The organism is Lactococcus sp. SK2-659, from assembly GCF_020218185.2.
Taxonomy (GTDB): Bacteria; Bacillota; Bacilli; order Lactobacillales; family Streptococcaceae; genus Lactococcus; species Lactococcus lactis.
Genome location: NZ_JAIWQZ020000001.1, coordinates 461374 through 576716, shown reverse-complemented (window position 1 = coordinate 576716; position 115343 = coordinate 461374). Strand labels below are relative to the sequence as shown.

The 115343-nt window shown below is 35.2% G+C and carries 96 protein-coding genes, 1 tRNA gene and 1 other RNA gene (2 of these 98 only partly in view); 16 read left to right on the top strand and 82 right to left on the bottom strand.

Going from position 1 to position 115343, the window contains the following annotated elements:
* The 5 genes from LDP15_RS02700 to LDP15_RS02680 form a co-directional block, all read right to left on the bottom strand.
* Positions 1–472 carry the 5' end (the start) of a DUF916 domain-containing protein gene (locus tag LDP15_RS02700; RefSeq protein ID WP_015426590.1) on the bottom strand. Its footprint begins 533 nt before the window's first position, so 472 of the gene's 1005 nt are visible here — the first part of the coding sequence; its start codon is at positions 470–472; its stop codon lies off the left edge, out of view.
* Between the two features lie 11 nt (positions 473–483).
* The gene (locus LDP15_RS02695) at positions 484–2427 is read right to left on the bottom strand and encodes an RTX toxin (protein WP_163646513.1); all 1944 of its coding nucleotides are present in this window, start codon (positions 2425–2427) and stop codon (positions 484–486) included.
* 39 nt (positions 2428–2466) lie between these two features.
* Entirely contained in the window at positions 2467–3048 is a 582-nt protein-coding gene (locus LDP15_RS02690) for a hypothetical protein (protein WP_015426592.1), read from the bottom strand.
* A 197-nt stretch (positions 3049–3245) separates the two neighbouring features.
* Positions 3246–6440: a carbamoyl-phosphate synthase large subunit gene (gene carB, locus LDP15_RS02685; RefSeq protein ID WP_225513476.1), complete on the bottom strand. Its 3195-nt coding sequence runs from the start codon at positions 6438–6440 to the stop codon at positions 3246–3248.
* A 311-nt stretch (positions 6441–6751) separates the two neighbouring features.
* The gene (locus tag LDP15_RS02680) at positions 6752–7225 is read right to left on the bottom strand and encodes a glutathione peroxidase (protein WP_015426594.1); all 474 of its coding nucleotides are present in this window, start codon (positions 7223–7225) and stop codon (positions 6752–6754) included.
* 182 nt (positions 7226–7407) lie between these two features.
* Between LDP15_RS02680 and LDP15_RS02675 the strand changes: the two genes are divergently transcribed.
* Complete coding sequence (locus LDP15_RS02675) at positions 7408–8037, top strand: glycoside hydrolase family 73 protein (protein ID WP_015426595.1); 630 nt, start codon at positions 7408–7410, stop codon at positions 8035–8037.
* Positions 8038–8078: 41 nt separating this feature from the next.
* On the opposite strand, the gene yoaB is transcribed toward LDP15_RS02675, so the two are convergent.
* Together yoaB and LDP15_RS02665 are read right to left on the bottom strand one after the other, a co-directional pair.
* Positions 8079–10715 carry a cation-translocating P-type ATPase gene (gene yoaB / locus LDP15_RS02670; RefSeq protein WP_225513477.1) on the bottom strand — a complete coding sequence of 879 codons (2637 nt, stop codon included), beginning with the start codon at positions 10713–10715 and terminating at the stop codon, positions 8079–8081.
* Between the two features lie 258 nt (positions 10716–10973).
* Positions 10974–11696 carry an epoxyqueuosine reductase QueH gene (locus tag LDP15_RS02665; protein ID WP_042230432.1) on the bottom strand — a complete coding sequence of 241 codons (723 nt, stop codon included), beginning with the start codon at positions 11694–11696 and terminating at the stop codon, positions 10974–10976.
* Positions 11697–12141: 445 nt separating this feature from the next.
* On the opposite strand from LDP15_RS02665, the gene LDP15_RS02660 reads away from it, so the two are divergent.
* Together LDP15_RS02660 and LDP15_RS02655 are read left to right on the top strand one after the other, a co-directional pair.
* Entirely contained in the window at positions 12142–12696 is a 555-nt protein-coding gene (locus LDP15_RS02660) for a TMEM175 family protein (protein ID WP_015426598.1), read from the top strand.
* Between the two features lie 182 nt (positions 12697–12878).
* Positions 12879–13637 (top strand): TraX family protein, encoded by a 759-nt coding sequence (locus LDP15_RS02655; RefSeq protein WP_042230434.1) that lies wholly within the window; start codon positions 12879–12881, stop codon positions 13635–13637.
* A 66-nt stretch (positions 13638–13703) separates the two neighbouring features.
* On the opposite strand, the gene LDP15_RS02650 is transcribed toward LDP15_RS02655, so the two are convergent.
* The 8 genes from LDP15_RS02650 to LDP15_RS02615 form a co-directional block, all read right to left on the bottom strand.
* Positions 13704–14057, bottom strand: coding sequence for a DUF1304 domain-containing protein (locus tag LDP15_RS02650; RefSeq protein WP_015426600.1), 354 nt, complete (start codon positions 14055–14057; stop codon positions 13704–13706).
* Positions 14058–14153: 96 nt separating this feature from the next.
* Complete coding sequence (locus tag LDP15_RS02645) at positions 14154–14582, bottom strand: universal stress protein (protein WP_003130484.1); 429 nt, start codon at positions 14580–14582, stop codon at positions 14154–14156.
* Positions 14583–14701: 119 nt separating this feature from the next.
* On the bottom strand, positions 14702–14863 hold the full coding sequence (locus LDP15_RS02640) for a hypothetical protein (protein WP_003130483.1): 162 nt from the start codon (positions 14861–14863) through the stop codon (positions 14702–14704).
* 29 nt (positions 14864–14892) lie between these two features.
* Positions 14893–15294, bottom strand: a complete 402-nt coding sequence (arsC, locus tag LDP15_RS02635; RefSeq protein WP_015426601.1) for an arsenate reductase (thioredoxin) — start codon at positions 15292–15294, stop codon at positions 14893–14895.
* 196 nt (positions 15295–15490) lie between these two features.
* Positions 15491–15580, bottom strand: a tRNA-Ser gene (locus LDP15_RS02630).
* A 1249-nt stretch (positions 15581–16829) separates the two neighbouring features.
* Entirely contained in the window at positions 16830–17387 is a 558-nt protein-coding gene (locus LDP15_RS02625; protein WP_015426605.1) for a hypothetical protein, read from the bottom strand.
* Positions 17388–18276: 889 nt separating this feature from the next.
* Positions 18277–18635: a transfer-messenger RNA gene (gene ssrA, locus LDP15_RS02620) on the bottom strand.
* Positions 18636–18832: 197 nt separating this feature from the next.
* Positions 18833–19168 (bottom strand): putative DNA-binding protein, encoded by a 336-nt coding sequence (locus tag LDP15_RS02615; protein ID WP_003130477.1) that lies wholly within the window; start codon positions 19166–19168, stop codon positions 18833–18835.
* A 184-nt stretch (positions 19169–19352) separates the two neighbouring features.
* On the opposite strand from LDP15_RS02615, the gene LDP15_RS02610 reads away from it, so the two are divergent.
* The 3 genes from LDP15_RS02610 (at position 19353) to LDP15_RS02600 (ending at position 22146) form a co-directional block, all read left to right on the top strand.
* The gene (locus LDP15_RS02610; RefSeq protein ID WP_015426608.1) at positions 19353–20063 is read left to right on the top strand and encodes a response regulator transcription factor; all 711 of its coding nucleotides are present in this window, start codon (positions 19353–19355) and stop codon (positions 20061–20063) included.
* Entirely contained in the window at positions 20053–21606 is a 1554-nt protein-coding gene (locus tag LDP15_RS02605) for a cell wall metabolism sensor histidine kinase WalK (protein ID WP_015426609.1), read from the top strand. Before LDP15_RS02610 ends, LDP15_RS02605 begins: the two co-directional genes overlap by 11 nt.
* Before the next feature lie 99 nt (positions 21607–21705).
* The gene (locus LDP15_RS02600; RefSeq protein WP_225513479.1) at positions 21706–22146 is read left to right on the top strand and encodes a DUF4395 domain-containing protein; all 441 of its coding nucleotides are present in this window, start codon (positions 21706–21708) and stop codon (positions 22144–22146) included.
* Between the two features lie 7 nt (positions 22147–22153).
* Here the strand turns inward: LDP15_RS02600 and LDP15_RS02595 are convergent, their stop codons facing one another.
* The 7 genes from LDP15_RS02595 to LDP15_RS02565 form a co-directional block, all read right to left on the bottom strand.
* Positions 22154–22861, bottom strand: coding sequence for a GntR family transcriptional regulator (locus LDP15_RS02595; RefSeq protein ID WP_003130471.1), 708 nt, complete (start codon positions 22859–22861; stop codon positions 22154–22156).
* A gap of 191 nt (positions 22862–23052) precedes the next feature.
* A complete protein-coding gene (locus LDP15_RS02590) occupies positions 23053–24105 on the bottom strand; it encodes a BMP family protein (RefSeq protein ID WP_012898057.1) in 1053 nt (350 codons plus the stop codon).
* A gap of 258 nt (positions 24106–24363) precedes the next feature.
* On the bottom strand, positions 24364–24756 hold the full coding sequence (locus LDP15_RS02585) for a cytidine deaminase (RefSeq protein ID WP_015426611.1): 393 nt from the start codon (positions 24754–24756) through the stop codon (positions 24364–24366).
* A complete protein-coding gene (deoC, locus tag LDP15_RS02580) occupies positions 24743–25405 on the bottom strand; it encodes a deoxyribose-phosphate aldolase (RefSeq protein WP_015426612.1) in 663 nt (220 codons plus the stop codon). Before deoC ends, LDP15_RS02585 begins: the two co-directional genes overlap by 14 nt.
* Positions 25406–25417: 12 nt before the next feature.
* Complete coding sequence (locus tag LDP15_RS02575; RefSeq protein WP_015426613.1) at positions 25418–25606, bottom strand: hypothetical protein; 189 nt, start codon at positions 25604–25606, stop codon at positions 25418–25420.
* A gap of 1 nt (position 25607) precedes the next feature.
* Positions 25608–26900, bottom strand: a complete 1293-nt coding sequence (locus LDP15_RS02570) for a pyrimidine-nucleoside phosphorylase (RefSeq protein ID WP_015426614.1) — start codon at positions 26898–26900, stop codon at positions 25608–25610.
* Between the two features lie 30 nt (positions 26901–26930).
* Complete coding sequence (locus LDP15_RS02565; protein ID WP_015426615.1) at positions 26931–27533, bottom strand: class I SAM-dependent methyltransferase; 603 nt, start codon at positions 27531–27533, stop codon at positions 26931–26933.
* A 187-nt stretch (positions 27534–27720) separates the two neighbouring features.
* Between LDP15_RS02565 and coaA the strand changes: the two genes are divergently transcribed.
* The gene (gene coaA, locus LDP15_RS02560; RefSeq protein WP_015426616.1) at positions 27721–28641 is read left to right on the top strand and encodes a type I pantothenate kinase; all 921 of its coding nucleotides are present in this window, start codon (positions 27721–27723) and stop codon (positions 28639–28641) included.
* A 70-nt stretch (positions 28642–28711) separates the two neighbouring features.
* On the opposite strand, the gene psiE is transcribed toward coaA, so the two are convergent.
* The 5 genes from psiE to LDP15_RS02535 all read right to left on the bottom strand — a co-directional run bounded on the left by psiE (position 28712) and on the right by LDP15_RS02535 (position 32662).
* Positions 28712–29143 (bottom strand): phosphate-starvation-inducible protein PsiE, encoded by a 432-nt coding sequence (psiE, locus tag LDP15_RS02555; protein WP_015426617.1) that lies wholly within the window; start codon positions 29141–29143, stop codon positions 28712–28714.
* A 53-nt stretch (positions 29144–29196) separates the two neighbouring features.
* Positions 29197–30141 (bottom strand): cation diffusion facilitator family transporter, encoded by a 945-nt coding sequence (locus LDP15_RS02550; RefSeq protein ID WP_015426618.1) that lies wholly within the window; start codon positions 30139–30141, stop codon positions 29197–29199.
* Positions 30142–30435: 294 nt separating this feature from the next.
* Positions 30436–30738 carry a helix-turn-helix transcriptional regulator gene (locus LDP15_RS02545; RefSeq protein WP_015426619.1) on the bottom strand — a complete coding sequence of 101 codons (303 nt, stop codon included), beginning with the start codon at positions 30736–30738 and terminating at the stop codon, positions 30436–30438.
* A gap of 80 nt (positions 30739–30818) precedes the next feature.
* Positions 30819–31361 carry a ParB/RepB/Spo0J family partition protein gene (locus tag LDP15_RS02540; RefSeq protein ID WP_003130454.1) on the bottom strand — a complete coding sequence of 181 codons (543 nt, stop codon included), beginning with the start codon at positions 31359–31361 and terminating at the stop codon, positions 30819–30821.
* Complete coding sequence (locus LDP15_RS02535) at positions 31343–32662, bottom strand: DUF3440 domain-containing protein (RefSeq protein WP_225513480.1); 1320 nt, start codon at positions 32660–32662, stop codon at positions 31343–31345. Before LDP15_RS02535 ends, LDP15_RS02540 begins: the two co-directional genes overlap by 19 nt.
* A gap of 274 nt (positions 32663–32936) precedes the next feature.
* Between LDP15_RS02535 and LDP15_RS02530 the strand changes: the two genes are divergently transcribed.
* The gene (locus tag LDP15_RS02530; protein WP_225513481.1) at positions 32937–33503 is read left to right on the top strand and encodes a TetR/AcrR family transcriptional regulator; all 567 of its coding nucleotides are present in this window, start codon (positions 32937–32939) and stop codon (positions 33501–33503) included.
* 47 nt (positions 33504–33550) lie between these two features.
* On the opposite strand, the gene LDP15_RS02525 is transcribed toward LDP15_RS02530, so the two are convergent.
* The 28 genes from LDP15_RS02525 to LDP15_RS02390 all read right to left on the bottom strand — a co-directional run bounded on the left by LDP15_RS02525 (position 33551) and on the right by LDP15_RS02390 (position 70236).
* The gene (locus LDP15_RS02525) at positions 33551–33721 is read right to left on the bottom strand and encodes a DUF3042 family protein (RefSeq protein ID WP_010905977.1); all 171 of its coding nucleotides are present in this window, start codon (positions 33719–33721) and stop codon (positions 33551–33553) included.
* A 191-nt stretch (positions 33722–33912) separates the two neighbouring features.
* Entirely contained in the window at positions 33913–35634 is a 1722-nt protein-coding gene (locus LDP15_RS02520) for an ABC transporter permease/substrate binding protein (RefSeq protein WP_015426622.1), read from the bottom strand.
* Positions 35631–36857, bottom strand: a complete 1227-nt coding sequence (locus tag LDP15_RS02515; RefSeq protein WP_003130443.1) for a glycine betaine/L-proline ABC transporter ATP-binding protein — start codon at positions 36855–36857, stop codon at positions 35631–35633. Before LDP15_RS02515 ends, LDP15_RS02520 begins: the two co-directional genes overlap by 4 nt.
* Positions 36858–37068: 211 nt before the next feature.
* Positions 37069–37689 carry a GntR family transcriptional regulator gene (locus LDP15_RS02510; protein WP_003130442.1) on the bottom strand — a complete coding sequence of 207 codons (621 nt, stop codon included), beginning with the start codon at positions 37687–37689 and terminating at the stop codon, positions 37069–37071.
* A gap of 215 nt (positions 37690–37904) precedes the next feature.
* The gene (gene asp1 / locus LDP15_RS02505; RefSeq protein ID WP_015426623.1) at positions 37905–39530 is read right to left on the bottom strand and encodes an accessory Sec system glycosyltransferase Asp1; all 1626 of its coding nucleotides are present in this window, start codon (positions 39528–39530) and stop codon (positions 37905–37907) included.
* Between the two features lie 22 nt (positions 39531–39552).
* Complete coding sequence (asp1, locus tag LDP15_RS02500) at positions 39553–41073, bottom strand: accessory Sec system glycosyltransferase Asp1 (RefSeq protein WP_015426624.1); 1521 nt, start codon at positions 41071–41073, stop codon at positions 39553–39555.
* Between the two features lie 40 nt (positions 41074–41113).
* The gene (locus LDP15_RS02495) at positions 41114–44383 is read right to left on the bottom strand and encodes a hypothetical protein (protein ID WP_136122613.1); all 3270 of its coding nucleotides are present in this window, start codon (positions 44381–44383) and stop codon (positions 41114–41116) included.
* A gap of 148 nt (positions 44384–44531) precedes the next feature.
* Positions 44532–45479 (bottom strand): glycosyltransferase family A protein, encoded by a 948-nt coding sequence (locus tag LDP15_RS02490; protein ID WP_136122612.1) that lies wholly within the window; start codon positions 45477–45479, stop codon positions 44532–44534.
* Positions 45480–45573: 94 nt separating this feature from the next.
* Positions 45574–52902 (bottom strand): KxYKxGKxW signal peptide domain-containing protein, encoded by a 7329-nt coding sequence (locus LDP15_RS02485; protein ID WP_373442460.1) that lies wholly within the window; start codon positions 52900–52902, stop codon positions 45574–45576.
* A gap of 467 nt (positions 52903–53369) precedes the next feature.
* Positions 53370–54806 carry a glycoside hydrolase family 1 protein gene (locus LDP15_RS02480; RefSeq protein WP_015426628.1) on the bottom strand — a complete coding sequence of 479 codons (1437 nt, stop codon included), beginning with the start codon at positions 54804–54806 and terminating at the stop codon, positions 53370–53372.
* Between the two features lie 47 nt (positions 54807–54853).
* Positions 54854–56764 carry a beta-glucoside-specific PTS transporter subunit IIABC gene (locus LDP15_RS02475; RefSeq protein ID WP_015426629.1) on the bottom strand — a complete coding sequence of 637 codons (1911 nt, stop codon included), beginning with the start codon at positions 56762–56764 and terminating at the stop codon, positions 54854–54856.
* A 100-nt stretch (positions 56765–56864) separates the two neighbouring features.
* Positions 56865–57704: a BglG family transcription antiterminator LicT gene (licT, locus tag LDP15_RS02470; RefSeq protein WP_042230442.1), complete on the bottom strand. Its 840-nt coding sequence runs from the start codon at positions 57702–57704 to the stop codon at positions 56865–56867.
* A gap of 176 nt (positions 57705–57880) precedes the next feature.
* Positions 57881–58642: a tryptophan synthase subunit alpha gene (trpA, locus tag LDP15_RS02465; protein ID WP_015426631.1), complete on the bottom strand. Its 762-nt coding sequence runs from the start codon at positions 58640–58642 to the stop codon at positions 57881–57883.
* Entirely contained in the window at positions 58639–59847 is a 1209-nt protein-coding gene (gene trpB / locus LDP15_RS02460) for a tryptophan synthase subunit beta (protein ID WP_015426632.1), read from the bottom strand. Before trpB ends, trpA begins: the two co-directional genes overlap by 4 nt.
* A gap of 26 nt (positions 59848–59873) precedes the next feature.
* The gene (locus tag LDP15_RS02455) at positions 59874–60440 is read right to left on the bottom strand and encodes a GNAT family N-acetyltransferase (protein WP_015426633.1); all 567 of its coding nucleotides are present in this window, start codon (positions 60438–60440) and stop codon (positions 59874–59876) included.
* Positions 60433–61488, bottom strand: a complete 1056-nt coding sequence (locus LDP15_RS02450; RefSeq protein WP_015426634.1) for a phosphoribosylanthranilate isomerase — start codon at positions 61486–61488, stop codon at positions 60433–60435. The genes LDP15_RS02455 and LDP15_RS02450 overlap by 8 nt, the downstream gene beginning before the upstream one ends.
* Positions 61478–62272 (bottom strand): indole-3-glycerol phosphate synthase TrpC, encoded by a 795-nt coding sequence (trpC, locus tag LDP15_RS02445; protein WP_225513425.1) that lies wholly within the window; start codon positions 62270–62272, stop codon positions 61478–61480. Before trpC ends, LDP15_RS02450 begins: the two co-directional genes overlap by 11 nt.
* A 9-nt stretch (positions 62273–62281) precedes the next feature.
* Positions 62282–62641 carry a VOC family protein gene (locus LDP15_RS02440; protein ID WP_015426636.1) on the bottom strand — a complete coding sequence of 120 codons (360 nt, stop codon included), beginning with the start codon at positions 62639–62641 and terminating at the stop codon, positions 62282–62284.
* The gene (locus tag LDP15_RS02435; protein ID WP_052312058.1) at positions 62634–62918 is read right to left on the bottom strand and encodes a DUF3977 family protein; all 285 of its coding nucleotides are present in this window, start codon (positions 62916–62918) and stop codon (positions 62634–62636) included. Before LDP15_RS02435 ends, LDP15_RS02440 begins: the two co-directional genes overlap by 8 nt.
* A 28-nt stretch (positions 62919–62946) precedes the next feature.
* Positions 62947–63954 (bottom strand): anthranilate phosphoribosyltransferase, encoded by a 1008-nt coding sequence (trpD, locus tag LDP15_RS02430; protein WP_015426637.1) that lies wholly within the window; start codon positions 63952–63954, stop codon positions 62947–62949.
* Positions 63944–64540, bottom strand: coding sequence for an aminodeoxychorismate/anthranilate synthase component II (locus LDP15_RS02425; protein ID WP_015426638.1), 597 nt, complete (start codon positions 64538–64540; stop codon positions 63944–63946). Before LDP15_RS02425 ends, trpD begins: the two co-directional genes overlap by 11 nt.
* A 123-nt stretch (positions 64541–64663) precedes the next feature.
* Entirely contained in the window at positions 64664–66034 is a 1371-nt protein-coding gene (gene trpE / locus LDP15_RS02420) for an anthranilate synthase component I (protein WP_015426639.1), read from the bottom strand.
* Between the two features lie 457 nt (positions 66035–66491).
* On the bottom strand, positions 66492–66851 hold the full coding sequence (locus tag LDP15_RS02415) for a DUF1304 domain-containing protein (RefSeq protein WP_015426640.1): 360 nt from the start codon (positions 66849–66851) through the stop codon (positions 66492–66494).
* A 14-nt stretch (positions 66852–66865) separates the two neighbouring features.
* The gene (locus LDP15_RS02410) at positions 66866–67504 is read right to left on the bottom strand and encodes a nitroreductase family protein (RefSeq protein WP_042230747.1); all 639 of its coding nucleotides are present in this window, start codon (positions 67502–67504) and stop codon (positions 66866–66868) included.
* A gap of 11 nt (positions 67505–67515) precedes the next feature.
* Positions 67516–67935: a MarR family winged helix-turn-helix transcriptional regulator gene (locus LDP15_RS02405; RefSeq protein ID WP_042230446.1), complete on the bottom strand. Its 420-nt coding sequence runs from the start codon at positions 67933–67935 to the stop codon at positions 67516–67518.
* Between the two features lie 112 nt (positions 67936–68047).
* Positions 68048–68791, bottom strand: a complete 744-nt coding sequence (locus tag LDP15_RS02400; RefSeq protein ID WP_015426642.1) for a class I SAM-dependent methyltransferase — start codon at positions 68789–68791, stop codon at positions 68048–68050.
* A gap of 75 nt (positions 68792–68866) precedes the next feature.
* Entirely contained in the window at positions 68867–69547 is a 681-nt protein-coding gene (locus tag LDP15_RS02395; protein ID WP_042230449.1) for a VIT family protein, read from the bottom strand.
* Positions 69547–70236: a VIT family protein gene (locus LDP15_RS02390; protein WP_015426644.1), complete on the bottom strand. Its 690-nt coding sequence runs from the start codon at positions 70234–70236 to the stop codon at positions 69547–69549. Before LDP15_RS02390 ends, LDP15_RS02395 begins: the two co-directional genes overlap by 1 nt.
* Before the next feature lie 125 nt (positions 70237–70361).
* Here LDP15_RS02390 and LDP15_RS02385 point away from each other — a divergent pair, with 125 nt between their 5' ends.
* The 3 genes from LDP15_RS02385 (at position 70362) to LDP15_RS02375 (ending at position 72323) form a co-directional block, all read left to right on the top strand.
* Positions 70362–70748 carry a Fur family transcriptional regulator gene (locus LDP15_RS02385; protein WP_014572452.1) on the top strand — a complete coding sequence of 129 codons (387 nt, stop codon included), beginning with the start codon at positions 70362–70364 and terminating at the stop codon, positions 70746–70748.
* A gap of 146 nt (positions 70749–70894) precedes the next feature.
* A complete protein-coding gene (locus tag LDP15_RS02380; protein ID WP_003130414.1) occupies positions 70895–71242 on the top strand; it encodes a YxeA family protein in 348 nt (115 codons plus the stop codon).
* Between the two features lie 193 nt (positions 71243–71435).
* Positions 71436–72323, top strand: coding sequence for a DMT family transporter (locus LDP15_RS02375; protein WP_015426646.1), 888 nt, complete (start codon positions 71436–71438; stop codon positions 72321–72323).
* A gap of 40 nt (positions 72324–72363) precedes the next feature.
* On the opposite strand, the gene LDP15_RS02370 is transcribed toward LDP15_RS02375, so the two are convergent.
* A complete protein-coding gene (locus LDP15_RS02370; RefSeq protein WP_010905994.1) occupies positions 72364–72798 on the bottom strand; it encodes a MerR family transcriptional regulator in 435 nt (144 codons plus the stop codon).
* A 76-nt stretch (positions 72799–72874) separates the two neighbouring features.
* On the opposite strand from LDP15_RS02370, the gene LDP15_RS02365 reads away from it, so the two are divergent.
* Entirely contained in the window at positions 72875–73606 is a 732-nt protein-coding gene (locus LDP15_RS02365; protein ID WP_021723042.1) for an SDR family oxidoreductase, read from the top strand.
* 104 nt (positions 73607–73710) lie between these two features.
* On the opposite strand, the gene LDP15_RS02360 is transcribed toward LDP15_RS02365, so the two are convergent.
* A complete protein-coding gene (locus LDP15_RS02360; RefSeq protein WP_015426648.1) occupies positions 73711–75510 on the bottom strand; it encodes a 1-deoxy-D-xylulose-5-phosphate synthase in 1800 nt (599 codons plus the stop codon).
* A gap of 248 nt (positions 75511–75758) precedes the next feature.
* The gene (locus LDP15_RS02355) at positions 75759–76178 is read right to left on the bottom strand and encodes a MarR family winged helix-turn-helix transcriptional regulator (RefSeq protein ID WP_003130113.1); all 420 of its coding nucleotides are present in this window, start codon (positions 76176–76178) and stop codon (positions 75759–75761) included.
* A 182-nt stretch (positions 76179–76360) separates the two neighbouring features.
* Between LDP15_RS02355 and LDP15_RS02350 the strand changes: the two genes are divergently transcribed.
* The gene (locus LDP15_RS02350; protein WP_003130111.1) at positions 76361–77266 is read left to right on the top strand and encodes a magnesium transporter CorA family protein; all 906 of its coding nucleotides are present in this window, start codon (positions 76361–76363) and stop codon (positions 77264–77266) included.
* 104 nt (positions 77267–77370) lie between these two features.
* Positions 77371–78750 carry an MATE family efflux transporter gene (locus LDP15_RS02345; RefSeq protein ID WP_015426649.1) on the top strand — a complete coding sequence of 460 codons (1380 nt, stop codon included), beginning with the start codon at positions 77371–77373 and terminating at the stop codon, positions 78748–78750.
* Between the two features lie 43 nt (positions 78751–78793).
* Here LDP15_RS02345 and LDP15_RS02340 read toward each other — a convergent pair whose 3' ends face one another.
* From LDP15_RS02340 to LDP15_RS02275, 14 genes are all read right to left on the bottom strand, one after another.
* Positions 78794–80539: an MFS transporter gene (locus LDP15_RS02340; RefSeq protein WP_015426650.1), complete on the bottom strand. Its 1746-nt coding sequence runs from the start codon at positions 80537–80539 to the stop codon at positions 78794–78796.
* A gap of 272 nt (positions 80540–80811) precedes the next feature.
* Entirely contained in the window at positions 80812–82353 is a 1542-nt protein-coding gene (gene guaA, locus LDP15_RS02335; protein WP_017864699.1) for a glutamine-hydrolyzing GMP synthase, read from the bottom strand.
* Positions 82354–82561: 208 nt separating this feature from the next.
* On the bottom strand, positions 82562–83437 hold the full coding sequence (scrK, locus tag LDP15_RS02330; RefSeq protein WP_003130103.1) for a fructokinase ScrK: 876 nt from the start codon (positions 83435–83437) through the stop codon (positions 82562–82564).
* 102 nt (positions 83438–83539) lie between these two features.
* Positions 83540–84421 (bottom strand): ROK family protein, encoded by an 882-nt coding sequence (locus LDP15_RS02325; protein ID WP_136122569.1) that lies wholly within the window; start codon positions 84419–84421, stop codon positions 83540–83542.
* A 36-nt stretch (positions 84422–84457) separates the two neighbouring features.
* Positions 84458–85885: a glycoside hydrolase family 1 protein gene (locus LDP15_RS02320; RefSeq protein WP_015426653.1), complete on the bottom strand. Its 1428-nt coding sequence runs from the start codon at positions 85883–85885 to the stop codon at positions 84458–84460.
* 29 nt (positions 85886–85914) lie between these two features.
* Positions 85915–86523, bottom strand: coding sequence for a YesL family protein (locus LDP15_RS02315; RefSeq protein ID WP_225513426.1), 609 nt, complete (start codon positions 86521–86523; stop codon positions 85915–85917).
* Between the two features lie 114 nt (positions 86524–86637).
* A complete protein-coding gene (locus LDP15_RS02310; RefSeq protein WP_225513427.1) occupies positions 86638–89409 on the bottom strand; it encodes a discoidin domain-containing protein in 2772 nt (923 codons plus the stop codon).
* A 21-nt stretch (positions 89410–89430) separates the two neighbouring features.
* Positions 89431–91023, bottom strand: coding sequence for an alpha-glucosidase (locus LDP15_RS02305; RefSeq protein ID WP_042230455.1), 1593 nt, complete (start codon positions 91021–91023; stop codon positions 89431–89433).
* Positions 91013–91990 (bottom strand): family 20 glycosylhydrolase, encoded by a 978-nt coding sequence (locus LDP15_RS02300; protein ID WP_015426656.1) that lies wholly within the window; start codon positions 91988–91990, stop codon positions 91013–91015. The genes LDP15_RS02305 and LDP15_RS02300 overlap by 11 nt, the downstream gene beginning before the upstream one ends.
* Positions 91991–92067: 77 nt before the next feature.
* Positions 92068–93519, bottom strand: a complete 1452-nt coding sequence (locus LDP15_RS02295) for an ABC transporter substrate-binding protein (RefSeq protein WP_225513428.1) — start codon at positions 93517–93519, stop codon at positions 92068–92070.
* A gap of 102 nt (positions 93520–93621) precedes the next feature.
* Positions 93622–94542 carry a carbohydrate ABC transporter permease gene (locus LDP15_RS02290; RefSeq protein WP_003130090.1) on the bottom strand — a complete coding sequence of 307 codons (921 nt, stop codon included), beginning with the start codon at positions 94540–94542 and terminating at the stop codon, positions 93622–93624.
* A gap of 55 nt (positions 94543–94597) precedes the next feature.
* Positions 94598–95530 carry a sugar ABC transporter permease gene (locus LDP15_RS02285; protein WP_015426657.1) on the bottom strand — a complete coding sequence of 311 codons (933 nt, stop codon included), beginning with the start codon at positions 95528–95530 and terminating at the stop codon, positions 94598–94600.
* Positions 95527–98214 (bottom strand): alpha-mannosidase, encoded by a 2688-nt coding sequence (locus LDP15_RS02280; RefSeq protein ID WP_015426658.1) that lies wholly within the window; start codon positions 98212–98214, stop codon positions 95527–95529. Before LDP15_RS02280 ends, LDP15_RS02285 begins: the two co-directional genes overlap by 4 nt.
* Positions 98215–98248: 34 nt before the next feature.
* On the bottom strand, positions 98249–99508 hold the full coding sequence (locus tag LDP15_RS02275) for a glycoside hydrolase family 125 protein (RefSeq protein WP_042230749.1): 1260 nt from the start codon (positions 99506–99508) through the stop codon (positions 98249–98251).
* 274 nt (positions 99509–99782) lie between these two features.
* Here LDP15_RS02275 and LDP15_RS02270 point away from each other — a divergent pair, with 274 nt between their 5' ends.
* Positions 99783–100820 (top strand): LacI family DNA-binding transcriptional regulator, encoded by a 1038-nt coding sequence (locus LDP15_RS02270; RefSeq protein WP_003130086.1) that lies wholly within the window; start codon positions 99783–99785, stop codon positions 100818–100820.
* A complete protein-coding gene (locus LDP15_RS02265; RefSeq protein ID WP_015426660.1) occupies positions 100817–102970 on the top strand; it encodes a GH92 family glycosyl hydrolase in 2154 nt (717 codons plus the stop codon). The genes LDP15_RS02270 and LDP15_RS02265 overlap by 4 nt, the downstream gene beginning before the upstream one ends.
* Before the next feature lie 88 nt (positions 102971–103058).
* Here LDP15_RS02265 and LDP15_RS02260 read toward each other — a convergent pair whose 3' ends face one another.
* The 10 genes from LDP15_RS02260 to xylB all read right to left on the bottom strand — a co-directional run.
* Complete coding sequence (locus LDP15_RS02260) at positions 103059–105527, bottom strand: phosphoketolase (protein WP_015426661.1); 2469 nt, start codon at positions 105525–105527, stop codon at positions 103059–103061.
* An 84-nt stretch (positions 105528–105611) separates the two neighbouring features.
* Complete coding sequence (locus LDP15_RS02255) at positions 105612–106985, bottom strand: sugar porter family MFS transporter (RefSeq protein ID WP_225513429.1); 1374 nt, start codon at positions 106983–106985, stop codon at positions 105612–105614.
* 169 nt (positions 106986–107154) lie between these two features.
* Positions 107155–107829 carry a hypothetical protein gene (locus LDP15_RS02250; RefSeq protein ID WP_015426663.1) on the bottom strand — a complete coding sequence of 225 codons (675 nt, stop codon included), beginning with the start codon at positions 107827–107829 and terminating at the stop codon, positions 107155–107157.
* A 3-nt stretch (positions 107830–107832) separates the two neighbouring features.
* Complete coding sequence (locus LDP15_RS02245) at positions 107833–108408, bottom strand: serine protease (RefSeq protein WP_015426664.1); 576 nt, start codon at positions 108406–108408, stop codon at positions 107833–107835.
* A 16-nt stretch (positions 108409–108424) separates the two neighbouring features.
* Positions 108425–109015 carry a hypothetical protein gene (locus tag LDP15_RS02240; protein WP_015426665.1) on the bottom strand — a complete coding sequence of 197 codons (591 nt, stop codon included), beginning with the start codon at positions 109013–109015 and terminating at the stop codon, positions 108425–108427.
* 231 nt (positions 109016–109246) lie between these two features.
* Positions 109247–109870 (bottom strand): sugar O-acetyltransferase, encoded by a 624-nt coding sequence (locus LDP15_RS02235; protein ID WP_015426666.1) that lies wholly within the window; start codon positions 109868–109870, stop codon positions 109247–109249.
* 58 nt (positions 109871–109928) lie between these two features.
* Entirely contained in the window at positions 109929–111608 is a 1680-nt protein-coding gene (locus LDP15_RS02230) for a glycoside hydrolase family 43 protein (protein ID WP_225513430.1), read from the bottom strand.
* 24 nt (positions 111609–111632) lie between these two features.
* Complete coding sequence (locus tag LDP15_RS02225; protein WP_225513431.1) at positions 111633–113117, bottom strand: MFS transporter; 1485 nt, start codon at positions 113115–113117, stop codon at positions 111633–111635.
* A 54-nt stretch (positions 113118–113171) separates the two neighbouring features.
* A complete protein-coding gene (locus tag LDP15_RS02220) occupies positions 113172–114176 on the bottom strand; it encodes an aldose epimerase family protein (RefSeq protein WP_136122571.1) in 1005 nt (334 codons plus the stop codon).
* A gap of 2 nt (positions 114177–114178) precedes the next feature.
* Positions 114179–115343, bottom strand: partial view of a xylulokinase gene (gene xylB / locus LDP15_RS02215; protein WP_015426670.1) — the 3' portion only. 341 nt of this gene lie beyond the right edge of the window; 1165 of the gene's 1506 nt are visible here — the last part of the coding sequence; its start codon lies beyond the right edge, outside the window; its stop codon occupies positions 114179–114181.

Here is a 115343-nt window from a genome sequence, read left to right as displayed (position 1 = left end):
CGCCAATTAGTTGACCTTTGATTCCTTCTTTAGGAATTTTTAGATTAATCGTAATTTCTCTAACTTCATTAGGAGCCAAAGTAATTTTGAATTTACCTGCTTCTTGCGCTTCATCAAAATAGATATCTTGATAGAAATTAAACTTTGAATTTTTATGATGTAAATATTGACTGACTTCCTCTTCTGATAAGCTATAATCGAGAGTAAAATTATTATTATTAACCGCTTGATTAGATGTAATTTCAAAATTATTTTCTTCATTACCATTACTAATTTTTAACTTTAAATTTATTGACTGCGTTTTTTCTACTTGCAACCACCAATAAGTAATGCTTCTATCTTTTTGGTGTCCTTCAAGTATAGCTCCTACGCTAAAATCACTGGTTGGACTTTCTGAATAAGCAACTTTAGATTGAACTATCAATAATATACTAAGGATGGATAGAAAGATTAATTTATAAACTTTTTTCACTTTCTCCTCCTTTATGATGGTCCATTTGCTACGGTGTACTGAAAAGTTCCCGCGTTAGTATTAGTTTGTGTTAACAAGCTATTATTCGCTTTAATATTTAGGGCTGAATCAGTTGGAAATATCATTGTATACCAACTTCCTGCACCAGTCATTTTAATCCAAGATGGCAATGTACTATCACTTGTGATACTTGCAATTTGTAAAGCAGAATTAAGGCTTAATTGGCTGGCTGTTTTAGTTGTTGGGTCAACCCAATAATACTGAAGTCCATTAGGAAAATTATTCTGAGTCATTTTGACAAGGACATGTATATTGGGATTTTGTGCTCGATCATCACCGACAACAAGTGTTTCAGTACTTGCACCATTAATTAGAGAAGACCATGACCCATCTACCGGTGTCCCTTGAGCTAAAGTAGGATCTAATGAAACATTAAATGTTCGATTCATACTTGATAAAGCTGCATTTAATTGAAATCCTAGAGGCTGATACCATGAAATATATTTCCCAGCTGCAATACTTGATGCGTCACTTCCATAACTATTAGGACTTAAATTTGTTACCTGTAAAGTAGGGTTAAAGGTCGTGAGTGTTCCCGTATTCATTCGATACCAAATATCTGAACTCGTTGGGGTAATTATTCCTTTGTTGGGTGTTATCAAGTCATAAGTCGAATCAAAAGTATAACCGGTTGATGATGAGTGGGTTCGCAAGCCACTTCCCGAAATCGTAATCGGAAATGTTAGAACGGTAGTAGAAAAGACTGAGCCACCCGCTGTATTAAAAGTCACAACTTTGGGGTCGGTCATTGTGATGCTACTTCCTAATCCTGGAGCAAGTGAAACTACGTTTTGATTTGGATTTAAGTTATTAAATAGAACACTTGAACCCTGTGCAAAATTCCATTTTACTGCACCCGTCAAAAACGCATCTAAACTAATTACCCCACCCGTTGTTACCTTAAGTGCTGCATTTTGTCCAACATTTAAGTTCCAACTATTTAATGTATTCAAGGCCATAAACCAGCCTCCAGCATAAGTAGATGAGGTATTTAAAGTTCCATTAATGACAAAACTTCCATTAATATTCCAATTCAAAGCTCCAACTGTCAATAAACTTCCATCATCATAGTACATCGTATAGGTCTTATTTAGATTCCAAACCATCGATGCTCCGGCATCAACTTGTAAAGTTGAACCACCACTTGAATAATATACGTAGAAAGGTTGGTCATTTCCCCAACTTTGATTCAAAGTCGTTGTACCAGTTACCACTTCAAGATAGGCTCCTCCTTGAATCCATTCGCCTTGATTATCTGCTCCAGCTGAACCTGTATCATTAATATTGTGATTTTGTAAAATATTAAAGGTATTTGTTCCTCGAAATAATACTTTTCCATTATCATTTCTAATTGGTTGCGCTCCGTAGATTGCATCACCATTGCTTACTGTCACATTTTCATATACAGCCGTAGCCTTAGCGTTTAAACCTTTCATTTGAAAAATTCCACTCGTGATATTGTTTACAATTGTTGCATTCTTAACTGTTAGAATCGTATCCGTAGAAATCGTTCCATTTGAGCCGAAAGCTCTGGCTGTTCCATCACTTCCACCAATACTCTGAGCCGTTGTATAATTCGTGTCATTATCAAGATAGAGAGTATAATTATTTCCGTTTATTGATAAAGATTTCCCACTAGAAACGGTGTTGCCAGAGTTCAAAATACTATTTCCGGGAACATTTGCCGTTACATTAAGAAAAACAGTATTGCCTGAAGCTGCATTTGGTGTCACTCCTTTATAAGTATCAATCATATCTTGCCAATTGCTCACATTATAGTAGGTTGCTCCTGTTATGCCTGTCACTGTTCCTGTCGTATCAACTGTTCCACCTACAATAGCTGCTCTAGCCTTGGGAGCTAAACCAAATAGGATAATTAAAAATCCTAAAGTCATGAGAAGAATAAATCTTTTTATTTTCACCTTTTCTCCCTTCTATGGTCCTGTTACAAGTGTCGAGGTAATCGTTGCTTTATAAGAACCTGTAACAATTACTCTAGTTGTCCCATCTACTGTTAGTTGGGCTGTCACAGCACCACTATTCATCGTTCCATTCGCTCCCGTTCCACTTCGCAAAACAACACCATTCTGTTTGAAAATGTTGACGTTGGAACTTCCAATAAGTTTTCCGTCAGAACTATTCGCTACTGAAACATAAAAGCCAGTCGCTGGTAAAACGATAGTGTTAGATACTAAAGTAAAGTCCGAAATTGATTGTTGAAGAGAAAAACTTGTTGATGTTCCAGATAAATTAACAATTTTAATTGCTGCATCTCCCGTTGCATTGCTATTGATTACTGAAGAGCTTGCTGTTTGAGTGCCAAAATTAAAATTTGGAGCAGTAAGAGACCAAGTGTTTGTTGTTGGTGCAGTCACATTAATATAGGCATTCGCTACTGAATTTTGACTGTCTATAGCAGTATCTGCTGAGATGGGCCTTTCGACAAATAAAAGGAAGGAAATATTAATAAAAAAGAAACTTAAAATGAATATTTTTACTTTATTTTCTCTAGTCATTCACCTACCCTCTTTCAATATTTTGTCGTTTATAAATTACTAAGTAGTCTATATATCTTTTATAACCTTTTTTCTAACTCAAGTCTAATAAAACGCTTTCTTTAATACATGTGTACGAATATTAATACATAATTGAAGTAATTTTTGTTTTTTTATTTAAAAATAAAAAAAGCCCCGTTTGGGACTTCTTTATTTTTTTAAATATTTTTAGTTGTAAAACTACGACTTTGCATTACTTTTAAAATTGCAGCAACAGTATCTAGTGATGTGAAAAGTGGAATACCGCGACTAATTGCTTCTTGACGAATACGGAAACCATCGGTAGCCGTTGTTAATGAGGCACGAGTATTTCCCATTGTGTTCACAACTGCTTGAACGCGTCCATGACGAATATCTTCAACTAATGTTCCTTCTTCATCTTCTCCACCAGCTAGTTTTTCAACTTCACGGACATAAAGTCCATTTTCCTTAAAGAATGCTGCAGTTCCTTGAGTTGCAACTAATGAATAACCTATTTCTGCGAAATCTTTAGCAAGTGCTAGCGTTTCTTCTTTATCTTCATCAGCAACTGTGAATAAGACCGAACCATAATCTGCCATGTGTAGTTTAGCGGCTTCAAATGATTTATAAAGTGCTTTTTCAAGGGTCACATCTGAACCCATTGCTTCACCTGTTGATTTCATTTCTGGACCAAGTAAGCTGTCAACTTTTGCTAGTTTTGTAAAGCTAAAGACTGGTGCTTTCACGTGAACCATATCAGGAGTTTCTGCTAAGCCTTCTGTGTAGCCTAAATCCTTCAAGTTTTTCCCTAAAATCATTTGTGTCGCCAATTGTGCCATTGGAATGTTTGTCACTTTAGATAAAAAGGGAACAGTCCGTGACGCGCGTGGATTTACCTCAATGACATAAACTTGTTCTTCAAAAATAACAAATTGAATATTCATCATTCCGATGCAGTTCAAACCAATTGCTAATCGTTTAGTGTAATCAACAATTGTATCAATAATTTCTTGTGAAAAAGTTTGGGGTGGATAGACAGCCATTGAGTCACCTGAGTGAACCCCTGCTCGTTCAATATGTTCCATAATTCCTGGAAGAAGAACTTCTGTGCCATCACAGATTGCATCGACTTCACATTCACGTCCTTGTAAATAAGAATCAACGAGTACTGGATGTTCAGGTGAAGCTTTTACCGCACGATTCATGTAATCACGCAGGTCTTTTTCATTATTAATGATTTCCATTGCTCGACCGCCCAAAACAAAAGATGGGCGAATAAGGACTGGATAACCAATTTTATTGGCGTTAGCAACAGCTTCTTCTTCATTTGTTGCTGTAGCTCCTGGTGGTTGTGGAATCTCTAAATCTTGTAATGCTTTTTCAAATAAATCTCTGTCCTCAGCACGGTCTAAATCTTCAACTTGCGTTCCTAAAATTTTAACCCCAGCTTTAGAGAGAGGTTCCGCTAAATTGATAGCTGTTTGTCCTCCAAATTGAACAATCACACCTTCTGGTTGTTCTAAGTCAATGATATTCATCACATCTTCAAAAGTTAGTGGTTCAAAATAGAGCTTATCTGAAATTGAGAAATCTGTCGAAACGGTTTCTGGATTAGAGTTGATGACAATGGCTTCTTTTCCAAGGGCTTGAAGTGCTTTTACACAGTGAACTGTCGCATAATCAAATTCAACTCCTTGTCCAATACGGATGGGACCTGAGCCGAGTACAATTATTTTCTCTTTGCTTGAACGTTTGGATTCATTTTCCCATTCATAAGTTGAATAGAAGTAAGGCGTTGAGCTTTCAAATTCAGCTGCGCAAGTATCAACCATTTTGTAAACTGGAATAATTTGATTTTCTTGTCTACGACGTCTTACTTCTTCTGGACTAACGTTCCATAATTTGGCAATCTGACGGTCAGAGAATCCGTTCTTCTTAGCCATTTTTAAGAGTTCTGGTTCAAATATATTTACTTTTAATTGGTCTTCAATTTCGACGATATGGAGTAATTTATCAAGAAAGAAAATATCAATCTTGGTTAAATCAGCAATTTCTTCAATCGGAATTCCACGACGAATCGCTTCTGAAACATAGAAAAGTCGGTCATCTTGTGTTTTAACCATTTTTTCATAGAGGATTTCATCATCTGCTTCTTGTGCTTCTTGTAAATCATTATGAAAAACACCAATTTCAAGTGAGCGTACAGCTTTTAGAAGACTTTCTTCGATGTTACGTCCAATTGCCATGACTTCGCCTGTTGCTTTCATTTGTGTTCCTAGGTGGCGGTCACCATTTTCAAATTTATCAAATGGGAAGCGAGCGATTTTTGCTACAACGTAGTCAAGTGCTGGTTCAAACATGGCATAAGTTTTATTAGTGACTGGATTAATGATTTCATCTAGTGTCATCCCAATCGCAATTTTAGCAGACATTTTTGCAATTGGATATCCTGTTGCTTTAGAGGCTAAGGCTGATGAACGACTTACTCGTGGGTTAACTTCGATTACTCGATATTCATAAGAGTGTGGGTCAAGGGCAAGTTGAACATTACATCCCCCTTCAATTTTTAGGGCACGAATAATATTTAGTGAAGCGTCACGAAGCATTTGATATTCGTTATCTGAGAGCGTTTGGCTTGGTGCGAAAACGATTGAGTCACCTGTGTGAACTCCAACTGGGTCAAAATTTTCCATATTGCAGACAACAATCGCATTGTCAGCAGAATCACGCATAACTTCATATTCGATTTCTTTATAACCAGCAATTGATTCTTCAATTAGGCATTGTGTTACTGGAGAAAGTTTTAGTCCATTTGCCACAATCTCACGAAGTTCTTCTTCGGTATCACAAATTCCTCCACCTGTTCCACCCATGGTAAATGCTGGACGGACGATGATTGGATAACCAATTTTGTTAGCAATTTCAACTGCTTCATCAACCGTTGTTGCAATATCACTGGCACAGAGTGGCTCACCAATTCTTTCACATAATTCTTTAAAGAGCTCACGGTCTTCTGCTTGGTCAATGGCGCTTAATTTTGTTCCAAGAAGTTCAACATTAAGCTCTTCAAGAATTCCTGTTTTGGATAATTCCATTGCCATGTTAAGTCCTGTTTGTCCACCAAGTGTTGGCAATAAGGCATCAGGACGTTCCTTACGCAAAATTTTACTGACAAACTCTAAAGTAATTGGTTCAATATAGACAGTTTCAGCTATTTCTCTGTCAGTCATGATTGTTGCTGGATTTGAATTGACTAAAACAACTTCGTAGCCTTCTTCTTTAAGTGCAAGACAGGCTTGTGTTCCTGCATAATCAAATTCTGCGGCTTGACCAATAATGATTGGTCCAGAACCGATAATCATGATTTTTTTGATATCATTGCGTTTTGGCATTTGTTTTCTCCTTTGTAGTAAAGCATAACTTCGTTGCAAATGATTCACAACCCGCTTCGCTCCTTGCGCACTTTATTTTCAACATTAAAATGTCATAAATAAAGCAAAAACATCTGCCAGAAACCTAGCAGATGTGTCCTAAAATGCCTTAGCAACTTACTGACAGTTCTGTCAGTAACTTTTAAGGATAATATTTCTTGTTCACAACCTTGCTAGCCTCTCTGGACTAGATTAAAAGTTTTATTGTTTATTAGTTTAGCAAAATAATTGAGCTTTTACAAGTTTTAAAACACTTTTCCTTAAGAAATTAATTAAAGTAATTTTTGGATTTCTTCTTCCATTTCTTTAGGTTCCGTTTTTGGCGCAAAACGTTCAATAACATTTCCTTCTCGGTCAATTAAAAATTTTGTGAAATTCCATTTAATGGTCCCGCTAAGTGCCCCTTTTGCTTCTTTTTTCAAAAATTGATAAAGGGGATGTGCTTCTTTACCATTGACTTTAATTTTTTGAAACATGGGGAAAGTGACTCCATAATTTAACTGACAAAATTCATTAATCTCCGAATTTTCGCCAGCGTCTTGATTAGCAAATTGATTACAGGGAAAACCTAGAATTTCCAATCCTTGGTCTTTATAGTTTTCATACAACTTTTCAAGTCCTTCAAATTGCGGTGTAAAGCCACATTTACTTGCAGTGTTGACCACAATTACAACTTTACCTTTAAAATCAGACATTGAAACAGTTTCGCCGTTCATTTTAACGGCACTAAAATCATAAAAATTCATTTGATTGCCTCCATGGCTTTTATTTAATTATTTATTGACAATACCGATTCTGTCAGTAAAAATTTATGGCTGTCAGTAAAATTTTACTGACAGAAATTTTATCGCTTACTTCTCAACTAATTTTAGTATAACAAATATTGATTTTTAAGCCAAGAACTTGAATTTTATGTTAAACTATTTTTATGAAATATAAAACTCGACGAAGAAAACCAAATCGACGTCAATCCTTGTTAAAACAGCTCATCATTATTTTCCTAGTTATTTTAGGAATCTTAGTCTATAATAAAATTTTTAATAACCAAGCACAAAAGCCGTCTGAAGCACAACTTCAAGAAATTAATGAACATAAATTCATCAAAGAAATTGCTCCACTCGCTCAAAAATCACAAAAAGAAAGTCAAGTACTCGCTTCTATCACCATTGCTCAAGCCTGTCTTGAGTCTAATTTTGGCAAAAGCGAACTTGCAAGCAAATATCATAATCTTTTTGGTGTCAAAGCATCTGGTGATGTGCCAAAGGTTTCGCTTGCTACGCAAGAATATGAAAATGGTCAGTGGGTCACTGTCCAAGGTGTTTTCCGTGTTTATCCAAATTTTGCTGATTCAGTTTCGGCACACACCCAGCTTTTCCTTTACGGAACAACATGGAATTCTAAACAATATGCTTCGGTTCTTAGTGCAACTGATTATAAAACTGCTGCTAAAGCCGTTCAAAATTCTGGCTATGCAACAGACCCCACTTATGCTGACAAACTTATCAATATGATTGAAACTTATCATTTAAATCAATATGATAAAAATTCAAGTATTTAAAAATCACTGACAGATTTTTGTCAGTGATTTTTTTTAAAATTTTAATGTTTTTCAAAAACACCTTTAATTGACTTGAGAATTTCCATACAGATTACAGCAATTACGGCAAGTCCTGCTGCTACAATCCATTGAGACCAACCAAAAGCAGCTGGAATTGAGAAAATTTCTCTGAGGAATGGAAGAGTAGTCAAGCTGTATAAAGCAAGACAGAAAGTCACAGCCATCAAAACGTACTTATTCGTTGTAAAACCAAGTTTTAAAATATTTTGTGAATTTGAACGTGCAGCAAAAGTTTGCAAAGTACGTGCCAAAATCAAAGTTGTAAAGGCCATAGCCACACCCATTTCAGGTGATATTTTTTGTCCAACATATTGTGAAATAATCGCCGCAATCCCAATCAATGAACCACGAATCAAAATAACCCGCATTAACCCATTGGCAAAGATTCCTTCATTTAACTGACGAGGAGCTTTTTCCATAACATCTGGTTCTGCTTTTTCCATTCCTAAGGCAATTGCTGGGACAGAGTCATTGACCAAGTTAATAAATAAAAGTTGCAAAGCAGTAAATGGATTGACCCAGCCCACGACCAAAGCAAAGACAATCGCAATAATCGCTCCTAAGTTTCCAGAGAAAAGGTAACTAATTGATTTTTTGATATTATCATAAACCACACGACCAATTGATACAGCAGAAACAATTGATACGAAATTATCATCAGTCAAAATCATACTTGACGCATCTTTTGCTACATCTGTTCCTGAACCCATTGCAATCCCAATATTAGCTTGTTTCAGGGCTGGAGCATCATTTACACCATCACCAGTCATCGCGGTTACTTGATGCTCATTTTGCCAAGCACGAACAATCCGAATTTTATTTTCAGGAGAAACACGAGCATAAACCGAAATCTTTTCTAAGTTTTCACGAAGTTCATCCTCAGTCAGTGCGTCAAGTTCTTGACCAGTGAGCGCCATATCTCCTTCGTTCATCAAACCAATATCTTTGGCAATGGCTTGTGCTGTCGTTTTGTGGTCACCCGTAATCATAATCGTTTTAATGCCGGCTTTTTTTGCTTCGACAATAGAATCATAAACAGCTTCACGAGGTGGGTCAATCATTGCTGACAGACCAATCAGAATCAAATCATTTTCGTCAGTAAGTGTGAGTTCAGTCTTATCATCACTGACAGGTTTGTAAGCATAAGCCAATACACGGAGCGCTTTTTGACTGAAAACTTCATTTTGAGCTTGAAATTTCTCTTTCAATTCAGGAGTAAATTCTTGCACTTTTCTATCCAAGAAAACTTGATTACAGCGATTAAAGAGTACATCTGGGCCACCTTTAACAAAAATTGTTTTCTGACCTTCAAAATCATTGATTGTACTCATTAATTTACGTTCTGAATCAAATGGAAATTCAGCCAGACGTGGTGATTTTTCTCTTAAATCTTGATATGGATAGCCGATTTTGTCACTGTAAGCAATTAAAGCCACTTCAGTAGGGTCACCAAGTAGCTGACCTTCTTGTGAAAATGATGAATCATTACAAAGTACCATTGCATTAAGTAACAATTTTTGGTCTGCCTGTGTTAAATCTGTCAGTTCTTTACTGCCTTGCGTTGGCAAGAAAGAATCAACAACGGTCATTTTGTTTTGAGTCAAAGTTCCGGTTTTGTCAGTACAAATGACCGAAGTTGAACCCAATGTTTCTACAGCTGGCAAATTACGCATAATCGCATGCTGTTTTGCCATTTTATTTGTTCCAACAGATAAAACAATTGTAACAACTGATGAAAGAGCTTCAGGAATTGCAGCAACCGCAACTGCAACTGCAAACATGAATGAATCAAGAACAGCCTTTTGCATATCAGCCGTTTGATTTGTCGTAAAGAGTCTCAAAATTTGAACAGCAAAAATTAAAGCACAGAGCGCTAAAATTGCCCAACCTAATTGTTTACCAAATTTTTCCAATTTTTGTTGAAGTGGCGTTTGTTTAGCTTCCGCAGTTTCCAACATTTGAGCAATTTTACCAATCTCGGTTTGCTCAGCAATTGCTGTTACAAGAAAATCTGCTCGTCCATAAACAACAAGACTTGAACTGAAGACCATATTCTTGCGGTCACCAAGTGCAACTTCTCCCTCAATGACATCTGAAAATTTTTCAACCGGTTCAGACTCACCTGTCAGCATTCCTTCTTCGACACGTAAGTTTTGAACATCAATTAAACGTCCATCTGCTGGAATAAAATCACCGGCCTCAAGTGAAACAATATCGCCAACAACAAGCTCACGCGCAGGAATTGATGTTTTCTCTCCATTACGTAAAACTTTAGCTGAGGGTGCCGACATCTGTCTCAAAGCATCTAGAGAACTTTCTGCTCGTTTAGTTTGCACGACTGCGACCACTGAATTAATCATCAAAACAATGAAAATAACAAGTGATTCAACAAATTCTCCCAAGAAAAGTTGGACAAAAGCAACTAAAAGTAAGATGATAACCATTGTGTCTTTCAAAGTATCAATAAAAAGTTCCCAAGTTGAAGTTTTTTTCTTTTCTTTCAATTCATTGAAACCATCTTTAGCTTGACGATTTTCAACTTCTTTTGGGCTCAAACCTTCGAATTGACTTTTAGTTTTCTCTAAAACTTCATTGACGGATTGATTGTAAGGCTGCATAATGATTCTCCTTTATTTCTAACTGATATCATGAGAGGTTTTACAAAAAAAGACCTCTGCCAGATATCAAAACTGGCAAAGGTCTTGCTAAACATACATAAGTATGTCAACAAAGCCGGTGAGAATCTCACGAATTGACGACTTTGTTTCGGTCTTACCGACGCTACTCCCCTTTGGAATATTTAAGTTACCCTCATTTTATTAAAAATGGGCTCTTTTGTCAAGTTATTTTCTTATTTTTTAAATACAAATCTATGATTATGATTGATTTCTAATAAATTTAATAGCTTCTCGATTCTGTTCTTTTAAATCAATCCCTTGTGCTTTAGCGGCAAAAATACATCCACAATAACATTGACGATAAACATCGTATTCTTTACACATCTCTACTGAACGTTTATAACCATTATTCTTCTTAAAATCACTTGGAAGATAATTCACATCATAAATCTTTTGAATGTCAAGACCAATTTCATTAATTAATTGGCTATTCTTCTTTGGTGATAAAGTCAAAGCACTACCAAAATAATCAAAACCAAGTTCTAAAGCTTTCTCAGCAACTATATCCAATCGCATTTCAAAACAAGAGGTGCAACGTTTTCCACCCTCAGGTTCATTTTCTAAATGTTTTTGACGAACCATTTGTAAAAAGACATTTGGTTCATATTCGGCAGCAATAAATTGAACATTATTTCCTGTCCGTTCATTAAAATCGTTTACAAATTGTTCTTGAACCATTTTTCTTCTTGTATATTCAGTTGACGGATGAATATTTGAATTAGCAAAATAAATCGTCACATCAGCTGATTTTGTCAAATATTCTAAAGAATAAGTGCTACAGGGAGCGCAACAGCTATGAAGTAAAATTTTAGGACGAACAGAATCTCTTTCCCAACTTTCCCGAACTTTTTGAAAAACACGATCATAATTTATTTTTTGATTAGGATTCATTTTTTCAATGATATTTAAACTATTTTCCATCATTACATCCTTATATTCTCTCTATTTCTGTCAATTATTATATCACATTTTGAAATAAAAAATGACCTCTTTCAAGAGGCCACTATTGGTTATTATATCTGTTAAATCAAATTCTTGGAAATTTGAAAAATCTAAGAGATATTGGATAAGATAATTCTACATATTTTCGAGTTTGCTTTCAATACCATTTATTGATAACTTTTGTTAATCACAAAAATAATCTACTCACTAAAATAACTGATTTTTCTTCTCTCTAAACTTTTCCAATAAAATACTTGCAAATGGTGGAAGTGGAACAGTGGAATTTTATCAAGTTTTGCCAGATGGGTCTTTCTATCTAGTCACTCGTGATTCAACTAATAACACCTATATAAGATATTAATAAAAAGCTAATAAGCTCTTTCTATAACAGAGTTTATTAGCTTTTTTTGCTATAATTATAAGTATGAATAAAAGCAGAATAGAGGCGCTTACTGACGGAATATTTGCCGTAGTAATGACCCTAACAGTTTTAGAATTTAAAGTTCCAGAAGATGGAAATCTTTTTTCACCAAATGTATTACTTATGCTCCTTATTTATATCACTACTTTTGTTGCTCTTGCTTCCATTTGGAACTCACTGCACCATGTAATGACATTTATCAAATCAAATAAAATTGATGAGTTAATTCTCTGGTCTAATCATTGGATTCTACTTATTGTTTGTCTCTTTCCCTTTTCAACTGTTGCACACGCAGAACATCCAAACTCTTTGACTGCAAGTTTAGCCTATGTTTCAACCTATTTAATTCCTTGGATTAGTTTGATTGTTTTCAGTCAAATAATTTATAAACAATACAATGGGAGTGCTACTCTTCGAACGAGAAATCTGGAAAGAATTAAAATCTTTCTAGTCTTTTTACTACCTGGAGCTCTGATATCACTTATTTGGTTGTACGCTCTGCCAATAGTGACTATTTTAATGGCAATAAATTGGGGAAGACATAGCAATTTTGATTAAGCGTCTAAACAACGCTTTTTTTATTACCGTTTTGCGATTTATAAATTTCTTGACTCCAAACAATTTATTTCTGAAATATAAATGAGTATTTCCTCAAAACTGACCTTACATAAACGTAAGTTATACCTTTTATTTTCCATATTAAAATAGATAGGTAAAATATATTTTTGTGAGGTACTTTTTTGAAACAACGTTTTGGTTTATCTGGCTATCAACTTAAAATAATAGCAATCATATTCATGCTACTTGACCATATTTACCTAGAAGTTCTTCTAGGACTTCCTGGGATACCCGATTTTTCTATCTTAGATATGGCATCCCAATTCGTCTCTCCTCTCTTCTTTTTTCTAATGATTGAAGGGTTCTTTTATACCCGAAGTCGAAAAAAATATCTAACACGCCTTCTAGTTGCTGGAGCAGTCATGGCTCTCGGAAATTTAGTCATACATTATCTCATGAATGTCTCCATAAGCTTTTTTACCATCCTTAATCCAAATATCTTTCTGAGTTTAGCCTGTGGTTTTGGTGCTGTATGGCTCCTTGATACTATTATAGAAAAGAAGAAAATATTGCTGATTTTTCCGCTCATTTTCGTTTCAGCTCTCTCAATATTTACTGAAGCAAGTTTAGTTGCTCTAATCCTTCCATATTTAATGTACGCATCACGTAAAAGTGGAAAAGATTGGATTCTTTATATTGGTACACTACTTTTATCAATCTTATTTCTTCTACAGGCCTTTTCTTTTGAGACTTCCATGTCGCTTTGGCAAAGTATTTCTCTTAACCCAGAATTCCTAATCATCACCGTTCTTCCTTTTATTTACCTATACAATGGCAAAAAGGGTGGTCGCTCTTCAGCCTTTGAAAAATATTTTTTCTATGGTTTTTATCCAATTCATATCTGGATTTTATTTATTATTGGTCACTTACTAAACCATTAAATAAATTTGAAATAAAAAAACGCTAATCGCAGCGCTTTTTTATCCTTAAAGAAGTTAATTTTAGGTTCAAAGCGATAGCAAAAGAACTATTAAAGTTACAAGTGCCGGTAAAGCTTGAACAAATAATATTTTTTTCGTCACTGTCAAAGCACCATAGATTCCAACTAAGGTGACAAAAAGCATCGCAATAATAAAAACGGAAGTAGCTGCATTCATTATGGCTAGTAATATAATTATCAAACCAAAACCAAGATTATAAATCCCTTGATTGGAGAGCGCAACCTGCAATGTCTTATTTTTTAATTCAGATTCATCAAAACCAAAAGCGTCAGCTTGTAACTTTGTTCCTCCAAACATCTCAATAAATCCAAACAATAAATGCTCTATTCCTACAATAATTATTAAAATAAGTGATATCATAAATTTCTCCTCAACTAGATTATATCAGTATAAATTAGATATAAAAAATAAAAAGAACTATCACTAATGATAGGCCTTTTTATTATAAACTGATTCTTATCCTTGAACGATAGTTACACCACAAGGTGCATGATTGACAACATAATTCGTCGTAGATCCTGCAAGTAATCTATCAAACGCTCCTGCTCCTGTTGCCCCCATGACAATTAAATCAATATCGTTTTCCTTAGCATATTGAACAATTTCTCGTTTTGGAGAACCCGATAAAATTTGCGTTTTGAATTTAGATTCTGCTGGAATAATAGAGCCTACTTTGAGTAAAATATCATTTGCCAACTTATCCAATCCTGGAGTCTCAACAATACCATAGTTAGCAATGCCATAATATCGCACTAAATCTTTAACGGTCAATACAATTAACTCCGCTTCAGACCATTGCGCTAACATCACTCCTTCTCGAACCGCATTATAAGCTTGGTCAGAACCATCGACAGGAACTAATATTTTTTTATACTGTTTCGCCATAATAATACCTCCACCTATTCTTATAATTTTATTATAATACTATCACTAACAAAATGAAAGCGATAAACATTATATAATAAATGAAAATAAAAAGCTGACCGAAATCAGTTAAAACTTATTTATTTTTTATATGCTTTAAGTTCTTCTTCTTTAAAATACAATTGTTGACTTCCGTTAAACCTAACTAAGATTCCTGCTTTATTTTCAGCGATTACTGTACCGATAATTCCTTTATATCTTGTTTCTGGTAAATTTACTAATTGTCCGATTTTATACTTCATTTTTACTCCTTTTTAATAGATAAAATAAATCATTTTTCAATCATTTTAACTTGTCCTTTTATTAAATCTCTTGTTTTTCTAAACTCAGCCAAAATTTCTGATTCTGTCCCTGTCGCACGAGCAGGGTCTTGTAAGTCCCAGTGTTCGTGATTAACTCCTTTAGGAATCATCGGACATTTATCAAGAGCATCTCCACATAAAGTAATTATCAAATCACATTCATTAAAATAATCTAAATCAATTAGCTCAGATTTCTGAGAAGAAATATCTATTCCCTCTTCTGCCATTACTTTAACTGCACGGGGGTTTAAACCATGCATTTCTATCCCTGAGGACCGAACCTCCCACCCTTCCAAAATTTTATGCCCATAACCTTCGGCAATTTGAGAACGACAAGAGTTACCTGTACAAAGAAAATATACTTTTTTCATAATAATGCTCCACTTATTTTTATTAACATATTATATAATAATTTATATTTTTTCTCTTAGTTGACTATTCCACCTTTCAACGATGAGAAGCTGAGGGACAGTAATAACATGAAAAAACCACCATTGGTGGGCCATATAAAGAAATCTTCAAATAGGAAGATGATGAATAAGACAACCAATATACATTGGCTGCCTAAGGAGGATGTGGGGTTCGAACCCACGCACGCTCTTACACGCCTGACGGTTTTCAAGACCGTTCCCTTCAGCCAGTCTTGGGTAATCCTCCATTGATTGATAAAGTATATCATTAAGGAATACTATCATTAGTTAATAATAGGTAATAGTAATAGGTAATAATATTAGTGATAAAATATTTTTAGTTTAATAAAGCTAGTCGAGTTAGTTTTATTGTTACTCATTTACAGGGCTCTCATTCTTAGCAAGTTTGAGTCTTTTGTTAGCTTTTGTTAACGACAAGATATTTTATCTAGTGTTATAATAATCATTGCCAAAGAAAACTATTTTTTTGACTATATTTGCTATTTACACATTATCTTTTTATAATCAGAATCCGGCCAATTTTGAAATAATTTCTTCTACTATTTTGTTGTCTAGTAGAGGTTTTTTATTTTCTTCATCAATATATTGTGAACTAAATTTATATTTTGATGACTAGTATTTGAATTTCCCTATCCTTCTTATAATTCCAATTATTTTGTAATCACAATGCTTAAAAAATCTCAATCAATAAATTAGAAACAGTGTCTAAGAACATGCATCGTATCATACTAATTTTATGAAACTTATTATTCGTTTAAGCTAGAATTGATAGAATTATAATGTACCATTCTAAAATATAGAAATCATGATTTATTTTTAACTTAAAAGATCTGGTACACATCAATTCCACTAGTTTTTAAAATTCTAGCGGTTTTTCTTATAAAAAAGCGTCTAAAGTGATAGACGACTGGAATAAATTCATTACACACTTCTTTTCTTAATGAATAATAAAAAGACGTCTAATAAATTTAAACGTCTTGCTACACACTGAAATATCTTATAGAATAAAAAACTTATAGAATAAATTACTTTATAAGACAGAAATTGGTGCATAGATAATTCAATTATATGAAGTTGTATAGATATTTTCAAGTAAAATGGTCGATTATAAAAATAAAAATGGCAGCAGATGACTGACATTATATTTATAGTTTTAGTTTTATTTAGATTAAATCAAACTTTGTAAGTAGAACTTTATCTGTTCATTTTTACTTATTTATCGTTGTTTTAATATGAATTAGTGTATTTCATAGGTAACACGGAATAAACTGCACAGAAATATTGGTGAAGTACAGCAGCTATATTTGATTATAGCAAGTATAAGCCCAATTATTCTCATACTTTTTGTTTACACGATGATATCTAATAAATCGCTAGATAACTTATCTTGCACAATCATTTGTATATTAGTTATTGCTTTCGCCACATTGTTATAAAAAAATAAAATAAAACCCTGACCGAAGTCAGGGTTATTTTTAATAATTCGGTTCAGAATATGCGTTAAATGCGATACCCTCATTTTTCCATCCGGCTTTTATTAGATAATTTCTCTCATAAGAACTCATTGTAAAGTGATGCGAACCTACCTTTGCATTTGGATTATATAAACGGTAAACAGGTACACCAGTATTGGCCTTAGCAACTGGGAATGTAAAGTTTTCCCCATCATTGCTCCAGCCAACCGAAACAAGGCTCATGACTTCAAAATTACTTGTTGTATAATGATGATCTCCTGCATTTGGATTATATAAACGTTGTACAATTGGATAGCCACTATATGGAGGTTTGACCTGAGGAGCATAAAATGCGACTCCTTCAGCTTTCCATCCCTCTTTCTCTAAAACAACTATTTCCCAACCAGAAGGCGTGAGTAAGTGTTCACCTGTGTTAGGATTGTAAATTCTAAAAATTCTAGTATCAAATTTTTCTTCGGAAGGCTGTTGTGCTGTATCAGCGGAAACTTGATGTGCATTAATAACCCCTCCTGTTATCAATGCCATTGCTGCTAAAATTACTAAACCAATTTTTTTCATAATATCCTCCTAGATATTCTCCTAGACATCACATTTATATATATTAAACAAGAATCCTCAAATATATTGTGTGTCTTTTAATAATTCAACGATTAGAGTATATCACTTTAAGCTAAACATTACAAAAATAAACCAATTTCGTAACCAAGACAATACAACAACTAAAAATGCGTACATAAAAAGCGCCATAGGTGGTGATTGAAAGTATTTATTAAAGAATTTCTTTTGGAAAAAATTATTTAAAAAGTTTTTTTATTAAATGAATAATAAAAAAAGTACCTGGGCTAGAGGCACTTAAGAATGAATCTATAAAAAGATTTTTTTACTATAATTATTATACCCTTTTTATGCTCATTTCTGAAATAAATTTTTTACAAAAGGAGAATGCTCAGAGGGCAGGTATTAGTTTATCAATAGATTTTATTTGCTATAAAAAGCACTAAGCTCATAAGAACCAAACTAATATCACGATAAAAACTATACTCGTTATTTTTATCGTGATATTTTCCATTTGTTTTAATTCATCAAATTTCAGTTTAAGATATTCAAAGTAAAAGAGATTAAACCTATCAGAATTGACGCATTTAGACACATTCATGCTAGCTTCCTTTTTGATTCAGGTATGACTTTTAAACAAGTTTAATATAGATTAGGATATTCTGATTAAAAAACTACTATTAATGTTTATACACATATCACAGAATTCACTAAAGATAATATCGAAGATAAATTCTCTACATACATCGACTTTTAACGAGCTAAAAAGAGCTAGTTTTTCTATACTTTTTTGGGTATGGTTCTGCTTTTTATCCGATTATATCGGATTAAGAAAAACAAAAATCGCTCTATTGAACGATTTCTAATACTGTTGGATTCTATAAAATCCATTCAATGGAGGCGAGGGGAGTCGAACCCCTGTCCAAACACCTTGCTACATCAACGTCTACAACCATAGGACTTTCTCAAATTTAACAAAATGCCAAAGCCAGTCTCAAACAGCGACATTTTGCGGGGCTTTAAATCTCTTTTGCTGCGTCAAGCCTCCACAACAACGTATCTGACTAAAAGTTTAGGCCGTCAAATTGCCATCAGTGAGCAAAAATCAGGCACGCATGGTGCTGTTTAGGCTGCCATTGCGTAAGTTTGTGTATTATTTTTAGCAGTTATATTTATCTGCGGATGATTATCCTGATCCCTCAGCAGTTGCAGTTCATGCGCGACAATGCCTGTCGAATCCGTAACGCCCCCAAATTTAAGGAGAGACCTACTGATTATTCTGTCAGTAATTCTTTGAACCTTGAAGTCTAATTATAGCATATTTTAACTTTTCTGTCAGTAAAATTTCATTAAAGTTTGTATTTTATATGAGAAAGGTGAGCTGACAGATTCCTTTATCATTTGATTCAAAGCTGTCAGTAATAAAAAAATTTCTGTCAGTAAATTCTTTAAAACTCTTCTTCATCAATTTGTTGAATTTCTTGTAGTTTAGTGATTAAATATTGGTCAGTAGAATATTTTTTCATTAGCTCTTCTAATAATTGATTACGAACCACATAATTACTAAAAAGGTGTAATTTTTCTTCGTAGCTTTCAAGTACTTTTTCTGTTCTTTTGATATTGTCATAAACAGCTTGACGACTGATATTAAATTCTTCAGCAATCTCTGCCAAACTATAATCATCGGCATAATAAAGTTCAATGTAATTCATTTGTTTATCAGTCAAAAGTGTCGCATAAAACTCAAAAAGAGTATTCATTCGATTCGTTTTTTCGATTTCCATAAGCTCTATTATAACAAAATTTATATCATTTTTTATGTTTATTCATTATTTTCTAATTGATGATTTAAAATAATAAAATGTAATTTTTTTATCTTTATCAAAGTCTAAGTATCCATTATTTTTTTTAGCTAAAATTAATAATTTATTCTATACAAAACTCCCTGTTTTCGTTATAATTAAAAGTATGAAAAAAATTTTAATTGCTGATGATGATCGGGCAATTTTGACCCTTTTATCTTATAATTTTCGGCAAAATGATTACGAAGTAACTATTGTATCAGACGGGAAAAAAGCTTATGACAAAGCTCGTAAAAATCCCTTTGATTTACTTCTACTTGATTTAATGATGCCCGAATATTCCGGAATTGAAGTCACCCAAAAACTTCGTAAAGAAGGTAATTTTACACCAATTTTAATTTTAACTGCTCGAGATGATGATGAAATGAAACTGACAGGGCTGTCAGCAGGTTCTGATGAGTATTTAGATAAAACGACTCCAATGAAAGAAATCATTGTCAGAGCCGATGCGCTCATTCGCAGAAATCAAATGTATAACCAAGCACCCTCCGAAACTGTCAGTGAATCTTTAGATGAAAGTCCTTCATCATTAGTTACTGACAAATTGGTCATTGATTTTATAAAAAAAGAAGTCACTTTTGACGAAAAAGTTTTAGATTTAACCAAACGAGAATTTGAAATCCTTGAGCTCTTAGCTAAAAGAGAGGGGAAAATTGTCAGTCGTGAAGAACTCCTACAACATTTTTGGGGAATTTCAGACACTGCTGAAACCCGCACCATTGATGTGCTCATTTCTAAAATTCGTAAAAAATTAAATAATCATTATATCAAAACAAAACGAGGATTCGGATACTATTTTGAAGAAAATGAAACTTAAACACATCATGCTTATGACGGTCCTATATATTATTGCGACCTTAAGTTTGGTGATTCTATCGAACCAAAATATCTTAGAAAATGATACAAATCGAGTATTAAAAACAATAGATAAAATACAACTCTTTTTAGAAAAACATCCTGATAATCCTCTGCCAGATAATTTTGAACATCTTCCAAAGAATACAGTAAATTCGGATACTAAAAAAATTAAAAAGGGTGCGACTTACGCACGTAGTTTAGATTCTCAAGAAATAACCGTGACCAGTCCCATATTTAGCGAGGGTCAAATTAACGGTTATCTAAAGGTTACAGAAAATCGTACCTCTACTTTCTTTACAGATTTTGCCATTATCATTTTTGCAATTTTATTTTACTTGGCTGTCGCCATCCAAGTTTTACGTTCTGCTCAGAGAGCTTATGTTTTTCGAGAAAATACCGTTGCTAAAATTAAAAATATCGAGCGTAGTCCATTAACTCAAAGCTATTTGATGAATGAGAACGACGATAAAATTACAACTGAGCTCAATAAATTGGGCGAAAAAATTCAGAAACAAGCGCTCTCTCATACTGAAAAGAAAGAAAATCTCTACGAATTTATTGAATTTTTCCAATTTCCGATTTTCATTTATAATAATAAAGGAAAAATTCGTCGGACCAATGCTTCTTTCAAAAATGAATTTTCAGATACTGAAAATCTAGATATTTTCAGCCCCTATGCTGATTTCTTAAATTTTCTTGTTGATAAAATTTTACATCCTGATATTCAAGAAAAACTTTTCTATTTTGAAAAACTTGGGGCTTATTATCAAGTCCGTATCACTCCTTTACCTGATTTGGATAGTCGATTTATGGTGACTATGATGGATGTTAGCTCTTATCGTCGAACAGTGGATGCCCACAATGCTTTTATTGCTAACGTTTCTCATGAATTAAAAACTCCCCTTACTTCTATCAAAGGCTTCGCTGAACTTCTGGAAACAGATTCAATTTCAAGTTCTGACACAAAAAATTTCGCATCAATTATCAATAAGGAAAGTTCACGCCTGATGGATTTAGTTCAGGATACACTGCTTTTGACCAAACAAAATCATCGAATTGATAAAAAGAAAATTAATCTTTCAGCTTTGATACAAAATATTCTCCAAAGCTCAGGACCACAAATTAATGAAAAATCACTTCATTTAGAATCCCAAATTGAAGAAATCACTTTTAAAACCAATGAACAAATGGTTCATAGCATTTTTGAGAATTTGATTGAAAATGCAATTAAATACACTCCAGCAAATGGACAAATTTTTGTCAGCTTACATCTTGAACAAAATAAAGTCATTTTCAGTGTAACTGACAATGGTCCTGGTCTTAGTGAAATTCAAAAAGAGCGAATTTTCGACCGCTTCTACCGGGTTGATGAAAGTCGTGCAGAAGTTAATGGAACAGGTTTAGGACTTGCTATCGTTGAGAAAAATGTTCAAGAGCTTCACGGAACAATTGACGTTGTATCCATTCTTGGAAAAGGGACAACTTTCACCGTAAATCTCTAATTGAAGCCTTCAACAAATTTACTTATCAAATTAAAAAATTCTTATAACCAAAACTCTCCAATTAAGATAAAATCAATTTATCAAGATTGGAGAGTTTTTATGGCTAAATATACATTTCAGGGCATTCCTCGCCCACTCGTTCGTACTAATCAAACTTTTATTGTTCTCAGTGTCATTTTGGCAGTCATCACTCATTTCTATTGGATTCTACTACTTCCTATTCTCGCTGGACTATCTGGCATTCTTTTCGAGAAAAATTTTATTATTTTAATCGCCAAAAGCTTTCTAAAGAAGAAAGCTTCAGAATATGTGCTCGAAGATAAATCAGACCTTCGCTTCAATCAAATTATCGCTACTGCTCTATTAAGTGCTAGTTTGATTTCCTCAATCACTAATCATCCTATCTTAGCAATAATCTTTGCAGCTTTTGTCTTTCTAACCGCTTCTATTGCTTTAAGTGGTTTTTGTATAGGATGTTGGATTCATTTTCAACTTCGTCAGTACAAATATCGTCGGCAAGTAAAAAAAGGACTTCACTAAGTCCTTTTTATCTTTCCAAATAAAACTCAAAACGGTCACCAACATATTGAGATAAGACATATTCAAAAGCTGTGCCATCTGTTAAATAAGAAACCTGAGTTAAGCCAAGAATAGCAGCTCCAACTCTTGTTTTTAAATACTCTGAAACCTCTGTACTGACTCTTTTAGCTGAAACAATCTGTTCACTACGACCAATCACATGTCCGTGACTTTCTAAAGTTTTAAAGAAGTTACTCGTAATTTCTTTTTTATCAAAAGATTTGACCAATTTGAAAGGAATACTTGCCACTTCATAACAAATTGGAACATTATCCGCATAACGAATCCGCTCCATTCGGATGATTGAATCCTTTTTGGTGATATTTAGTTTTTCACATTCAACCTCATTTGGCGCCGTTCTAATATAACTCAAAACTTCTGTTGAAGGAACTTTACCTTGTGAGCTGATAATTTCTGTAAAGGAAGTTGTTCCACGCATTTTTTCACGAACACGTCGGCTAGCAACATAAGTTCCAGAACCCACACGACGGTCAAGAATTCCTTCATCAACCAAGGCTGTTACCGCTTGTCTTGCTGTCATTCGACTGACAGTAAAGCGCTCAGCCAAATCACGTTCGCTTGGAAGACGTTGTCCAATTTTCCAGATGCCTTTTTCAACTTCATCTTTTAAGGCATCATGTATTTTTACATAATTCGGTACTGATTTTCTTGCCATAGTTCCCCCTAACTAAATAATAACAATATATACCACTTTAATATCTGTCTACCATTATATCACAGTTCATATGACTTACAAATAAAGAACATTTAAAATAATCGCAAATCTTATCTTCTATTAGCTTTTAATTTATAAAAAAAGAATTAGTTAATATAACTAACTCTTTTTTATCTTTTATCAGTATTCAATTATTTTGAAGGAACAGTGATTTTTCCATCAATAATATCTGCTTTTGCTTTAGCAACTGCATCTTTGATTTCTGAATTTGCACTGTCAAGTCCTAAGTTAACCCCACCATTTTTAAGGTCATAAGTAACGATTGTTCCACCAGGGAATTTACCATCTTTAGTCTTGTCAGCGATATCTTTTACAACATTACCAACTTCTTTGATTGTTGATACAAGTACAAAGTTAGAATCTTTACCGTCTTTAGATTTGTATTTTCCAAGATATTCTTGGTCTTGGTCAACACCGATAACCCAAACTTTGTCAGCCTCATTTTTAGTTGAGTTCAATGCTTTAGCTTCACTGAAGACACCAGTTCCTACACCACCAGCACATTGATAAACTACGTCATCACCAGCACCGTACATAGCCGCAGCAATTGTTTTACCCTTGGCCGCGTCAGAGAAAGATCCCGCATATTGAACATCAACTTTAATATCTGGGTTTACAGATTTAGCTCCAGCTTCATAACCTTTTTCAAAACGTGTAATAACATCTGATTGCATTCCACCGATGAAACCAATTTTGTTAGTCTTAGTTGCTTTTGCGGCAGCTACACCAGCAAGGTAGGCACTTTCGTTATCAGCAAAAGTTGCTGATGCCACATTTTTTTGGTCTTTGATGACTGAGTCAACGATTACAAAGTTAGATTTAGGATTATTTTTTGCTGCAGCTGATGTTGCATCTTGTAAAGAGAATCCGATACCAAACAAAAGTTTGTAGCCTTGTTGTTCCGCAGAGTTATAGTTAGTTGTATAATCTGAAGCAGAGTTAGATTGGAAATAAGTGTATCCTGTACCTTTTTTCAGGTTATTTTCTTTCCCCCAGCTTTGAAGACCTTCCCAAGCGGATTGGTTAAATGAACGGTCGTTTACACCACCAGTATCGGTGACGATTGCTGCTTTAAGGTCAGTTTTTGCTTTACCTGATCCGGCTGCGTCATGTGAACGGCATCCTGCAAGGACTGCGACTGATGCAAGTGCGAGAGCACTAACTGCGATTACACGTTTTTTCATGGAAAGGGTATCCTCCGAGTTTTGTTTGGCTAAATATAGCTTAAGACTATTTTAAGATATATTTAGCCTTTTTGCAAGTCCAAATAAGCTGAATATCCCTTTTTCTCGCTAAATGTTCGGAAATAACCTATCAATTACTAAGAATTATTCATATTTATCAGTAATTACCATTTTTACATTTTTTAAAAGAAAAAAGTTAAAGCGCTTACTTTAGTTACAAATTAATATGCTACCTATTGATAGCATATCAATTTTATTTTAATCAAGATTTTTGAAAGAATATGGTAAAAGTTCCTCAACTGAAGTTTCTTTTACATCTTCATTTTTAGAAATCAAAAAAACTGGCATATCTGCTGGACAAAATTCTGCAATAACTTGTCTACAAGCACCACAAGGGCTAATTGGTTCTTCTGTTTCTCCGAATACATAAAGAGCATCAAAATCTTTCAGGCCTTCTGATATTGCTTTAAAAATAGCTGTTCGTTCAGCACAATTAGAAAGTCCAAAACTAGCATTTTCAATATTACAACCTGTGATAATTCGACCATCAGTTGTATGAAAAGCTGCTCCTACAGGAAAATGAGAGTAGGGAACATATGCCAAACTCGCCGCTTCGCGTGCGGCAGCAATCATTTTTTTAGTAGTTGTCATTTGAAGTCAGACCTTCCATAATTGCAACGCCGGCCGAAACACCAAGACGTGTTGCACCAGCATCAATCATTGCTTTTGCTTCTTCAAGATTATGAACTCCACCAGAAGCCTTAACTCCCATATCTGGGCCAACCGTTTGACGCATTAATTTTACATCATGAACAGTCGCTCCACCTGTTGAGAAACCTGTTGAAGTTTTGACAAAATCAGCACCAACTGATTTAGCAATTTGGCAAGCTTTAATCTTTTCATCGTCAGTTAAAAGGCTTGTTTCAATGATAACTTTAAGAAGTTTATCACCTTTTACTGCGTTGACAGCTGCGATATCTGACTCAACAAGATTCCAATCCTTAGATTTGGCTGCGCCAATATTAATGACCATGTCAATTTCATCAGCACCATTTTCAATAGCGTTTTTAGCTTCAAAAGCTTTGAGTTCAGAAGTATTAGCACCTAAAGGAAAACCAATTACTGTACATACTTTAACGTCTGAGTCTTTAAGTTCTTGACTGGCATAACTTACCCATGTTGGGTTAATACAAACGCTCATGAAATCATATTTTTTTGCTTCATCAATTATTTGTTGAACTTTAGATTTGGGAGCATCGGCTTTAAGAATAGTATGGTCAATATATTTATTAATTTGCATTTTATGTTCTTTCTATTTTTTTAATCTTAAGTAAATCATTCCAACGATGAGATAGACTACAACGAAGATAATGATAAAAGCAATAAGTTGAATAAGCCAACCAAAATTTTGTAAGTACAATTTGGTCGCTGCTCCAGCCAAAGCTGACAAGATGACTTGCAGGGCCATGACAGGTGTTGGGATTTTTAAATCATTTTTCATCTTATCTGATAATTTCTAGAATTTCTTTTTGATGAACTTGTTGATCACTAATGACCAAACTGTCATTAAATTCAGCAACTAATTCGTCAGTAATTTCGCGGTTGGAATAAAGCTGAGCAATGACTTCACCGGCACTCACCTTATCTCCTACCTTTTTCGTAAGAGTAACACCTGCTTCAAAATCAATATCATCAGTCTTAGTTGCACGTCCTGCTCCTAATTTCATAGCAAGAAGACCAATTCCTAAGGCTTTTTCTTCACTAATAAATCCTGATTTATCTGCTTTAATTTCCACTTGATATTTTACTTGAAGAGGGGCTGTCAAATAGTCAAAGGCAGTTGGGTCACCACCTTGGGCCTTGACCATTTCAACAAATTTTCCGTAAGCTAAACCATTAGTAAAATGCTCTAAAATTTCAGGAATTGATTTTTCAAGTCCCGCAAGTTGCAGCATAATTTGGGCAAGTTCCGCAATAAATTCTTGGAATTCCTTTGGTGCTTTTCCTTGTAGAGTATGAACTGCTTCAGTCATTTCATTTCGATTTCCGATAGCAAAACCAAGAGGCTGACTCATATTTGTGATGACAGCGACGGTTTCTCGTCCTACAGATTTACCAAGGTCAACCATTGTTTGAGCGAGAAGGCGAGCATCTTCAACTGACTTCATAAAAGCCCCATCTCCTACAGTTACATCTAGTAGAATGGCGTCAGAGCCTGCGGCAATTTTTTTGGACATGACAGAACTAGCAATTAGAGGAATAATATCAACAGTTGCTGTGACATCTCGAAGAGCATAGAGTAATTTATCGGCTTTAACAAGTTCATCGGATTGCCCAATTATGGCAATTCCTGTTTCTTTGACCTGATCAATAAATTCTTTTTCCGTTTTTTCAAATTTGAAGCCAGGAATTGATTCCAATTTGTCCAAAGTTCCTCCCGTATGTCCAAGCCCACGACCAGACATTTTCGCAACAGGAACCCCAAATGACGCTACAAGCGGAGCTAAAATAAGTGTTACTTTATCACCCACTCCACCAGTAGAATGTTTATCAACCTTGATTCCGGCAATATCAGTCAAATCGAATTCTTTTCCTGAATGAACCATTGCCAGCGTGAGATGAGCAGTTTCTTCTGTAGTCATCCCTTTAAAATAAATTGCCATCGCAAGTGCTGACATTTGATAGTCTGGCACGATTCCTTTGACATAATTTTCAATCATCCAATCGATTTCAGCTTGGCTAAATTCACCACCATCTCTTTTCTTTTGAATGAGATCAACCATCCGATAGGTCATAGGCTCCTCCTCGTTTTATCTTATCAATAATTATATATTTTTATAACTTCTTAAAATAAAGTATCCTTTATCTCTGGCTACAAGCTGACAATTACCAAATACTTCTTCCATTTTCTTTTGAGCAGACGGGGCACCCTGTTTCTTTTGGATAACAATTGTCAAATGCCCTCCATCATTTAAGTGACCAAAAGCACCAGCTAAAATTTCATGGACCACTTCTTTACCGGCCCTAATTGGCGGATTTGAGATAATCGCATCATATTTTTCACTGACAGACTCATAAATATTTGAAAGTTCAATTTTACTATTACTGACAGCATTGTCAATCGCGTTTTGACGGCATAAATCAAGCGCCCGACTATTGACATCAACCATTGTCACATCTAAATCAAACTTTTTAGCTAAGGTTAACCCTAATGTTCCATAACCACACCCAACATCTAAAAGACTTTTTGCACTTTCAGGTTGATAGTTTTCTAATAAAACACGAGAACCATAATCAATTCCATTTTTTGAAAAGACACCACGATCTGTTTTAAAACGCATTGACTGACCTAACAATTCAACTGTTAAGGTCTGGAAGTCATGCGATAAATCTTGATTGTCTTCATAATACATATTTGTTTTAACCATTAATTTTATTTTAACATAAAAGCCCTTTTTTATCTTAAAAAAATTTTTAGAACTTCTACTTATTTTGTAATCTCTTACACTTTTACTGACAGAAGTGTAAAAATCTTGTCAGTAACTTATTTAATACGCTTACAGATTTATTAGTTTTTTTACCTTGATAAGCCAAAAATATGATAAAATATTTGTCATGAATGAATTCATTAATTTTGACGAAATTAGCCGAAAAACATGGCAAAATCTTTATAATACTTCGATTGCTCCCTTAACTCATGATGAGTTAGAATCAATCCGCTCACTCAATGATGAAATCAGTTTACAAGATGTGGAGGACGTCTATTTACCACTGATTCATCTTCTTCGCTTATATAAAAAAAATTTAGAAGACATGAGTTACTCTAAGGGACTTTTCCTACAAAAAATTGTCAAAACTCCCCCACTCATCATTGGGATTTCTGGCTCAGTCGCCGTTGGAAAATCAACGACCGCAAGACTTCTCCAGCTTCTCCTTTCACGTGCCTTTCCAAAATTAACCGTTGATTTAGTGACAACCGACGGATTTTTGTACACGACTAATGATTTAAAAAATATGGGGATTCTCGACCGCAAAGGTTTTCCTGAAAGCTATGATATGGAAAAATTAACAAGTTTTCTTTATCACGTCAAAAATGGTGAAAAATTTGAAGTTCCGATTTACTCACATGAAACATACGATATTTTGCCTGACCAAAGTCAAATCATTGACAGCCCTGATATTCTTATCGTAGAAGGAATTAATGTGCTTCAAAATCCACAAAATCAACTGCTTTATATCAGTGATTTTTATGATTTTTCAATTTATGTCGATGCTGACGAAAAACTCATTGAAAAATGGTACCTCGAACGTTTTGACAGCCTTTTAAAATTAGCTAAATATGACCAGACAAACTTCTATCATCAATTTACAAAAATGCCAGAAGATAAAGTAATCAATCTAGCCCGTGAAACATGGGCACGTGTCAATCGTGTCAATCTCAGAGAATATATTGAGCCCACAAGAAATCGGGCAGAAATTATTCTTCACAAAACAGAAAATCACTATATTGACAAAATTTACCTGAAAAAATTCTAAAAAAAAATACTGACAAATCTGTCAGTATTTTTATTGTCTTCAATTTTACTGACAGAACTGTCAGACAAGATTAGAAATAATCTGCTGTATCATCATTTGGAAAAACAAATTTCTTTAAGACAAAGACACCAATAATTAATATCAGAATAGCACTAGCAATCAATAATACTCCAACCAATCGTTCATGATAGGTTAACAAAAGTCGAATCAGTGAAGTAATCCCGAGTGATAAGAGGAAAATTAATGACACATGTCCTTTATTTCTCAATGAAGTGATAATCAAAGTTAAAAATTCAAAGAAGATAAAGAAGGAGAGAATACTTTCCAAAATATCATAATAATGAACCTCACTCTCAGAAAGAAAAGCAAGTAAAACAAGATTATAAACTTCTCTAAATAGAAAATAAACCATCAAAAGCCCTACTACCATAAGCAACATAAAACTAATTTTCGATAATAGATTAGCAAATTTCAGTTCAATACGATTAAAAAAATTTTTCATAGGCGCTCTCCTTCTTGTCTTATCTTTAAAATATTTCTGTCAGTAAATTAGGCTTATAAATCTGAAGATTGGACATAGCCCTGAACGAATTCGTCAATTTCAATATAAATATAGCACTTCTTATCACTAATTTTTTTTCTGATTTCCGCTTCAATTTGATTAATAATTTCATAATCTTCTAAAACAAGTTGACTCACCAAATCAATTTTTGCTGCAATCAAAATCTCTGTTGGGCCAAGGTGAACTGTTTTAACATTAATTACTCGTTCTACTTCAGGACGATCAAAAGCTGTCAAAATCTTTTCTAAATCACTATCTGTCACACGTTCACCAACAATTAAACTATAAAATTCTCTTGTCAAGAAAATCGCTGCTGCCATAAGCAAGAAACCAATCAATAACCCACTAATTGCATCAAAAACAGGATTGCCCGTCACCATCGTCAAGACAGTTCCTAAAAGCGCTAAAAGTAAACCAATAATTGCGCATAAATCCTCAGCAAAAATAACTAAAATTTCGCTATGGCGACTTTCATGTAAAAACTTAAAGATCGGTAATTTTTCTGTATTCAATTCGCTAATTTCTTTAAAAGCCACTCTTAATGATGAACCTTCAATTGCCATGCCAATCAACAAGATTCCAATAACAATGCCCGCATTTTCAACACTGTGTGCTGGGTGAACCAACTTATCATAGGCCTCCATTACACCAATGACACCCCCACCAAAAAAGAGGAATGTTGCCACTATCATACTAAAGAAATATTTTGCCCTAGCTTCGCCAAATTGATGGAGATTAGTGCTCGCTTGTCTTGAACGACGGTCACCAAACAAAAGTAAAATCTGATTCCCACAATCCACCACTGAGTGAATACTTTCGTTAAGCATCGCAGCTGAGCCAGATAAACCAAATCCAATAAACTTACTGATTGCAACCAGAACATTAGCCCCAAGTGCCGCAAAAACCGCAAACATCCCTGAAGATTTTTTCTCTTCCATAACTCTCTCATTTCCTATTCAATATATCTTAATTATAACATAAGCCCTTATTTAAGATTTAATTTGTAACTTTTAAGTCAAAAATAAAGAAAACTAAAAGGCTCTTCCTACAAAGAAAGAACCTTCAAGAGAATAAATCATCAAAACCTATCCTCAATACTATGTAAGAAAAGAAGTCAAATGAATTCCACTAATGAAACTTCACTCAACTAAAACAATAATACAACATTTACAAAAAAGTGTCAATTCCTTAACGTAAATATTTTAGTGAAAAATTAATCTAAACGTTTCTTATTATTTTTGACCTTCTAAAATCAAAATTTCAAGTTCTTTTTTCTCACGATTCAATTTTTCTAAACGATAAGCTAAACTATTTTTATTGTCTTTTTCTTCCATTCCTAACAAAAATTCAATTGACACATTAAAATAGTTTGCCATTTCAAAAACACGACCAACACTCGGTTTTTTCTTATACTTATAATTTTTCAAAGTATTCCGAGGATAACCAAGTTCCCGCTCAACTTGATTAAAAGATTTATGAGCATCTTTAATCAACAACTTTAATCTTGAGTAAACAAACAAATATTCATGTTCCATAATAATAATCCTTCTTTTTTAATTTTTTATAGATAAGTTTTCAATAAGTGAATAAAATAAATTCAAAGAAACATTCAAATTCACTCTTCACTAATTTCTTCATCCTCTTCCCAATTCCAAGCCCGAGAAAATTCCTGATTTTGGAAAAGTGAAGCCAAACCACTCAACTGTTTTAAACGAAGCAACTCTTCTTTATCCATTCCAATATGTTTCATAATCCACTGGTCACTCAACCCCGATTCTACCAATTGTTGAACAATTTCTGTCATCAATTCGATTGAATGTGTCCCCCTAGCACGATTATGTCGAATGGTACTAGCAATTCTATCTTCAAGTGGACGATCAATAATCGACACAGGTAAACAATTTCCTTCTCGTTTAGCAATTTCTTCAGAATTTTTCATGACAAGATAACGATGAAAACCATCCACAATTTCATAAAAATCCTGTTCTTTATCGTAATAACAAACGATAGGCATTGTATAACCATCTTCCAAAATCGACCGTTCAAGTAATTGAAATTCAGGAGGTGCTGTTCGATTTGGATTATAAGCATTTGCTCTAATCTTCTCAATTGGCACTCGCCTGATATCATAAGCTGGACTTATAAAAATGTCTCCCATTTTTCCATTGCCTCTTGTTTTTTCTGTAATTCATCCTTCGTTTGACCAAACCCCATATACTGACAAGAAGTATCATTCTTTAAAATCGTGATACACATGCGTTTATATGAAGGAACCAACCTGAAATTTTTAATTGGCACATCGTCCGGATAATCTTTAAAGCGAATCACTTCATATCTTTGCTTATATTTGCGCTTATTTGTTGGTGGACCCAAACGTTCAAAGTCCGAGCCAAGCTCCTCTAACTCATCAACCACATTTTCTGGTAAAGCTCCACCAGTTTTCATCCAATAATCCATTGAAGATTTAAATTTTTTACGATAAACCTTTCGAGTTTCCTTCGGCAATGTCTCAAGTAAAAATTCAACGTAAGATTTCCAAGTATGTCCTTTAGGTAGCACAGCTCCACGGTAGCCCATTGCTGCAGTTCCACCATAAAGCGCTGCAAAATTTGCTCCATTAACACGACCAACTAATTTTCCCCAAGTCGCTGGCTCTAACGCCTGATAAAGCTTTAATGAATGCACCCCACACTGATGGAAAGGATTAGCAACCCTCATTGATTTATAAGGAACTCCCGCCTGATAGTACAAATCATAAAGATGATTATAATCAAGCTCAAATTTAGCATTAGCTCGCCAGATATCTTCAAATAGCCAATCATACATTGGATAAAAATTAAAGACATCTTGACTAATACGATGGCTATAATTAGTCGTTCCAAAACGAGAAAAAGTTTCCTCGCGCGTTACCGCATTATAACGATTTAAACTTTCCTGAGCACGAATCCCCACCAAAACAGCCGTTCGTACAGCCTCTTTTTCTCGATGAAGCCACTGGCAAAACTTACTTTGAAACTCATAATCAGACATTCCAACTTTAAAAAATGGAAATACTTGATTTTCTAAACAAATAGCTTTTGGAGGAATTGAATTCAACCAAAGTTCTTGATGTTCTGGGTCCCAAGGCAACCAAGTTGATTGTGACATCGAAATTCCACAAGAAGCCGATACAGGAAGACAGACGTGATAATAATCAAATTCTGGATACTTTCCCATTGAACGTTCGATATAATCTTTAGTTTCTTGATAATTTCCCTCATAATCCAAATAAAAAACAGAAACTTTTATCCCTTTTTTCATCCATTCATGACTTTCATAATAAAGATGAACCAATTCCAACATCAAACCCGAATCCTTACCTCCAGAAAAAGAAATAATCAGATGGTCAAAGTAACTACAAATATATTCTAGTCTATGATTAAATGCTTCATAAACACTTTCATTTTGATAAATTTTCACCTCATCTTTCCTTTCCATTATTGATTTTATTTTTCACAGCGCTATGTCAAAACTATCAACAATTATATATTACGAAAAAGCAAAGACTTTGTAAAAGTTTTTATCAAACTAAAAAATAATCAAAACAATTAATTTCTTACTAAAACAATGATATACTATTTCAGAATACTAAAAAAATTATCTATAATAGATTATTTTTAATTATTGCCTATTAAGTAGATAACTTAAAAAAAGAAAGGTTTTTATACTCCTTGAAGTATAAAATAGATGCATCATGACAAAAGATACGAAAGAAATTATTATTCGCACTCGCTTAAATATCGCCTCCGAATCCCAAAAAGTGACCATTGAAGAAATTTCTAAAAGGTCACACATTACCCGCACAACGATTAAAAATAATTTTAAAACGGGCGTTCCCGGAATTGTCGAATACATCTATCTGAATATTGTAGATGAAGTTAATGAGCGTTTACTTCAATATAACTGTGAAGATGTTACTATTGAACTCCTTTCTGACCTTCTACTTCCGGTCCTTTGGCAACATAAAGAAGAAGCTCATATTATTTTTGGTTCTCAACTTCCTTTCCGTTTAATCGGTCCAATCAGTGATAGAACTTGGAAGTGGGCTGAAAAACACTTTAACTCTCTTATAAAAAAACATGGTTTAGCAAATTATTTTACTGCTCAAGAACTCCTAAGATACTTTAACGCTCAACTTATTACCGTTCTCACTCTTTGGTTAGAAGCCGATATTCCCATTGCATATGAAAAATTTCGTCCAAAATTTATCTTTTTTATGAGCACTTCAATCAATGAGCTTATTTTTAAAGGAACAAAATAAAAAACGTAAATCTTTCGATTTACGTTTTTCTTATTATGTTTGTTAACTTAAGGTGCAATCCGTTTTCTGGCTGCTCGTTTTCTACCCATTTCAATTTGTTCTTCTTTTTTCTTGATAGGATTGATAACTTTTGCTTTAATGCCAATAGCAGTGGCAGCAAGTCCAGCTATCAAAAGTGCATTCCCTGCCAAAAAGCCTTTAATAAATGTACGATTCATTTGTCTCTCCTCCTAGTTTTATAGATAAACAGTCAAATAATAAAACTTTAGTAAAATTTCCTCATTCGACTCTACAAAATCATTTTAACATAAATGTTATAAATCTAAAAATAATAAACTTAGAATGAAATAATAAAAAACCTTCTAACTATAATGCTAGAAAGTTTTCATTAAATCTAAATCTTCGTTGATTATTTAAACCATTTATCAACTTCTTTTTGATGATCTTTAATCCAATTTTTGGCAGCTTCTTCTGGTGTTTTACCATTTTGAATATCAAGCATGACAGCTTCCATATCCTTAGTTGTCCAATTAAATTTATCTAAAACTTTATAAGCTTCTGGATTTTCTTTCTTCAAACCTTTACGAACAATGGTATTAATATTTTCTGAAGTTCCCATTGTTCCTTTTGGATCAGCCAAATATTTCAAATCATATTTGTTAAACATCCAATGAGGTGACCAACCAGTAATGACAATATCTTTATGTTGTTTGATTGCTTCACCAAGAGCTACAGTCATAGCACCTGATGATGAAGGAACAAGTTTCCAATCTTTAAGATTATCATAGCTATTAAGCGTTTTTTCACTAGCAGCCATTACACCTGCACCTGGTTCAATACCTGTGATTGTCTTATTCGCTTGATTTGTTAAATCTTCAATTGAATTAACATTCATATAACTTGGAACAACAAACCCAACTTTAGCTCCTTTAAGGTTAGGACCTAACAAATCAACAGATTTACCATATTTTTGCCATTGTGTTTTATGAGTATTTGGTAACCAAGCAGAAACCATTCCATCTGCTTGACCATTGGCTACCGTTTGCCAAGCCACTGCATTATCTAAAGCTGTCGTTTTTACATCAAAGCCATGTTCTTTCATCGCTTGAGTCAAAACATTGATTGATGCAACTTCTGAATCCCAGTTCATATAAACCAAGTCAACTTTTTTATCAGAGGCCGTTTTTCCAAAAGACATTCCTGAAAAGGCACCAACAATTAAAGCTAACAATGAAACTAAGGCAATTCCACGTTTCCATTTTTTAACTGTAGGATTTCCCTGTTTTTCAAGAGGAGAAACATTAAGTTTTTGTGTAAAGCGGTCAATAATAATAGCCAAAATAACTAATGAAATCCCACTTACAAACCCTTTACCAATATCAGCTGATTGAACGGCTGCAAGTACACCACGACCTAAGCCAGGCGCCCCAATCATAGAAGCAATAACAACCATAGAAAGAGCTAACATAATCGTTTGGTTAACACCGGCCATAATTGTTCCTTTAGCCAAAGGAAATTCCAATTTAAAGAGCTTTTGACGGGCAGTTGAACCAAATGAATCTGCCGCTTCAACTAATTCTGTTGAAACTTGACGAATTCCCAAGTTAGTCATTCTGACTGTTGGTGGAAGTGCAAAGATAACAGAGGCAAATACCCCAGGAACAACTCCAATTCCAAAGAATGCAACCGCTGGAATCAAATAAACGAAACCAGGCATTGTTTGCATAAAGTCCAAAATCGGTTGAACGATCTTAGCCACTAAATCAGATTTGGCCATCCAAATCCCTAAAGGAACTCCAATGATGATTGACAATAAACTTGAAAGTAAGACAAGTGTGATAGTACTCATCAAATCTGACCATAAGCCTTGATTAGCAATTAAAGAAAGACCAATGAAAGTGAATAAAGGAAAGGCAATTTTTTTACCTGAAACCAAAATGGCAAGGATAGTAACAACAGCAATCATCAACCAGAATGGAACAGCAGTTAAAGCACCTGTAATACCATTCATCAATACTGTTCCTGATTTTTGAATCACATCAAATCCTGAACTAAAAGTACTAGTAATCCAATCTGTTGCCGATGACACCCATTTTGCTAAGGGGACTTGTCCAATAGCTAAATCAATCATTTATTCTCCTCCTCTTTTTCAATCTCCTCTACTTCGTCCTCATCAGGAATATCAGCTAAGGCCTCTAAAACACTTCCTCGGATCAATACACCTTTAAGGAATCCATTATCATCAACAACTGCTAAAGGCGTTGGGGCATCATAGATAATTGGCAAGATATCTCTTACAAGCATTTCTTTAGAAACTGTTCCGACATCTGTAGTCATCACATCTTTTAATGGTTGATTATTTTTTCTAGCAGCAATAGCTTGTTCACTCGTAACAACACCACGGAATTGACGTTTTTTGTCAACAGCCATTAGAGAGCTGACTTCTTCAGTCTTCATCTTCTTCAAGGCAACGCTAGGTCCATCAACATCAATGTTAGTAGTTAAAGCTGGAATCATGATGTTTTCTGCTGTAATAACTTTTGCACGATCCACATCTTCTACAAAAGTTTTAACATAATCATTTGCTGGATTGGTCAAGATTTCCTCACCAGTACCAATTTGCATGATTTTACCATCTTTCATGATTGCGATGCGGTCACCAATACGGAGGGCTTCGTTCAAATCATGAGAAACAAAGATAATTGTTTTTTGAAATTTTGCTTGAAGTTCAAGTAGCTCATCTTGCATTTCACGACGAATCAAAGGATCAAGAGCAGAGAACGCTTCATCCATAAGCAGAATCTCTGGGTCATTAGCTAAGGCACGCGCAAGTCCTACCCGTTGTTGCATTCCACCAGATAGTTGCTTAGGATACTGATCTTTAAAGTCTAATAAGTTTGCATTATCCAAGGCCTTCTCCGCACGTTTGCGCCGCTCTTCTTTTGGTACATTTTGAACTTCCAAACCATACTCGGTATTTTCTAAAATTGTTCGATGTGGAAATAGACCAAAATTTTGGAAAACCATACTCATTGTTTTACGGCGAACTTGAAGCAAATCTTCTTTATTTAATGTAGCAACATCTTGGTTGTCAATAAATATTTTTCCGCTCGTTGGTTCAATCAACCGATTAAGCAAACGCAACAAAGTTGATTTACCTGAACCAGATAGACCCATGATTACAAAAATCTCACCCTCATTGATTTCAAAATTTGTATCATAAACCCCTACAGTTGCACCGGTTTTTTTCAAAATTTCATTTTTGGGCTCACCTTTTTCAACCATTGTTAATGCGGTTTTTATCCGCTTGCCAAAAATTTTAGTTAAATGTTCAATTTTTATTTTTACTGGCAAAATAACTCTCCTTTACTCTAACACAGGGAAGCTTAAAACATTTTTAGAAGTATAAATTCTAAATAAATAGGTTAATTAATAATTAGAAGTTTTAAGTTACGCAAGTGATTTTCTCATTTAAAGTGACCACTCAATAATAACAATATGTAGTCACTATGTCAAATAACTAAACTTAAGCTTAAAAAAAAGGCATCATTTTGTAAACGATGTCTTAGTTGCCATAAAAGAAATTTTGGACAATTTGTCCTGTATCAGAAGCACCCACAAAATATAAGGTATCTCCTTGATTTAATGTTGCGTATGGTCCTGGCGAAACAATTAATTCTGCATTTTGTAAAATGGCAACAACTGTCGCCCCTGTATTTTGCCAAAGATTCATTTCTCCTAGGCTCAGTCCGAACTTTTCAGAGTCTTTTTCCAGTTCAAATTCAATAGGAGTTAAAGGGTTTATTTTTTGAAAATGCTCAGTTTGGTCAACCAATTTATCCAAGATGGATGAAAAATTAGCTAATTCTCTTCTCTGACTCTCCACACTCTGCATGATTTGCGTCCGTAAATCTTGCATTGTTTCCACTTCTTGATATTGAGCCAGATATTCCTGTGCCTTTTGCTTTGAAGCAATATTCACTCCGCTCCCATGAACAGGGTCAACTATTCCCAAATCGCTTAGAACATTGATTGCTTTACGTGCCGTTTCGGGTGAGACAGCAAAAGTTGTTGCAAGAGTTGAACGAGCGTATATTTTTTGTCCAACTTTAAGTTCATTACGTACAATTCTTTCAGCAATTTGTAATGCAATTTGCTGATATCTTGGTTGTCTCGCTATGCGCATCTAATTCTCCTCATCACAAGTCATTAAAAATCTATTTTTACCTGAACAAAATGAAATTCTTTCATATTATAGCGCTTTATCATTTATTTTTCAATCTATACCATTTAGTAAGTTTTCTCAAACTCCTAAGCCAAATATATTTTTAATAATCCTTTTTTAGCTGAAATTTTTAACAAAAAGAAGCTATAACAACAATTGTTATAACTTTTCCTTTTCTACTTAGATTTTTTTGTAGAGTAAATCCTTTGATCCCCTATTCCCTCTGTAATCGGTGAACGATAGTCAATATTCTTTTTGTTTGCATCGTCAATAAGGGCCTGCCAAGCTTTCCAGACATTTTCTTCAGAATAGCGTCTAGCTAATTCATAAGACTGAATAGACATTTTTTGTAGTTTATCTTCCTGAGTAAACAGTTCAACTAAACGGTCAGCCATTTCTTGAATTCCCTCATAAGGTACAACAAAACCATTTTCTCCATCCACTATCAACTCATTTGGGCCATAGTTTACATCATAAGTGACACCAACCATCCCATGGCTTATTGCCTCCATGAGAGATAAATTAAACCCTTCCATGATTGAAGCTAGGGCATAGACTTGGAACTCTTTTTGCAGCTCCCCAACATTATTAGCATACTCAAATTGATGCACTGCTTCTTCCATATGGTATTCTTTTATCGCAGCATTAATGGCCTTTTGTGCAGAATCATCATCTCGATGATCAACATAACCATAAAAATCTAGCGTAATATCTGGAACAGTTTGTCTTGCAATCCCTATCGCCCTAATGATATGATCAATTCGTTTTTCAGGTGCAACACGTGCAGTCACCAAAACGCTATGCACTTTACGCTCCTTCATATCAATTCGCTTTTCTGAAAAAACTTCATTTGGAACAACTCCAACAGGAATAGTAAATAATTTGCTTTGAGGATTAAATCGTTTTGAAACATCAAGTGTTTGTTTTTCTGTTGCTGAAACAATAGCATCGTAACCATTTGAATTCATCAATCCAAACTCATAAAAGTTATTCATGACCGAATGCATGGGCTCTTGGGCATTTCCAGCATGTGAATTATGCAAATGAAGTACCGTATAAGCAGGACGATCCAAGTTCAATAAAGCCCAATCCGCCAAATGTGTTCGATCCATGATAAAAATATTTGCTTTATCATCTTGCCAATACTCTTCGTTTAATAAATTAAGAAAATGGAGCGTTAACTCATCAATATTAGTAAAATTATAAATTGCTCCATCAGCACCATTCAGACGCCAACCACTTTTGGTATACTTGTGATTTCCATCATATTTATTAAAAGTTTCCAATACTGGCTTGCCTTTGATATCCATCCAAACTTCTGTGCCAATCTTGTTATCAGGTGTATACCATTGACTTAAACTCAAAAAACCTCGAAAATCATAAAAGTCAACTCGATAAAGATTTCCAAACCCATCGAAAAATTCTACAGCACTTACTCGTTCAAGAGGATCTTCGCCAAAATATCGAACACGAGCAATAAGTTGTTGTCCTTGAAAGACAAGATATCTAAATTGATTAGGTTCCTTATTATAAGTTAAAGAATCGACTCCAAAATCTAAATCTTCAACATGGAGGACTTTTTCCTCTACAAGTTCTGCTTTCTGAAAATAATCAAACATACATAAAGTTTCTGAATTAGAGATGCCTACTTCACCTAAAAATCGATGAATATTAGGATTCCATTCTCGAAAAACAAGTTTAAAAGCCTCATTATTTTTTCGAAATAATGCCGCACGTTTAAGCTGTGCATGCTCTATTCCAGAATTTTTTTGATTAAATGTTGAGTTAATAAAAAATAACATGATTCCTCATTCCTATATTTGATTATCTTATGAATAAATTATCAGCAATAATCTTCTCGTTAAGCCACTGCCCCCAAACAGCTTCTTCGCTATACTCTTTTGCCTTTTCGTAAGCAGAGCGAGAAAACTTATCCCAATTTGCTTTTGATTGAATAATTTCTGCAATAGAGTCAGCAGCAGTTTGAATTGCTCCATAAGGAACAAGGTAGCCATTCTCCCCATTCTCTATCTGTTCAGTCAGCCCATACTTAACCTTATATGCTACAACTGGCACCCCATGATTTAAAGCTTCTAAAACATTCATCCCAAACGCTTCTCCTTCCGAAGTGTTAAGTAAAAGTCCTGCATTATTTAAAGCAATTTCTAGCGCTTCCTCTGATTGGTAACCTTTAAAGTTAACAACATTTTTTAAATTATTAGTTTCTACAAGTTTTTCTAAATCTTTTTGAATCTCTGAAGGAGATGAATAGCCATAAAAATCAAGGCTTGTTTCCGGTAATCTGCGATAAACATTCGCAAAAATTTCTACAACATCAGCTGGTTTTTTCTCTGATGATAAACGCCCAACATAAATAATCTTATTTTTATTTCGAGAAGCTGATTTTTTAACTTTTTTAGCAAAAGTATCAGTGAGAGCTATGACCTGCTTAAAATCATAAAATTTAGTAATTTCATCTTTTTGTTGCTTAGTAGCAACAATTAAACCATCAAAATTATCTTTATACACAGTAAATAAATCATTAAGATAATCCACCACTAATCTTGAAGCTCCTGCTTGCTGATTATTTTTTGAATGAGAATTATGTAAAAATTGCCATTTTCCTACTGCACCTTCCACACCTGCAACAGCGGGGATGAGTGATGGTCGATCATTTATAAATACGCTTGCTTCTTGACTTGCTATCTCATTCATGAAAAAAGTAAAGAGTTCTTCTTCTCGATTAAATCGTCTATTCTTACCTTTATAATTCAATAATTTATACATTGTTGGATGTAGAATCCCTTGAATATTCATATGTATGATTTCCAACTTAGGAGTTCCATTGATATCAAAAAAGATTTGCGGCCCTTGAGTTCCGTCTGGATGAAAGTATTGTGTAGAAGAAAGAAAACCTCTACGATCCCAAATATCTTTAGCTACTACATGATTCATCGAATCATTATATTCCATTGAACCAACTAATCCAACTGTCGCTGGTGCAATCATTACTTTAGCAATTGTTTTTCCAGCATGCTTAATCAGTGATTCATTAGCATCAATTCCTTCAATATGATATTTTCTTTTATTAATCTTGTTTGTGTAACGCACATCAACATCTCTTGCAGAAACATTTATTACATCTTGAAAATAATCATACATATTTATGACATCATCATGAGTTAAACCTACCCTCTTTAAATCTCCAGAGAGTTGAGGATTGTAATTTCTTGTCAAAATTTTAGCTTCAACACGATGATTTTTGAACATTTTCAATCGTTTAATCGCTGAAAATTCTGTCCCAGAATTCAGGGTAAAAATATTCTCATTTACAAAATAATTCATTATCAATACCTTTCAGTTAGATATATTATTAAAACTGATATTAAGCAAGAGCTTTTAGCGCTTCTTTTTTTTCTATGTTTTGGTGTTGCTTTTCTATTTTCTCTATTTCAAGAATATCTTCGATAAAACTTGGTTTCTCACTGAGAATATCTGGTTGTTCTGGCGTTGGATAAGAAGAAACCAACTTTTCTACCTTATTCGGAGCTTCAATATTTTTTACGCTAGCTACTACAAGTGAAAATTCTAGTTCCTTTGGATTAAAATTGATTGGTACTTCTGGAAGAACAATTGCAATTCCTCCTTCATTAACAGATAAGAGATTTTGAACTCGTTTAAATTGATTAACTTTTTTCACGCTATTAATAAATGATGAACTTCCAGTAATTGTAGAAAGTAATTGTTTTACATTATCATCTAATGCACTCTTAAAGTAGGTTTTTAAATCAAGATCATTTGGTAGGGAGCTTTCTATTACAATTTTTCTTGTCGGAATACCTGTCATTTTTTCCATTGAATCCAATCGTTTTCTTAAATTACTAATACTTTGATCGTAACTGGAACGAATTTTGGTAAAATGTGTAATTGTATCTTCTAGGTTTTCATCAATCAAAGCTTGAATATGCTCAAGATAAACTTTATGAATTGTCACTTTTAATTCATCAACACTTTGTAAATGTGTTAAGTCTGAAACCTCACTCCCAAGACTATTCGCTAACACTTCAACATTGCGGTAAGAAGCACTATAAATATCCATGTAATTTGGAAGTGAATTAATTGCATTCACAATTTCTTGCAAACCATTCTTAGAATCTGACATTTTAGCAATGTTCTCATTTAATTTAATTGATTCATCCAAATATTGACGATAATCTTTAACTAATAAGGCGAAAACCTGCTCTCTATTTTCATATTCTATCTGCCACTCCTTGAAGTTGGTTAATAGCCTATTTAAGTAGTTTTCAATGTTTGTTCCACGATAAGCTATATCACTATTTCCCAAATCGATAAGTCTTTTCCCTCCAAGTCGTATAAAAATTGAAACCTGTTTTTGATATTCCGCCAATGCTTTAACAAGATCCTTAGCTATTACCTCAGTTTGGGAATAAAATCTTTGAAATGTTTCTGTCCATTTTGATAGTTCGAATTTCCTGGTTAATCTTATTGATGATTCATTAAACTCAATTTCAGGAATATTAAATTCATCTATAAAATTAGAACCGGTTGCTTCATTAATTGGGAAAGTAAACATATCATTTTTAAAGATAAATTGATTCAAATTATGCAAAGCAGTTTCAAAGTCATTATCTTTTTTTTGAACAATATTTCTTAAATCTAAACAATGATTAAATTCTTGAGTCAATCGATTATATAATTCCTGATTGGAATTATATTTTTTCATTTCTTCTTGATATTGCTTTTGAGCAGCCTCTCTAGATTTATCTAAAAATTGATAATCACTATAAATAACTTTGTATTGTTGATTTAGCTTTTCGAGTTGGTTACTCATCTTTGTATACTCCGGTAATATTTTTTTATATAAACTATTATACTGAGGATATTCGTCATGCCAATTTTTTGACTGTTCCTTTAGTCGTAAATAAAGTTGCTCACCATTTTGGTATGTTTCCTCTAAAGCTGAGAAATTATCTTCTAATTCAAACTTTAGTCCATCTTTTATGCCTGTCAACTTCTTGAGTTCTTTTTCAGATTCTTTATAGTTTGCTAGAATAGATTCTTTATTTGCCGTTGCAATTCTGAGAAGACCTGCAACATCAGAATATGCTTTTTTAACAATTTCAAGATTTTCCTCACTTTGAGCAAGCTTTTCTTTGGCAGTATCATAAGATTCTTTAGTGGAGTTATACCGAGTTTCAAAAGCTATATAATCATCTTTTATATTTTTGAAGGACGTTTGCTCTTTTATGAATTCTCGTTCGAGTTTATCGTATTCCTGAGAAATAACTTTAAATGCTTCTTGTGATTGTCCCCGTTGGTGGTTAAGAATCCCATATTTTGATTTTAAAACTTCTAAAACCATTGTAATTTTTTTCTGAGCAGCCAATGTTTGGCTTAAGGAATCATTATAAACTTTTGACTTATCCTTTTTCTCATCAACCAGCTTCTTCACCAGTTCATAGCTAGCATTAATTTGCTCAAAAACACTTTTTTGTAATTTGAACTTTTCTTCCAAAGGATAAAAATCTTTCGCTAAACTATCAACCCTACTTTTGGCAACATCCCTGTCACGGGTGATATAACCAATGACAGTCTTACTCGGATTTTTTAAACTATTCATTTCCTCAAGATTTTCTTTAAGCTCAGCATACTTAGCATATTCTGCATCATAGCTTTTTTTGGAAATATTATAAGCTATAGCTACTGCTTCATAGTTTTTTTTGTGTTCTTTATATTTTTCTTCCATTGCTGCTAAAGAAGGCTCAACAAAACTATAAATTTCTTTTGAGGTTTTTGCTTCTTCTTCTGTATTCTTTATTTTTTTATCAATAGATTGAAGGTTTTGCTCGAATTTCTGTTTATTAGCTTTAGTTTTTTCAAAATCTTTGACTAGCATCTCCCAATCATTTTTTATGGTATTTGCATGGTGATATTTCTTACGGGATTCTTCAAAAGTTTCTTTCTTTTCCTGATAATTTTTTTTAAGTAACTCATAGACAGAGACAATCCCGTTTAAACGACTTTGTGTTGCTTTAAATACTTCTCTCTCTATCACCAATTTACCCTTTAACTCAACAAAAATATCGTTTTTTTCAGACTTTTTATCAATTAACTCTTGTACCTCATCGTTAATTTTTTTCAGAGCTATAGAGTGTTCTTCAAACTTTCTTTGAACCACTTCTCTATCTTGAATAATATTTTCATATTCTTCAGTGATTTCTTGATATTCCTTAAGGCTTTGTTCATACTTTTGTTTTATTCCTTCGTATTTGACCATTTCAGAAGTATATTCTTCTTTTTTATTAGTCATCTTTTGAGAAAGTTGATTAAAATCTTCTAAACTACGATTTAATACTAGATATCCTTTTTTATATTCAGCTAAATCATTAAAGTATTTTTCTGAATGTTGTAGATATTTTTCAAGTAGTTGTTTGTGTGTTCTCAATTCTGAAGAATAGTTACTCCTTCCCACCATATTACTCACTTCCTTTTGCCGTATTGCCACTCCTAATTCTTTACTAGCTTTCAATTCAATTTGACTGTCAGGAATCTCCCTTGACGACGATTTTTGCTCTTTCGAATTTTTCAAGAACAAACTATTCAAAATATTAAGTTGTCTGCCTTGTTTCTTCATTAACGAACCCAACCTCTCTAATAAATAAAGTTTAAAAAATAATAATAATAAATAATAACATTAGGCAGATAGATATTTTTATCTATCCGCCTAAAATTGGAAAGGATTCGTTTCAAAAGATTAACTTAACTTTTAAAAATCCTTTATGTTACCAGGGAAGAGTTTGAGCTATCCACTCCTTAAAACCATCAGTATTAATTCCATACCACTGATTATTAATATCGGCGCTTTTCTCATTAACCTGTTTTTGAAGTTCTGGAGTCCAGCCAGAGAAAATATCAGAAACATTTTCGATCAGTATACGCTGTTCCTTTAACCATTTTTCCTCATCTATTGGCGAAAATTTTTGGGATTTCAAATACATATCTGTTAAATAGTTTTCAAAATCAGATTGTAACCTTTCAGGCTTCCATTTACGAATCATTTCAAACCAATGCCTGTTTTCTCTTGCCCAAATATGAGCTTGATAATTAAACATATTTTCAGAATTTCTTGTAATGGATTTAGGATTACATAACCACATGTAAACGACTTCTTCAAGGTAACATTTATCAGTTGATAGTATACAAGCCAAACCAACAAAATAAGTATCTTCATAAATTGGTAAATCAACCAAAAATCTTAAATTTATCATTTCTAAGTAAGTACGTTTATACCACTTTCCATAAACAGCTTTAACATCCTTATTATTATGAACGATGTAAGTATAGGGATTTCCGGCAACTTGTTCCCAATAACCGGCCAATATCATTTGATGGCCTTGATTAGCCGCATTATAAAACGGCCATAATGCGCCCACATAGTAGAGAACATCATCAGCATCAATAAACATAATGTATTCACTCTTAGAATGATCTATACCGTACTGCCTAGCAACACCCGGCCCACTACTTGATATTTCATAATAATTAATTTCAAGTTTGTCTGCTAAAACATCAAACTTTTTTAAATTAATTGGTTCTCCCCCATCATTAACAAGATGGACATCCAGTTGTGAAAGATCAATTCCAATCTGATTATAAATAGATGCTAACGGAAGCATTAGTTCCGATTCCGTCTGCCCCTTGAAAGGAATGATAATACTTACTTTTTTCATATTTTTTAGTTTCTTCCCTTTATGATTTTCAATGGTATAATCTTTGAAATTTTAAATTTGCGCTCATAAACTATCTGCTTTAATCATAAGCAAATTAATTTTCTTTACGACGTTTTACCTCAGTAAGAGTGAGTACACCAAGTAAGGTACCAAATCCTAAAACTAACGCTTCTGCACTACTTACAGAATCATCGCCAGTTTTTGGTAATGTAGTATTACTTATGCCGATTCCAACAGGAGTTCCAAGAGGAGTCAATGTTGAATTTTGAGTCTTATTAGAAGTATTTAATTTAGTATTTTTACCGATAATGGTGCCATCTGGATTAACTATTTCACCGTTTGGAAGATGAATTGTGCCATCTGGGTCAATAACAGTACCTTCAGGAAGATCAATAGCTCCTCCAGGCGTTTGAACTGTACCACCGCCAGGGAGCGTAATGCTTCCATCTGGGTTTAAAATAGATGGACCATTTGGTTTAACCTTACCGTCATCACCTGTGCCAGTTTTACCGTCTTGTCCAGGTAATGTAATAGTACCATCTGGGTTAACGACATTACCACCTGGGAGATGAACTGTGCCATCTGGGTCTACGACACTTCCTCCTGGAACATTAATCGTTCCTCCAGGCGTTTGAACTGTACCACCGCCAGGGAGCGTAATGCTTCCATCTGGGTTTGAAATAGATGGACCATTTGGTTTAACCTTACCGTCATCACCTGTGCCAGTTTTACCGTCTTGTCCAGGTAATGTAATAGTACCATCTGGGTTAACGACATTGCCACCTGGGAGATGAACTGTTCCATCTGGGTCTACGACACTTCCTCCTGGAACATTAATCGTTCCTCCAGGCGTTTGAACTGTACCGCCGCCAGGGAGCGTAATGCTTCCATCTGGGTTTGAAATAGATGGACCATTTGGTTTAACCTTACCGTCATCACCTGTGCCAGTTTTACCGTCTTGTCCAGGTAATGTAATAGTACCATCTGGGTTAACGACATTGCCACCTGGGAGATGAACTGTTCCATCTGGGTCTACGACACTTCCTCCTGGAACATTAATCGTTCCTCCTGGTGTTGTAACTGTACCTCCTCCGTCTGGGAGAGTGACACTTCCATTATCACCTGGAATAATTGGGCCGTTTGGTTTAACCTTACCGTCATCGCCTGTACCAGTTTTACCGTCTTGTCCCGGTAATGTAACAGTACCATCTGGGTTAACGATATCACCACCTGGGAGATGAACTGTTCCATCTGGGTCTACTATTGTTCCTCCAGGAACATTGTATGAGCCATCAGGACGATCAACTTTTCCTCCATCACTTGGAAGTGTAACACTTCCGTCTGAACCTGGTGTCAATGGTTGATCCCCAGTTACAGTAACATCATCATCTGTACCTGGCTTACCATCTTTACCTGGTAAGGTAACGGTTTTACCGTCACTAGGAGTAGTTGGGTTTGTTGTTCCGCCTGAACTTGAGCCGCCATCTGTGCTTGATGTTGGATTTGTTGTTCCGCCTGAGCTTGAGCCGCCATCTGTACTTGATGTTGGGTTTGTTGTTCCACCTGAACTTGAGTTGCCATCTGTGCTTGATGTTGGGTTTGTTGTTCCGCCTGAACTTGAGCCGCCATCTGTGCTTGATGTTGGGTTTGTTGTTCCGCCTGAACTTGAGCCACCATCTGTACTTGATGTTGGATTTGTTGTTCCGCCTGAACTTGAGCCACCATCTGTACTTGATGTTGGATTTGTTGTTCCGCCTGAACTTGAGCCACCATCTGTACTTGATGTTGGATTTGTTGTTCCGCCTGAACTTGAGCTACCATCTGTACTTGATGTTGGGTTTGTTGTTCCGCCTGAACTTGAGCCGCCATCTGTGCTTGATGTTGGATTTGTTGTTCCGCCTGAGCTTGAGCCGCCATCTGTACTTGATGTTGGATTTGTTGTTCCGCCTGAACTTGAGCCACCATCTGTACTTGATGTTGGGTTTGTTGTTCCGCCTGAACTTGAGCCACCATCTGTACTTGATGTTGGATTTGTTGTTCCGCCTGAACTTGAGCTACCATCTGTACTTGATGTTGGATTTGTTGTTCCGCCTGAACTTGAGCTACCATCTGTACTTGATGTTGGGTTTGTTGTTCCACCTGAACTTGAGCCGCCATCTGTGCTTGATGTTGGATTTGTTGTTCCGCCTGAACTTGAGCCGCCATCTGTGCTTGATGTTGGGTTTGTTGTTCCGCCTGAACTATCCGAATTAGCATTTGAAGAAGCAACATAGCTTGAAGCTGCTGAAGCATCTGATTCAGCTTGACTTGCAGCATATGATGCGGCTTCAGCTTCACTTAATGCTTGTGAAGCAAGACTTGATGCTGCTATTGAGTCTGCCATAACTTCTGACCGATAAGAATCAAAGTCAGGATCACTACTAATAGCTGCAGATCCAGCTTGATTTGCTTCTGAGCTTGCTTTATCAACAAGTGATTGCGCTTGACTTGCATGATCGCTTGCTTGACTCGCTAATGAGCTTGCTGTGCTTGCTGATGTTGAGGCATCTGAGGCAAAGCTTTGGACATTAGTATCATCTGGATATTGACTTGCAAGAGAACTTGCTGTTGAGGATCCAGATGAGGCTTCATTTGAAACTTCAGATGCAATACTTACTGCAGATGAAGCTGTACTTTGTGTTTCATCCCAAAGAGGTGAGACATAAAGACCATTTCCTGAATTACCAGTCAAAGGATCCCCAACAGAAAAGTCAGAAGTCAAGAATGCATTTGCATATTGACTCAAATCAAGTCCAGAGAATTTAAAGATATTTTCTTTAGATACGCCATCAGCTCCAACTTTGATAGACACATTGATAGTGGCAATTGCTTTACCATCTGCGTACAAAGTAGCAGTTCCATCTTGAGTAGAGTTTGGCATATCCGCACCCCAGACATCAAGAACAGCATAAACTGTTTGATTTGTACCTGCTGGAAGAATTTCTCCTTGTTCATAGGCAAGTGTATATCCATAAGAACCTGTGAACTCTTGACCAGTTGATGGATCATTTGATTCGTAGGTGAATGTGATTGGGCTTCCAGCTGCATCAACCGTTGCTGAACTTGGAGTTCCAGCTACAAGTGAATATCCTGAAATTGTAGGTGCTGAAACTGTTTCTCCATCATACTTGTCATAGGTATATGAACCGATTGATGTACCATCAGAGGTTACAGCATTGATGACCCCTTGAATATCATCTGTATTTACTTGATAAACAATTGAAGTATATTGGGTTTGGCCTGGCGCTGCTGATACTCCTTGTACTGCTCCTAAAGCGTCTGCAGTAATTACTGTTGTTTCCGGAACAAAAGTGTTATCTAATTGTCTATCAGTTATAGCTGCAGATTGACCTTCATAATAATAATTAGCTGTTTTTAAATTCTCTAAAATTTGTTCTGTTGGATCGTTAAATGTCAAACCAACTGCAACTGTCGCAAGTCCAGTTGCTGAATAACCTGAACTTGTTAAAATTTGTTGAACAGCTGAAGACATTGCAACAGACATTGCACTAGAAGCTCCTGATAAAATACCATTAGATTGAGTAACTACATTCATGGCGGACGTGTCAGCTGCTACTGAACCCGTTGCATTATTTGCAGTATTCAACATATTTTGGAAAATCGTATTAATATTTCCTTGAGCTGTTGCAATATAACTACCTGCAACAGAAGCTGTATTAGTATTCGTTGATAGACCGTAAATTGCGAGGGCGCCTGATAATGCAAGATATTTTGCATAGGCAAGATTTAATCCAAGGTTAGATTGCAAATCACCTGCTGCAATTGCATTAGAAACTGCTGCAGAAAGATTGATTGGCATTAATCCAGCAATATTGGATGAAGATAAGGCTGCTGCGGATACTTTTGTTGATGCTTGGCTTGCTTGTGCTGTAGAAACAGCGATAGGAAGTGTAGATACGGTATTGGCTGCCAATGTCGCCTGACTAATTAAGTTAGCCATGATATTTGAAATATTTTGACTAACCGCTGTTGTATATGAAATCCCATCGGCATTAATCGTTAATGTACCATCAGTATTCATTGTTACAGGCGCCAAAATAGATTGTGTATAAATACCATTTGTTCCCTTAACTACAGCTTTAGCATTTGTTGCTAAACCATCCAAAGTCGTTTGTGCTGCATTTACTGTTTGTTGATAAGAAAGTAATGCGTTAATTAAAGCAGATAAGGGTTGCTGTGCTTGAGTTGCTGCTTGAGCTATCGAATTTCCAAGCACTGCTGTTGTCGCTTGAGTAATATCTTGATAGTTATTTAGTCCTAGGATATCGGAAATTTTAAAAGAGCCAAAAGTAGGACCTGTAATTGGGATTCCAACGTTCACAACATAATCCATCAAAGCATTAAGTTGATAGGTTTGCAAATCTTCTGAATAGATATTATATAATGCACCATTATTATAAACAGTAATTTGAGTCGTTCCTGTTCCTCCAGCTACTGGCGTTACATTTCCATTAATATCAATATTAAATGTGGTTGCATTATTTACTGCTCCTAATAGTGAATATGTTGGCGTTCCAATCAAAGCTGTAGTTGCTTGAGATGCTGCAACAACTGCTGCGGAATTCATCAATTTATTTGCTTGGGAAGCACTCAATTGAGTTATAAGTTGTTGAGTATTGGTTGTATCAATTAATAGATTTGATGCTCCAACCATTTTAAGCATGTTATTTTCTGCTTGTTGAGCTGTATAAAGCTGTAATGCAAGGCTAAGTAATGTCGAATTCGTTGCCGTCGCTAAAGAGTCAACTGCTACTGCTGCGGCAGCATAAGAAGCAACTCCTGAACTAAAGGCTGTATTCACAAGTGATGTTGCTGATGAATTACCTGTAAACTGAACAGAAACTAAGGCTTGCGAATCTTGGGTCGTTTGATAATTTCCATAAGTTGTTGTCAAAGCATTGTTAGAACCAAGCGAAGCAATTGTTTGATTGTTTGCAACTACAGCTGAGGATAGCGCAAGAATATTCCCTAATTCAAGAAATTCAAGGGTTGACCCTGTTTGAGCAGTAATTAAAGCTGAAAGACTTGCTAAATTCGTGTTATTAGTGAAAACTGCAGTTGACGCGGTAGCTGCCGCTGTTGATGCCATATCATATAATGATTGCGCAGTTTGTTGAACTGTGGCCAAACTTGAAGCAATTGTACTATAAGAGTTAGCAATATTAGCATATGATGAAGCTAAGCTTGTATTCGATTGTGCTTGATATGAGGATGCAATTATTGAATAAGAAGTTGCTAAAGAATTTTGCATTGCAATTCCAGCACTTGCAGAAGCTGCTACAACCGAAGCTGAGGAAAGTATCTCACTCTGTTCATCAAAAGTAGTATTTGCAGTAGACGCATTAGATGCAAATGTAGAAGCGTTAGCAAAATCATCTGCTTGTGATTTTTGTAAATCATTATATGCCGCTACAGATGACGCAATTGCTGTACCTGAATTATTAGTTGCAATGGAATCTGTAATTGAAGTAGCGATTGAGATATAATCAGACTGTGCTCCATCAAGTAAAACTGACTCTGAATGAATAACAGTAATATAAGAGTTAGCAATACTATTAAAAGCCGATTGTGCTGCCGAAGCTGAATTCAATAGTGAAGTTGCCGAAGTTGCTACTGAAGTTGCAGATGAAACTATAGAACTCATAGTTTTCATTGTGGCATTTGCTGAAGAATATGCATTTGAAGCTTGTACATAGGCCCCAGAGGCATTAATTGCTGCTGTACTATATGAATTAGCTATCAAACCATAAGAACTTGCAAGGGAAGCATAAGAAATATTGTTAGGATCAGAATCAGCGGCTGCTTGGGCAGTTTTACTCGTGCTAGATCCTGTAATAAGATCTGATGGGTTGGGAATATAGACACCGGCAACAATGGTACCCCCTGCTGCTTTATAAGCGGAATCATAGGCACTTTGGGCGTATGATGAAGCTACGCTTGATGTATAGCTTGAAGCCAAACTTTCCCAAATATAATTACTCGTTGTTGCAAGATTTGCTGCCGATTGACCTGCGGCTACTTGAGAAGTAAAAGTACTAGTAGCTGATGAAGTATAGCTTGATAAGCCAGCAGAGTTAGCCCCAATTGCTGCTACTGAAAAAGCAGATTGTTTATTCATTTCAGATGAATTCGAAATGGCATTTGAAGAAGCTACTGATGCTGTTGAGGTTGCTGATGAAACTACTGAACTTGCAGAAGAAATCGTTGTTGTAGCATTTGATGCAGCTATCGCATAAGAACCTGCAGATGACATATTTTGTAGTGCAAGCAGTGAACTTGCTGTATAGCTGGCTTGGATAGATGTCAGGGTTGCACTCAGTAGAGAATAAGCAGAGCTGTAGGTTAATAAATTATCAGATGTCGCTACAGCTGAAACCAGCGCAAAAGCTGATGAAACATTACTAGCTAAAGAAGATAATACTGTAGTGGCACCATCAGAAATTAATACTGCTGTTTCTGAGTAATATGCAGATTCGATAGAAGCATTTGATTTACGAAGTGCATCAATCATTGAATTATTTGCTGCTACTGAAGAAGCTGTAATTGTATTTGCTGTTGAAGTTGCTGTAAAACTTCCGGAAGATGGCTGACCGCTTGTAAGTTTTGTGTATGTCCCACCAGCAAGTTGAGCTGTCGCTCCTCCTGCAGAGGACTGACCAGAATCCGTACCAGGAGTTGTAATTGTTACAGCAGCTACAGAATAACCTGCTTGTGTTTGGTCAGTCGATGGCGAAACAGTCCATGAATAAGAACCATCAGAAAGCGTAGAACCTGAATTTGAAATTGACTGAGTTGCTTTAATATCAACTGTTGTTTGTGAAGCTGCTCCAGAACCAGCTGTTACTGCTCCATTTGAATTCAAGTTTGTCGAAGAGGTTGTATTAATCGTTCCTCCACTTGAAGCAGTAGATGAACTATTGATACCAATTGTTGTTGCTCCGCCAGTACCGTTTGTGTTTTGTGAGTTACTCGTTTCTGGTGCACCAATTGGATTTCCAGAATTATTATCTTGCTTAAGTACAGCACTTGAAGAATTTACTTGTGCATCAGTATAACTACTCGGATTTGCTGAAGATTTTGCCACTGTATTAGCTGAATTTGCTACAGAAGCATTATCAGCCCCAGCTGTAGCATTTGATCCAAGTCCTCCAGTTGCAGTGTTTTCTGCTCCAGTTGTTTTACCTGTTGAAGTTGAAAGAACTTGGTCAGCAAAAACGCCATGGGAAGAGGAAGCAATTGCTCCACCTGAAACTACTAAAGCAAGGATAGATGAGGCATAGAGCCATTGTTTTCCTGATTTCCAAGTTCTAAAATTTTCATGAACTTGTGCATTTTCAGGAATTTTGAATTGATTGTTTTTCATCAGTTCTCCTTTGTCCGTCATAATATTTTTTAGAGTAAATATTTTTATTATGACTAGTGAATATTCCAATAATTTAACATATGATAAGTTTCAACTAAAATTACTAAAAGTCATTGTGACTTCTTTCAATAAACAGGGAAGCCCCTAATGGTAACATTACTTATTCTCATCTTCACGCCTCTTTTCTTTTGACTTAGTTCAATGATTATTTCCATGAATAAATGTAAAATGATGTATTTTCAGCCTTTATGAAAGAATGAAAACCTTATCAGGAATATGTACAAATTCCTTTTGATAAATTATACAACTTTCTTTCTTTTATTTCAATATATTTCTTTTAGATTTTTTGTTTTTATTTTAAATAAACATAGTATTTCATAGAATACATTTTGATTTTACCTTTCATTTAATTATCTTTTGAGTTAACAATTAAAAAAACCTCATCATATTGATGAGGTTTCTATCTTTTACATGTTAGTACCGTTTGAAGCAATTACTTCTTTATACCAATCAAATGATTTTTTCTTAGAACGTTTTTTTGTTCCATTTCCTTCGTCATCTAAGTCAACGTAGATGAATCCATAACGCTTACTCATTTCTCCTGTAGATGCTGAAACTAAATCAATACAGCCCCAAGGTGTGTAACCCATTAGGTCGACACCATCTTCAACTGCTTCATTCATTGATTGAATGTGTTTTTTGAGATAATCAATACGATAATCATCTTGTATCGTTCCGTCTTCTTCTACTTTATCAATTGCGCCTAAGCCATTTTCGACAATGAAGAGCGGAACTTGATAGCGACCGTATAAATCATTAAGGGCATAACGAAGTCCGTCTGGGTCAACTGCCCAACCCCATTCGCTTTCTTTTAAGAAGGGGTTTTTAACTCCTCCAAGAACCATATTTCCTGAAGCTTGAACGCCTTCCCCTGTTTTTGATTCTACAGTCGACATATAATAACTAAATCCTATATAATCAACTGTTCCTTCTTTTATTATCTTTAGATCTTCTTCCGAAATTTCAAGTGCATCTGCATTTACTCCGTGTTTACGGTGAAGTCGATTCGTAAATGCGGGATAGGCTCCTCGAACTTGTACATCATTACAGAAATAATTAAACTCTTGAATGCTTTCTTGTGTTGCTAATTGATTTACTGGGTTTGCATCGAACGAATAAGTTGTTGAATAAATACTCATACAACCAATTTGTAAACTCTTATTCAAGTCATGCCCAAATTTTACAGCTTGAGCACTTGCAACAAATTGATTATGCCAAGCTTTGAAAACATTAGTTTTGTCATCTCCACCATTAGATGGAACAAGTCCTTGACTTAAACCTGAAAAGAATGTTGCTGAATTGATTTCATTAAAAGTCATCCAATATTTCACTTTGTCTTGATAACGTTCTAACAAAACTTTTGCAAAACGGACATAAAATTCGATTAGTTCGCGATTTTTCCATCCTCCATATGTTTTAGCTAAATTAAGTGGCATTTCATAGTGGGAAATTGTAACCACTGGTTCAATTCCATATTTCAAACACTCATCAATTAGTTGATCATAAAAAAGCAAACCTTTTTCATTTGGAGTTGTTTCATCTCCCATTGGAAAAATTCTTGACCAAGCTACCGAAAAACGGTAAGCTTTAAATCCCATTTCTGCAAATAATGCAATGTCTTCTTTAAACTGATGATAATGATCAATTCCATCATGATTTGGATAAGTGAAATGTTCAGTGTCAATCGTCCAATCAAATTCCGGACTTGCAAGAATTGCCAATCTTTCTTTACCTCCTGGCATTGCATCTGCTACTGAGAGCCCTTTACCATCTATATCATAAGCACCTTCTAATTGATTTGCTGCCGTTGCTCCACCCCATAAAAAGTCTGTTTTAAATGTCATTTTATAATTATCCTATCTAATTTTTAAAGTTTTTGATCAATGCTATTTTAAACTGGATTTGCCACTAATTCAGTTGTTTGTGCATTAACTGCAGTTAGTAACACTTCATTTTGATGAATCGTCGATTGATTTGTAACTAGAATATCCATATAATCCTGAGTATTTGTTACAATGATTGGAACTTGAGTACTGTATCCCGCATTTTGAATGCGCTCAATATCAAACTTGAGGAGTAAGTCACCTTTTTTTACACTCTGTCCTTGTTTTACAAAGGTTTCAAAGTATTTTCCTTCAAGTTGGACAGTATCTATTCCGATATGAATGAGAAGTTCAGTTCCCTCATTTGAAATTAAACCTATGGCATGTTTAGTTGGGAACAAAATCATAACCATTCCATCAAATGGAGCACGAACCTCACCTAGTGTTGGTTCAATCGCTGCTCCTTTGCCCATTACACCTGCAGAAAAGGCTGCATCTTTAACTTGTGATAGTGGAATAACTTTTCCTTCAAGAGGGCTTCCAATTATTTCTTTATTCGTTTTTTGTTTATTAAATTTTTTGTCAGGGATTGGATTTTCAATAACATCATCTTCAAATCCCACAAGATAGGTTACTACAAAGCCTGCTATAACTGCTACAGCTGATACAATCATCATTTTAATCGCGCCTGAAACTTCACCTGTAAGGGTAATATTAGATGTAAAACTGAAGATTCCCAAAGCTCCCATTGTATAGGCTTTAATTCCCAAGGCCATGGCAACAGCTGATAAAATTCCACTTACGATACATGAAACCCAAAATGGACGTTTCTTAGGGAGGGTAATTCCGTAAATTGCTGGTTCTGTAACACCAAACCAACCAGAAATAAAGGCTGGTATTGCTAATTCACGAAGTCGTTTGTCTTTTGTTTTTAACATCACTGCTCCAACAGCTCCAGTTTGCGCAAACGATGCAACACTTGCGGCAATTAAAAGCGCGGTTGGTTCTCCTTTTGCTAATGCGATAATTGCAAATGGAACAATTGCCCAATGTAGTCCAAACATGACTAAGACTTGCCAAGCAAATCCTAGCACTAAACCAAAGATAATAGGATTAAATCCTTGTAATGCTAGTAAACCTTTACCTAAAGCATCTGAAGCAAGATTCATTACTGGTCCAATAACTAGGAAGCCTAGAGGAATTGAGATGATTGCCGTAAAGAATGGTGTCAAGAAAAGCTTTACTACATCAGGAATAATTTTCTTTAACTGGTGTTCTAAAAATGCTGCAAATGCTGTAATGGCAATAATTGGCATTACAGAAGACCCGTAGCCAGCAGTTGGTACTGAAAAAGGAATTCCAAAGAGGCTTAATCCACCACTTTCTGCAAATGTTTTTGCAACTGTTCCGTCTACGAAACCTGGGTAAACAAGTGCTGTGGCAATCATCATTCCAACAAATGGTGAGCCATTAAATTTTTTCATTGAAGTATATCCAATGAAAATTGGTAGGAAGAGAAATAGACCATCACCCATTGCATTAAAAACAGCATAGGTTGCAGACGCTTGAAAACTTTGTCCCAAGGCAAAGGATAAAATTGCATTAACCCCTTTAATCATACCCGCTGCTGCTAATGGAGCTAATATTGGTTGGAAAATTCCTGAGATCAATTCCACAAATTGATCGAAAAGGTTTCCTTTTTGTGCAGAGTCTGCTGGTGAGGTATCAAGTACCCCAAGGACAGCATCTACATCTGCACGCACTTCTGGTACATGATTTCCAATAACGACTTGGTATTGGCCGCCAGATTGCATTACTGTAACTACACCATCCATATTTTTCAGGACATCGGTATTTGCTTTTTTCTCGTCTCTGAGTTTAAAACGTAACCGTGTAATACAGTTAATCACTGAGATGACATTTTCTTTGCCACCTACATTTGCTACAATGTCTTTTGCAAGAGCTTCATATTTGCCCATTACAAACCTCCAAAATAATATATTTTTTAGAGGTTTCGCCAACTTAATGTCACGATCCAATTGTTACCATAGTTGATGATGACTAAAGTCATCTTAAAAATTAATCTTGTATTTTTTCTAAAATACGTGCTAGATGGACGGTCATATATATTTGTTCATTTTGAGAAACTTCGTATAACCTTGTCTGTTTAAGAAACTCACTGACTTTCTTTGTTCCTATGTATGCTCTTGGGTATTTTCTGGTTATTAGAAGGAATAAATCTTCATCAGTGCTTTCATCACTTTTTGTATTAGAAAGTATTCTTTCGGTAAAAAATTTAAGGTGAGTAATGAACCTTTGAAAATAAATATCTTGCTCATTAAAGTTTACTTGTAAAGTATACTTTAGAGTTGTTAATATTTCTTCCATTAATTTTGTTAATTCCGTTGCATATTCATGACCACTTCCCAGGGTTCCATTAACAATGTGCATGGCCAGAAAACCTGCTTCATCTTCTGGAAGTGAGATATTAAGTTTTTCTTGAACTTTTTGAAGTGTTTCAAGACAAAGTGCAAATTCTTCTGGAAAAAATCTCTTAATATCCCACAAAAGAAAATTTTTAATAGTTATATTGTCTTTTTCACGAATAATTGCTGCATTTAAATGGTCAGCGAAAGCAACCAATACGGTATCAGAAATTGTTTTATCAAATTTTGTTTTTGCTTTTGCTAAAGTTAAAATCGAAAGTTCTACGATTCCACTTGGAATTTCCGAAAGTAATTCTGAAAAATTCTGTTGCTCAGAAGTTACTTTCAATGCAAAAATTTTTTCAATTTTTTTGTCTTCAACAACTTCACCTGCTTTTTTCCCAAATCCTAAGCCTAAACCCATAAGAATGGTTTCTTCATTATCATTTTGAGCAATGACTACATTATTGTTCAGAACTTTTTTGATTTTCACATTCTTCTCCATTTCACAAAAATAGACCTTATCCCCCTATGACTATAGGTTTGATAAGGTCTAGCTTAACTTAATAATCACTATCCAATTTTTTGTAACCGTTTTATTTAATAAAAGTATACCATTTGTAAAGTGGACTGTCAAGGATATATGGTTTTATTAATTTTTCAATTATCTTAAAAATTGATTGCGTTTTCAATAAATTTAATAACTTCGTTTTCTTTACCATCATGTAAATCACGAACAATTTTTGAACCAACAATAACTCCTGAGGACACTTTATTAAAACGGTCTACATCAGATAATGTAGAAATTCCAAATCCTGTCAAAACAGGAACATCCGTTAATGAAGACAACGCTTTTAAATGTTGGTCAAGCTGGTTACTATAAGCATTTTCTTTCCCAGTTACTCCATTGATTGCAACGGCATAGATAAATCCTTCAGCCTCGGCTACAAGTTCTTTTTGCCGAGAAAGTGGCGTGGTTAATGAGACCAGAGGAACTAAACAGATATCTTTATCATTGATAAAGGGTTTGATATAGTTCTCATGCTCTTTAGGTAAATCTGGAATGATAAGGCCTTTAACTGGTGTTTCTTCAAGAGCTGCAACAAACTTTTCAATTCCAAACTGATAAACGGGATTGAAATAGGTCATAATTACTAGAGGAACTTTTGTATCAATTGTTTTTAAGGTTTCAAGAATACTTGAAAGTGATACATTTCTTGCTAAAGCACGCAAACCTGCTTGTTCGATGACTGGACCATCAGCAACCGGATCTGAAAATGGAACGCCAATTTCAATAGCGGAGCTCCCGGCTTGCTCAAGAAGTTGAATGGTTTCTTTAAGACCTTCTAAGCCTTTTTCATGGTCGCCAGCCATGATATAAGGAATAAAATTATTTTTTTTATTGCTTAAAGTCATTTGTAAAGTTTTCATTTTTTCACCTCTTTTTCTGCTTCAAGTCGTTCTTTAACTTGAACCACATCCTTATCCCCACGTCCTGAAAGACAAACAATCATTGATTTATCTGGTCCTAATTCTTTAGCTAGTTTGACTGCATAGGCGATAGCATGAGAGCTTTCTAGTGCTGGGATAATTCCTTCAGTTCTAGATAAGATTTTAAAACCTTCAAGTGCTTCTTCATCTGTAATATCAACATATTTTGCTCGTCCAACAGCATTGAAATAAGAGTGTTCTGGTCCGATTCCTGGATAGTCTAAACCGGCTGAAATACTAAAGGCTTCTAAGATTTGACCATTTTCATCTTGAAGGACATCCATGAGTGTTCCGTGAAGAACACCGGGGCGCCCTTTAGTAATTGTTGCCGCATGATGTGGCGTATCAATTCCAAGACCAGCAGCTTCAACACCATACATGGCAACTGATTCATCATTAACGAAGGGATAAAAAAGTCCCATCGAATTTGAACCTCCACCGACACAAGCTACTAAAGCATCTGGAAGTTTATTTTCTTTTTCTAAAAATTGGGCACGCGCTTCCTGTCCAATAACAGCTTGATAATCACGCACAATTTGTGGAAATGGATGTGGTCCAAGAACTGAGCCCATTACATAATGCGTATCTTCAACTTGAGCAACCCATGCTCTAAGTGCTGCATTAACCGCATCTTTAAGTACGCGTGAACCATCAGTTACTGAATGAACTTTTGCCCCGAGTAATTCCATGCGAAATACATTGAGAGATTGTCTTTTAACGTCTTCTTCACCCATATAAATCGTACATTCCATGCCAAAGAGGGCAGCGGCGGTTGCGGTTGCGACACCGTGTTGGCCTGCACCTGTTTCAGCAATGACTTTATTTTTTCCCATTTTTTTGGCAAGGAGGACTTGTCCGAGGGCATTGTTAATTTTGTGTGCTCCTGTATGGTTTAGGTCTTCTCTTTTAAGATAAATTTTTGCTCCGCCCGCATATTCTGTTAAGCGTTTTGCATAATAGAGTGGGTTTTCTCGTCCAACATAGTCTTTAAGTAATTCTTTAAGTTCTGCTTGAAAAATGGGGTCTTTTTTACTATCTTCGTAGGCTTCTTCTAATTGTTTTACTGCTGTCATTAGTGTCTCAGGTACGAATTGGCCCCCGAATTGGCCGTAAAATCCTTTGTTGTTAGGTTGGTTGTAGGTCATGTTGTTGCTCCTTTGATTTTTTTTATTTATTTTTTTAGTTCTTCTCTTAAAATTCCATATTTTATTGAATCATACCAAGTTTCTTGCCAATATCTAACTTTTCTGATTTGCCCTTCAAGTTTTAGACCACTTTTTTCTCCTAGTCTCATCATTCCTTGATTTCCTGACCAAGTTGTAAATCCTATGTGCTGAATCTTCGGATAAGTTTCAAAAAGGTGCTTCAACCAAAAAGATAAGGCATCCTGTCCAATTCCACGTCCCCACAATTTACTATCATAAATCACTATACCAAACTCAAGCCATTTTTGTAATTTACCGTCTTCCCAATAAGCTGACAGCATTCCAATGATTCGATTTTGAAAGATAATAAGTGCAACATTTGGTTGATTTATTTTAAGAGGTATTTTTCTTGAAAATTCTTCCCAACTCAAAATTGGCTCCTCAAAATAGGGAGCGTTGAAAGACATCCAATGTAAATCAGATTTAGGCCCATAACTAATTTGCCAAAGCTCTAATATATCTTCTTTTTGAATTGACTTAATAATGAGATCATTTCGAATCTCTACACCCTCTTCAATAAGATTATCATTCATTGTCATTCCTCTTCTGTTCCTTTATTAACTTATCTAAAATAAAGGAATCTTTTTGCTTCCCTCCTCGCCACTCATCTCGTTTTGCTGCCTGATAGATTTTAAGGGATTGTTCAACATTTGGAAGATGATATTTTTCGCCATTTTCCATTCTTTCTTGTTGAATGGTCAAATAGTCAACCCCGGCATAGTTTTTAAGGGTCTCCACACTTGCAAAGCCAACATGAATGCTAGCTTTTTCAAATTTATGCTCATGTAAGTCAATGAGCTGATAACCTAATTCTTCCATTAAACTTGTTAATTGCTCAAAATTTTCAAAATCAGGCTTTTTGAGTTGAATATCAATGTCATCAGGATTTGTTGGAAAATTGATTATTTGCTCAACTGCTAAACTTCCCATTAAATAAGGGATAATCTTATTTTCATTTAGCTTTTTTGTGATTCTTAAAAATTCTATAAATAATTGCTTTGATGAGGCAAGGCTTGCATTTTGAACAAAGTTATTTATTTTTGTAAGGTTTTTAATTCCGTCAGTTTCTACTCCAGAAGAAACATCCACACCGTAGGCATCTGGAAAATGTTGAATAGCAGCTGCTACATTTTCTGGATTAAGTCCACCAGCGATGAAAAATTTATTTTTCAGACCACTAGTCACCAAAGATTCCCAATCAAATGCTTGACCACTTCCAGCTTGTGGACTATCAAATAATAAAATTACATCTTCGTATTCTTTAAATTCTTGGTCTGGCCTTATTGCTTTAATAACCGAAATATCTAGTTGATTAATGTAATTGATCTCTTCATTTCCGTGAAGCTGAACCAGATCAAGTTGAGCAACTTGAATGGCTTTTTTTACAAAATCAATAGGTTCATCAACAAAAACTCCTACTTTTTTGACTGTTTTTGGGACATCGTTTGTGATTTGAAGAATTTCTTCTGGTGCAACTTGGCGTTTTGAGGGGCTAAGAATAAAACCGAGATGTGTGGCACCAGATTCTACGGCTGTATCAACAGCTTCTTTTGTAGATAAACCACAGATTTTAATTTTCATTCGTTTTCCTCTTGACTTTTAAATCTTTCAAAGATTTTAATAGATTTTCTGATTGCATGAGTGCTGTTCCAACCAATATTCCATTGAAAGTATCGGAAACTTTTTGGGCTTCGTTTGCGCTAAAAATGCCTGATTCGGAAATGTAGATATTGTCTTCTTTAAAGTAGGGAGTCAAATCTACTGAATTTTGCAAGCTCACTTCAAAGGTTTTTAAATTACGATTATTAACTCCAATAATTTTAGCCCCAAGCTGATGAGCAATCTCAAGTTCTGCTTTATTATGTGTTTCAACAAGAACTTCAAGTCCTAGTGAAAGTGCGTAGTTGTAGAGGTTTTGGAGTTTGGGGTATTGATTTTCAAAAACTGCGACAATGAGTAAAATAACTGTTGCTCCCGCATTTACTGCCCGATTGATTTGTTTTTTATCGATGATAAAATCCTTGTTCAAGGTGGGAATTTGGACATTTTCTGAAATTTCACGGAGATATTCAATATTTCCTTTAAAAAAAATAGGGTCAGTTAAGACGGAAATCATAGCGGCACCGGCTTGTTCATAATTTTTGGCTTGGTCAACGATATCCACTTCTAAATTAATGTCACCTAGACTGGGTGAAGCTTTTTTGACTTCGGCAATCACTTGAAGCTGGTCGGAATGTTCTTTTAAGTAATCATAAAAATTGTATGTTTGACGAACTTTTCCTACTTGTTCTTCTGGCATTTTAGCAATTTCAAGTCGTTTTTCTGCTAGGATTGTTTCTAGAAATTTTCCTTTTTTTATGTTCATATTTTTCTCTTATTCTTTCCCTGTATGACAGACTGCCTCAATTCGATAGCCCTCTGGATCAATTATAAATGCTGCGTAATAATTGTCTTGCCGATAGCCCGGTGCTCCATTGTCTCTTCCACCATTTTCCAGTGCTTTTTTGTAAAATTCGTCAACTTCGCTATTTGTTTTTGCTTGAAATGCAAAATGAAAAGGATAAGGTTCTCCTATTTCAAACCAGATATATCCGTCAGCATTTTCTCCTGTCTGGTATGTCAGACCAGAATTACTTTCATCAATTAAGTGACCGCCAAGACTTGCTAAAACTGCAGTGTAGAAATTTTTTGCTCTTGATAAATCTTGGACATGAATATCTAAATGGTCAATCATTTTTCTCTCCCCATTTTCCAAGGACAAACTTGAAATTAGTTCGTTTTTTATTTTTTATTCTGAAATGTGGACTTTTAGTGTCGATAATAAAAATGCGCTTGCCTACCCAAATTCTTAAATAAAAAGAATTTGGATTGAAATATTTACTGACAGATTTGTCAGTAAATTTAAAACGTTTTTCTGTTCCGTCACCATATTCGATTTCGACACTCCGCCCAAAGCCAAATCTGTTGTTATCCAAATCAAAACCAACTTCGACAAATATTTTTTCTGTCATTAAATTTTAACCTTTTATTTTAAGATTTTTAGCCAATTTGTTCTGCTTGTAATTCATGCAACTTGGTAAGAGCTGCACCTGTACTAATTACTTCTCTTGCAAGGTCAACTCCGGATTTGACGGAATCAACTTTCCCATTGGCATAAAATCCAAGTCCGGCATTTAAAACGGTCGTTTCTAAAAAGGCTGACGGTTGATTTTCAAGGACATTTTTTAAAATTTCAGCATTTTCTGGGGCTTCACCTCCACGAATATCATTGAGTTGAACTTCTGAAATACCAACGTCTGAGGCTCTAAATTCTTGCAAAGTCACTTTGTCATTTTCTAAAAGTGCGTAATGATTAAGTCCAAAGGGAGTTGCTTCGTCCATTCCGCCTTCACCTGTGATGACTAATGCTCGCTTACGGCCCAAGCCTTTCAAAACATTTGCTGTTAATTCAAGTAAATCTGGACGTGAGGTACCAAGAAGTTGTGTATCAAGTGGAATTGGATTGATTAGTGGCCCAGTCAAATTCATAATTGTTGGAATTTCGAGTTGTCTGCGGACTGGCGTGAAGTATTTCATCGCTGGGTGGAGATTTTGAGCAAAAAGGAAAACTAAACCAACTTTGTCAAAAACTTGAGCTAACTTTTCTGCTGGTAAATAAAGATTGATTCCTAAGGCCTCAAGAACGTCTGCCGAGCCTGATTTACTGGTAATGGAGCGATTTCCGTGTTTTGCCATATTAACTCCACCAGCTGCTAAAACAAAAGCGGCTGTGGTTGAAATATTGAAACTGAATGAGCGGTCGCCTCCTGTTCCACAATTGTCCATCGCATTTGTCAAATTTGTTGGAATGGGAATCGCTGCTTTTTGTAAAGCTCGAGCCAAACCAGTCAATTCGCTTGCTGCTTCACCTTTCATTTTTAGTGCTACTAAAAAGCTAGCAATTTGGACCTCGCTTAATTCACCTTGGATAATTGAATTCGCAAGCATATTCATTTCATTTTCGGTCATGTCACGGCCTGACATCACTTTTTCAAGTTCATTTTTCATTTGATGACTCCTTGTTTTCATTTACTTGGTTGACAAAATTTTCAATCATGGTCATGCCCTCCAATGTGCCAATGGATTCAGGGTGAAATTGTAATCCATAAATCTGTTCTTTTTCATTTTCAATAGCCATAATCTCACCATCATCTGTCGCAACTGCTGTGATTGCAAAATCTGGTAAAGCGACTGCCTCGTCCATGACAATTGAATGATAGCGCATGACTAGAAATTTTGAAGTAAGTTTATTGAAGAGTAAATTTCCTGAGGTTTGCCTAACTTGTGAATTCTTGCCATGCATGACGTGATGTGCCAATCGAAGTTTCCCACCAAAAACTTCAACAATGGCTTGAAAACCTAGACATATTCCTAAAATTGGTTTTTGACCTGCAAATTGCTGAATAAGTGTTTCCATTTTTCCAGCATCTGCAGGCCAACCTGGACCTGGTGAGAAGATTAAGGCATCTGCTTTTTCTGCCATATTTTCCAAAGAATCATCGTCATTTTTCACAACTGCTACATCAGTCAAAGCACCTACATACTGCACTAAGTTGTAAGTGAAACTATCGTAATTATCTATTATTAAAATCAATATTGTCTCCTATTTTTAACGACAAGGCCTGTCAGTAATTTTTTATTTTCTGTCAGTAAAAAATCACTGACAAAATTATCTGATGATGTTAAATTTTTTATGTCTACATCTTTTTGGGTCTATTTATTGACCAACTTTCAATAAGCCTTGGGCTTTGTTTAAGGTTTCTTGATATTCATGTTCGGGTACTGAATCGTAAACAATTCCGGCTCCTGCTTGAACATGTGCTTTCTTGTCTTTCAAGACCATTGTCCGAATGGCAATTGCAAAATCGCAATTTCCATTTTTCGTTAGATAACCGATAGCTCCACCATAAATTCCTCGTTTTTGCGTTTCAAATTCATAAATTCTTTGGTAGGCGCGATGCTTCGGTGCTCCTGATAGCGTCCCCGCTGGCAATGTGGCGCGTAAGGCATCCATAGCTGTAAATTCAGGACGAAGCTCGCCGGTCACTTCACTTGTAATATGCATGACGTAGCGATATTTCTCAACTTTCATGAAAACAGGAACTTCGATTGAACCATATTTGGAGATTTTACCAATGTCATTTCGTCCTAAATCAACAAGCATTTTGTGTTCAGCGACTTCTTTGGGATCACTTTCTAAATCTTCAATAAGAGCTTGGTCTTCAAATTCAGTTTGCCCGCGTTTTCTTGTTCCGGCAATTGGATTGGTTGAAACTTGATTGCCGTGAACAGCAACCAAACGCTCTGGTGAGCTGCCTATGACATGAAAATTATCGAATTCCATAAAGTACATATACGATGATGGATTTTCAACCCGAAGCTTTCTGTAATAATTAAAGGGGTTGTCAGTAAAATCGGCTGTTAAACGTTGTGATAAAACAATTTGGAACATGTCACCATTTCTGATAAGTTCCTTTGCTTTAGAAACTTTTTCTTCAAAAAGTTCTTGAGACATATTGCTAACGAAATTCAGTTTACTTAATTCTGTCAGTTCATTTTCTGCTTCTGTCAGTAAAGATAATGACTCAATATTTGCTGACAGCGCGTTTTGTAACTCTTTTTCTGAACGTTGACTGTAAGTATTGTCTTCAATAAAAATCAGTTTTTCACGTTTGTGGTCAAAAATTAGAGCTGATTCGTATAACATAAAATACATATCTGGCGTTCCAATCGAATCTTTCAGTTCAGGTTGAATGCCTTCAAAAATACCATAGGTATCAAATCCAGCATATCCAATCGCCCCACTTGTAAAAGGCAAGTCTAAATTTTCGTCACTACTTTCTGGCTGACAAACTAATTTTTCCAGAAATTCCATTGGATTTTCATCGCTAATGATTTCGTCATTTACGCTTAAAATTCCGTCAGTAAATTTGATGTGCTTCACAGGATTTAACGCAATAATTGAAAAACGTGATTGGTCATTTTCTCTGGGAATGGATTCTAAAATTACTTTATTTCTCCCTTTCAGGCGAAGATAAACCGAAATCGGGGTCATGGTGTCTGCTGAAATCTCTTTAATTTTTCTCATGTTTTCTCTCTATCTATAGGTTTGAGGAAGGCGTTTCCATTGATACTGATTAGTTAAAATTTAAGCTTCGCCATCGTTGGTTCATTTTAGAAATCCTTTCAAAAAAATACAAAAAAGCCCGTAGAGTATCAAATACTCTACGGGCGTATGTCACGCGGTGCCACCGTAATTTAAGAGTCCCTAAAAGTATTACAAAAATACTAGAAAAACTCTTCTTTTCCTCGTCTAACAACAAGTTGCTTGGTATCGGGAGCATCCGTGATTTTTATTGTTTCAAATCAAATTGCGAAAAACAAATCGTTCTCGACTTTCAAATCAGCCCATTCGCTCTGATGAATTTATCTGCTCGCACAACCGCAGACTTCCTGAAAAAATTCTGATATAGAGTTACTTTTCTGATGTTGAAAATAATTGTAAAACTTTTTATGAGACTTGTCAAGGATTTAAAAATATTTTTTTAAAAAAATGAAGAAATTAGAGCTAAAATGGCTAAACCACCTTGGGTGAGAATAATCTTTTTATTACTTGTCAAAGAGCCATATAAAGCCACTAAAATAATATAAATAAGTAGTAATCTAACAATTTCAAGTGGAGCTGACGAAAAGAATATTGCATAAATTAATCCTAAACCAATCAAACCGTTATAAATCCCTTGATTTTTAAAAAGCGTTTGAACTGAAGAACGTTCTAGCTCCTCTTTTCCCATATTAAATACACGACTGGTTGTTTTTGAGCTTGTAGCAAAGGTTTCTAAATACATAATGTAGAAAAATTCCAAAGCAACCAAAAGCGCCAGAATAATTGTCAAAATGGTCAAATTACTTCTCCTTTTTATTTAAAAGTAGTGATTTTATCAGCATTCATGCGGACAGATTCATAACCTTCTTCAACGGCTTTACCAATGGATAAAATCATAACGGGGACATAACGTTCTTTGTCTAAATCAAAAGCTTCTGCCAATTGATCTTTTTCAAAACCACCAATTGGATTTGTTTCATAACCGTGAGCTCTTGCCACCAACATCAATTGCATTGCGGCCAAACTTGAGTCAATTTTGACAACATCATTCATTTCTTGTTTAGAGAAGCTCTTGTAATGAGGAATAATCGCTTCAATTTGTTGATCTCTAACTTCCTGAGGCATTTTTCCTTCAGCAACTGCTTGGTCATAGATTTCTTCACCAAATTCATAATTCTTCAAGTCTCCAAAAATCAAAATCATCGCTGATGAGGTATCATTTTGACGTGTATTAAAGCGAATTAAGGGTTTCAATTTTGCTTTTGATTCTTCACTTTCCACAATAACAAAACGCCAAGGTTGCATATTTACTGATGAAGGTGCGGCTGTTGCTTCTTGAATCATCTCAAGCATTTCTTCGTGAGAAATTTTGTAGTTTTCATCATAAAGTCTGACAGATTTTCTACCAAAAGTAATATCTGAGAAATCGTTATTTTTAAAGTTCTTATTCATCTTTTCTTCTTTCATTTTGTTAATTTTGTGAGTAGTTCTAAAAGTTGTTCTTCTTCTAAATCGCTGAGCCCAATATTTAATATTTGTTGACTTTCCTCTAGAAAATCATCATGTTTTTTTGCACAAAGTGCTAAATCATTTTTAGCTTTATCGGTAATTTCGACAAATACTTCTCGATTATTCTCTTTATTGCGCTCTCTTTTGACAAGATTTTTTTCTTCAAGTAATTTTAAATGTCTAGTTACAGCAGCACTATCAATTTTTAATTCATTTTGTAATTGACTTTGAGAGCAACGACCTTTACATTTTAAAATCATCATCAGTTGATAACGAGTAATACTATAACCCGTTGACTTCTCAAATTTTGCCGTCATTTCTTGATTTACAATTTTGAGCTGATAGAGTAACTGGCTGACTTTTTCAAGCTTCATAATTAATTTCTCCTTTCTTAATTGATTGGTCAATCATTGATTAGTCAATTATAGTATTAAAATAAATAAATTACAACTAAAAGAATTGAGAAATAAAAAACTAGGATTCAACCTAGCATTTTTCCCAATATAATAACTCAAATATCACTAATCTTTCCATTTCTCGAATTTCTGTTTCACTAAAAAATAATTGCGTCAAAGCCGCTAATTCTGCATTTGAAAGCTCATCAGAGAAATAATCAGAGAAAAACTGTGAACTTACTTTTTCTGATAAAAAGAATCTAAATTTCTTACTTTTAAATTCCCAGCCTAATTCCTCTAACCATACCTTATAAAGCAACATCTGCGCTTCTTTATTCTGTTCTTGATTAGGCAAATACAATTGTTCGACCTGACTAAAGAGATTATCCTCATCAAAAATCAAACGTAAAATTCCAACATTTCCATTGGCAATCCGATTTAATTCTACTAAGGCTTCTTTTGACTCCAATGCAGGATTCATAGCTGAAAATACAAAATCATAAGTATTTTCTTTTGTATTCTTTAAAAATTTATTTTGTTCTTGATGCGTAAAAGTGATTTTATTTGAATCAGCTGACTTATTCTTGGCAAATTCTAACATTTTTGCTGACAGATCAACAAGATGATAGCTGTCAGTAAAATTTGAAAAGTGTGGAATATATTTACCTGTCCCACCAGCTAAATCTAAAAATTGACTTGTTGGTAAAAGTTTTTCAGTCACCAAAAATTCCTGTAATTGCTGACCAATATCAACCAAGCTTTCATTTTGAATTTCTTCATATTCTTGAGAAAACTCATCCCAATATTGTTCTAATTCTTTAGTATTATCATCCATTTGTCAGCCTCTTTCTCAATAATCATAAGTCCTATCTATAATTATAACAAAAGCTTTTAACTAAGCCTAAATTCATTAACCTAAAATCCGACCGATAAAATAATGAATAAAAATTGTCAGTAAACCAATAATAATATTTCTAAGAATTGCTTTAATTACCAAGCCATCAGAAAGTTTAGCACTAATCATTCCAGTTAAGGCCATTGCAAGCATTGTTGCAAAAATTGTTGCTGGAAATTGCCAAACACCCTTAACTAAAATCATGGTTAGTAAAGGAAAAAGTCCACCAATCGTAAATGAAATTAATGATGAACCTGCCGCTTGCCAAGGATTCATATAATGTCCTAAAGCAATATCATATTTTACTGACAGAACAGTTTCCAAAGGTTTTCGAGCAAGTAATTCATTAGCAATTTCTGCTGAAGTTTCCGGACTGATTCCTTTTTCAATATAAAAATCTTTCACTGCTGCTTTTTGATTTTTAAAATCTTTTTTCAGTAATATTTTTTCTTCTTGAACCACAACTTTCTCACTATCAGATTGAGAACTGACACTTGCATACTCACCAGAAGCCATTGAAAAAGCACCAGAAATCAAATTTGCCAAACTAGCAATCAGTAAAGCAAAGCTACTTCCAGAAGCTGCGGAAACCGAAAAGAGCACACCAACAACTGTAAGAATTCCATCATTTGAACCCAAGACTCCCGCACGGACACTATTTAATTTTTCATCTATTGTCATTGTTTGTTTTTTCATCACAAACCTCCTTGTTTAAAGAGTAAACCCACTACATAAGTAACAAGCATCGTTAAAATCCCAGCAATAATATTTCTAAAAGTTGCATGTTTTTTATCAGCACCATTTAAATAAGCCGCAGTATAACCTGTAAATCCTAGAGCGATTAGTACGGAAATAAATGTTGCCAAAGCACTCCAACTTTTAGGAATTAAAGAAATGGCTATCATAGGCAAAAGCGCTCCAGTTGGAAATGAGAGCATTGAGGCAATTGCCGCTCCTTTAGCACTCAATTCTTGTCCAATTGTAAAACCGTGTCTTTCACGAACCGTTGTTGCTAAAGCATCCTTTTTCATCATCTCATCCGTTGCTTTATGAGCTAGTTCATTAGAAATCCCATCTGCTCTATATTTTTGATAAACAAAATCACATTCATTTTGATAATTAGTAGCAAGTGCTACTTTTTGTTCTTGGATAATTTTTTCCTGAGCATCACGTTGCGAACTGACCGAAACATATTCTCCCATTGCCATACTGACCGTACCTGCTAAAGTTCCGGCAAAACCTGCCAGCAAAATTGTCCCAATATGAGAGGTTGCGCCAGAGACACCAATGACAATCCCTGCAATCGAAATAATCCCGTCATTTGCTCCCATAATACTTGCCCTGACAATATTATTTCTTTGAATTAAGTTATTTTTTTCTTTCATTATCCCACCCGTTTAGAATCATTCTAAACTATATTTTAGAATGATTCTAAACAAATGTCAAGTCATTGAAATGATTTTCTGTTGATGATATAATAAAATAAATAATAAAGATAGGAGTGCTGATTTTGGAACAAGACTTAAAAGAACTATTACAATCACATGGTTTAAAAGCCACGCCACAGCGTCTCATTGTCTTAGAATACCTGATAAAACATCAAACTCACCCAACGGCAGAGCAAATTCACGAAGATTTGGAAAATATTAGCTTAGCAACGGTCTATAATACCCTTGATAAATTGGTTGATAGTGAGCTAGTGATTGCTATAAATGACGGTAGTAAAAGAAGATATGACTACTACGGAGAGCCTCATTATCATGTTGTCAATAAAACGACAGGTGAGATTATGAATGTAGATAATTTTGATTTTCGTCCACTGATAGAGGCTGCTCGAAAAGCTAGCGGTCTTAATATTACTGGTTACAAAGTTGAAATTTATGGAGTTGAAGATTAAATTTATCAAAAATGCTAATGATAATCATTAGTGTTTTTTTGTTCTATTTTATTAATTAAGTAATTTTAATCTTACAATATAGTAAGTTTATTTTTTGAAAAATACTGATAAAATAGATTTGTTTAACAGGAAAGGAATAGGATTTTATGAAAAAAATATTAATTGGACTTGTGGCCTTAGTTTTTATTATTGGTGGTTCCGCTTTCGCTTGGTACAAGATAAATTATGGAGGAACAAATTATTATGTCCAAATCCATAATGACGGAAAAAAACTTGAGGAAAAAACGCAAAGCGGTTCGGTTTGGCATGGCTATGGTTATAAAGAAAAAGCCTACAACAATGCAGGACAAGAAAAAACACTAGACTTTACTGCCACGCATAACTTGCGCCATGAAGCCTATTTGAAATTAACTTATAATAAGCAAAAAGGAGTGACAAACTGGGAAGAAGTTAAAAAAACTGCAATCCCCAAAAAGGCTCTAGATAAATTATAAAAAAAGTTCCTAAGCCAATTAGGAACTTTTTTCATTTAAAAGGATTAATGACTCGAGACTATTCAAACTTTCGGTAAATCTTTGATAAACATAAATCATCTATGTTAAACTATTAATAATACGAAGTATATAAAGTACTTAGAAATCGAGGATAAAATGACAAAAATAAAAAGTATCAAGTGTTGGTCTAATCATGACTAAATTTAAAGGAATTATTTACGCTTCTTTGGGAGCCGCCTTTTTTGGGATTAGTAGTATTATTGCTGGACTCCTCTTTAATCGTTGTTCTATTGCGCCAGGTTGGCTAGTTACCACGCGCATGCTCTTTTCAGGCTTGTTGTTACTTGCTTGGTTAGCAATTACTAAGCACAACATCTTTAGTGTCTGGTCTTCTGTAAAATCAAGTCTAAGAATTGTAGCTTTTGGGATTTTCGGAGTACTTTTTGCACAATCTTCTTTTCTATTATCTGTTTATTACGGAAATGCAGCTATTGCAACTATTTTACAATCCCTAGGTCCCTCCATCATTATTATTATTTTAGCTATCAAAAGTAAAGCAATTCCACGTCGTCTTGATATTATTGCCATTTTTCTTTCTTTAATTGGTGTTTTTCTGCTTGTGACCAATGGAAATATCGGAGAACTTAGTTTTTCAGCTTCTGCTCTTGTTTGGGGGCTTTTATCCGCCCTTGGTGTTTGTGCTTACACTCTTATTCCATGTCCACTTATCAAAGAACACTCTCCTTTAAGCCTTGTTGCTTGGGCCTTATTAATTGGTGGTGTCATTTCTAATTTCTTACATCCAGTCACAAATTTACCTAAAAATTTTGATCAGACTGATTTACTTTTGGTCAGCCTCATCGTTGTTGTTGGAACGCTCTTAGCTTACTCTCTTTATATCAATAGTCTAAAATATACAGAACCTCATATTGTTGGTATGCTTGGAATGCTTGAACCTGTCACCGCTATTTTAATTTCCACTTTATTCCTAGGCGTTTCATTTTTAGGATTCCAACAGTTAGGTATTTTTGTCGTCTTTCTGTCGCTATTTCTCATAAATTTTCCAACTAAGAAAAAATAAAAAAACAAAACGTAAAAAATACGTTTTGTTTTTTTTAATATTATTTGAAAATATCTCTTATCTCTGGTTTAACTTGTGTTGTTCCCGGAATAAAGTGGATACTTTCAGTGCCTGCTTCTGCTGCTGTTTGATAGTACCAAATTTTCCATCTTAAAAAGGCCAAATTCATTTCTAAAACTTTAATTTTTTCTTCTAATTGCTCTTCGTGTGTTTTCATAAAATCTAAACGTTCATCAAGTGTTGAGTCGCCCTCCATACACCAATCAATAAATTGAGCAATATCTTTTATGGGTATGCCTGATTTTTTTAAACAATCAATGACTTCAATATAGCCAAGATCGTCATCTGTAAATTCTCTTCGACCAGCTTTATTTCTTTTAGCAAAAGGGAGCAAACCTTCCTTATCATAATAACGTACAGCATCGTTAGAAACGTTTAATTTACGTGAAATATCGCCAATTGTATATTTTGTCATTCTTTCTCCTTGACATGGAGTTAACTCCATGTTGTATAATCAGTATATCAAAAAAATACTCTTAAGGAGAAATAAAATGTCTAAACCACTTATTGTTATAACAGGAGCAAGTTCAGGATTTGGTGCTGAAATTGCAAAATTATTTAATGCTGATGGATTCCCAATGTTGCTTTTAGGCCGTCGTACAGATAAAATCAAAGCCTTGCCTCTTGATTTTACGAATGTTCTTGTGGAATCTGTAGATGTCACGGACAAAACATCATTTGAAAATGCAATTACTAAAGCTGAGGAAAAATATGGCAAAACTGATCTTCTAGTCAATAATGCAGGTGTCATGTTATTAGGAAATGTTCTTAATCAAAATCCAGCAGAATGGAAACAAATGATGGATACTAATGTTTTGGGTGTCCTTAATGGAATGCAAATTGTTCTTCCACAAATGGTTGAACGCCAAGGAGGAACAGTAATTAACATGTCTTCTCTTGCTGGTAAAAAAACTTTTACCAACCACGCCGCTTATGTCGCTTCAAAATTTGGTGTCCACGGTTTAAGTGAGACTGTCAGAGAGGAAGTTTCTGGTAAAAATGTTCGAATTTCACTTGTTGCACCTGGTGCTGCCGAAACAGAATTATTGACACATGTTACTGACGAAAGTGCCCTAAATGATTATAATCTTTGGAAAGAATCAATGGGTGGTACAACACTTGCTCCTGAAAGAGTGGCGCAAACCGTGAAATTCATTTATGATATGCCTCAAACGGTTAACATCAGAGAAATTGATATTGCTGCAACCAATCAAAATGCTTAATATTTAATATTTTAAATAAAAAAAGATACTAGTTAATCGCTAGTATCTTTTTTAGCTATTTATTTCATATTTTATCTAGCAGATTAGCTCTGCCTTCAAAATTATTATTTAGAAAATATTTTCTTAAAAAAATTAGGTCCTTTAGATTCTTTGGTTGCTTCAATAATATCATTTGCCATAAGTTCTGGTCTTATGTGATAACGATTGTAAAGTTCATCTTTTGGAACAGCATCAATAAACTCAGTATCTGCACCATATACAAGTGTTTTTATCCCTTTGCTTGCTAAATAGGTCGCCACTTTTTGACCAAATCCCCCATCTTTAGTGCCATCTTCAATCGTAACAAAGAGTCCATGAGTTTCAGATAATTTGTCTAAAGCAGCTACATCCAAAAGATTTGCAAAGAATGGATTTACAACCGTTGGATTAAATCCTAATTTTTCAAGTTCTTCTGCCACATTTTCAGCTTTTTCAAGCATTGCACCAAGCCCTAAGATTACAACTTTTTCGCCAGACTTAACGACTTCATACTGAGGTTTGCTAAAATCAGTAATTTTTGTTGGGCGATTTTCCAAAGTATGCTCTGGCAAGTGTATAAACACTGGATGTTCATGTTGATTATATGCCCAATTAAGCATTGCAAAAAGGTCTTCTTCGCTTGTTGCTGCAAGGTCAATTACATTGGGAATATTTGATGTTTGACTATAAACAAAACTTCCTTGGTGAGTATCGTTTGTTCCGCCAATTTGACTATTACTGATAATAACAATTGCTGGTTCTTTATTCAATGCCAAATCATGATTAAGTTGGTCATAGGCACGTTGTAAGAAAGTTGCATTTTGGAAAATAATAGCTCGAGTTCCTGCTGCTGCGATTGCTCCACCAAGTGTCACTGTATATTGTTCAGCAATTCCTCCATCAACATAATTTTTTGGATGATTCTTAGCAAATTGTGACAGGCCAAAGAACATTGGAATTGCGGCATTAATGGCGATAAGATTGTCACCTTTGGCTAACTTTTCTTCCATAAAGTCAAGAAATATATTATTATAGCTGCGAACGATATTGGTTGAGCTATTGACTGGTTGACCTGTAGCAATATCAAAGGGTGCAAAGACTTGGTGCATTCCTTCTTTATTTTCAACTGCTGGTTTATAGCCATGTCCTTTCTCTGTGTGAATATGAAGAACAATTGGCCGATTGATATCTTTTACTGATTCAAAAAGGGCAATCAAACTTTGGATATCATTTCCCTCCTCAAGGTAACGGTAATCAAGCCCAAATGATTTAAAAAGATTATTTGCTGAGGTTCCTTTACTTGCTCGCAGATCTGCAAGATGTTGATAGATTCCTCCATGATTTTCGGTAATGGCCATTTCATTATCATTTACAATAATAATAAGATTCCCGTTAAGTGTACCTGCGCCATCAAGTCCCTCAAATGCAAGTCCTCCTGAGAGCGCGCCATCACCAATGATGGCTACAATATTTTCTTTTTTTCCTTGCATATCTCGAGCCAAGGCATATCCCATAGCTGTTGCAATAGATGTAGATGTATGACCGACTCGTATAAAGTCATGTTCATTTTCTTCAGGGTCTGTATAGCCTGTTGTTCCAGAAAATTTGTCTTTGTCAGTAAAAAATTCTTTACGTCCTGTTAAAACTTTATGCGGATAGCTTTGATGACTAACGTCCCAAATTAATTTATCAACAGGTGAGTTAAAGACTTTATGTAAAGCAACAGTCATTTCTACCACACCAAGATTTGGTCCGAGATGGCCCCCTGGATATTGACTGACACGATTAAGAATTGCATCGCGTACATTTGTAGCAAGCTCTTCTAGTTCTAGCGCCGTAAGAGCCTTGATGTCTTTGGGGTCATTTACTTTGTCTAATACTGTCATAATTTTTTCTTCCTAGTTCTATTTAGATTATAAAGCTGCGAGTAAAATTTAATATTATTTAAGTTTAATAAGTTAATATAACATTATCGTTTACGTTTGTAAACGATAAAGAAATTATACTTTTTTATATTTTACTTGTCAAGAAATCTGTCATCTTTTTTAAAGAAAGTCTATAATATTATTTTGGGAAACGCATTGGACTGAAAAAAAAAAAGACTAACATAATTATTAGTCTTTTTCCTATTATCTTATAAATTGTCATCGATTTTTTCTAAGAGTCTCAAGAATTCAGCTTGTTCTTTCTCGGTCAAGGGTTCAATCAATTTCTTTTCAGATGCTTCAAATATTTGATTAATCTGATTAATAATTTTTAGCCCTTTGGGCAAAATATAGATATTTTTTTGACGTTCATTCTCTTTAGGAATTCGTCTTTCGATATACCCTTTTTTTTCCAAACCTTGGAGCATACTTGTTATACTTGCTCCTCGTCTATTAAATACTTCTGCTAAATCTTTTTGGATGAGACCTTTATCTTGATTTTCTGCAATATATGCGATTACTCTAGCTTGTTGATGATTCACTTCTAAATCTTTCATCATTTGACTAGAGGTCATCATTGATTTTTGTGAAATAGAACGAAATAAATTTGAATAGATTGTATTAGCCATTTGGAGGACTCCTCTTATTTGATTTGCTGTTTCTTATTTCTTAGTATAATGGTCTTTTATTCATTTGTCAATTTATAACAATTAGACATCTAACAGTTAGTTCTTGACATTTCCATTTATTTGATTTATGATAATTCTTGTTAGTTAGAACTCTAACTATTTTTTAAAAAAAGGAGAATCAAATGTCTGAAAATTTAACAAGAGAATGGATTAATTTCTCAGACCAAAAACTGTTTGATAAAAGTTATCTCTCAAAAACATATCACATTCCGGAAGAGTTCTTATCTTATGCAACAGATAAAGACGAGAGTGCTCGAATAGAGATTGACGATGAAACTAAAAGTCTACTCATTATTTTTGATATGCCATTTGAAGATCAAACAGATGTGGCTTATTATTCATCGGGACCTATGAGTTTTATTGTAACAAAAGAGGTCATCATCACAAATGTAGCGGATAAAAAGATGGCAACAATCTTGAAAAATTCAAAACTGCTTCATCAGTTAAATCCAAAACATAAGACTTCTTTTGTCCTTCATTTCATGCTAGCTATTGCCAAAATTTATGTCGATAAAATTAGAATTCTCAATCGTAAAAGAATATTAATTGAACAAACTTTGGGTAAGGCACCGAAAAATGAAGACTTGATTAATTTGATGAAAATTGAGCGAAGTTTAATTTATTTCATTATGTCCTTGAAATCAAATTCTTTAGTCATTTCTAAAATTAAAAGTGGTAAATATTTAAAACTTTATGATGATGAAAAGGAACTTCTTGATGATTTAATGATTGAAGTTGACCAAGCTTTTGATATGTCTAATATTTCAAATAGGATTTTGAATGAGATGACTGATTCTTATGATTCAATCATTAATAATAATACAAATAGTGTCATGAAATTTTTGACCTCTTATTCAATTATTCTGACTATTCCTACCATCATTTTTAGTTTTTATGGTATGAATGTTCCTCTGCCCTTGACTAATCTCCCAAAAATATCTTGGGAAATCATTTGTTTACTAGCCCTTTTCTTGTCAGTTTTACTGACTCTCTTCTTCGTCAAAAAAGATTATTTTTCTAAACGATAGTTTTGGGTTGACAAAATAAAAAATAAGTATTATGATATTCCAATAGTTAGATATCTAACTATTAGAATATCTATCATTTCGATTCAGAAAGAAGAACAATAAAAATGAGTAAAAAATCCAACTCTTATTATCTTAAGGAAGCGCCCATCAGAAAAGCAATTGCTCACTTATCAATCCCCATGATGATTGGAATTTCCGCAACAACAATCTATAACTTAATCAATGCCTACTTTATCGGCCTTGTCCATGACACAAATATGATGTCAACAATCACTCTAGGTTTAACAATAACCATTGTTTTTATGGCCATCGGAAACCTTTTTGGTGTCGGAGGTGGAACCTTTATCACTCGCCTGCTAGGTTCTGGCGATAAAGAAAAAGGAAAGAAAATCGCTGGTTATTCTTTCTATATGAGTTTAATCATTGGTTTACTTATCGGGCTTGTTTCTCTTTTCTTTTTAAGTCCAATCGCTCATATTTTAGGAGCAGACGCCGCAACTCTCACTTATACTAAAGAATATGCTGGAGTTTTATTAGGTGGTGGTTTTAGTATGATTTTAAACTATGGACTGGAACAATTAGTTCGTGCAGAAGGTGCCTCAAAAGAATCAATGTATGGAATGTTTGTTGGGGTTGCGACTAGTATTGTCTTAGATGCCCTCTTTATCCTAGTTTTAAATCTTCATGTTATTGGGGCTGGACTTTCAATGGTGATCGCAAATCTAGCTTCTACAGCTTATTATATCTGGTTTTTAGAAAATAAAAGTGAATCGCTTAAAGGATTTTTAAAGCATTTTAAAATCAGTTTAAAAGACCAATTTGAAATCTATAAAATTGGGATTGCAGAAGTTTTCAAATCAGCATTTATGATTGTCACAACACTTTTGTTAAATCATTTTTCTGTTCAATATGGTGATAATGTTCTTGCTAGCTTTGGGATTGCCCTTAGAATCACTCAACTGCCTGAATTTTTGACTATGGGACTCTTTTTAGGGGCCATTCCACTCTTTGCCTATAGTTTTGCTTCAAACAATACTCAACGATTAAAAGAAGCACTTAAAGAGTTAACTCTTTGGATTGGCGGAATTTCTATTCTCTTTGCTTTAATTGTCTATCTTTTTAGAGTTCCTGTCATGCAACTCTTTACTGATGATAGTGCAGTAATCAAAGTGGGCTTAATCGTACTAGCCGCACAACTAGTTTCATCTGTCTTCAATGGTTTTTCTGGATTATTTACTGGAATTTTTGAAGCTTCTGGTCTAGGTGCGCAAACTGGGGTAATGTCTACTATCCAAGGGATTCTTTATATCCCAATCGTCATTATCTTACATCATTTTTACGGATTAACTGGCCTCATCTGGTCAATGACCCTAACAGAAGGAATTGCCTTTGTAGCAGGCCTCATCATGCTTATCCCTTATTTATTAAAATTAAACAATGGTAAACTTATGGAAAATCAACCTGAATTAGCCGTTGCTGAATAATATATTAAAAACGAGGAAATTTAAGGCCTCGTTTTTTTATATATTATTTTCCAGTCCAGATGTATTTATCATAATTTAAGCCTGATAAAGCTTCAATTGTTTGTTTTGTTTTGAGGTCAGCTGACTCTTTAGCATTTTTTACTGCCACTTCTCCCCCAATCGAATCAGCCTTTTGTAGACGTGAAATTTCTTCAACCAAAATAGCATGTGTTTTTGAATTAAGTTTAAAAGTAAAAGCATTCCATAAAGCAATCAGCATCAAGCCTCCAACTAAAAACGTCATCAGCATAACAATTCCAAAGCCCGCACTTTGAATCTGATGTTCTAAAGTAGAACTTGTTACCAAATGGTGAAAAGCTTGTCTGGTCGTCACATGGTGCACTTGTACATAATTTGACATTTTGTCTGCCACATTAGAAACATGTTGGTTATAACCAGCAGCTCCCATAACCGCTCCAATGACAACATTAAAGACAATATTAGTGAATTTACGTACAAAAGTCATAGCTCCAGCAAAAACTCCTGCCCGCTGTTCTTTATGAATGATCATATCAATATCAGGAATTAAAGGAAAGACGACCCAAGGAAGGCCCCCAATGATGTTACGACCCACAGTGAAAACACAAGTTGTAAAAATGATGAGTCCCGTAATCTGAGCTTCTGATAAACTTCCTCTTGTGAAATAAACAATACCATAAGTGATACATGCTAAAATACCAATGCCAAAACCAATTAGGTAAAGCAGGCGTGGTCCAATTTTGGGGTGATTAAAAAGCCATGCTCCAAATGGTGTATATGCAATTGTCATAATCAATAAGGGTGTCGCTAAAATAAGAGCTGCTTGCGCTGGATCAAGTGTTAGAGTTGGCAAAAACGAAATCGTCGCAAAGATAACGAAAATAGCTGTAAAAGAATCAATAATCCCAAAAGTAGAGAAATAAAGAACTAGATGTTTACGAAAAGTTTTAATCCTTAAGGTTAAAAGTAAATTAGCAATATTTTCCAAGAATAACCTAGCAGGAGTTTTAGCTCGTTTTCTTTCTTCATCTAAATGTCGCAACATAAGTTCTGTCTTTTCTTTAGAAATCAGAATAGGGTCCCAAGAAGAAAAGTAAACAAAGAGTGTAAATATAATCCCAATCACACCCCAAACACAAGCTGTTGCAAATAAGGCCCAGGCGGAAGTTTGCATTCCATGTTCAGCAGGTAAAAGTTTCATAAAGAGAGTTGGGACAAAAGCGATTAAGGGTTGGGCTAAACCTGAAGCCCACATTCTGATTGACCCCATTTTATTACGTTGTGTATAGGTAGAGGTAATTTCTGCAGGGATAGCTTCCCAAGGAATGAGAACTAAATCCAAACAAAAATCAAAAAGTATAAATGACACAAGATAATAAAGCCAAGAAAGCCCACCTGCCATTGGAATCCACATCGCTGCAAAAGCAACCGATGTTGGAATTGCAAAAATTAAAAAGAAGCGTCTACGCCCATATTTTCGGCCGAGTGCAAAGTGATAAAAATTATCTGAAATAACAGCAACGGCAGGAGCCCAGAACATATCTATAACGAGTCGAGCTGAAATTAAAAGTGCAGCTAATCCAGGATTAACCCCACCAAAAGAGGTCATAAAATATAAGAGCCACGAACCAATAAGGCCACCAGTTCCTCCATTAAACATATCCCATGAACCAATTCCTAAAGCTCGATGAAACCCAATTATTCCTTCTGCTTTGTTTGTTTTGAAACTAAAAAATTCCCTAAAAAAATTTATTTTTTCATTGCCAACCATAACTTTCTCCAAATTTAAATATATTTCTTGAAAGTAAAAAGTTACAATTATATTAGGTTGCAAATTAAAGACTTTTTACTCTTAAATATTGCAAAACATAGTTACACCTAATTAATTTCAAGCAAATCAAGTATAACGCTTTCAAAGCGATAAAATTGATTAATATTACGTAATCTTTTAGGAAATAATGCTATTGAACAATGAGTGCTAGTTTTAAAATTTATTATTAAAATAAAAAAACTGATAACAGATACTGTTATCAGTTTTTTATCCTATTGCCACTCAACAGTTGCTGGTGGTTTGCTCGTAATATCGTAGACGATACGGTTGACGTGGTCCACCTCATTAACGATACGTTTTGAGATTTTTTGGAGAAGATCCCAAGGAAGTTGGGCAAAGTCAGCTGTCATTCCATCGATTGAAGTGATGGCACGAATAGCTAGTGTATAGTCATATGTTCGTTGGTCTCCCATGACACCGACTGATTTCACATCTGTATTTACTGTGAAATATTGCCAAACATCACGTTCAAGGCCTGCAGCAGCAATTTCTTCACGAAGAATTGCATCTGATTCACGAACAGTTTCTAGTTTTTCTTCTGTTAAATCACCAAGGACACGAATGGCAAGTCCTGGTCCAGGGAAAGGTTGACGCCAAACGATTTCGTCAGGCATTCCAAGTTGTGTTCCAAGCGCACGAACTTCATCTTTAAAGAGTGTATTCAATGGTTCAATCAATTGGAATTGCATATCTTCAGGAAGTCCACCAACGTTATGGTGTGATTTGATTGTTTGAGCTGTATCTGTTCCTGATTCAATGACGTCGGTGTAGAGGGTTCCTTGGGCAAGGAAGTCAACACCTTCTAATTTGTTTGCTTCATCATCAAAAACATAAACAAATTCGTTACCGATAATTTTACGTTTTGTTTCTGGGTCTGAAAGGCCAACAAGTTTGTCCATGAAGCGTTTTTGAGCATCTACTTTGATGATATTAAGACCAAATTTTCCGCCCAATGTCTCCATGACTTGGTCAGCTTCGCCTTTACGAAGGAAACCGTGGTCAACAAAGATTGATGTCAATTGGTCACCGATGGCACGTTGTAAAAGTACACCTACAACTGATGAATCAACACCACCTGAAAGTCCAAGAAGAACTTTTTTATCACCAACTTTTTCACGAATATCTTTGATTTGCATATCAATGAAGTTTTCCATTGACCAGTTCCCTTTTGCTCCACAAATGTTAAGCGCAAAGTTTCTGAGCATTTCTGTCCCGTGAACTGAATGACGAACTTCTGGGTGGAATTGGATACCGTACAAGTTGCGTTCTGTATTTTCAACAGCAGCAAATGGACTGTTTGGTGAAGTTCCGACAACGTGGAAACCTTCAGGAATAGCTGTTACACGGTCACCGTGGCTCATCAAAACATCTTGAACTTCGGGAGTTCCTGCAAACAATGCTGATTTTTCAGTGAGTTGAAGTGGGGCAACACCGTATTCGCGTTCGCCTGCTGCTTCTACCATACCGCCGAGCTTGTAGCTCATCAATTGCATTCCGTAGCAAATACCAAGAACTGGCAAACCAAGTTCAAAGATTTCAGGATCAATATCGAATGAACCTTCATCATAAACTGAATTTGGACCGCCTGAAAGAATAATACCGATTGGATTAATCTCACGAATTTCTTTGGCTGTAACTTTGTGACTCATGAGTTCTGAGAAAACACCGATTTCTCGGATACGACGCGCAATAAGTTGATTGTATTGTGAACCATAGTCGAGTACAATGATTTTTTCAAGTGTAGTGTCGGACAAGGGACCCTCCTCTAATAAGGTGCAAAAGTCCGAATTCCTGTTGGAAAGTTCGAACTTTTGTTCAATTATTTTATTAGATTTATTCTATCATAATTTATTGTTTTTTGCAGAGATATTTGTGAATAAATAAAATAAATTTTAGAAAAATCGTATGATAGTGATTACATTTATTTTTACTGACGAAAACGAAAAACTACTGACAAAGCTGTCAGTAATTTTTTTCATCTAAATCTTTTGCCAAAGCAAAATTTCCAATCGTTGCCGAACCATTATTTGCGACTGACGGAGTCATAATATAATCTGTCAGTAAATAGGGAACGTGGACATAACCTGCCATTAATTTTGTGAATTCTTTGCGCACGCGCTCAATCATGTGTGTCTGGGTCATAACGCCACCACCAAAAACAATTTTCTCAGGTGCAAGTGCCAAGGTTGTATTAACGGCGATTTGTGCAATGTAGAAAGCTTGAATATCCCAAACTTTACTGTCAGCTGGAATATCTTCTCCACGAATTCCTAAGCGGGCTTCAAGGGAAGGACCGGCTGCCACTCCTTCTAGACAATCACCATGAAATGGACAAACGCCTGCAAAATTAAGATCGTCTGGATGACGTTTGACATATTGATGACCCATTTCTGCATGGGAAAATCCTCCAATAAATTTCCCATCTTGTACGGCTCCTCCACCAATTCCTGTTCCAATTGTGAAATAAACCAATGATTTTCCGCCAGTCACAATCATTTCACCGTAAGCCGAGCTATTGACATCAGTAGTGAAAACCATCGGAATATCAAGTGCGGCTTTGAGTTTTCCTAATAAATCAACATTTGCCCAACCAGCTTTTGGCGTGGTTGTTATATAGCCATAAGTTGCACTTTCAGGCTTGATGTCAATAGGTCCAAAAGAACCAACTGCCAATGATTTAACAGGATTTTCTTTAAAAAATTCAATGGTTCTAGTAATTGTTTCTTCGGGACTAGTCGTTGGAATTTGATTTGTTTTTAAAATGTTAAACTGCTCATCACCAATCGCAAGTACAAATTTTGTTCCGCCTGCTTCGATTGAGCCATAATGATTTGTCATAATTTTTTCCTATAATTTGTTACTTTTTATGTTCTATTTCGTATAGTATTAGTGAAGGAATTTTCTGTCAGTAAAAAATATTACTGACAGAAAACTTCTAGCTTATTTGTCAGTCTTATTTGCGTAAGTTTGTGAAAAATCTACCGCTGCACCAATTAAGTTGGCAGAATTTCTGAATTCACAAGTTACAATTTCTGGCATAAAAGTCGCTACTTCAATAATTCCCATAATTTTTTGAAGTTGTTTTTGTAGTTCTGGAATTAACCATTCAGCTTGGGAAACCCCTCCGCCAATAATCACTAATTCTGGATCAAAAGAATAAGTCAGATTAAAAATCCCTTTTGCGACATTGTATAGAAAAATTTCTTTTTCTTCATTAGCTATTTCATCACCATTAAAGGCTTTTTCAAAAATTTCGATGGCATCAAGAGTTTCACCTGTGCGTTTATTATAGCGCTCAGCCATTCTAATCGTTGTTCCTAATGTTGAAAAAGAATGTTCATCATCCATGAGCATAAAGCCAAATTCACCACCAAAAAGATGTTTCCCATGATGAACTTTCCCATTCATAACTACAGAACCGCCAACACCTGTTCCAAGCACAAGAAGCAAAACATCTGACAAACCTTTTGCCGCACCAAATTTCACTTCGGCAAGCGCTGCACAATTGGCATCATTTTCGATAGAAACAGGTAAACCAAATCGTTTTTCTAGTTCAGCATGAATATCAAAATCATGAATATAAGGGAGAGCACTTGCTCCTTCAATGACACCAGTCGCTTTATTTACTGCTCCTGGGGAACTAATAGCGACACCACAAACATCAGAATTTTCCTTAAATTGTTCAACGACTGCTGTCAGTGATTGATAAAATTGATCCAGATTATCAGGAGTTCCGAAAGCACCTTCTTCTCCTAATTTTCCGTCAGCAAATCTTGCATATTTAATGCTTGTTCCACCAATATCTATTGTTAATAATGACATATTTCTCCTCCAAATTTTCTTATGTTTTAACAGAAATCATTGATTGTATTTTTCCAAAATTGAATCTGGAACTTGTAAAAGTGATGAGTCTGTTAAATTTTTATACCAATAAGCTGATTTTTTTAAAGTTTTCACTTGGGTATGGATATTCAAACTAATCAAACCATAACGATTTTTGTATGAATTACGCCAACTCCAGCAATCAATTGGTGTCCAAACATGGTAACCAAAACAATTGGAGCCTTCTTGAATCGCTTTATGGAGCCAAAAAAGATGTTCTGTTGTAAAAATAATTCGATAATCATCTTGGATTTGTCCCTCTTCATCTTTGAAACGTTCTTCATTTTCTACGCCCATCCCATTTTCAGAAATAAACCAAGGAATATTCCCATAATCTTCTTGAATTCGCTTGGCAATTTCGTAAATGGTTTGTGGATGTATCTCCCAACCTCTGTCAGCATTCATCCGCACCCCACGTTTATTGAACGATGCGTAATATTTGTCGGGACGCCAATCTTGAGCCAAACTATCACTAGAATATTCAGGTTCTTGTACTCGACTCGGATGGTAGTAATTAACTCCCAAAAGGTCCACTTTGTTTTCCTTAATCCGTTTCAAATCTTCTGCTTCCGACTGCCACAAGACATTTTCTTCTTGTAAAAGGCTGACTAATTCTTCTGGAAATTCTCCCTTTATTGATGCATCTAAAAAGAGGCGATTTTGCCAAAGGTCTGCCATTTCTGCTGCTTTTAAATCTTCGATTTTTTCAGTTGCTGGATAGGACGGAGTTAAATTTAAAATGATTCCAATTCGTCCTTCAGGATTTTTATTGATTTTTCGGTATTGTTCAATCGCAAGAGATGAGGCGAGTTGCAAATGATAAGCCACTTGAACAGCTTTTTTTCCATCAACCATATCAGGATAATGGAAACCTAATAGATAAGCACACTCAACGACAACCATTGGCTCATTAAAAGTAAACCAATCACTCACTCGGTCGCTGAATTCAGCAAAACATTTTGCTGCAAAACCTGCATATAAATCAACAACATGACGACTTTCCCAGCCTCCATATGTTTTTAAGAGTTCAACTGGTAGGTCAAAATGATTTAAATTAATCATCGGACGAATCCCTTGCGCTATAAATTCATTAATTACAGCGTTATAGAAATCAACCGCTTTTTCATTTACCGTATTCTTTTCTAAATCATCTATCAAACGCGACCATTGAATACTTGTCCTTATTGATTTTAGACCAGCAGCCTTCATTAATTTTATATCTTCTCGAAAGTCATTGAAAAAATTACTGGCTGTATCAGGTCCAATTCCGCCCCAAAAACGTTCTTGATAATGGTCAAAATCATAATCAAAAACATTGTCATGCTGCTTTTTAAAACGTCCTTCAGTTTGTGGGCCACTCGTTGCTGCTCCCCACAAAAAATTTTCTTGGAATTTTAATTCCATTTTCCACCCCTCTCAGTAACTCTTCTTTTTTACTCTGCTAACTGTTCTTCGACTTTCAAACGCCAAGTTTTTGTCACACTTAAAGAATAAACTTGTAAAAGGCCAATCAACCCAAAGAGAATCATACCTTTAAATTGCCAAGTCAAAACAAAGATAAGGACAATCCCAAATAAAAGTTTTAGATAGGTTTTAAAACTAATAAAATTTGAAATAAAGCTCATTTTTAATAAGTTTCCAAAACTAATTTCAAATTGACTATCAAAAATCATTGTATATTCAAAAGCGGTCATAAGATAAGTTAAACCAAAGAATAGAATGAAATCAATCACCAAGAAAAGTAAACCTTGGATTTGTACTGAAAGATATAAATTATAAGCGAGCAAAAGACTCAAAGACGTATAGAGCCAAAAAATGATATTTGCTCTTAAAAAGTCTCGCTTGAAAATTTGATAAGCCTGTTTCACTGAGATTGACTTATAGTCAAAACCATGTTCCAAATACAACTCTGTTACCACTTTAAAGGCAGGACCAAGTCCTAAAACAAACAGCCCTGTGAGCGCTAAGAGCCAAAATATCAAGGTCAATTTAACAATGACCCAAATCCGAATAAAGAATTCTTCTAGTGCTTTTCCAATCATTTTTCTATAACTTTCTAACTTTTATTACTTCATTATAACACTTTTCCAATGAAATATTAGGGTTTTCATGATAGCCTTTTATTTGCTTTTATGGCAAGTTTTTACAGCCCTTTGTTAGCTATTTTTTTGTCCTAATACTTGTATTTCATATAAACGAACAGCGGTATCTGCTCCTTGTGTTGGTTTAGTGGCTGTGATTCTAACGTAACGCGCTTCTGTCTGTTTGAAAGAATCTTTGGTTTCTCCCAATTTATTTTTCTTAACGTTGACAACTTCTGTCCAATTTTGATTATCCTTTGAAATCTCAATGGTGTAATCAGAAGTATTCATGTCAGGTGATTCTCCTCCTTTTTGAGCATGGTCAATCAGGACTTGATTGATTTTTTCTGATTTCCCAAGGTCAATTGTAATATTGTGTTTACCCGTGCCAACGGCACACCATTTGGTATTTAATTTTCCATCAACTGCTTTTGGTCCTGATTCAGATTCATTAGTGAAACTGTCTACTTGAACGGATTGATTTAATGCAAAATTTGTTAATTCTACTGGTTGATCAATTACAGTAATCAGTTCAGTTTGAGTGACTGAATCTTCTTGTCCTTTTTCATTGATGGCCGTTAATTTGACGGAATAACTCCCTGCTTTATCAAAACTTACTTGAGGATTCTTTTCTGTAGAAGTAGCGGGACTTGCACCGTCAATTTCCCATTTATATTTGACGGAAGCTAGATTAGATTGATTCATTAAAGTTACTTTTTCACCAATCGTAACTAGGGTTTTATCTGCTACAAATGCCGCTTTAGCTAATGAATTATCTGGCCATTTCACAGAGGTCGTAACTGAATGTCCAGATTCTCCAGCCTTATTAATTGGGACAATTTCAAATTTTGTTGAATTGATATTTTTGCCGCGTTTTAAGGCATTAACAAAGAAGGCATTGATATTGCTTGCTCCTAAAAATTCTTTACTTCCATCATCATTCAACTGATAGATTTCATAAGTAGAAAGATTATTTTTAGTTGCATCTGATTTCCAAGAAAGTCTAAAACCACCTACTGTTCCTTCTTCTTCAAAAGCTTCATCAGTTACTTTTGCATCCGAAAGTGTGATTGGAGCGACTTTTTGACCAGTGGTCAAAGTCATTTCTCCTAGATTAATAGCTTTAAAATCCATTGCTTGATCAGATTTTATGCTTAAACCGATTTTTTTGATTGTTTGACCTTCAAATTTCTTAACATCAAAACTTATTTCTGACCAATTCTCAGTCAGGCTTTTATCTCCTGTAATGCTAACTTTTTGACCATTTGCTAGTTCTAAGATTGCAGAAACTTTAATCGCTTGGTCTGAGCGCATACTAACGGAGAATTTTGCTCCCTTATCAATTTTCAAATCACTAGCAAACAATGTGATGTTTGAGCTTTTCCCTGCATCTAAATGTTCAGCCATAAATTTCAGTGAATTTCCACCGTTATAAGCATTTGCAAAGTCGAAGCTTGGACTTATTTTATTTTTTCCTTCGTTGTCAATAATCCAACGGTAAGATGGTAAAATACCTGCTAAACTGCGATCGTTCCAATCCATTTCTGAGATTTTTTGATCAGCTTTAAAATAGTTATAACCATTTCCTAAATTAAAATTAGTATTAAATTCATTACCGCTTATTGCTGATTTTTCCAGAACATATTTGGAAAGTCCTGTCCATGATTCATTAACAGAATGATCAACTTGACGAGGGTCTGCTTTTTGATTGACCCAGAATGCTGATTCACGATTTTGAAAATCATCCCAATTACTTGCGTTAGTGTAGGTAGCGCTTGCTGCATAGAGTCCAATTGATGTTTGAGTGGCTTGATTTCCTTTTTCTAAAAGGTTCCATTTAACTGGAGTTTGGACGTCTTTCGCTTGCACATCTATTCCGGCATAAATATTATAAGGGTCAATATTGTGATTTTTAGCATAGAGATTCGATTTTTCAAGTAATTTTTGGTCGGCCAAATTATTTTGAGTCCACCAGAAATTTAAAAACATCGCGTCTGCTGTTTTATCTTGTACAAATGTCGCATTTTGGTCATTTAACTGATTTTGCCAATCCACTTTTCCATCTTTAGTCATGGCATCATACCACATGATTTGAAGACTAGAATCTTCTTTTTTCACCTGTTGAATCAAGGCTTTCATGTTAGCTGCATCGTCAGCATTTAGCCCTTGGGTTTCTTCATTGATAAACCATCCCTCAAATCCATAAGTCTTGGCAACCTTAACCATTTGACTGGCAAATGGATATTGTCCTTGCTCATCTTTTTTGAGCATTGTTTTGACCCAATCTACTTTTCCACCGTATTCTTTAGGCGGTAAGAAAATTGTTCCAAGTACCGGAACACCATTGCTGTGTGCTTCATCAATAACATCTGCTGATGGAGTTACAATTATTCCTTCACCAGATGAGCCACCCCAATAAACCAGTGTGTCAATGTATTGCCAATAATCAAAAGTATAGCTCTCAAATTTTGTCGTGCCCCGCGAAGGATTTCCAGAAGTTTGTGAGTTCATCATCGACAAGGCAACAATTTTTGTCTTTTTGTTCTGATTTTGATTGGATGGACTTAGTTTATCAGGAGAAATTCTTTTGGTAAGTGAAACTCGGGATTGATTGTAAACTAAATCTTTATCATTTTCCGCTGACCATTCTAGAAATTTATCAGGCATCCAATAAGATGAAATGGGAGCATTCTTACTTTGGTAATCTGGAATTGCTTCTGCTGTCACTTTATAATTAGCTTTCACATGTTTTGCTGAAGTTCCAAAACAAGCTGTCAGTAAAGTTGCAGATGCCAAAATTCCTGTAGAAAGGCATATTCTAATAAAAAATTTTTTCGATTTTTTCATAAAATCCTCCAATAAAATTTATTAATCAACATTTTTTATTTCTAAAGCAAAAGCTTGCCAAGGTTGAATTTCTATGTCTGTCAGTAAATTTGGAAAGCTGTCATTACTGATGATTTCATTTTTTTTGACAAAAGAACTTTCAAAACGTTGGCTTGAATTTGATAAATTGGCGACCACCAGAAAAGTTCTTGTTGTCGTTTTTCTCAAGTATGCGAAGATTTCGTCAGCACTTTCAAGTAATTCAAAATCTGCTTCTATCAGCCAATTTTCTTGGTGACGAAGTTTGATTAACTTTTGATAAGTATAAAATACAGAGTTAGAATCGCTGACAGCTTGGTCAGCATTTATTGACTTAGTATTAGGATTGATAGAAAGCCAAGGTTTCCCTTTTGTAAAACCAGCTTTCTCATCACTGGTCCATTGCATTGGCGTCCTAGCATTATCACGACTCATTTCTCGTAAAACTTTGATAATTTCTTCTTCTGACTGTCCTTCTTTTTTTCTGTCAGTAAAATATTCATGTGATTCTACGTCATTTATTGCTGACAGATTTTCAAAAGGAAAATTGGTCATTCCTAATTCTTCGCCTTGATAAATAAAAGAAGTGCCACGCATCAAATGAAAGAGAATTGCAAAAGCTTTGGCTGATTTTTCTCTGTATGTCCCCTCATCTCCCCAAAAAGAGACAATGCGTGGCAAATCGTGATTGCCTAGAAAAAGAGAATTCCATGCTTCATTCGGCGTCAATTTCTGCCAAGCGGTCATTGCTTCTTTTAGCTTTGGAACATTTAAGGGGAGTTTTTTCCATTTGTCCCCGTTTCCTGCTGATGTCAATAGATGCCAGAAGCCAAAAACCATTGAAAGTTCATGACGATTAGGGCCACTATATAACTTTGCTAATTCTGGTGAACTTGACCAAGCTTCACCAACAGTGAGATAATCCTTTTTACCAAAAGTTGCTAAATTCATCTCTTTTAGGTAATCATGCAATTTTGGACCATTAACCGTGATTTCTTGATCTGGTTTTTTTCCAATCAAATCAATGACATCTAATCTAAAACCAGAAATTCCCTTAGCCAACCAAAAATTCATCATCTTATGAATTTCCTTACGCACTTCTTCATTTTCCCAATCCAAGTCAGGCTGCTGTGGACTAAAAAGATGAAAATAATATTGTTGAGTGCTTGAGTCATAAGTCCAATTTTTAAATTCTCCAATCGGTTGATCCCGCCAAATATAAAAATCTCTTCTCGGATTATTTTTAGATTTTTTGGATTCTTTAAACCACAAATGTTGGTCAGATGTATGATTGACAACCAAGTCCATAATGACACGAATATTAAGTTGCTTTGCTTTTTCTATGAGCGCTTCAAAATCAGCCATTGTTCCAAAAAGTGGGTCAATTTTATAGTAATCACTAATGTCATAACCATTATCAATCATCGGAGATTGATAAATCGGAGATAGCCAAATACCATCCACTCCTAGTTTTTCAAGATAAGTTAATTTCTCTATTATTCCATTGATGTCACCAATTCCGTCATCATTTGAATCCTTAAATGACCGGGGATAAATTTGATAAATGACTGCTTTTTTCCACCAATTATTCATCATTTCCTCCATAAATTTTCATAAATACCGGAAGTACCTTGCTAAGATCGTCTAAAATTTCACTGACAGACTTAGCTGCAGCATTGTCAGCCCAAATCGAAAAGTAAGTTCCTCTGACAGCTTTCATCTCTTCTTGATTTAAATATTGCTGACCAGAAAATTTTTGAATTTTTCCTTCCCTTTCCAGTTTTTCAGCCGTTGGATAAGAATAGCCTGCTTCTTCACCTAAAACATAATAAAGGTCATTATCACAAAAATTTATTAAGGTATAACCCTTAGTTAACCATTCTTTGACTTCTGCCATCCCTTTGTCCCAGTTTGTCCAATAACAAACCTCCACATTTTTATTCAAAGGAACCAATGACTGAAGGTCTTTTCGTAAAAATCCATCATTCCAAATACGAACTTGTTTTCCTTTTTTCTGCAAATGCTCGGTCAATTGATTAACATAGTCATAATAAAACTCTAAACCACTTGCCTTATTTCCATATTTTTCCCGAGTTTTCTCCACTAAATAAGGATATTTTTCAATTTGCCGAAAATCAATAAATTCATCAGCCCCGATATGAAAAGTATCTGAATCTGGGAAAATATCGACTATCTTATCAATTATTCCGATAATCCAATCAATGACTGCTGGATTAGTAACATCTACCGCTTGTTGCTTGCTGTCAGGTAGTGCAAATTCAGGATTTTGCTCTAACAAGGAGCCCATGTGACCTGGACTATCAAAATCAGGAATCAAAGTGATTTCGTGTGTTTTTGCAAATTCTTTCAATTCTTTGAGCATATTTTCTGAATATTTTTTACTGACAGGGCTGTCAGTAAAATTTAGCGCAAATCCTTCATTTTCATTGAGATGAAGTTGTAAATGAGTCAGCTTATGCTCTTGAAGTAAAAGAACTAATCTTTTTAACTCTGCTATTGACCAATATTTTCGTCCAATATCGACTAATAATCCTTTTTCCATAATAATTCCAATAAAATAAGACCTCCAAACTAGTTTCAAAATGAATTTAGAAAGGAGATCTTGGATTTGTTTACCTCTTATTTATTTTTTAGATAAGTATCATATTGACTTTGCATTTCTTTTTGAACTTTATCATAACCTGCTTTTTTCAATTCAGCTTTGAGTTTTGGTAAAGTTTGAACTGGGTCAACAGATCCTGTGTTCAATTGATCTAAATATTGACTCATGACATTTGATAAGTTTGAAATTTCAGATTTCACTTTTGATTGGTCAAAAGTAAAGCCAAGCAATGGTGAAACTTTTGCGTCTTTAATTGATTGGTCACGTTTAGTAATCATTTCATTGGTAACCGCATCAGTTGTATAAAGAATGGCATTATTTCCTGTATTCCAAGCAGCCATATGTTTTACCCCTTCACTGTATGAAGGAAGTAATTTAATTTTCTTATCACCAGTTTTTTCCCATTGTTGTCCTTCAACACCATAAACTAAACCATTTAAAAGTTCAGCGTCACTATTGATGATTCCAAGTGCTTTAACCGCTTCTTCTTTATGTTTAGAGGTATTTGAAACAACGAAGTTAGCCATACGAGCTTGGTCAGTTGTAATCAATGGATTAGTTACTGCTTTAGATACAAGTGTTTGTCCTGCTGCTTGAGTCAAAATAGTATCGCCGTAATCGTAAGGACCTTGTGTTTCGACACGAGCGAACCAGTTATTTGAATTCAAGTCAAATGCAGTATTTGAAGTAGCTGCATCGGCCGGAATTAAACCTTTAGTATAGTAATCATGCATTTTCTTCAAATTATCAATATAGGCAGGAATGTCATAAACATTTTGGATTTTTTTACCATCCCCTGTTGTATCTACAGCAAATGGCAAACCATTTCCAAGGACATAGTCAACATTACCTGGTGTTTTGAAACCTTGACCAATGGCAAAAGCTGCAACATTAGGATCTTTTTTATGGAATTCTTCAATCACTTTTTCAGCAGAGGCAAATGAATCAACGCCGTCAATTGATAAATTATATTTATCCAAATATTGCTTGTTAAAAGTAATCACTTGTTGAGCATAAATATTACCATTTACAGGATATCCATAAAGTTTTCCATTGATTTTATTTCCCTCAATGTAAGCAGGATTAAGTTCATTATAAGCTGTCTTGGCATATTTAGGGGCTAAATCAGTTAAATCAGCAAAGGCACCTTTAGCGGCATTTGTTGCATAATCTTGGGCAAAAGCAATGTCATAAGCTTCACCAGATGAAACGATGACGTTCATTTTTTTAGCGTAATCTCCCCAACCAATGTAGCTAATGTCCAATTTCACACCAGCTTTTTTCTCAAGAATTTTATTAGCGTTAGCCATCAATTCTTTGTAATTGTCTGGCTTATCACCAATCTGGTACATGTGTAAAGTTGTTTTACCAGAACTACTTTTTGACTTCGCAGATGAACCACAAGCCACAAGTGTAAAGGCTGCAAGCACTGATACGGTACCGAGTGCAACTTTTTGATAATTTTTCATTAGAGTATGCTCCTTTAGGGTTTCCCCAATTTTTTTAACTTTATTAATGTTTGCGCTTTCTTTAAGCGTCTAAATTTACTCTGCTAAATAAGCAGAGTCTTCTTATTCTTTAACGCCACCAATGGTTAAACCTTTGACAAAATAACGTTGGAAGAATGGATAACTAATCGCAATTGGTAAAGTTGAAATGATAACAATTGCCATACGTGCTGATTCACCAGGGAGAGCCGCTAAACCTCCGGCAATCTGTGAGCCTGCTCCTGCATTTTGTGTTAAGAATTGTAAGTTGTTTTGAACTTTCATCAGCAAATATTGCAATGGAATCAATTTATCATTTGAGATATAAAGAAGAGCATTAAACCAGTCATTCCAATAACCTAAGGCCGCAAAGAGGGAAATGGTTGCAATCCCAGGTACTGCTAAAGGAAGAACAATTTGAGTGAAAATTCTAAGTTCACTTGCTCCGTCAATTCGGGCAGATTCAATAATTGAATCTGGAACTGAACGTTTAAAGAAAGTTCTCATCACAATGATGTTAAATGGCGAGACAGCCATTGGTAAAATCAAAGCCCAAATTGTGTCTTTCAATTGCAAAAGATTAGTCATGACCAAGTAATTCGCAATCATCCCAGGTGAGAATAACATTGTGATTAAACAAAAGATAGTGAAGAAGCGACGGAAAGGAAAGTTATTTCTAGAAATCGCATAAGCATAAAGTGAAGTTGCTGTAGAATTAATTGCAGTCCCTAGAACCGTAACAAGGACTGTGACAAACAATGATTGCAACATTTTATCTTTCATTTGGTCAAATAAGAAGGTATAAGCATAAAAGCTCCATTCTCGTGGCCAAAAGCTATAACCGAATTGTTGCAAAGCCGATTCTTTTGTCAGCGAAATGGCTAAGACAAAGAGGAAAGGTAAGACACAAGAGATTGCAAAAAGTGCAATGACGATATTAAAAACAAAGTTAACTGGACGATTAAATCCTCGAACAGATAATGAGGCTATTTTTTTCTTTTTCATATATTATTAGCTTTCAAGTTTGATAAAAGGCTTGACCTACTAGCTTCCTCCTTTCTTAGAATAATGCTGAATCACTATCAAGTCTGCGAGCAAAGAAGTTTGTAATCATTAGAAGAATAAATCCTACTACTGATTGATAAAGCGCTGCTGCCGTTGCCATTCCTAAGTCACCAGTGTTAGCCAAGCCATTATAGATATAGGTATCAAGGACTTGCGTTACTGGTGTCAAAGCACCTGATTGTCGTGGAACATTATAGAAAAGACCAAAGTCAGCACGGAAAATATTTCCAACGGCTAAGATTGTCAAAATCGTCATCAGTGGAACAACTTGAGGAATGGTAATATTTTTAATCTGTTGCCATTTTGTTGCGCCATCGACCATTGCTGCTTCATAGTAGGTTGGGTTAATTCCCATTACTGTTGCAAAGTAGATAATCGAATTATAACCAATTCCCTTCCAAACACCAATGAAGAGGATGATGAAGACCCAATATTTTGGTTCTTGATACCAATTGACTGGCATTCCTCCATTATGCATAATCATTTGGTTGAAAATCCCTTTGTTTCCTGGTGCCAAGAAGGCATAAACAAAGTAAGAAATAACAACCCATGAAAGGAAATAAGGAAGAAGTGACATCGTTTGATACACTTTTACCAACTTTTTATTTCTTAATTCACTCATGATAATTGCAAACGCAATAGAAATAATCAAGTTCAGTGTAATAAACCCAACATTATAAAGAACCGTATTTCTTGTGATATCAAAAGCAGCACCGGAAGAAAAGAGGAATTCAAAGTTTTTAAATCCTACCCAAGGACTATTGGTCAAACTGGCCAAAAATCCGTCTGGGTCAATATGAAAATCTTTAAAAGCCACCACATTTGCAAATACTGGAATATAAAAGAAGAATATCATCCAAATTGCACCCGGCAGAGCCATAATGATCAGTGCTTTATAGCGCCAAATATTCCGAAAAAAATTTTTCATTGATTTTTCTCCTTAATCAATAAAGTCCGGATTTCGTGAGCTGCAATTTGTGTGGGTGCGTCTGCTTCAATTTCATCTTCGAGTAAATTAAGTAATTTTGCTTCTTCTTCAAGCGCTAAACTTAATGACTGACCAGACATATTGTAGCCTCGTAAAACTAGACCATTATCTGATTCGCGACGTTTCATTGCCGTGATAGCAAATTTATCAGTATCAATTTCTAATATTTTCCCAGCTGACGGTAAAGTTTTTTCTGCTGACGGATTTGTCAGTTCTACCGTTGAAAATGGAACTTGTGCAATATAAGCATGTTGATAAGTTTCATAACGTTCACAAGCCGGTCCATGAAATTCTAAACTATAGTTAAAAGTATGACGCCCTAAAGTTTGAGCCTCTGGTGTCGGGAAGTAACCCCAATCACCAAGTTCTCCAACCCCTCTAAGCAAGGTCAATGCAATGACAGAGCTGTCAGTAATTTCATATTCATTTAAACCAAAATTACCAACAGTTAAACCATACTCTTCATTATGAAGATTAACGAAAGCTTGCTGATGCTGTGGATTTGTTGGATTTTCCCAAGTTTCAGGCATAACATTAGGTCTTGTCACTACTTCATAAATACTGTCAGCTTCGTGATTTTCGCTTGTTAATCCCGCTGGGAATAGTACACGAAGTCTGTGATCTTTCATTTGATTATCAATGCTTGTTTCAAAATCAACTTTTTTTGAATTTTTACGTACAGTGATTTTGCTTGTTACCTCTAAAGGCAAAAGTTTATCAGAACGACCAGCATTACGATAACGGAATTCCAAAACCTTTTTTTGTTCCTCATCCAATAATTCGTCAGCAGATTCAGGAATCATCAGCACTTGTTTAAGCTGAACTTCCGCAATTTCTGCTCTGTCAGTAATAATTGAAAACTCAACAGGACTGTCAGTAGAAAGAATGGATTTGGTATTTTTAGGTTGGAAATAGATATATTCATTTCCAATATCACCAGTGTCTTCAAAAACAAGCAAATCTTTAAAAACTTTATTGAGCGACTTATCAAAAATACTCAATGTTCCATTATGATTAACTGTCAGTTTCAAACTTTCATTTTCAATAGTTTGACCAGAAATCATACTTTCATTATTATTGACAGAACTGTCAGCATCGTCAGTAAGTACCAAATCAAAACTTTCCCAAGAAAAAGCACTCATTTCATTTAAAAATAATTTCACTTTCACAAATCGTTTCATGTAAGGAACTCGGAAACGATCTTTCGGTAAATCATAATCAAATAAGACTTCTTCTTCACTGATTTCAGCTGGGACTTCTTGACCTTCACGATTGATTACTTTATAAGTTGACTTAGGCTGTGCCTTAAGTTCATCATAAAGCTTTTCAGGAATTCCTTCTTTAAATAATTTACGCTCAAGAACTACTTCAACTTCAGCCTCACCTGTTTTAGAATGTCCAGCTGTATTAAAAACTACAAAAGGATGTTGGCCTTCAAAGTCAATCACTTTAGCGAGTTCAAATAATGCATCATCAGCAAGATATTTTCCTACTTCATTCGCTTTTTCAAAACGTGTCATCATTTCACGATGAACTTCGTCAACAGAGCAACCACAGATACTATCATGTGGATGATTTTGCATCAAAGTTTTCCAAGCATAAGTCAATTTATCATGCGGATACTCCCCTGTCACCCGATAAGCTAAACTGGCGAGAGGTTCTGTAACATTTTCTAACTGACGCTCAACTTTTGTATTCCATTGTTTGAGATAAACTCGACTCGAAGCCGTATTTGCTAAAGTGTACCAGCCATCAGTTTCCTGTGAGGTTAGTTCCCCTGTTACCGTAGATAAGTTTTCAGGCAAATCTGACCTTACAGCTTCTAAATAAGTTGGCCAATTAGAATGAACAAACTCATAATCTGGGAAAAGTTCATTTGCCAAGCGAATCGCTTTGCTCAAATCTTTCTGAACTGGTTGATGATCCACACCATTCATCATTAAGAGATGTGATGTCGAAGCAAATTTTTCAACATCTGCTAATTTTTGATTCCAAAAGTCAAGTGCTGCTGCTTTTTCAGCAGGAATTTCATTTCCATTTGAATACCAATTGGCAAATAGAATTCCAAGAATTTTTGTCCCATCAGGACCTTCCCACCACATTTCTGAAAATTGTGAACTATAGGCTTCCTCTGATTGTTCCAAAACTTGGTTATCAAACCCGATTGGCTTCACTCCTCGACCAAAAGCTGCAGCGCTAAGCCCTGCCCCTTTCATCATTTGTGGCGTTTGCCCCATATTCCCAAAAGTATCAGGGAAATACCCCAACTCAACGGGAGCACCCCAACGCTCCGATTCTTTACGCCCAACAAGCATATTACGAACGTTTGATTCAGAACTAATGAGGAAATCATCTTGTAAGATATAAAATGGACCGATTCTCAGTTTTCCAGCTGAAATCGCTGCTTGTACTTCCTCACGACGCTCGGGACGTACTTGCAAATAGTCATCTAAAATAATCGTTTGTCCATCCAAATGAAAGCTATCAAACTCAGGATCTTTCTTGAATAAATCAAGTAAATCATCCACTAAATTGACTAAACGCATATGATGTTCTTCATAAGCCATATACCATTCTCGATCCCAATGACTGTGAGAGATGATATGTACCGTTTTCTTTTTCATAAAGCTCTATCTTTCTAAAACTAATCTCATTAACTTATTTTTCAATTTGTATATCAAAATAATCCATGACTAACTCACAAAACATCATATTAGCCCAGCTAAACCATTCTCTAGTGTAATTTTTTGGATTATTCACATCAAATCCTTCATGCATCAAATGTGTTCCAGCGTCTGTTTCGACCAAATGATTTAAGATTCGTTCTTTTTCGCTCTTATCATTTGTAGTCATTCCTTCCATTGCTAAAGCAATTGGCCAGACATAATTTTCTGGTGTATGACTAGAACCAATTCCTCGTGCATATTTTCCTTCATAGTAATAAGGATTTTCTTTACTCAATAAAGTTTGTCGTGTTTTCAAATAAACTTCATCTTCAGCCTGACAAAATCCCAAATATGGAGCTGCAATCAGATTGGGAACATTGCTATCATCCATTAAAGTTTTGTTCCCAAGTCCATCAACATCATAAGCCCAAACTTCTTCGCCTTGTTGATTTTTAGTTTTGGCAAATTTCTCAAGTCCCTCTTGAATTTCATCTCTAAGCATCTTTGCTTCATTTGCAATTTCTTCATTAGATAGAAGCTCAGTAAAAATTTCCTTGATATAATCCAAAATAACAACAGCAAACATATTTGACGGAACCAAATAACCATACTCACAAGCATCATCACTTGGTCTAAATCCTGACCAAGTCATTCCAGTGTAGGCTGTCTTGGCTCCTTTTCCATCTCTTATTAAAGTATCTTCATGTCGCTCAGTATCTCGAACAAAATGGTAGGGAGAATCCTCATGATTTTGTTCTGTTTTAAAAACATTCAAGGTGTTTTTGACTGCTTTGATAAATTCTTCATCAAAATGTTTGGTATAACCTGTGTTTTTATAGACTAAGTAAGCGAGTTGAATAGGATAACAAAGGGAGTCAATCTCATACTTTCTTTCCCAAATCCAGCCTTTGTGTTCATTAAAGTTGGTATGGTCTGTCTGATGCCCAGCAAAGTTTTCACTTTCGTTGAAAGCATTAGCATAAGGATCTAGATTAATATATATCATTTGTTTTTTTACTAAACCAACAATCAAATCACGAATTTCTTCATCTTCACGTGCAAGTACCAAATAAGGTCTCATTTGAGCTGTCGAATCTCGTAACCACATTGCTGGAATATCACCTGTTAAAAGAAAGGTAGTCCTGTCATCATGCACTCTTAAAGTAGTTTCAAGTGTGTTTGAGAAAGAATGATTAAAGTTTACAGCCCACTCTTTATGTTCTTCTCCACAAAGAATTGTTATGTCATTCATAAACTTTTTAACAGATTTTGGAATATTTGCTTTCACTGCATCTCCTTTTAAAATTCATTTGATATATCATTTAAGGTTATTTTAATATAAATTTTTATATTTTGCAAGCGCTTTTTTATTAAAATAAGATTAATTATGTTATCTGTTTTTATTTTTTCTGAATATTATAGAGGTAGCAAGCCTATTTTTATCATTTTTACTTGTAAAAGACTTGTTTTTTTATAAAAAAAGAGTAAAATATGATATATCAAATAAAATACAAAGGGATACTTCTATGAGCTTACCACTCTACCAGCAGATTTCCGATGATTTAAAGCAAAAAATTGTCACTAAAACATTTAAATCAGGAGACCAGCTTCCCACTGAAAAAGAACTCTCAGAGACTTATTCAGTTAGCCGCATTACCGCAAAAAGAGCTCTTACTGAATTAGAACAGCTTGGTCTTGTCAGTAGAACACGAGGAAAAGGAACTTTTGTTCAAGAATTAAATAAAAATCATACCAAACTATTAAAAAGAGTGCTCTTTATTATTCCTTTTGAAGGAATGTCATTTGGAGATTTCACACAAGGTTTGGTTCCTGCTTTAAAAGTTGAAAACACAACCGTATTTATCACTTACGCAAGTTACCTTAAAGAAAATACAGCGGATGATATTAAAGAAAATTTTGATGGATTAATTTACTATCCAATGTATACAGAAGATTATCTAGATATCTTATTAGAACTTTCACTACAAAACTTTCCTGTCGTTCTTTTAGATAAACAAATTTACGACCTCGGATTTCCTTGTGTTTCCTCAGATAACTTTAATGGTGGTGAACAAGCCGCTCAAGCGCTCTTAAATTTAGGGCATAAACGAATTGCTTTTGTGGCTAGTAATGATACCCACCATCCCCAAACAACAAGAAATCGATACTTAGGATATGTCAAAGTTTTAAAAGAACAAGGAATCAAGTTTCACACTACTCTTGATGACTCACTTTACACCGAAAGTTCTGTTTTGGAACTTATTCATAATGAAAAAGTCACAGGACTTATCTGTGAAAATGACTTAGTCGCTCTTCAAACTATGAAGACTTTGCAAGATAGCCATTTTTCTGTTCCAAATGATATATCAATTATTGGTTTTGATGATATTCAAGCAGCAAGCTTATCAAATCCGCCATTAACAACCATTGCTCAAGATTTCATTGGTATGGGAAGAATCGCTGGCGAACTGCTTTTAGACTGGATTAAAAGCGGGCAAACCCCCAAAGATGTCAAAGTTCCAATCAATTTAATTAAAAGAAAAACAACTGAGGAGTTGAAATGAAGATAAACAAAATTGATACCCGTCATGGTACTGCTAACCAATCCACTTTTTCACATGGGAATTGCCTTCCTTACACTGGTTTTCCTTGGGGAATGAATTATTTTGCCCCTTCAACCGGTGCTGCTCGTGGGGCTTGGTGGTTTCATCCAGAAGACCGCACCTTTGAAGGCTACCGAATCACTCACCAACCCAGTCCTTGGATGGGAGATTTCTCACATTTGACAATGACGCCTGTTGCGGGTCCTTTGCCTGAAACTTCCTTGTGGCACACAGTAAGTTCATACCGTCCAGAAGAATCAACTTTTAATCCAACGCAACTCAAAATTACTCAATTACGTTATCAGATTACATCTCAGTTAATTCCATCAATGTATGGTGGAATTCTATCAATGAATTTTCAAAATTTAGGCCTCAAAGATAATGGCTTGATGCTTCATCTCCCCGGTTCTTATGAACTTCAACAACTTGACGATTACAGCTTAGAGCTTTCAATTATTAATTTTGCTGGTTGTGAAGATGAAAATTTTACTTTCTATCTCAAATTTACTGCTGACCAACCTTTTGTTTTAAGTGGAAATTTATCTGATGAAGATTCTTCCGTTCGCTTAGATTTCAAAGCAGCCAAGCAGGTTCAAATACATTTTGCTACCTCTTTTATTTCCAAGGTACAAGCCGCTCTTAATCTGGAACGTGAACAAGATAATTCAGCAGAAACATATTTGGAAAATGCTGAATCAGCTTGGAATAACCTTTTTTCACGTATCGAAATTGAGCATCATAATCAACAAGAAGTTTCCACTTTCTATCACAATCTTTATCGCTCATTTCTCTTTCCACAAACTTTTTATGAATTTGACCAAGAGCATCAAAAAATCCATTACGATACAAGCTCTAAAACTGTCAAGAAAGGCCCGCTCTATACAAACAATGGCTTCTGGGATACTTTCCGAACAGTCTATCCGCTTTATAGTCTAATAGCCGTTGACGAGTACGGTGATATGCTCGAAGGTTTCCTAAATTCTTATCGTGCGACTGGTTTTCTTCCAAAATGGCTTTCTCCTGATGAACGTGGTCTAATGCCCGGTACCTTGATAGACGCTGTCATTGCTGATGCTGCAAGCAAAAACATTCGTCCTGATTTGATGCCCGAGTTTTTGGAAGCAATGAAAAAAGGAGCCACAAGTCAATCTGAAAACTCTAATTACGGCCGTCGTGGCACAAAAGATTATCTAAAACTTGGTTATGTTCCGCTCACTCACCATGAATCAGTTAATCACACTTTAGATTACGCATTTTCTGATTATTGTATTTCTCAAGTGGCGAAACAAACCGGTGACAAAGAAACTTCAGACTTCTATGCCCATCAAGCAAAAAACTATCAAAATATTTTTGATTCTGAAACTGGTTTTATGCGAGCAAAAGATGCTGACGGAAATTTCAGACCTGACTTTTTAGATATTCGTTGGGGACGTGATTATGCAGAAGGTTCTGCTTGGCAGACTTCTTGGTCAGTTCTTCATGATTTTGCTGGATTGATTAAACTACATGGCTCAAAAGAAAATTTTGAAAACAAACTCATCGAGCTTTGCAACCAACGACCAAATTTCAATGTTGAAGGATACGGTTTTGAAATTCACGAAATGAGTGAAATGGCTGCTATCGAATTTGGACAAGTGGCTATCTCAAATCAACCAAGTTTCCATTACCCATACCTTTTTAGCTACATTGGTAAACCTTGGATGGCTACGCCTTTAATCAAAAATTTACTGACAGAAACATTTAATGATAGTCCGAAGGGCTATCCTGGTGACGAAGATAATGGAACAATGGCAGCTTGGTATATTTTTTCAAGCTTAGGATTCTATCCAGTCACGGCTGCTTCTAATCAATATGTATTAGGAATTCCACTTTGGGACAAAGCTAGAATCAACCTTTCCTCTGGTCAGCAACTTATTATTCTTGCAGAACCAAATGCTCCGCAACAAGTTTTCGTCAACCAAATCACATTTACTGACAAAAAAGTCAATGATACTTTTATCAAGCACGAAGAACTGATAAAAGGCGGAACCCTAAAATTTGATTTAGGAATCGTACCAAATCCACTTAAATATACGAACGAACAACTTCCTTATTCACTGACAGAAAATTAATTACCGACAGACCAGACCTAATCATTCTGTCAGTAAAAAAAACACGCTTGATTGATTAAAATCAGCGTGTTTTTTTATAAATTTAAGCCTATTTCTTTAAATCGGACCAAACCCATTCAGTAAACTCAGGAATATCAACTCCTTCATTTCTTGTCACTTCAAAGTGTTTAACTAGTGTCCGTTCCATTCGGTCAATGAAAGCTTTCGCTAGACCTTGATTAACTTTTCGGTTGACATAAAGAACTTGCATGGCATCAATCGCTTGGTGGAAACGGTCAAGCTCAGAGTAAACCCGCATATCATAAGTCGTCGTGATGTCACCATCTTCACGGTAACCATGAACAATCAAACCATCATGTCCTCTTTGATAGAAAATGGATTCGATTAAATCTTCATATCCATGGAATCCAAAAATTACTGGAGTGCCTGAAGGACCAAAGTATTTTTCAAATTCTTCATCTGAGAGTTCACGTTCTTGGTTGAGCGCTCCTTTTTTCTTTTGCAAGCGACCTAATTCAACCACATTCACATAACGGAATTTTGCCTGTGGGAAAACTTCGTTTATAAGATGTAAAGCTGCCAGTGTTTCAATTGTAGGCTCAGCTCCTGCTGAGGCAAAAACTAAGTCTACTGCTTCTCCATCTTTAGCCGTTGAAGCCCAATCAATTGTTGCAATTCCGTCAGTCGCCAATTTTTCAGCCTCTTCTTTAGTAAACCATTGTTGACGAGGTTGTTTAGAGGCTACAATATGATTAATTTTACTTCTATCTTGAAAAGCACGGTCAAATACGGCAAGCAAAGTATTCCCATCAGCCGGCAAGTATTGTCTGATAAAATCAGATTTCTTTTCAGCCAAATGAGTCAACATTCCAGGATCTTGGTGAGTATAACCGTTATGGTCTTGTTGGAAAACAGTCGAAGTCGAAATAACATTAAGCGAAGGATAATCATGGCGCCATTTTTGGTCTGCAGCTTGACGAATCCATTTGAAATGTTGAGTTAACATTGAATCCACGACTCGCAAGAATGATTCATAACTTGCAAATACTCCTGTGCGTCCAGTTAAAGTATAACCTTCAAGCCAACCTTCTGCTTGGTGTTCTGATAATTGAGAATCAATAATCCGACCCTCAGGTGAGATAAATTCATCATTTGGATTTTTTATGACTTGCATCCATTGACGATTCGTCACCTTAAACATTTCCCAAAAACGATTAGACATGGTTTCATCAGGACCAAACAAACGGAAACGCGTAGGATTAAGTTTGACTATTTCAGCAAAATATTTTGACAAAACATTCATATCCATATTGTCATTTGTATCAGGGAGTAATTTTCCTCGATTATTTTCAGAAATTGGATTTGCAAATTCTTGCCAATCTGGTAAGACCAAATTAGAAGAATCAACTCCCCCATTTGTTACAGGGTTTGAAGCCATTCGCATCTCACCTTTTGGTGCAAAATCACGCAACTCTTCTTTCAAACTTCCATCAGCATTAAATAAAGTTTCTGGTTGGTAAGAAGTCATCCATTTTACAAATTCTGGTAAAGTTCCCATATTTTTAGAAGATAATGGAAGTGGAACTTGATGCGCACGGAAACTATGTTCAATCGGCATTCCTCTTCCGTCAAATTTAGGACCTGACCAATCATTATAACGTGGACCACCCCAACCTTTTGGTAAACGTGCGATAACAATTGGCCAAGCTGGAATCTCTCCATTTTGATAACGATTATCTTCACGCGCATCTTTCTGAATTTGATGAATGTCTTCAATCGCTTTATCAAAAACTTCAGCTGCTAATTTATGATAAGCCATGTAATCATGAATATCATCATTTTCAATATAACGAGGTGAGTAACCCAGTCCTTCAAAGAATTTACGAATATCAACATCTGAAGTTCGAGCGAACAAAGTAGGATTTGAAATTTTAAAACCATTTAAATCAAGAATTGGTAAAATTGCCCCGTCATTCTTAGGATTAATGAATTTAATAGAGTGCCAACTTGTCATCAACGGTCCAGTTTCAGCTTCTCCATCCCCAACAACAGCAAAAGCAATCTGTTCAGGTTGATCAAGAATAGCCCCTGTTGCATGTGATAGCACATAACCCAACTCACCTCCTTCATGAAGTGAACCAGGGGTTTGTGCTGTCATATGCGACCCTATTCCTCCAGGAAATGAGAAACGTTTAAACAAACGTGACATTCCTTCCAAATCTTGAGTAATCTCTGGATAAGCTTCTGTATATGAGCCATCAAGATAAGAAGGAACAACCATAGCTTGTCCACCATGTCCGGGGCCACCCATGTAAAACATCTTTTGATTATATTTATTGATTAGACGATTAGCATGAGCATAGAGGAAAGTTTGTCCTGAAACCGTCCCCCAGTGCCCAATAGGATTGGCTTTAAGGTTTTCCGCTTTAATTGGAGTACCTGTCACAGAGAACAAAGGATTTTCTTTCAAGAAGATCATTCCCGCTCCAAGATAAGTTGCTGCTCGCCACCATTTATCAAGCTTTTTCAAATAAGCTTCTGAATTATATTCTGTCATTATTTCCTCCTGATTTTCCTTCATTATAGGTCAATTATGCTTGATATTCTAATAATTTGTTCATATATCCACTAGGAAACATTGCTACTCTTCTTCTAAATGATGCACACGATGCAGTAATTCTGCTTCGATTTGTTCGAGTGTTTTGCCTCTTGTTTCAATAACTTTTTTACTAGTAAACCAAATTGAGAGGAAACAACAAGCCGCATAAATCAGAAAAATTTTACCTGTTCCAAAAAATGATAATAATGGTAAGAACGTTAATGACACCACCCAGTTAGCAGCCCAGTTGACGGCAGCACCAAATGAATTCCCCAAACCACGGATTTTAAGTGGGAAAGATTCACCAATCATCACCCACATTACTGGTCCCCATGTTGCTGAGAAGAAGGCAATATATACCGTTAAAGCGATAACTGCTAAATATTTACCAAAGCCAATATGAGCATTTTCTGCTAAAATCATCCCTACTGACATCAATACAAGAGAAATTCCCATTCCCCAAGCACCAAAATTGAGCATCCACCGACGATTAACTTTATCCATTACTCTCATAGCAATATAAGTTACAATAACATTGAAAATACCAATCCCAATATGAGCAAGTAAAGCTGCGCTTGCCCCAAATCCTACCGCAACAAAAATTGATGGCGCAAAGTATAAGACTGTATTACAGCCCATAACCTGTTGAAAAATTGCCAGACCAATTGCCATAATTAAAACTGGACGTGACATTTGACCAAATAATTCTTGTAAGCCACCTTGTTTTTCTTCCTTAGCCATCAATTGAATATCAGAAATTTCTGCTTCAATCGAGTTTGGATCATCATTTATCATCCCTAATATTTCACGGGCCCCTGCTTCATTATCATGACGAACAAGAAATCTTGGAGATTCTGGCAAAAAGAGTCCACCGATGAAAAGAAGGGCTGCTGGAACAGTGGCCAAACCAAGCATCCAATGCCAATTTCCTGAAACTCCTTTTAAAGCATAGTTTGAGATATAGGCTAATAAAATCCCAGTCATAATCATCAATTGAAACATAGTTGAAACTCCACCACGAATTTTAGCGGGTGAAAGTTCTGATAAATAAGTCGGCACCAAAGCTGAAGCTGACCCAACAGCCATCCCGAGAATAACCCGAGAAATAATTAGTAACTCAGCGCTATTTGAAAGCCCTGAACCTAAAGCTCCAACAAAAAAGATGACCGCTGACAAAAGTAACAGACGTTTCCGACCAAGACGGTCACTCATTGGTCCAATCACGACCGCGCCAATTACAGCTCCCATTAAAACTGCCGCTGTAATCCATCCTTCCATCCAAGCCCAAGAACTCACCTGCCAGCTCTCTTTTTCAATAAAAAGTAGCGCTCCCGATATGACGCCTGTGTCATATCCAAATAATAAACCACCTAAAGCACCAAAAAAATAGATGAAAGTGGGAGAAAGTTTTCTCATGATAGTAACTCCTTAATTTTTATTTGCAAGTCTTCTTGCCTTTTTTACTACCCACAAATGATACCGCTTTCCACGCTTACTTTCTTGTAATCCTTGATATTTTAAAATGGAAATGTTGCTCATAATAAAGCTAAAAACTACTCTTATGTAAGAGTAGTTTTAATGTTTTTTATAATCCATACCAACTAATTTGTTCGTATCTCCACCCAACTTTGACAAGCGAGTCTCGTTCTGCACTACTCGAAGTATAAAAATGACTAATTTGTTTTCCTTTAGCATTAGGATTAAATAAACGATAAATTGCCGTATGTTTTGCGGGATCTGAGTAAAAACTGATTTGTTCATAACGCCACCCCGCTTTAACAAGTGAATCTCTTTCATAAGAGGACAAAGTATAAAAATGTTCACCTGAATTGGGATTATAAAGTCGATAGACCGCATTACCAGTTGCTGGTTGTTGAGAATTAACACCCTCATAATTCCACCCTACTTTTGTCAAACTAATTACTTCGTTCAAATTTTTAGTATAAAGATGTTCACCATTATTTGGATTGTAAACACGATAAAGTGCTGTGGCTTTAAGTGCTGGTACATTATTTTGAATCCAATTGATATTACTTGTAGTGAGTTGAACACCGTAGTTGGGATACTGTGAAGCGAGAGCGGAAGGAACTTTGTTGTTATCCCCATTTGGATTTGGGTTCAGATACTGCGCCTCGGCAACATTAATACCAACAATATTTTGACTTGTATTAAAAACAGGACTTCCACTTTGACCAGGATACATACTGATGTTGGAATAGCTAAACAACGGACTACTAAATCGTGAAACATTTCCCGACATCCCCTACATTTGACCCGCATGATCTCCTGGAAAACCGACCAAAGAGATAGTCTGATTAGTTGAAAGGGCCGATGTCATTCCCATCCAACCTGTTGATAAACCTACATTTTTAGAAAGAGTAAGAATTCCTAAATCATCTGCATTATTGCTTGGATAACCTTTCGTAATGACCGAATCTTTTGCCACCCAATCTGGATTCGCGACTTTCCCAGTTACTGTTGTAGCCGTATTAGAATTGTATGTCCCGTTTGCGTTGGCTTGATAAACCGTTGCAGATTTAATATAACCACCATTGGGTCTATTGTAAATTACATGACCCGCTGTTAATACTGTATTAGGAGCAATAATTACTCCACTGCTATAATAGACTGTTCCATTTCCACCAACTGTTACAATATATACAATTGTATTGTAAGGAAATTGATTAGCACTTGTTATCATTTTTCGTCCATCTGGCTGATAAACATTGCTAGCGGAAATACCACCTGCAGGTATAAAAGGTTGGCTATCTGCCAGAACATTTGGTGAAAACAAAAGTAATGCTGAGGTAAGTAGATAGAATTTAATTGTTTTATTCATTATAAAGTTTTCCTTTCTAAGCTGGACTAAGTGGACCAGATTGTGGTGGTTCTGGTGAACTAAAGCAAAACGCAACTCCTTCATCATTCCAACCTATTTTTGTTAAAAATGCTGTTTCTTCAATACTTTTAGTATAAAAATGTTGACCGCTATTTGGGTTATAGAGTCTATTGATAATTTCCCCATGTGGATAGCCATAGTGAGAGGCATCATAGAAAACAATCCCCTCATTGACCCAATCATAATTTTTAAGTTCACTTACTTCATTAGTGTTTGTTGTGTAGAGATGTTGACCGCTATTTTTACTATATAAACGATAAACAGGAATTTTATCATAATTTTGACCGTTCATCGTATAGTATGAAGTTCCAAGGACTCCCTCATAGCCCCAACCTAAATGGACAAGATTATTTTTCTCGGTAAGTCCCATTGTATAAACATGCTCACCCGAATTTGGATTATAAAGGCGATAAACTGGTCCATTAAAGTTTGCCGTAACAGCTTTTGCCGGTGTTGCTTCTTTGATTGATAAACCGAGTCCAAGCAAAAGCGCTCCAAATAAGAGTCCGTTTTTGAAAAGTTTTTGATGTGTAATATGTGTGTTCATAAAAACACCTCCTTATCGTTAATAGCTAAAACAGCAAAAGAAATACATTTGTAATCTTTTGGTTAATTCGTTATTTTGAGAAAATTATTTTCTCACCATGAGTATAGCGCTTTAGTTTGAATTAAGCAAGAACTATTTTTTTGTTATTTTAATCCTTATATACAAAAACGTAACTAAACAGAAATATTATTTAGGACTTTTGCGTATGTCTTCCATGCTAAAAAACTACTCCTAATCAAGAGTAGTTTTTTTGTTGTTATTTCTTATCAACCGTGCCGGATTTCCAGCAATTATGCAGTGGCTAGGAAATGATTTGGTCACCACAGAGCCAGCACCAACGACAACATCATCTCCTAAAGAAACTCCAGGCAAAAGAATCACTGAACCGCCAAGCCAACAATCATTACCAATTACTATTGGCCCATCATATTGCCAGCCTTCCCGTCTTAAAAACACATCCTTGGCATGATGATTAGGTGTAAATAATTGACAATTTGGTCCAATAAAACAGTTTTTCCCAATCTTAACCTTACCCGCACTAATAATCTGAAGTCCACTATTAATAAAAGTATTTTCTCCGACTTTAAAACGATTGGGATATTCCAAAGCAGTTATTGGAAAATATATTTCTGAACTTTGAGGTAAATTTGGAAGAAAATTATCCAAGAGTTTTCTTGCTTCATCAATATTTTCTTTTGCCTTATCATTAATTTCAGAAATTTTTTGACTAGAATTTTTGACTATTTTTTGTAGTTCTACTTCTTTGCTATATTGGTACCAATCACCATTATTTATTTTATCAAAAATAGATAGCTTTGCTAAACGTAATTTTTCTGCTTCATCTAACATTCTCATCTCCTTTTTCCTTTACTAAAAATCCCTTACTACAAATATGTAGGTAAGGGATTGTAGACTAATCAAATCTTGATTCACTTGTTTTCCAAGTATAAGAACCGTCTGGTAAGATCTTGTCTCCTAATTCTTTATAGTCAAAGTTATAAAATTCTGCAACTCTATCATATCCAGAATAATCAACGGCAGCAAGCCCGACAAATGCTTCAGTGAAGAATCCGCCATAAGTTTGTAAAACATAATCATCTGAAAGGACAGCCGCATCTAAGACTACAGGAATTTCTATGAATTTTTTGCCGTCAAAACTATATTCATAAGAATATGATTCTTTACGGACTTCAGTGCGGAACCAAACATATTCAGTTCCGTCAGGAATTTTAATGGCATTATCTTTTAAATAAGAAGTATAGTTTCCTCTGTTATTCTCAGCAACTTCAATGACAGCTCCATTGATTTCATTCCATGTGATAAAAGCGAAGGACCAATGACGGTCATTGTAATAGTTGGTTAATCCAGCCATTTGTTGGTAAGAAAATGGGTTAAATTTTACTTTGACTTCTGCGTCAAAATAGAAAGTTTGCCAACGTCTAGCAATCAAAGATAAATCAAAATTATTTGCCAAAGAGCCCTGACCAATCAATGTTAACTTGCCATTTCCAACTGAACCCATTTTCTCAGTAAATGGGACACGCAATGTATTCCAGTTAATATCCAAAGTAGAACTTGCAAAATCGTCTTTTTGACTGTGGTCAGCAGGTGCATTAGTCTGAATTGCATCTTTTGGTCCTTCGACAAAAGTTGTCCCACCATGACCACCAACAATACGTGGCCAACCTTCTTCGTCCCATTCCACTTTTTGGATAGAAGTTTCACGACCTAAAGAGCTCCAACCACGAGGGTCTGTACTTGATTCATTTTTATGATTCCATGGTCGAGCGCATAAGGAAGCATAATACCACTCACCTTTGGGTGTAGATACAAGACCTCCGTGTCCTTGCTTTTGAATATAATTATCAGGAGTATCAAAGTTTGTAATAAATGGGTCGCCGGGTTCAGTTTCAAAAGATAAAGTATCCAATGTTTTAGAGCGGGCCACGACTTCTTGGTGCGTAAAGACTGTTCCACCTTGAGCCGCAAAAAGATAATAATAATCATTAATTTGGTAGAGGTGTGGACCTTCAACCAATTTAACATTTGTACCATTGTAAATCGTTTTAGCTGTTTTAGGTTGTAACTTCATTGTTGTCACATCAAACTCAGTCAATGTGATTCCGTCAAATGGATGCTTGTATTCACGATGATCCCATGTTTGTTGAACTAAGTATTTCCGTCCGTCTTTATCATGGAAAAGTGAAGCGTCAAAGCCAAGACCATTGAGCTTGATTGGATCTGTCGATGGTCCTTTGATGTCTGTAGCTGTTGTTAAATAATTGGTCATATCTTTGAAAGCACCATTGACAACCTTAACATCTGTATAAACAAGCCAAAATTTACCATCAGCATAGGATAAATCAGGGGCCCAAATTCCACCTGAAGCTGAGTTTCCTCTCATATCCAACAAAGTGGTTGTTGACAATGGACTTGGAAGTAGGTTCCAATGTTCTAAATCTTTTGATTCGTGCAAACGAACGCCAGGAAACCACTCAAAAGTGGAGTTCGCGATGTAATAAGTATCTTCTACGCGAATAATGCTTGGGTCTGCATTAAACCCGGTAAGAATTGGGTTTTGAATAAGTGACATGATTTTGTCTCCTTTTAATATAAATTATTCCGCTTCCTTAAATTGAGCACGTTTTTTATCAAGCTGTTGATTAATCTCTGCTACATCCTTATCAGAAATTGGATAGAGTTGCATAATAATCATTGATATAAGAGCAAGAACAGCTGGAATCCAAATTGCTGTGAGATTTATACCAGCTAAGGCATTAGCATGTTGATGTGCTGCTGTCTCATTGAAACCATAAGCTGCTAAGAACCAAAGTGGAATCGCTCCACCTAATGTAAAACCAATTTTGAAGAAAAGTCCCATGATTGCGTTAATAATCGCAGCATTTCTTTTACCCGATTTGAGTTCTCCATAAGCGACAACTTCAGGAACTAATGCCCACATGAATCCTGTTGCTGAAGTTAAGCCCCATTGTTTAATAAAGGTAGCAACATAAGCTAACCATAGGGCATCATGCATTCCATTAAGGGACCAAATATATGTCAAAATTTCTCCAACAATGAACATTCCGATAAAAAGATGGAAGAAACCTTTTTTACCGAAAATTTTCTTTAAACGAGGCCAAAAGATTGGGAAAACAATTCCTGGAATTGAAGCAATGAGGCCAATGGCTCCCATCCATTCTGAATGTCCAACAACAAATTGATTAAAGAAACCATTTACAGTATTCATGAAAAACATGAAAGTGAAAGCTAACATGAAGAAAATCCCTAGAATCACAAGTGGACGATTGTTCTTTAATTCAAGGAAGAGGTCAGTTGTTTTAACTTCTGCCGATTGTTCTGCTGTTGCAACCACACGTTCTTTGGTCAATTTATAACATAGGAATAAAGCTATTGCACCAATAATCATATAAACTGAGTAAACTCCAAACCAAGCATGTCCCGCTGAGGGATCAGTATAATTCCCCATATGAAGTTTAAGGCCAAATAATCCAGTATCTTTAAGACTTCTTTCTTTCGGTGCTGCCATTTGAACAAACATTGGAAAGAGGGTATAGACTAAGAGATTTGCTCCATTTGCCAACATCATCCGTGTACTTGTCAGCTTATCAACGGATTCCGGATTACGAGTTAATGATGCATTAAGTGAACCATAAGGAATATTAACAACTGAATATACTAAGTCTAAGGCAAAATAAACGATAAAAGCAAAGGGGACAGACCCTTTAACACCTGGTAGAGGCGCAAAAAGTAAGGCAGCTAAAATCACTAGAGGAATACCTGCTCTTAAAAGCCAAGGACGATATTTTCCTGCTTTTGATGTTCTTTTATCAATAAAAGTCCCAACCATTGGGTCCCAAAATACATTAATAATTCGGACAAACAGAAAAATAAAACCGGCTGTTGCAGTACCAATCGCATTGACTGTTGTCATATAGAGTGCTAAAAATCCACCAACAGTCCCAAAGACAAGGTTTTGTGCAAAATCCCCCATTCCATAACCAATACGTTCTCCAAGCGTTAATTCATGATATTCATCATGTTGAACTTGTTTGATTTTATTACTCATTTTTGAGTACATCCCTCCTATTATTTTATTAAAATTATTTTTACTGATGAGTCTGTCAGTAAATTTTTAATCCGTTGTAAATAGATATTCTGTTATAAAAGTCTTTTTTTGACCTGCTTTAAGCTCAATCGTTCCCCATTCAGGATGATGAACAAGGTCAGGTATTTCTTGAAATTCAATAGCAATTCCGCGATTTTTGGACATTGGTCTGTCATTAATCATTGACTCTATTTCTGGATTTGTGGCTGTATAAATCACGACCGCTTGTCTATCAGTTTGAGCTACTAGTTTCCGACCAGATAAAGGGTCATAAAGCATTAAACTTTTATCTTCTTTGGGATTAAAAACAAAGCAATCATCTAGTCCTACGGGATTATCTTTTAAAAGTTTTTTGATTGAAACGCTTTCTTTAATGGAATAAGAACTGTCGTCAACATTTAGAAGACGACCAGTTGGTATATTCTCTTGATTGGTTTCAACCAGAAAGTCAACATTTGCTTGAATGAAATGCTCATGAGTCGTTGATAATTCTGCTGACAGATTAAAATAAGGATGCCAAGCCGGATTAAAGACTGTGTCAGTTGCTGACAGACCTGATATTGTCACTTCTAACTTATTGTCAGTTAATTTATAAGTAACTTCTGCTTGGATTTGACCTGGAATGCCTGACTCTCTATCGGTTAAACTTAGCGTGATACCAACAGATGAGTCTGTTTCAAAAGTCTCATAAGTCCAAAATTGTCTTTCCCAACCATGACTTCCTGAATGTAAATTATTTTTTCCTTCATTTGCCTCTAAACTGACAGAATCATAAGTAGCGCCTGAAATACGCCCGGCAACTGGACCGCAAATTACACCATAATATCCTCCATCATTTGCATAGGTTTCGGAATTATTTTTGGATAAAAGAATATTTTCAAATGTTCCATTTTTGTCAGGAATGAGGAGTTGATGGACTCTTGCTCCATAATCATGGACAACGATGGTGAGTCGTTCATTTGATAATGTAATCTGACTAATTGATTTGTCAGCTCTAAAAGGCAAAGATTCTTTGGAAATGGTAAATGTCATAATTAACCTTCGTCATTGAATTCTACTAATTGATGAGAAATTTCAGAGATATTTTTATAAACTTGTTTCCAAATTTGATAAATTTGCTCATAACGTGCTACATTTTTTGGATTTGGTATGAAACTGGCTTCCTTGTAATGAACAAAAGCTTTAGTGACCGCTTCTAAGCTATCAAAAAGTCCGCAACCAAAAGCAGCAATCATACAAGCACCAAGTCCCGGTCCCTGCTCAACCGTTAAGCGAATCATTTCAGAATTAAAAATATCTGCTTGCATTTGCATAATGTCGGGATTTTGCGCACCCCCACCTACGGAAATCAAACGTTTAAACTTCTTGTTTTTCGTTTTTTCCATGATATCTTTAGAATCACGCAATGAAAAGGTAATTCCTTCAAGCACTGCTCTTGAAAAATGTTTTTGTTCATGATGAGCAGAAATTCCTATAAAACTTCCGCGAATTTTTGAATCAAAATGTGGTGTTCTTTCACCTACAATATATGGCGTAAAGAGCAATCCTTCTGAACCAGGAGAAACTGTGTAAACTTCTGACAAAAGTTCATTGAAACTCAAGCCTTTTCCAAAAGTTTCCTTATACCAGTTTAAAGAATTTCCAGCAGCCAAGGTTACTCCCATTGAGTAATAAGCACCCGGAACCGTGTGATTAAAGAAATGAAGTTTTCCTTTATAATCTGCAATTTTAGGTTCATAAGCGGAAACGACTCCGGAGGTTCCCATTGAAATCAAGCCCACTTCTTCATTGATTAAACCAACACCCAGAGCGGCGGCAGCATTATCGGCTCCACCAGCAAATACTTTTACTTTATTTGTCAGTTTATAGCGTTCAGCTATTTCTGCCTTGACAAATCCTGTTCGGTCAGTGGATTCAATCAATTCAGGTAGAATTTTCCTTTCAATATTGAATGCGTCAGTAATTTCCTCTGACCATTGTTTTTTCTCAATATCTAAAAGTAAAGTTCCTGCTGCGTCAGAAAATTCGGTATAAATATTTCCTGTCAGCCAAAGGCTCAAGTAATCTTTTGGCAACATTATTTTTTTAACTCTTGACCAAACCTCTGGTTCATTTTCTTGGAGCCAAAGAATTTTTGGTAAGGTAAATCCTTCAAGAGCAATATTTTTTGTAATCTCTAAAAGTCGCTGACCAAGTCTG

Bases quoted from the DNA above. Each gene is read 5' to 3' on its own strand.
- trpE (WP_015426639.1), bottom strand. From the start codon at position 66,034: ATGAGAAAAATTAAAGAGATTTCAGCAGACACCATGACCCCGATTTCG.
- LDP15_RS02615 (WP_003130477.1), bottom strand. From the start codon at position 19,168: ATGGAAATCGAAAAAACGAATCGAATGAATACTCTTTTTGAGTTTTAT.
- LDP15_RS02610 (WP_015426608.1), top strand. From the start codon at position 19,353: ATGAAAAAAATTTTAATTGCTGATGATGATCGGGCAATTTTGACCCTT.
- LDP15_RS02405 (WP_042230446.1), bottom strand. From the start codon at position 67,935: ATGAAGCTTGAAAAAGTCAGCCAGTTACTCTATCAGCTCAAAATTGTA.
- LDP15_RS02675 (WP_015426595.1), top strand. From the start codon at position 7,408: ATGAAATATAAAACTCGACGAAGAAAACCAAATCGACGTCAATCCTTG.
- LDP15_RS02650 (WP_015426600.1), bottom strand. From the start codon at position 14,057: ATGATATCACTTATTTTAATAATTATTGTAGGAATAGAGCATTTATTG.
- LDP15_RS02250 (WP_015426663.1), bottom strand. From the start codon at position 107,829: ATGTCGGGAAATGTTTCACGATTTAGTAGTCCGTTGTTTAGCTATTCC.
- LDP15_RS02495 (WP_136122613.1), bottom strand. From the start codon at position 44,383: ATGAAGAAACAAGGCAGACAACTTAATATTTTGAATAGTTTGTTCTTG.
- LDP15_RS02605 (WP_015426609.1), top strand. From the start codon at position 20,053: ATGAAACTTAAACACATCATGCTTATGACGGTCCTATATATTATTGCG.
- LDP15_RS02550 (WP_015426618.1), bottom strand. From the start codon at position 30,141: ATGGAAGAGAAAAAATCTTCAGGGATGTTTGCGGTTTTTGCGGCACTT.
- LDP15_RS02435 (WP_052312058.1), bottom strand. From the start codon at position 62,918: ATGACAGAAAAAATATTTGTCGAAGTTGGTTTTGATTTGGATAACAAC.
- LDP15_RS02585 (WP_015426611.1), bottom strand. From the start codon at position 24,756: ATGACAACTACTAAAAAAATGATTGCTGCCGCACGCGAAGCGGCGAGT.
- asp1 (WP_015426624.1), bottom strand. From the start codon at position 41,073: ATGAATTATTTTGTAAATGAGAATATTTTTACCCTGAATTCTGGGACA.
- asp1 (WP_015426623.1), bottom strand. From the start codon at position 39,530: ATGTTATTTTTTATTAACTCAACATTTAATCAAAAAAATTCTGGAATA.
- LDP15_RS02695 (WP_163646513.1), bottom strand. From the start codon at position 2,427: ATGACTTTAGGATTTTTAATTATCCTATTTGGTTTAGCTCCCAAGGCT.
- LDP15_RS02665 (WP_042230432.1), bottom strand. From the start codon at position 11,696: ATGGAAAATAGTTTAAATATCATTGAAAAAATGAATCCTAATCAAAAA.
- LDP15_RS02270 (WP_003130086.1), top strand. From the start codon at position 99,783: ATGAGCTTACCACTCTACCAGCAGATTTCCGATGATTTAAAGCAAAAA.
- deoC (WP_015426612.1), bottom strand. From the start codon at position 25,405: ATGCAAATTAATAAATATATTGACCATACTATTCTTAAAGCCGATGCT.
- LDP15_RS02235 (WP_015426666.1), bottom strand. From the start codon at position 109,870: ATGAGAATGTTAGATGAAGCAGAAAAATTACGTTTAGCAAAGCTATCT.
- LDP15_RS02220 (WP_136122571.1), bottom strand. From the start codon at position 114,176: ATGACATTTACCATTTCCAAAGAATCTTTGCCTTTTAGAGCTGACAAA.
- LDP15_RS02375 (WP_015426646.1), top strand. From the start codon at position 71,436: ATGACTAAATTTAAAGGAATTATTTACGCTTCTTTGGGAGCCGCCTTT.
- LDP15_RS02490 (WP_136122612.1), bottom strand. From the start codon at position 45,479: ATGAAAAAAGTAAGTATTATCATTCCTTTCAAGGGGCAGACGGAATCG.
- LDP15_RS02370 (WP_010905994.1), bottom strand. From the start codon at position 72,798: ATGACAAAATATACAATTGGCGATATTTCACGTAAATTAAACGTTTCT.
- LDP15_RS02350 (WP_003130111.1), top strand. From the start codon at position 76,361: ATGTCTGAAAATTTAACAAGAGAATGGATTAATTTCTCAGACCAAAAA.
- LDP15_RS02240 (WP_015426665.1), bottom strand. From the start codon at position 109,015: ATGAACACACATATTACACATCAAAAACTTTTCAAAAACGGACTCTTA.
- LDP15_RS02320 (WP_015426653.1), bottom strand. From the start codon at position 85,885: ATGGAATTAAAATTCCAAGAAAATTTTTTGTGGGGAGCAGCAACGAGT.
- LDP15_RS02345 (WP_015426649.1), top strand. From the start codon at position 77,371: ATGAGTAAAAAATCCAACTCTTATTATCTTAAGGAAGCGCCCATCAGA.
- LDP15_RS02570 (WP_015426614.1), bottom strand. From the start codon at position 26,900: ATGACCTATCGGATGGTTGATCTCATTCAAAAGAAAAGAGATGGTGGT.
- LDP15_RS02410 (WP_042230747.1), bottom strand. From the start codon at position 67,504: ATGAATAAGAACTTTAAAAATAACGATTTCTCAGATATTACTTTTGGT.
- trpC (WP_225513425.1), bottom strand. From the start codon at position 62,272: ATGAACATAAAAAAAGGAAAATTTCTAGAAACAATCCTAGCAGAAAAA.
- LDP15_RS02520 (WP_015426622.1), bottom strand. From the start codon at position 35,634: ATGATTGATTTAGCTATTGGACAAGTCCCCTTAGCAAAATGGGTGTCA.
- psiE (WP_015426617.1), bottom strand. From the start codon at position 29,143: ATGAAAAATTTTTTTAATCGTATTGAACTGAAATTTGCTAATCTATTA.
- LDP15_RS02540 (WP_003130454.1), bottom strand. From the start codon at position 31,361: ATGGGAGACATTTTTATAAGTCCAGCTTATGATATCAGGCGAGTGCCA.
- LDP15_RS02355 (WP_003130113.1), bottom strand. From the start codon at position 76,178: ATGGCTAATACAATCTATTCAAATTTATTTCGTTCTATTTCACAAAAA.
- LDP15_RS02315 (WP_225513426.1), bottom strand. From the start codon at position 86,523: ATGATTGGAAAAGCACTAGAAGAATTCTTTATTCGGATTTGGGTCATT.
- LDP15_RS02485 (WP_373442460.1), bottom strand. From the start codon at position 52,902: ATGAAAAACAATCAATTCAAAATTCCTGAAAATGCACAAGTTCATGAA.
- trpD (WP_015426637.1), bottom strand. From the start codon at position 63,954: ATGAAAAATGAACTTGAAAAAGTGATGTCAGGCCGTGACATGACCGAA.
- coaA (WP_015426616.1), top strand. From the start codon at position 27,721: ATGAATGAATTCATTAATTTTGACGAAATTAGCCGAAAAACATGGCAA.
- LDP15_RS02440 (WP_015426636.1), bottom strand. From the start codon at position 62,641: ATGATTGACCATTTAGATATTCATGTCCAAGATTTATCAAGAGCAAAA.
- LDP15_RS02510 (WP_003130442.1), bottom strand. From the start codon at position 37,689: ATGCGCATAGCGAGACAACCAAGATATCAGCAAATTGCATTACAAATT.
- LDP15_RS02565 (WP_015426615.1), bottom strand. From the start codon at position 27,533: ATGGTTAAAACAAATATGTATTATGAAGACAATCAAGATTTATCGCAT.
- LDP15_RS02340 (WP_015426650.1), bottom strand. From the start codon at position 80,539: ATGGTTGGCAATGAAAAAATAAATTTTTTTAGGGAATTTTTTAGTTTC.
- trpA (WP_015426631.1), bottom strand. From the start codon at position 58,642: ATGAAAACTTTACAAATGACTTTAAGCAATAAAAAAAATAATTTTATT.
- LDP15_RS02265 (WP_015426660.1), top strand. From the start codon at position 100,817: ATGAAGATAAACAAAATTGATACCCGTCATGGTACTGCTAACCAATCC.
- LDP15_RS02305 (WP_042230455.1), bottom strand. From the start codon at position 91,023: ATGATGAATAATTGGTGGAAAAAAGCAGTCATTTATCAAATTTATCCC.
- LDP15_RS02625 (WP_015426605.1), bottom strand. From the start codon at position 17,387: ATGAAAAAAATTGGTTTAGTAATTTTAGCAGCAATGGCATTGATAACA.
- LDP15_RS02255 (WP_225513429.1), bottom strand. From the start codon at position 106,985: ATGAGAAAACTTTCTCCCACTTTCATCTATTTTTTTGGTGCTTTAGGT.
- LDP15_RS02230 (WP_225513430.1), bottom strand. From the start codon at position 111,608: ATGTCACTTATTCAAAACCCAATTCTTACCGGGTTTAATGCAGACCCA.
- LDP15_RS02660 (WP_015426598.1), top strand. From the start codon at position 12,142: ATGAATAAAAGCAGAATAGAGGCGCTTACTGACGGAATATTTGCCGTA.
- LDP15_RS02645 (WP_003130484.1), bottom strand. From the start codon at position 14,582: ATGGCGAAACAGTATAAAAAAATATTAGTTCCTGTCGATGGTTCTGAC.
- LDP15_RS02390 (WP_015426644.1), bottom strand. From the start codon at position 70,236: ATGAAAGAAAAAAATAACTTAATTCAAAGAAATAATATTGTCAGGGCA.
- LDP15_RS02310 (WP_225513427.1), bottom strand. From the start codon at position 89,409: ATGAAAAAATCGAAAAAATTTTTTATTAGAATATGCCTTTCTACAGGA.
- LDP15_RS02525 (WP_010905977.1), bottom strand. From the start codon at position 33,721: ATGAATCGTACATTTATTAAAGGCTTTTTGGCAGGGAATGCACTTTTG.
- yoaB (WP_225513477.1), bottom strand. From the start codon at position 10,715: ATGCAGCCTTACAATCAATCCGTCAATGAAGTTTTAGAGAAAACTAAA.
- LDP15_RS02395 (WP_042230449.1), bottom strand. From the start codon at position 69,547: ATGAAAAAACAAACAATGACAATAGATGAAAAATTAAATAGTGTCCGT.
- LDP15_RS02325 (WP_136122569.1), bottom strand. From the start codon at position 84,421: ATGTCATTATTAACAATAGATATTGGTGGAACAAGCATTAAATATGCA.
- LDP15_RS02225 (WP_225513431.1), bottom strand. From the start codon at position 113,117: ATGTACTCAAAAATGAGTAATAAAATCAAACAAGTTCAACATGATGAA.
- LDP15_RS02365 (WP_021723042.1), top strand. From the start codon at position 72,875: ATGTCTAAACCACTTATTGTTATAACAGGAGCAAGTTCAGGATTTGGT.
- trpB (WP_015426632.1), bottom strand. From the start codon at position 59,847: ATGACCTACAACCAACCTAACAACAAAGGATTTTACGGCCAATTCGGG.
- carB (WP_225513476.1), bottom strand. From the start codon at position 6,440: ATGCCAAAACGCAATGATATCAAAAAAATCATGATTATCGGTTCTGGA.
- LDP15_RS02480 (WP_015426628.1), bottom strand. From the start codon at position 54,806: ATGACATTTAAAACAGACTTTTTATGGGGTGGAGCAACGGCAGCAAAT.
- scrK (WP_003130103.1), bottom strand. From the start codon at position 83,437: ATGACAAATCATTATGGCTCAATCGAAGCAGGCGGAACAAAATTTGTA.
- LDP15_RS02575 (WP_015426613.1), bottom strand. From the start codon at position 25,606: ATGAAAAATGATTTAAAAATCCCAACACCTGTCATGGCCCTGCAAGTC.
- LDP15_RS02290 (WP_003130090.1), bottom strand. From the start codon at position 94,542: ATGAAAAAGAAAAAAATAGCCTCATTATCTGTTCGAGGATTTAATCGT.
- LDP15_RS02380 (WP_003130414.1), top strand. From the start codon at position 70,895: ATGAAAAAAATATTAATTGGACTTGTGGCCTTAGTTTTTATTATTGGT.
- LDP15_RS02450 (WP_015426634.1), bottom strand. From the start codon at position 61,488: ATGAAAATTAAAATCTGTGGTTTATCTACAAAAGAAGCTGTTGATACA.
- LDP15_RS02475 (WP_015426629.1), bottom strand. From the start codon at position 56,764: ATGGGCAAATATGAAGCTCTTGCAAAAGACATTGTAGCAAATGTAGGT.
- LDP15_RS02640 (WP_003130483.1), bottom strand. From the start codon at position 14,863: ATGAAGTATAAAATCGGACAATTAGTAAATTTACCAGAAACAAGATAT.
- LDP15_RS02545 (WP_015426619.1), bottom strand. From the start codon at position 30,738: ATGGAACATGAATATTTGTTTGTTTACTCAAGATTAAAGTTGTTGATT.
- LDP15_RS02680 (WP_015426594.1), bottom strand. From the start codon at position 7,225: ATGAATTTTTATGATTTTAGTGCCGTTAAAATGAACGGCGAAACTGTT.
- LDP15_RS02590 (WP_012898057.1), bottom strand. From the start codon at position 24,105: ATGAAAAAACGTGTAATCGCAGTTAGTGCTCTCGCACTTGCATCAGTC.
- LDP15_RS02280 (WP_015426658.1), bottom strand. From the start codon at position 98,214: ATGAAAAAGAAAACGGTACATATCATCTCTCACAGTCATTGGGATCGA.
- LDP15_RS02595 (WP_003130471.1), bottom strand. From the start codon at position 22,861: ATGGCAAGAAAATCAGTACCGAATTATGTAAAAATACATGATGCCTTA.
- LDP15_RS02300 (WP_015426656.1), bottom strand. From the start codon at position 91,990: ATGGAAAAAGGATTATTAGTCGATATTGGACGAAAATATTGGTCAATA.
- LDP15_RS02245 (WP_015426664.1), bottom strand. From the start codon at position 108,408: ATGAATAAAACAATTAAATTCTATCTACTTACCTCAGCATTACTTTTG.
- LDP15_RS02275 (WP_042230749.1), bottom strand. From the start codon at position 99,508: ATGAATGACATAACAATTCTTTGTGGAGAAGAACATAAAGAGTGGGCT.
- arsC (WP_015426601.1), bottom strand. From the start codon at position 15,294: ATGAAAAAAGTATATTTTCTTTGTACAGGTAACTCTTGTCGTTCTCAA.
- LDP15_RS02455 (WP_015426633.1), bottom strand. From the start codon at position 60,440: ATGAATGATAATCTTATTGAAGAGGGTGTAGAGATTCGAAATGATCTC.
- LDP15_RS02285 (WP_015426657.1), bottom strand. From the start codon at position 95,530: ATGAAAAATTTTTTTCGGAATATTTGGCGCTATAAAGCACTGATCATT.
- LDP15_RS02400 (WP_015426642.1), bottom strand. From the start codon at position 68,791: ATGGATGATAATACTAAAGAATTAGAACAATATTGGGATGAGTTTTCT.
- LDP15_RS02360 (WP_015426648.1), bottom strand. From the start codon at position 75,510: ATGACAGTATTAGACAAAGTAAATGACCCCAAAGACATCAAGGCTCTT.
- LDP15_RS02600 (WP_225513479.1), top strand. From the start codon at position 21,706: ATGGCTAAATATACATTTCAGGGCATTCCTCGCCCACTCGTTCGTACT.
- LDP15_RS02260 (WP_015426661.1), bottom strand. From the start codon at position 105,527: ATGACAGAATATAATTCAGAAGCTTATTTGAAAAAGCTTGATAAATGG.
- LDP15_RS02530 (WP_225513481.1), top strand. From the start codon at position 32,937: ATGACAAAAGATACGAAAGAAATTATTATTCGCACTCGCTTAAATATC.
- LDP15_RS02690 (WP_015426592.1), bottom strand. From the start codon at position 3,048: ATGACTAGAGAAAATAAAGTAAAAATATTCATTTTAAGTTTCTTTTTT.
- LDP15_RS02295 (WP_225513428.1), bottom strand. From the start codon at position 93,519: ATGAAAAATTATCAAAAAGTTGCACTCGGTACCGTATCAGTGCTTGCA.